A 91491-nucleotide genomic window follows, 5' to 3' on the forward strand; every position below is an offset into this window, starting at 1 on the left:
TGGTTGAGCGTGCCGATCACCGACTTGAAGAAGGCGCCCCGGTCGGCCGTCAGCTCGCCCGCCGGCAGCTTGGCGGCGGTGTCGTAGACCTTGGCGTTCATCCACGTGTTGTAGCGCGCCATCAGCCGGCAGTGGTCGAGGAAGGTCGTCATCGGGAACTCCGTGGGAGGGGCGAGGCAAGGCGTCGCCCTGCCTACAACCCGGATGGCGGCCCGTCTAATCAGACTTTTCGATCCGATCGATCAGGCTCTCTACCGCAGGCAGGATGCGCGCGACGATGATGTCGACGCCCTCGGCGGTCGGATGGATGCCGTCCTGCTGGTTGAGCGCCCGATCTGCAACGACGCCGTCGAGGAAGAAGGGGTAGAGGATCGCCCCATGCGTCGCGGCGAGCTCCGGGTAGATCCGATTGAACGCTTCGCCGTAGGCCGCGCCCATGTTGGGCGGCGCGAGCATGCCGGCGAGCAGCACCGGCAGCTGCTTGTCCTTCAGCTGCTTGAGGATCGCGTCGAGCGCCTTGCGCGTCTCCGCCGGGTCGAGCCCGCGCAGGGCGTCGTTGGCGCCGAGCTCCACGATCACCCCGTCGATCTCAGGCGTCAGCGACCAGTTCAGCCGCGCCAGCCCGCCGCCCGCCGTATCGCCGGAAACGCCGGCGTTGACGAGCTTCACGTCGTGGCCCTTGGCCTTCAGCGCCGCCTCCAGCTTGGCCGGAAACGCGCTGGAGCCCGGCAGCCCGAGGCCGGCGGTCAGGCTGTCGCCGAAGGCGAGGATCGTCACCGGCTCCGCCGCCGCCGGCGACGGCCCTAAGCCGGAAACGAGGAGCGCCACCAATCCGCCCAGAAAACCCTTGCGTAATCTCGTTACAAATCTCACGGGCATGTGACCTCGTCTGGAACGGTTTTGACGATAACCCATATCAGCGCGACGTCAGACGTCCTGCCGACCGGCGGATCATCTTCAGATATAGGGTAGCTCCAGGTGGCCAAACCAGCGATAGAGCTCGATAACGTCGATTTGAGCCTCGGCAGCGGCGCTGCCCGCGTGCATATCCTGAAGCGCATCTCTCTGTCGGTGGCCGGCGGCGAAAGCGTCGGCATCGTCGGGCCCTCCGGATCCGGCAAGTCCACGCTGCTGATGGTGACGGCCGGCCTGGAGAAGGCCGACAGCGGCACCATCCGCGTCGCCGGGGAAGCCCTGGAGGCGCTGGACGAGGACGGTCTCGCCCGCTTCCGCGGCCGTTCGGTGGGGATCGTCTTCCAGTCCTTCCACCTGATGCCGACGATGACGGCGCTGGAGAACGTGGCCGTGCCGCTGGAACTGGCCGGCCGCCGCGACGCCTTCGTACGCGCCGAGGCCGAACTGAAGGCAGTCGGCCTCGGCCACCGCCTCAACCACCACCCCGCCGAGCTTTCGGGCGGCGAGCAGCAGCGCGTCGCCATCGCGCGGGCGCTCGCCCCGGAGCCGACCATCCTGATCGCCGACGAACCCACCGGAAACCTCGACGCGGAAACCGGCGAGGAGATCATCCGCCTGATGTTCGAGGCCCGTGCTCGCCGGGGCGCTACCCTGGTGCTCGTCACACACGACAAGGCGCTGGCCGAACGCTGCGACCGGCGCATCACCATGCGCTCCGGCGAAGTCGTGGAGGACGTCCGCACCGGCGTCTCCCGCGCGCCCCTTCCCGTCTGACCGGAGGCCAGGACCGATGTCAGCCTTCGTCGCGGGACCGCGGTCCCCTTCTCTCCGATCGGCCTTCGTCTTCGCCGCCCGCGAACTGCGCGGCGGCCTTTCGGGCTTCCGGATCTTCGTCGCCTGTATCGCGCTCGGCGTGGCCGCGATCGCCAGCGTCGGCTCCACCACGCGCGGCATTACTGAGGGTATCTCGGCGGAAGGCGGCACGATCCTCGGCGGCGACCTCTCCTTCTCGTTGATCCACCGCGAGCCGTCCGCCGAGGAGGCCGCCTTCCTGACCGGCCTCGGCAAGACGTCCGAGATCGCCACGCTCCGGGCCATGGCCCGCACCGCCGACGGCGAGAACCAGGCGCTGGTCGAGCTGAAGGCCGTGGACGACGCCTATCCCTTGCGCGGGGCGGTGCAGCTCGACGAAGGCGGCGCCCTTGCCGACGTGCTGCGGCAGCAGCCGGACGGCAGCTTCGGCATCGCGGTGGACCCGCTGCTCGCCTCCCGCCTGGAAGTCTCCATCGGCGACACGCTCCTGATCGGCGAGGCGCGTGCCACCATCGCCGCCACGATCGCCAGCGAACCCGACAAGATCGGCTCCGGCATCGACTTCGGCCCCCGCGTGATGCTGAGCCGGCAGGCGCTGGACGCCACAGCGCTGATCCAGCCGGGCAGCCTCGTTCGCTACTCCACACGGGTGCTGCTGCCGGGAACCGCTACCGACGAGCGCGTCCGCGCCGTCAAGGCTGAAGCCGAGGCGAAGTTTCCCGAGGCCGGCTGGCGTATCGGCAGCCGCGACGACGCTTCGCCGGGTCTGCGCCGCAACGTGGAGCGCTTCGCCCAGTTCCTGACGCTCGTCGGGCTGACCGCCCTGGTGGTCGGCGGCGTCGGCGTCACCAACGCGGTGAAGTCCTACGTGGACCGCAAGCGGGACACCATCGCGACCTTCAAGTCGCTTGGCGCCCCCGGCGGCTTCGTGGTGCTGGTCTACCTCCTGCAGATCGCCGCGATCACCCTGGTCGGCATCGCCATCGGTCTCGTCGTTGGGCTTCTCGTTCCCTATCTCGGCGGCGGCCTGCTCGCCGACGCGCTGAACCTGCCGATCCGGATCGGCGTCTATCCCGGCGAACTCGCCCTTGCCGCGCTCTACGGCTTCACCACCGCCTTCGCCTTCGCCATCTTCGCCCTCGGGCGGGCGCACGACGTGCCGGTCTCCGCCCTCTTCCGCGACCGGGTCGCGCCGGAGCGGCGGCGACCGCGGCTCACCTACCTCGGGCTGACCGTCGCCTCCGTGCTGCTTCTCGCCGGCCTTTCCGTGGCGCTCGCCTACGACCGCTTCGTCGCGGTGGTGTTCGTCGGCGCGGTAGCGGGCGCCTTCCTGCTCCTCTACGCGGTCGCACTCGGCGTGATGGCGCTGGCGCGACGGGCGCCTCCGGTGCGGTCCGCCGAGATGCGGCTGGCCGTCCGCAACATCCACCGGCCGGGCGGGTTGACGGTCTCCGTCGTGCTGTCGCTCGGCCTCGGCCTCGCCCTCCTGGTGACGCTCGCGCTGATCGACGGCAACCTCCGCCGCCAGCTGGTGGGCGCGCTGCCGGAGCGAGCGCCGAGCTTCTTCTTCCTCGACATCCAGTCGGCCGAGGTCGACGCCTTCCAGGCGCTGGTGGAGAAGACCGCGCCGGGCGTCGCCGTCGACCGCGTGCCCATGCTGCGCGGCCGGATGGTGTCGCTGAACGGCACGCCGGTCGACAAGATCGACGCCCCGAGCGACGCCCGCTGGGCCTTGGAGGGCGAGCGCGGGGTGACCTACGCCGCCGCGCTGCCGCGCAACTCGACACTGGTTTCCGGCGAATGGTGGCCGGCCGACTACGCCGGCGAGCCGCTGGTCTCCTACGAGGCGGAACTGGCGGACCTGCTCGGCCTCAAGATCGGCGACAGCGTTACCGTCAACGTGCTCGGCCGCGAGGTGACGGCAAAGATCGCCAACACCCGCAGGGTCGACTGGGAGTCGCTGTCGATCAACTTCGTGATGGTCTTCTCGCCCAACACCTTCGCCGGCGCGCCGCACACCTTCCTGGCGACCGCCGCCCTGAAGGACGGCGGCACCCGCGCGGAGGAACTGGCGCTGATGAAGGCGGTGGTGCAGGGCTTCCCGACCGCCACCGCCGTGCGCGTCAAGGACGTGCTGTCGGCCGTCAACGACATCGTCGCCGACCTCGCCGTGGCGATCCGGGTCGCGGCCAGCGTGGCACTGGTGGCGAGCGTGCTCGTGCTCGCCGGCGCTCTCGCCTCCGGGCACCGCCAGCGGATCTACGACGCGGTGCTCCTGAAGACCTTCGGCGCGACCCGCCGCCGGGTGCTCGGCGCCTTCGTCGCGGAGTACCTGATGCTCGGCCTCGCCGCCGCGATCTTTGGCGTGGTTGCCGGGTCCGCCGCCGCCTTTGGCGTGCTTGAGGGGATCATGGACATCCCAGCCGTGCTCGACTGGACCGTCGCGGTGATCGCGGCCGTGGTCGCGCTGCTGCTGACGGTGGGCTTCGGCCTGCTCGGCACCTGGCGGATCCTCGGCACCAAGGCCGCGCCGGTACTGCGTAACATGTAACCGCCGGTCAGCTGACCGCGTGGGCGAGGAGCCCGAGCGCCGCGGCGGTGGTGAGCGTCACCCAGAGCGGGGCCTTGAGGCCGAACACCAGCACGGCGGACACGGCGGAGAGCGCCACCGCCGTGCCGTCGACGCTGGCGAGCACCGGCAGGTCCAGGTTAAACGGGCCCACGGGCGTACGCGGCACCTCCCGGAACAGCACGTGGAGGGCAAACCAGACCGACAGGTTGAGGATCACGCCGACCACCGCCGCGGTCACCGCCGACAGCGCCGCCTTCAGCCGCGGCGAGCGGATGATCGCGTCCACATAGGGCGCGCCGACGAAGATCCAGAGGAACGACGGCGCGAAGGTGACCCAGCCCGTGACCAGCGCGCCGAGGAGGCCGCCGACGACCGGATCGAGCCCGCCGGCGTTTCGGAAGCCGGCGAGATAGCCGACGAACACGAGCACGAGGATCAGCGGCCCCGGCGTCGTTTCCGCCATGGCGAGCGCGTCGAGCATCTCGCGGGCGCTGAGCCAGCCCTCCGTCTCCACCGCCGCCTGCGCCACATAGGCGAGCACCGCGTACGCCCCGCCGAAGGTGACGACGGCCATGGTGGAGAAGAAGGCGCCGAGCCGCGCGAAGATCCCGTCGAACCCGGTGAGAAGCGCCAGCGCCAGGGGCAGGGCGCCCCACACCGCGACCCAGGTGGCGGCGGTGCGCAGGGTGTGACCGAACCCGGGCCGGCGCGCCGGCGGCGGGAGGGACACCCCGTTCGCCGCGCCGCCGCGGATGGCGCCGATCACCGCAGCGCCGAGCACGATCAGCGGGAACGGCACGTGCAGCGCGTAGATCGCCACGAAAGCCGCGGCCGCCAGCCCGTAGGCGAAGCCGGAGCCGAGCGCCCGCCGGGCGATCCGCACCAGCGCCTCCACCACGATGGCGAGCACGGCCGCCTTCAGACCGTAGAACAGCGCGGCCACCATCGGCACATCGCCGTAGGCGGCATAGACGGCCGCGATGACGGTGATGATGACGAAGCCGGGCAGCACGAAGAGCAGACCCGCCGCCACCCCGCCGCGCACCCCGTGCAGGTGCCAGCCGACATAGGTGGCGAGCTGCTGCGCCTCAGGTCCGGGCAGCAGCATGGAAAAGTTGAGCGCGGCGAGGTAGCGCTCCTCGTCGAGCCAGCGCCGCTCCTCCACGATCATCCGATGCATCAGCGCGATCTGGCCGGCCGGTCCGCCGAAGCCGAGCAGGCCGACCTTGAGGAACACGGAGACGAGGTCGGCGAAGGAGGGGCGGACAGCGATGCTCATCGGGGGGCGGCCGGCTCCTGTACGAAACGGGCGACCCTTATAGCAGCAACATGACGGGGCGATGCGACGGGATCAGCTCGCCGGGGCGGGCGCCTTGCCGAGCGCGGCCTCGATCGCCGGCATCAGCCGCTTGGTGAGGCTTTCGGGCGACAGCGGCCCCACGTGCTTGAAGGCGATGGTGCCGTCGGCGGCAACGACGAACGTCTCCGGCACCCCGTAGACGCCCCAGTCGATGCCCGTCCTGCCGCTGCGGTCCGAGCCGATCGCCGAGAACGGGATGCCGAGCGCGTTGAGGAAGCGCGTGGCGTTGTCCGGGTCGTCCTTGTAGTCGATCCCGACCAGGGCGAAGCGGCTGTCCTTGGCGAGCTCGATGAGCAGCGGATGCTCGTCCCGGCACGGTCCGCACCAGGAGGCCCACACGTTGACCACGGACACCTTGCCGAGGAGATCCGCCCGCTTCAGGCCGGGCACCGGCTTGCCGCCGACGGTCAGGCCCTCCACCGGCGGCAGGTCGAACTCCGGCGCCGGCCGGCCGATCAGCGCGGACGGGATTGCCGAGGGATCGCCGGCGTAGAGTTGCTTGTAGAAGACGCCGGCCAGCACCGCGAAAAGGATCAGCGGCATGAAGGCCCAGATCCGGAACCGGCGTGGGGCGGGCGTCGCGTCGTCGGGCGTCGTCATGCGCCGCTCTCCTGGCCGGCGACCGCCGCCGCCTTGGCCGCCGAGCGACGGCGCACGCCGCGTGCCTCCAGCTCGGCCAGGCGCCGGGTCTGCGTGCGGTGGTCGACGAGGATCCAGACGACCAGAGCCGCCACCGTGAGCGCCGCGGCGGCATAGGAGACCACGATGAAGCCGGCGTGCGGGCCGAGGCCGAACAGGTTCTCCATCAGCGCGCCCCTCCGGCCGCCATCAGCCCGAGCGCCCGCACGCGGCGGCGCAGGATCTCGTTGCGCATCGCCATCCAGTGCAGCGTGACGAGGAGAGCCGTGAAGGCGAGCGCCATGACGAGCAGAGGCCACAGCATCGACGGGTCGATGGTCGGCCCGTCCATCCGGAACACCGACGCCGGCTGGTGCAGCGTGTTCCACCAGTCGACCGAGAACTTGATGATGGGCAGGTTCACCGTGCCGACGAGGATCAGCACCGCCGCCGCCCGCGCCGCCCGGGTGGGATCCTCGATCGTGCGCCAGAGGGCGATCAGCCCGAGGTACATGATGAAGAGCACCAGCATCGACGTCAGCCGCGCGTCCCACTCCCACCACGTGCCCCACATCGGCTTGCCCCAGAGCGAGCCGGTGAACAGGCAGAGGAAGGCGAACGCCGCCCCGATCGGCGCGGCCGCCTTGGCCGACACGTCGGCGAGCGGATGCCGCCAGACGAGCGTGCCGATCGCCGAGGCCGCCATCATGCCGTAGGTGAACATGGAGAGCCACGCGGCGGGCACGTGGATGTACATGATCATCACGGTCATGCCCTGCTGGTAGTCCTCCGGCGCGCCGGCGACCAGGATGAGCCCCACCGCGAACAGGAGCACCGTCGCCCCCGCCAGGTAAGGCAGCGCGCGGGTGACGAGACCCATGAAGCGGGTCGGGTTGGCGAGTTCGGTGAGCGTCAGGGCCATGCGCTTCTCTAATCCGGGCCGGGTTTCCGCGCAATGTAGGGACGCGCGGCCCGCCTTTCCACGTCAGATGAGCGCGGCGGACCGTCGCCGTCCTTGATCGAGCGCATGGCCGCGCTCAATCGAGCCCGCCGCGCAGCGCCGCCGCCGCCGCGATCGGCCCCACCACGCCCGCCATCAGCGACACGGCGGCGAGCAGCAGGAACGGCGTGAAGAAGCCGGCGGGATCGAGGAGCACGCTCGTCGAGGCGGCGACGCCGAAGATCAGCACCGGGATCGCGAAGGGCAGGATCAGGATGGGCACCAGGAGCCCGCCGCGCCTGAGCGACACCGTCAGCGCCGCACCGATCGCGCCGAGGAAGGTCAGCGCCGGCGTGCCGACGAGCAGCGTCAACACCGTCGTGCCGATGGTGGCCGGCGGCATGGCGAGGAACAGCGAGAACAGCGGCGCAGCGATCACCAGCGGCAGGCCGGTTGCGGTCCAGTGGGCGAGCACCTTGACGATGACGACCAGCTCCAGCATCCGCCCCGACCCGACGATGAGGTCGAGCGCCCCGTCCTCCCGGTCCGCCTCGAACAGCCGGTCGAGCCCAAGCAGCGTGGAAAGCAGCGCCCCGATCCACAGGACAGCCGGCCCGAGACGCGACAGGAGGTTGAGGTCCGGCCCGACCGCGAAGGGGATCGTCGTCACCACGATGAGGAAGAACAGGACGCCCATCAGCGCCCCGCCGCCGACGCGCACCGCGATCCGGAGTTCGCGCAGGAACAGGCTGCGATAGGCGTTCATGGGAGCTCAACACCCGGTTTTTGACCATTGAGAACTGCAGCGACAAAAGGGGCCGGGTCCGCTGATGGTGACAACCAGTTTGCTCTGCCGGGATGGGTGAGACCGAAAACGAATCTGCCGGAGCACGTCTGCCACGCATAACTGGCCCATCGTCGGCGGTTCCGTTCCTTGTAAATGCCGATCGGAGCACCGCAGCCAAGCTTGCTTGCCACGACCTGCCCAGTCTCCACGCCGAAGCAGACTACCGCTCTCGGGCTCAATTGCTCGATCATCGCGACATGAAAAGGCCAGCACAGGTCGATCAGCTGACGATCATAGGCCTCACCGAGGTCAGCAACTTGGCGCGAACGGACAAACACCAAGTTCGAAGCGGGAGCATCTCTTAGGTCGAGCCCGATCCGGTCGAAGAGGTGTTGTATACGGCGTTGAAGTCGTGCCTGTCCTGTCGCCTGCAATCCCCAGGATTCATCCAGAAAGGCAGACCACCGCTCAGGCCGCCTTTCGGCGAGATACCTGATGTCTTCGCCGATTGTCTCACCGGACTGAAGAACCGGATCACCGCCCGGGTTGCGACCAAGGAGGTAGACCGTTCCGGGCTGCGAGTACGCAGAAGGGCCGCTGTAAAACACCTTCCCGCTCAAGGGACGGAGTTCAGCTGGAATAGCATCGCTGATCGCCCGATGGAGAGCTTTCATGGCATCAGCTCCGCTTGGTCGTACCGCCTTTCCAGTCTTAGGGTACGCGTCCCAGCGAGGGCGATGGAGAGGTGGGTTGCGGCAAGGATGGAGCCGCCGGCGGCAAGGTGCGCGGCCATCACGGCGACCAGCCGCGCTTCGGAGGCGGCGTCGAGGGCGGCGGTCGGCTCGTCGAGAAGCCAGATCGGCTTGTCGACCGCGACCAGCCGCGCGATCGCCAATCGCCGGCGCTGGCCGGCGGAGAGATAGCCCGCGGGCAGGTCTGAAAGGTCGAGGAGATCCACGGCGTCCAGGGCCTCGTCCACCGTCGCTCCGGGCGAGCCGGAGAAGTCGCGCCAGAAGGCGAGGTTCTCCGCCACCGACAGCGCGGTCTTCAACGCGTCGCGATGGCCGAGGTAGTGGCAATGCGGCGCGACGTCGGTGGCCTCCTCCACGCTGTCGCCGGCAACGCGGATCCGTCCCGCCTCCGCCCGCACCAGTCCGAACAGCGCGCGGATCAGCGTCGACTTGCCGACGCCGTTCGGCCCGGTGAGAAGCAGCGCCTCGCCGGGGGCGAGCGTCAACGAGACGCCGTCGAGCACCCGCCGCCCGCCGCGTTCGACGATGAGGTCCTCCACGGCGAGATGCACCGCGGCGCGAGGTCGGAAGTCGGGAAGGCCGCCGGACGGCGACGGAGAGGTGGTCATGAAAGCGTAACCGGCGGGCTGGAGGAGGCGGGCTGAAGGATCTTGGGACAATGGCGTACGAAAACCGCCTTAACGACTATCGTCATCCTAGTCACGTGCTACGAACTTCTCTATAAGGCCCGCGGGTTCACCGGGGTCGATCTCCGCGACCCTTTACGTAAACGTAAAGCAACTTTCGCCAAGGCGGTCGTCGCGTTCCGGGTTCCCATTTCCGGGGTGTGGCACCACATGAGGGCAAAGGACGGGCCGGCGCACTCCCAAGGCGTCATAAGGACCCGGCCACCCGGCCGCCGCCAACCACGAGGGACCAACCACCGATGTCGCTCGACAGCTTCAAGTCCCGCAAGGAACTCACCGTAGGCGCCAAGACCTACGTCATCTACAGCCTGACCGAGGCCGAAAAGAACGGCCTGCCGGGCGTCGGCCGCCTGCCCTTCTCGCTGAAGGTCCTCCTGGAGAACCTTCTCCGCTTCGAGGACGGCCGCACGGTTTCCGCCGACGACATCCGCGCCATCGCCGAGTGGCTGGTGAGGAAGGGCAGCGACCGCGAGATCGCCTTCCGCCCGGCCCGCGTGCTGATGCAGGATTTCACCGGCGTTCCGGCGGTGGTCGACCTCGCCGCCATGCGCGACGCCATGACCGCCCTCGGCGGCGACCCGCAGAAGATCAACCCGCTGGTGCCCGTCGACCTCGTGATCGACCATTCCGTGATCGTCGACGAGTTCGGCAACGCCCGCGCCTTCGACCGCAACGTGGAACTCGAGTACGAGCGCAACGGCGAGCGCTACCGCTTCCTGCGCTGGGGCCAGCAGGCCTTCGACAACTTCCGCGTCGTGCCGCCCGGCACCGGCATCTGCCACCAGGTGAACCTGGAATATCTCGCCCAGACCGTCTGGACCAAGGCCGAGGACGGCTCCGAGGTCGCCTATCCCGACACCCTCGTCGGCACCGACAGCCACACCACCATGGTCAACGGCTTGGCCGTGCTCGGCTGGGGCGTCGGCGGCATCGAGGCGGAGGCGGCCATGCTTGGCCAGCCCCTCTCCATGCTGATACCCGAGGTGGTCGGCTTCAAGCTCTCCGGAAAGCTCAAGGAGGGCGTCACCGCCACCGACCTCGTGCTCACCGTCACCGAGATGCTGCGCAAGCACGGCGTGGTCGGCAAGTTCGTCGAGTTCTTCGGCCCCGGCCTCGACAACATGAGCCTGGAAGACCGCGCCACCATCGCCAACATGGCGCCCGAATACGGCGCGACCTGCGGCTACTTCCCAGTCGACGCGGAAACGGTGCGCTTCCTCGCCGACACCGCCCGCGACCCGGCCCGCGTGGCGCTCGTCGAGGCCTACGCCAAGGCGCAGGGCCTGTGGCGGACCGCCGAGACCGCCGATCCGGAGTTCTCCTCGCTGCTGGCGCTCGACCTCGACACCGTCGAGCCGTCGCTTGCCGGCCCCAAGCGCCCGCAGGACCGCGTGCTCCTGAAGGACGCCAAGGCCGGCTTCCTGAAGAGCATGGAGACCGAGTTCAAGAAGACGGACGCGTCCGAGCGCACGCTCGTCGGCGACACCGGCTTCGACCTCGGCCACGGCGACGTGGTGATCGCGGCGATCACCTCTTGTACCAACACGTCGAACCCGTCCGTGATGATCGGCGCCGGCCTGCTGGCGCGCAACGCGGTCAAGAAGGGCCTGAAGACCAAGCCCTGGGTGAAGACCTCGCTCGCCCCCGGCTCGCAGGTCGTCGCCGAGTACCTGGACAAGGCCGGCCTGCAGCCGGACCTCGACGCGCTCGGCTTCAACCTGGTCGGCTTCGGCTGCACCACCTGCATCGGCAACTCCGGCCCGCTGCCCGAAGCGATCTCCAAGACCATCAACGCGGCCGACCTCGTCGCCGCGGCGGTGCTCTCCGGCAATCGCAACTTCGAGGGCCGCGTTAACCCGGACGTGCGGGCGAACTACCTCGCCTCGCCGCCGCTGGTGGTCGCCTACGCCCTCGCCGGCTCGCTCCAGGTGGACCTCGTCACCGAGCCGCTCGGCACCGGGTCGGACGGCCAGCCGGTCTACCTGAAGGACATCTGGCCCTCCTCCAAGGAGATCGCCGAGTTCATCCGCGCCAACGTCACCCGTGAGATCTTCGAGAAGAAGTACGCGGACGTGTTCAAGGGCGACGAGAACTGGCAGTCCATCTCGGTGGCGGCCGGCCTCACCTACGCCTGGGATGACGGCTCCACCTACGTCCAGAACCCGCCCTACTTCGTCGGCATGGGCCGCAAGCCGGGCGACGTCTCGGACATCCACGGCGCCCGGATCCTGGGCCTGTTCCTGGACTCCATCACCACCGACCACATCTCCCCGGCCGGTTCGATCAAGGCGGCGAGCCCGGCCGGCAAGTACCTCGTCGACAACGGCGTCAAGCCCATCGACTTCAACCAGTACGGCACCCGGCGCGGCAACCACGAAGTGATGATGCGTGGCACCTTCGCCAACATCCGCATCAAGAACCAGATGGTGCCGGGCGTCGAAGGCGGCGTCACCGTCCACTATCCGGACGGCGCGCAGGCCCCGATCTACGACGCGGCCATGCAGTACAAGGCCGAGGGCGTTCCGCTGGTGGTCTTTGCCGGCAAGGAATACGGCACCGGCTCCTCCCGCGACTGGGCGGCCAAGGGCACCAACCTCCTCGGCGTCAAGGCGGTGATCGCGCAGAGCTTCGAGCGCATCCACCGCTCCAACCTCGTCGGGATGGGCATCGTGCCGCTGACCTTCAAGGACGGCGAGAGCTGGCAGACGCTCGGCCTCAAGGGCGACGAGACGGTCACCATCAAGGGCCTCACCACCGTGAAGCCGCGCGAGATGCTGACCGCCGAGATCACCTACGCCGACGGGTCGAAGAAGAACGTCGAGCTTCTCTGCCGGATCGATACGCTGGACGAGCTCGACTACTTCAAGAACGGCGGCATCCTGCACTACGTGCTGCGTCAGCTGGCTGCCTGAGGCAGCCTGAGACAGGAAGACCGATCGCGCGACGACCCCCGGCCATGAGCCGGGGGTTTTCTTTTGGGCGGATGCGTCGTGCTCCGGCGGCCGGTACTCCGCTCGCGCTCTCGACTACAGCTTGAGCTTCACCTTGGGAGCAGCGCTCGCCGAACCGGGGGTGGCGGCGCTATCCAGGAGGCGGCGGCTTTCCAGCAGGAGGTCGGCGTAGCGGGCCGGGTCGACCAGCATGGTTCCCAGATAGGCGAGCGCGCCCGGCTTGTAGGCCGCATAAACGCTCGGACCGCAGGCATCCAGGCTCGCACGCGTCTCCTGCGCGATGTCGGGGATCATCGGCAGCGGCGGCGGCACCTGCTGATAGGGAGGCCGCTGATTGAAGACGACACCGGTGCCGTCCGCGTTGGACAGCCATGGATTGGGATCGGCGACGCCATTCTCGAACCAAAGGCCCTGCACGTTGAACACGTCGTGCCGCTGCCCTTGCTGCAGACAGGCGACGATCGCGGCATCGGGCGGATCGCTCGGCCGGCGCAGCCAGTAGCCCTCAAGGCCCGTGACGCCGGGGGTGGTGAGGACCTTCGCCTCCTTGCCGTATTTCTCCCGAAGGTTGGCCATCACGGCGCTGTCGTCGACCGACGTCGGGTCCAGGAACAGAGCGCGCGACACGGCGACAACCTTGTCCGGCGCCGCGCCGGGCTCGTTGAACACGACGATCGCTTCCTGCCCATCGTCCCTGATGAAGGCCTTGGCCGAGCCGTAGGCCACCATGTCGGCAGGATCGGCCGCGAACGGGCGGCGCTTCTCGAACACGCGGGACACCGTCATGTGCGCGCGGATCGTCTTCTCCGCTTCGGCCATGTCCATGCCGAGGGTGAGGCCGATGATGTCGAACGGCGTCGCCGTCCGCTCCGCTTCCGCGCGCGCCGCAGCTTCGGCCGCGGCGGCGGTGTTGAGGGCCGTATGGTCCACGGTGGCGAAGGATTTGTCTCCAAGCGAAGCCTCGCCACGACCGACGTCGGGGTCGTAGGGGTAGTAGTCCGTTCGCTCCGAAGAGAGTTCCAGGATCACGTCGACCCCTTTGGCGCCGGCGACGGTGCGCAGGCTTTTCACCCGCCCTTCGATCCGCCGGGCCGTGCGATACCATTCGTTTGAATTGCCGAGCGGGATCAGGCCGACCGCGTCGGCGATGACGACCACCGCGCCCTTGGGCTGGGCCGAGCCGGTCGTCTCGGTGTAGATCCGGTCGAGCTCGTTGGAGAACTCCCTGAGGCAGCTGCCGTTCGAAGCGAAGTTGGAGTCCAGGCGGTAGCCGAGGCGCGACGACAGGGTCGGCTCGGAGATCTTGTTGAATGACTGGAGCGACAAGGCGCCGTCATCGAGCGCGGGCTGGCTTAGGGATGTCTGGATCTCCGGGGTGATCTCGTGCGGGCGGAGAAACAGGTACACCGACTTCGGCAGGTTGGAGCAGTAGAAAGAGTTGTAGTGAGCGATCGTCATCAGGTCGACCGCGTCGCCGGCCTTCTCGGCTCGCTTGCGCATCCAGGACTGGAAGCCGGAGAGCAGCTTGTCCCTCTCGAACCGGGTCGGCGCGACGGTAAGGCTTTCCGCAAAGAACCGCGCGCCCATCGCGCTTCCCGTCCGTTCCGCGACCCAACGGTCGAGCAGCATGCGCTGCCAGTCTGCGTCGGTGATGTTCTGGGGGTCGAGCTTGACCCGCAGGAGGTCGACGCCCTCCTGCGTGAGCGGCAACCGGTCTGCCGTCTCGATCGGAACGGTGTCCGGATCGGCAGCGAGGGGCTGGTTGTCGTGCCTGACGCGGGCCAGGATCACCGGCGGCTTGTCCTGGTCGGCCCGGTACCAGACGATGGTCTCCAGCGCTTCCACGAGCACGACCGACCGGTCGCCGTCGGCGGTGACGCCCACCGGCCGGATCCGGTGCAGAATCTGGAACCGCCGGTTACCCATGGCAGTCCGCCCGGCTTTGGCGGTCTCGCGGTCGACGTCGATTCGCCGAATGGCGTTCGGATTCGAGATCTGGAAGTTGACCATCCGGGCGACATGGGACGACCCGTTGTCGTTCTGAAAAGTCTGCGTGCTTTCCGGGATCGGGAATCCCGTTCCGTCGTATTCGGCGAGCACTGCCTCGCCGGCCGTCCAGAGTTCCTCGGCAGCTTTGTAGCGCAGGATCGCGGCCTTCTCCTTCTCCAGCGCTGCCGATCGGTCGAACTCGTTCGCCTCCTTGACCACCTGGGACTGCGCCGCGGCACGTTCGGCCAGCGGCTCCCCACCGCCGTTGCGGATGGCCCAGTCGAGCAGGTCGCGCGCGGTCACCAGCCGCAACGAACCGATCAGGGCCTCCGCGTCGGTGATCTCCGGGGCATCCGGCGTCGGGTTCAGCTCGGCCGTGCCGAACCGATGAATCGCGTTGCTGAGGGCGGCATCGGCGTAGAGGATGGAGTCCTCAAGGCGGAAGACCAGCACCATGCCGTTCGGATTGCGCGAATTCGCCTGTGCGAAGGCGGTCTCCGTGATCTCGAAGCGAGTGAGGACGTAGAGGGTCGGCGTGTTGCCCCGCAGTCCGCGCCGGAACCTCTTGCCTTCCTCCACGCCCATCGGCAGGAACTTTGGCAACTGCAGGGATCCTTGGAACAACGTCTCCACCAGGGAACTGCCGACGCCCGGGTATGCGTCCGACCGGTTAGCGCCCAGCGAGAAACCCTGCCGCTCGAAATCGTACTCCCCGAGTGAAACGGCGGAGATCATCGCCGCCGGCATCGGATAGGGTACCTTCCTGGCGAGAAGGCTTGGAATGAGGTCCGCACGCGAACGGTCCAGGAAGGCCTTGCGCTCGAATTCGTCAGCGAACCTGAGCGGATCCGGCCCGTTGAAATTGAGCTGCCCGGATGTCCGTCGCCGGCCGTGGACGGCCGCGAGAGTGAGGACGTTTTCATCCGACTCGGCCAGAGCCGGGTTCTCGTTAAGGACCATGTAGTCGATCAGCCGTTGCCAGGCACGTACGACACCGCCGCTGTCGACCCGGAGCCGATTGAAGACAGCGTCGTCTCCGCCGCCGCTGGACGGCATCAGGAGGTGATCCTGGACCACCGGGATCCTGAGCTCCCTGGCAAGGCCAAGCACGTCCGAACCGAGCGGAGCGTCCGGCCGATCGCTTGCGAGCCGCCATCGGTAGAGGGTATCGCCAAGTACCAGCCTCGGGCCGGTGCCCACACGCGGTCCGCGCGTATGGAGACTCGCCGCCGTCGTCGTCGCGGAAAGGCGGATCCGCTCCGACGCTGCATCTTCCTGGATGTCCTCCGCGCTGATATCCGCCCAGACCACGCCGATGAGGTCGTCGCGCCGCTTCAGCTTGGCAAGGAAGCTCTCGCCCTCTTTTTCGCCAAGCGGCAGGAGGTCGAGCGCGGGCAGGCCTGCGGCCGCTGCGGTGACTCGGCCGCCGAGGTGATCGAGAGCGACGACGAGCAACGGGTTGGGCGGGTTCACCGTCGCAGAACTGATCTCGAGCGGAAAGCCACGGCCGGTCTCGAAGTCGAGCAAGGACGCGCGAAAGGTCACCGCGACTTTCAGGGGTCGGCGAGGGGTCTCCTCGGCTTCCAAGAGGATGCGAGCCCGCGCGGCGCTGACGATCCGCGGCCGGTCGAATTCGTTCGCCTGCCGGTACTCCGCGACCTGCTTCGAGCCGAGCAGCGTGTCGTCCGCGCCCAGAAAGGTGAGCACCTCGTCGTCCTCGTCGACGAGCGCCGGATCGGCGGCGATCGCCTGCAACGCCAGAGCCCTCAGGGTTCTTCCCCCCACCTCGTCGATCGGACGGGCGTCGGAATCCACCAGCGCATAGTCGGAGGCGGGCGGCAGCTCGCGCGGCGCCGATCTGGCCGGACCATCTCCGGTCGCGGCTCGGACGGTGACCAGCGCGGCGACCGTCGGATCAGCCGGTCCGGGCTGGCCCGTCTCCTCGCGGAACCGGGCGAGCGCCTGACGGGACCGGCTGCCCCATCGGCCGTCGACACTGCCGGCATCGTAGCCGAGCTCGTTGAGCCGGCGCTGCAGTTCGGCCGTTTCGGACCGCCCGAGCGGCAGGTCCGCGCCATCGAGCGGCGTATCGAGCGGGGAATCCGCGAAACCGTCGATTCCTCCCATATTTCCGTCGAAGGACCCTGCGAGGTCGCGGAGCCGTGCGATCTCGGACCGGGTGAGCAAACCGGTCGGCCGGATGCCGTTCGCCTCCTGCCAACGGACGATCGCGGCCCGCGTGCCTTGTCCGATCGCACCGTCGATCGGCCCGGAGTAGAAACCGGCCGCCGAAAGCCCCGCCTGCACCTGCATCCGGGTTTCGCGCGACATGCCCGGTTCGTTGACGATCGGCCGCCCGCCGCCCCGTCCGCCGGGATTGAAGAGATCCTCGAACAGCTGATTGAAGGTCTGCGCCGTGGCCGGTTCGGCCGTCGCGCCCACGAGCGTGGCCAGAAGGATCGCGCTGAACAGGCCACGTCGCATCGATACTGCCTTCCTGAAGCCGCCGCGGGTAATCTGGCATGGCGGATCGACGGTCCGTGCCCGAGTGCCGTCGGCGGCACGCGCTGAGGTGCCGGTCATGCTTGATTCTGCGCGCGGAATTGTCAACGCGCCGGCAGGAGTAAGCAGGTCTTCGGCACTGTGCAGGATCAGGCGGCGTTGACGGCCGGCCGCCTGAGCTCGCCCGCCAGATACCAGCCGACCGCGGCCAGCACGAGGCTGCCGCCGAGGATGGCGGGAAGGCCCGGCTCTTCGGCGAAGGCGAGCCAGACCCAGAACGGGCCGAGGACCACGTCGAGCAGGCCTATGAGCCCTGCTTCGCTGGCCGGGATGTGCTTGCCGCCGGTGAGGAACAGGAGGTAGGCGAGCCCCGATGTGGTGAAGCCGAAGGCGGCGAGCACGGCGAACTCGAACGGCGTCGGCAGCGGCCCCCCGACCAGCGGCCAACAGGCGGCCGCGCAGACGAAGGCCGCGAGCCCGTTGACGGGCGCCATCTGGATGCCGGGATGGAGCCGCGCCATCACCAGGATCACGGCAAAGGATGCGGTCATGGCGAAGGCGAGGGCGTTGCCGAGGACGTCCTCCGGGTGGGTTGCCGAGCCGGCCACGATCAGGATACCCGCGAAAGCGACTAGGCTCGCGATCGCCACGCGTCGGCCGATTTGCTCGCGCGTCCACACCCAGGCGACCGCGGCCGCCACGAAGGGCAACGTCGCGTAGATGGTCATCACGTTGGCGACGGTGGTGAAGTTGAGCGAGGCGACGTAGGACACCATCGAGATCGCCGACAGCGGGATCGCGAGGAGGCCCGGTCGGCCGAGACTGGCGAAGCTCTCGCGGACGCGGCCCCCGTTCATTACGGCGAGCATCGCCATCAGCGACAGCCCGGCGAAGATCGAGCGCCAGAACAGGATGGTCCAGAGGTCGATCGGCAGCAGGCGGACGAACAGGCCGCCCGTGCTCCAGGTGATGGTGCCGAGCGTGACGAGGACGATGCCGTAGGTCCGCCTGGAGGCGAAGGTCATGGGTGGCTCCGGCGGATGCGGGACGGCCCGAGAACGAAGGGTCCGGCGGGCGGTTCTCTCCCACCCGCGCCCGTCCTGCAAGAGGGACGTCAGCGAACGGAGAACAACCCGTAGGTCGCCATCGCCGCCACGGCGAGCAGCGCCGAGGCGATCAGCGTCACGCGGGCGAACCGGCCGAGCCCGATCCGCGCGACATGGCGGGTAAGGAGCTCGCTTGCCGTCCGCGTGTTGAGACACTCCAGCGCGACCAAGCCGAGGATTCCGGTCACCAGCGGACCGTAGAGGTGAACCGCCACGGCGAGCCACACGCCGAGCATGACGATCTCCAGCATGCGGATCGCGCCGAGCGGATCTTCATGGTCCATCATGTGAACCGGCCCGCTGTTGGGCTTGGAGAGGCGGAGCACGCCAACGGCGATCGCCGACGCCACCGTGCCCGCGAACACGATCGCGGCAAGGATGAGCGCGGGGAGAAGGCCGATCGTCTGGTCCATGGGGCCTGGCGTGAACATGGGTCGTCCCAATCTCGCCACTCTGCCGCCACAATGCTGAATCCGCGGTAGAGGGCTTCCCGTCAATCGACGAGTCGCGCTTAAGTTCCGGCCGGGTTCTGCGGACGTGGTTTCCGCCTGGTTTCGGGAGGTTGGCGAAACGTCAGGCTGGCGTGTCGCGGTGCCCGAAGATGGCGCTGCCGACACGGACGTGGGTCGCCCCATGCCGGATCGCGGTCTCGAAATCCGCCGACATGCCCATCGAGCGAAGCGGCACGCCCGCCCGGTCGGCCAGCTCGTCGAGGAGGGCGAAGTGCGGCGAGGGGTTCTCCTCCACCGGCGGGATGCACATCAGCCCGGCGACAGCCAGGCCATGCACCGTTCGGCAACGCTCCACGAAGGCGACCGCCTCGGCCGGCGCGATACCCGCCTTCTGCGGTTCCTCGCCGGTGTTGACCTGGACGAGCAGCTTCGGCGCACGACCCTGGCGGGCGATCTCGGCGGCGAGCGCGGCGGCGATCTTGTCGCGGTCGACGGTGTGGATGACGTCGAAGAAGGCGACCGCTTCGCGCGCCTTGTTGGACTGCAGCGGCCCGATCAGGTGGAGCTCCAGGCCGTCCGTCTCCGCCCGGAGAGCCGGCCACTTGCCCATCGCCTCTTGGACGCGGTTTTCGCCGAAGACCCGCTGCCCCGCCGCGATCACCGGGCGGATGTCGTCGGCCTCGAAGGTCTTGGACACGGCGATCAGCGTCGCCGAACCCGCCGGCCGACCGGCATCGCGCGTCGCCGCTTCGAGGCGATCCCGAATGGCGCGGAGACGGTCTGCGGCGGTCGCGGTCATCGGGGCGCTTCTCCGTTCGGTTCTGCTGGGCCGGCCCTGGCTAGCGCGGTCGAGCCGGTGGCGCAAGGCCCCGTCGGCCGTGTCTTCGCCGCACGCTTTCGGCTGGGAGATGCGCCCGCGTCGCCGATCCCATTGACCGTCGGGACCATTTCTGGTGATGGTCCAACCGACGCGTTTTCCCTTGAATCCGCCCCATCGGCCCACTGCGATTCGGGTGGCGGACCCCAGTGACCAGGACTTGTACATCACCCATGGCGACCGAGCGATACAACGCCCGCGAGGCTGAGGCCCGTTGGCAGAAGGCGTGGACCGACAACGAGGTCTTCAAGACCCGCAACGAGGACCCGCGCGCCAAGTACTACGTGCTGGAGATGTTTCCCTATCCCTCGGGCCGCATCCACATCGGTCACGTCCGCAACTACTCGATGGGCGACGTCGTCGCGCGCTTCAAGCGCGCCAAGGGTTTCAACGTGCTGCATCCCATGGGCTGGGACGCCTTCGGCATGCCGGCAGAGAATGCCGCGATGAAGAACAAGGTCCACCCCAAGGCGTGGACCTACGAGAACATCGCCACCATGCGCGGCCAGCTCCAGTCGATGGGCCTCTCGCTGGACTGGGCGCGCGAATTCGCCACCTGCGACGTCGCCTACTACAAGCGCCAGCAGCGCCTGTTCCTGGACTTCCTCGCCGCCGGGCTGGTCGACCGCAAGAAGTCGAAGGTCAACTGGGACCCCGTCGACATGACCGTGCTCGCCAACGAGCAGGTGATCGACGGCCGTGGCTGGCGCTCCGGCGCGCTGGTGGAGCAGCGCGAGCTGACCCAGTGGTTCCTGAAGATCACCGACTACGCCGAGGACCTGCTCACCGCCCTCGACGGCCTAGACAAGTGGCCGGAGAAGGTGCGCCTGATGCAGAAGAACTGGATCGGCAAGTCGGAAGGCCTGCGCGTCCGCTTCGAGGTGGCCGGCAACGCCGCGCCCGCCGGCGAGCGCTCGATCGAGGTCTTCACCACACGGCCCGACACGCTGTTCGGCATGAGCTTCCTGGCGCTCTCGCCCGACCATCCGGTCTCCAAGGCGCTGGCCGCCGAGAACGCGGACCTCGCTGCCTTCGTCGAGGAATGCCACCGCATGGGCACCTCGGTCGCCGTGCTGGAGACCGCCGAAAAGAAGGGCTACGACACCGGCCTGCGGGTGAAGCACCCCTTCACCGAGGAGACGTACCCCGTCTACGTCGCCAACTTCGTCCTGATGGACTACGGCACCGGCGCCATCTTCGGCTGCCCCGCGCACGACCAGCGCGACCTGGACTTCGCCCGCAGATACGACCTCTCCGTCACCCCGGTGGTGCTCCCGGACGGCGCCGATCCGGCCGCTTTCACTGTCGGGGACGTCGCCTACACGGACGACGGGACGATCTTCAACTCCGACTTCCTGGACGGGCGATCGGTACCGGACGCCAAGCAGGCGGTGGCCGCCGCCCTGGAAAGCCGCACGATCGACGGCAAGCCTGTCGCGACGCGCCAGGTGAACTACCGCCTGCGCGACTGGGGCATCTCGCGCCAGCGCTACTGGGGCTGCCCGATCCCGATCATCCACTGCGACGACTGCGGCGTGGTGCCGGTGCCGGTGAAGGACCTGCCCGTCGCGCTTCCCGACGATGTGGAGTTCGACCGCCCGGGCAACCCGCTCGACCGCCACCCGACCTGGCGCCATGTGGCCTGTCCGTCCTGCGGCAAGCCCGCCCGCCGGGAAACGGATACCATGGACACCTTCGTCGACAGCTCCTGGTATTTCGCCCGCTTCACCGCGCCGGACGCCGAGGATCCGACGATCCCGGCCATGGCCGACGCCTGGCTGCCGGTGGACCAGTACATCGGCGGCATCGAGCACGCGATCCTGCACCTGCTCTATTCGCGCTTCTTCACCCGCGCCATGAAGGCGACCGGGCACCTCTCGCTCGACGAGCCCTTTCGCGGCCTGTTCACCCAGGGAATGGTCACCCACGAAACCTATCAGGACGCTTCCGGCGCGTGGGTCTCGCCTGCCGACGTCAAGGTGGAGATGGTCGACGGAATCCGCCGGGCGACGCTGGTCACCACCGGTGAGCCGGTGACGATCGGCCCCGTGGAGAAGATGTCGAAGTCCAAGCTCAACGTGGTCGATCCCAACGACATCATCGAAACCTACGGCGCCGACGCCGCCCGCTGGTTCGTGCTCTCGGACTCGCCGCCCGAGCGCGACGTGGAGTGGACCGACGCGGGAGCGCAGGGCACCGCCCGCTTCCTGCAGCGCGTCTGGCGCCTCGTCAGCGAATCCGCCGAGATCGTCGGCACCGCCACCACGTCGCCCGACCCCTCGCCGGCCGCCCTCGCCATCCGCAAGGCCGCCCACAAGGCGCTCGCCGCGGTGGACGAGAACCTGGAGGGGCTGCGCTTCAACGTCGCCCTCGCCAAGATCTACGAACTGGTCAACGTGCTCGGCTCGGCCTTCGCCAACGATCGCGCCCGCTTCGACGCCGACGCCTCCTTCCAGGCAGCCTTCCGTGAGGGCCTGGAGATCCTGGTCCAGATCGTCGCGCCGATGACGCCGCACCTGGCCGAGGAATGCTGGTCCGCGCTCGGCAACACCGGCCTCGTGGCGATGACCCCTTGGCCGACGCTGGAACCGGCCCTCCTGGTGGAGGACGAGATCACCCTCCCCGTCCAGGTCAACGGCAAGAAGCGCGCGGATGTCACCGTCCCGCGCGACGCCGACGCGGCCTCGGTGGAAGCGGCGGTGATGCAGATCGATGCGGTTTTGAAGGCGCTCGAGGGCAAGGCGCCGAAGAAGATCATCGTCGTGCCCCAGAGGATCGTGAATGTCGTCGCGTGACCGTCTGCCGGCCGCCTTCGTCGCCGCCGCCCTCGTCGCCGCCACCGTCCTCGGCGGCTGCCAGATGCGCCCGCTCTACGGTGCCGGCGGCGCCGAGACGAGCGGAACCATCGCCGCTCTCCAGACGATCGCGGTGGAGCCGCTGCGCGACGACGTCGGCCAGGAGGTCGTCAACCAGCTTATCTTCGACATGCGCGGCGGCGCAGCGCTGACCGAGAAGCGCTACGTTCTGAAGCTGATCGCCTCGGACCGCACGTCGGAACTCGGCATCGAGAAGTTCGAGGGCTTGCCGACGGCAACGCTGATCACGCTCACCGTCACCTACACGCTGACGGAGATCGAGACCGGACGCGTGGTGACCACCGGCACCGCTTCCTCGACGGCATCCTACGACGTGTCCTCGCAGCGTTTCGCCAACCTGCGCGCCAAGCGTGACGCCGAACAGCGTGCCGCCCGCAAGGTCGCGGAAGACATCCGCACCCGGCTCGCGACGGTGCTGGCCGCCGGCAGCTGACGCCATGGTCGCCGCCAAGGCCCAGGACGCCGATCGGATCGCCGCCAGGCCGCCGCGGGAGATCGGCTTCTACCTGGTCTACGGCCCGGACTCCGGATCGGCGGCCGAACGGGCCGGCCGCATCGCGGCGGCCTCCGCGGACCCGTCCGATCCGTTCTCCCTGATCCGGCTGGACGGCGCCCAGCTCACCTCCGATCCGAGCCGGCTGGCCGACGAGGCCTACGCGGTCTCCATGTTCGGCGGACGGCGCGCGATCCTGATCCGCGACGCTGGCGGGCGCAGCAACCTCGCCGCCGTGATCGCCCCGCTGATCGCCAGTCCGCCGCCGGAAACGGTGATCGTCGTGGAGGCCGGCGACCTGAAGAAGGCGAGCCCGCTCCGCGCCCTGTTCGAGAAGGACCGCGGCGCCTACGCCATTCCCTGCTACGTGGATGACGAGGCCGCCGTCGCGCGGCTGGTAGACGAGGAGGTGCGCGCGCACGGCCTGTCCATCAGCGCCGAAGCCAGGGCGCTGCTGGTATCCCAACTGGGTGGCGACCGGCTGATGTCGCGCGGTGAGATCCAGAAGGTCTGCCTCTTCGCGCTCGGCAAGCCCGCCATCGAACTGGCCGACGTGGAGGAACTGATCGGCGACAGCTCCTCGATCGCCACCGAGGAGATCGTCGATGCCGCCGCCACCGGCGACCTGGCGGGTCTGACGGTTCTGCTCGCCAAGGCCGCCAGCGAGGGACTTTCCACCGACCAGATCGCCCTGTCCGCCCTCCGACATTTCCAGGCCCTCGACGCGGCCCGCCCCGACGTCGATGCCGGCCGCACGCCCGACCAGGCCGTCGAAGGCATGCGGCCACCGATCTTCTTCAAGCGCAAAGCCAAGGTGGCCAAAGCGCTGGGCCTCTGGAGCGCCGCGCGTCTACAGCGGGCCATGAGCCTCCTGAGCGACACGGTCCGCGACCAGCGTCTCAACAACGCCCTCTCCCGCGAGATCGTCGGCGACACGTTGATCACGCTGGCGCGCTATGCGGCCGGTCAGAACCGCGGCCGGCGCTGACTCCCTCCGAAACGATCGCCGGAATACAAGAAACCCGCTGCAGACATGGACGGGCCTCTGCAGCGGGTTCGTTTCGACATCGGACCATCAGAATCGTCTCGGATCTGAATCGACCTGTTTAGCCGTTTAATCGCCGACAGACTTCTTCGAGCTGCTCCAGCGACTTGTAACGGATCCGAATCTCTCCGCTGCCGTCGGCCTTGTGCTTAATCTCGACCGCGAAACCGAGCGCATCGGAGAGCTGCTTTTCCAGCGCGCGCGTGTCCGCATCCTTCTCGGCCTTGCCCGACGTCTTGGCACGCCCGTGCGGCTGCTCCACCACGGATTGGGCAAGCGCCTCCGCGGAACGGACCGTCATCCCCTCCTCGACGATCCGGCGCGCCAGCGCAGCCGGATCCGGCGCTGTGACCAGCGCGCGCGCATGGCCGGCCGTCAGGGATCCATCGTTCAGATACTGCTTTACCGATTCCGGAAGCTTCAGCAGCCGCAGCGTGTTCGCCACATGGCTGCGGCTCTTGCCGATGATCGACGCGAGATCATTCTGGCTGTAGTGGAACTCGTTGATCAGCTGGTCGTAGCCGAACGCCTCTTCCAGCGGGTTGAGATCCTGCCGCTGGACGTTCTCGATGATCGCGATCTCCAGAGCTTCCTTGTCGTTCAGCTCGTGGATGATCACCGGGATCTCGTGCACGCCGGCCTTCTGCGCCGCCCGCCAACGCCGCTCGCCGGCGATCAGCTCGTAGCCGCTGCCACCGCCTGGAACCGGACGCACCACCACCGGCTGGATCATGCCGTGCTGCTTGATCGAGGACGCGAGCTCGTCCAGCTCCTCCTCCTTGAACAGCCGCCGCGGGTTCTTCGGGTTGGCCCGGATCAGGTCGATCGCGACCTTGCGCGTGCCGCGCACCCGCTCCACCACCTCGAATTCGTTGCTGGCGTCGCCGATCAGCGCCGCGAGCCCGCGCCCGAGCCGCCGCCGGCCGCTATCGTCCGTCATGGTCATGGGTCTGGATCCTTGCCGCTCAGGCCGCGGCGGCCGCCTTCAGCCGCCGTTCCCGCTGGATGATTTCGGAGGCGAGCTTCAGGTAGGCCTGGCTGCCGGAGCACTTGAGGTCGTAGAGCAGCGCCGGCTTGCCGTAGGATGGCGCTTCCGACACCCGCACGTTCCGCGGGATGATCGTGTCGTAGACGGTGTCCCCCATCGTCGAGCGCACGTCCTGCACCACCTGGTTCGACAGGTTGTTGCGCGCGTCGAACATGGTGAGCACGATGCCGTGGATGGTCAGCCGCGGGTTCAGCGTGCGCTTGACCTGCTCCACCGTCTGCAACAGCTGCGACAGGCCTTCCAGCGCGAAGAACTCGCACTGAAGCGGCACCAGGATCGAGTGCGCCGCGCTCATCGCATTGATCGTGAGGAGGTTCAGCGAGGGCGGGCAGTCGACCAGCACATAGGTGAACCGCTTGGTCTTGCCGGTGGGATCCTTGGCCGCCAGCTCCGCCTGCCGGGCGATGGCGTTGCGCAGCCGATAGGCGCGATCCGTTTCGTGAGCGATTTCCAGTTCGACGCCGAGATTGTCGAGCGTGGACGGGGCCACGGTGAGCCGCGGCACGACCGTCTCCACCAACGCCTCGCCGAGCGCCGCGTCTCCGACCAGGACATCGTAGGTAGAGACCGACCGCGACCGACGGTCGATGCCCAGCCCCGTCGAGGCGTTGCCCTGCGGGTCGAGGTCGACGATCAGCACCTCTTCGCCGATGGCGGCGAGGGCGGTGCCCAGGTTGATCGCCGTGGTCGTCTTGCCCACGCCACCCTTCTGGTTGGCGAGCGCGAGAACGCGCGGTTGATCGGGAAGTGTGGTCATCGGTGGCCTCTCGCCCCTGAGCCGGATTCGATATGGTGAATCAGAGGTTAACCTGCTGCCCGCCGCCGTGCGAGCCCCCGGATCACCGCGATGCGGCTGTCCGGTTCGATCCTGCTGGGATGTTCTACCAGATCGAATTCCCAAGATAGAGTGGCCGTATCGCGTTCGGACGCAAAATCTTGTCCTTTGTGGAAAACACCCACCGCGCCCTGGGTGAGCCACGGCTCCGCCTGCTCTAACAGCTTGGAGAGTGGGGAGAGTGCACGCGCCGAGACCGCCTCCACCGGCCCGATCTCGGCGCCGGACCGGGCTGAGACCTGCTCGATGCGCTCGTTGAGGACCCGAACGGGCAGCTTCAGCTCGCGCGCCACGGTTAGAAGGAAGGCCGCCTTGCGGCCATTCGATTCCACCAGCGTGACCCGCGCACTGGGCTCGTCGGCAAGCAGGATGGCGGTTACCAGCCCCGGAATTCCCGCGCCGGATCCGAGATCGAGCCACCGGCGCGCTGCGGGAAACGCAGCGAGTGCCTGCGCGCCGTCGGCCATGTGCCGCCGCCAGATGTCGCCAAGCGTCGACGGCGCGACAAGGTTCTTCACCGGCTGCCAGCGGCGGATCAGGTCGACATAGGCGGAGAGCCGCGCCTTGGCGGCCTCCGTCAGCGGCAGGATCGCCCGCACGGCCTCCGGCCCGTCCGGCAACGGCGCGGCCATCACGCAGCTCCCGCCGCACGCTGGCCGCGCTTGACGTGGCCGAGCAGCAGCGTGATCGCCGCCGGCGTGACGCCGTCGATCCGCGCCGCCTGCCCGAGCGTCACCGGCCGGACGGCGTTCAGTTTCGCACGAACCTCGTTGGAGAGGCCCGGCAGCTCGAAACTGAAATCCGACGGGATCGCGAGGCTCTCGTCCCGCCGGAAGGCGGCGATGTCGGCGTCCTGCCGGTCCATGTAGACGGCATAGAGCGCCTCGATCTCCAGCGCCTCGGCCGCCGCGGACGGCAGTCGTCCGAGCTCCGGCCAGATCGCCACCAGCCGGGCGAGGTCGATATCCGGATAGGACAAAAGGTCGTAGGCCGACCGCCGCGCCCCGTCCTGGTTCAGCGCGAGGCCGTGCCGGGAGGCCTCGCTCGGCGTCATCCGCAGCCCGTGGGCAAGCGCGCGCGCCGCGTCCAGGTCCGCCATCTTGGCGGAAAAAGCCGCCGACCGCTCGCGCCCGACCAGACCCAGCGCCTCCCCGATCGGCGTGAGGCGCTGGTCCGCGTTGTCGGCGCGCAGCGTCAGCCGGTATTCGGCGCGCGAGGTGAACATGCGGTAGGGCTCCGCGACCCCCTTGGTGACGAGGTCGTCGATCATCACGCCGAGGTAGCCCTGCGACCGGTCGAACACCACGCCGTCCAGCCCGCCGGCGCGGCGCGCGGCATTCAGGCCGGCCACCAGTCCCTGCGCCGCGGCTTCCTCGTATCCGGTCGTCCCGTTGATCTGGCCGGCGAGGAACAGCCCCACGATGCGCTTCGTCTCCAGCGTCGGCTTAAGGTCGCGGGGGTCCACATGGTCATATTCGATGGCATAGCCAGGCTGCAGGATCCGCGCCCGCTCCAGCCCAGGGATGGTGGCGATGAGGGCGGCCTGGACCTCTTCGGGCAGCGAGGTGGAGATGCCGTTCGGATAGACCACGTCCGTATCCAGGCCCTCCGGCTCCAGGAAGATCTGGTGCCCGTCGCGGTCGCCGAAGCGGACGATCTTGTCCTCGATCGAGGGGCAATAGCGCGGTCCACGGCTTTCGATCTGGCCCGAGTACATCGGAGACCGCAGGATGTTCTCGCGGATCACCCGGTGAGTCGCCTCGGTGGTCCGCGTCACGCCGCAGGCGATCTGCGGGGTGGTGATCGCCGTGGTCAGCGTGGAGAAGGGCGTCGGCACGTCGTCGCCCGGCTGCACCTCCAAGGAGGCCCAGTCGATCGTCCGGCCGTCGAGCCGCGCTGGCGTGCCGGTCTTCAGACGGCCAAGCGCGAACCCTGCCCTCGCTAGGGTCCGGGACAGGCCGAGCGCAGGCGCTTCGCCGACCCGGCCGGCCGGGACCGTGCGCTCGCCGATATGGATCAGGCCGCCGAGGAAGGTACCCGTGGTGAGCACGACCGCCCCGGCTGCAAGCGCGCGACCATCCGACAGGACGACGCCTGTGACCCGGCCCTCGCTGAGATGGAGATCGTCCACCTCGCCTTCCACGACCGTCAGGTTGGGCTCGCGCCGGACCCCCGCCTGGATCGCCTCGCGGTAGAGACGGCGATCGGCCTGGGCCCGAGGACCACGCACCGCAGGGCCCTTCCGGCGGTTGAGCAGGCGGAACTGGATGCCGGCCGCATCGGCAGCCCGGCCCATTACCCCGTCAAGCGCGTCGATCTCCCGGACGAGGTGACCCTTGCCGAGACCCCCGATGGCCGGATTGCACGACATCACGCCGACGGTGTCGAAGCGATGGGTGACGAGCGCGGTCTTCGCACCGATCCGGGCCGCCGCGTGGGCCGCCTCGGTTCCGGCATGTCCACCGCCGATGATGATGACGTCAAAGCTGCCCGACACGATGTGTGGACCTGTTCTGTGGGGATCGGCCCGCCTTTTATCCCCAAACGTCGCCCGGGTCAAAACGACGTCGGTCGAGCTGTTTCACGTGAAACGGACCGGATCCGAATCGAGATATCCACAGCCTGTGGAGTGTTTCACGTGAAACAGCCGGGATAGGCTGTGGATCACTTGCCGATACAGAAGCGCGAGAAGATCGCACCGAGCACGTCCTCGACATCCGTACGCCCGACCAGCCGGCCGATCGCCTCGGATGCCCGGCGCAGGTGGTCGGCGCGGATTTCCAGAGGTAGTCCGGATCGTTGCGCCGCCGAGACGGCCTCCAGCGCTGCCGCGACGCACGTCTTCTGCCGGGCGCGGGTGACGAGAGCGGGCTCGCCGCGCGCCCCGACCGAGGCCTGCGCCACCAGCTCGGCGATCAACAGGTCCAACCCACCGGGGGTCACCGCCGAGACCGCCAACCCGTCTCCCGCCCGGCCTGGGTGGAGATCACTCTTGGTCCGGAGCAGCCGGACCGGCGGACCGAGCCTTGCCACGTGGTCCGGTGGCGTCCGTCCCTCCGGATCGAGCCAGAGCACGAGATCGGCGCGCCGCGCGCGATCGACCGCGCGTCTGATGCCTTCCTGTTCAACGCTGTCGGCCGTGTCCCGCAGGCCTGCCGTGTCGAACAGCACAACGGCCTCGCCCCGCAGGTCCAGGTGCACCTCCAAGAGATCCCGCGTCGTGCCCGGGACGTCGGAGACGATGGCCACGTCCCTTTCAGATAAAGCGTTGATAAGACTAGATTTTCCGGAGTTCGGGGCACCCATCAGCGCAACCTGGAAGCCGTCCCGCACCCGCTCGCCCCGTCGGCTGCCGCTGATCGCCTCCGCCATCTCGCGTGCGATCGAGCCCAGCGCCGCATCCACCGGAGAAAGGTCCGCCCCCGCCGCATCCTCCTCGTCGGAGAAGTCGATGTGCGCCTCCAGGAGAGCCCGCGCCTCCAGGATCCGCGTCCGCCAGTCGAGCGCCGAACGGGCGAGACCGCCATCCGCCTGCGCAAGGGCCTGGATCCGCTGCGCGTCCGTTTCGGCCGCGATCAGATCGGCAAGGCCCTCCACCGCAGTCAGATCGAGGCGGCCGTTCTCGAAGGCGCGGCGAGTGAACTCCCCCGCCTCCGCCAGCCGGCAGCCCGGAAGCGATGCGAGAACCGCGAGGATCTTCTGCACGACTGCTCGGCTGCCATGCACCTGGATCTCTGCCGTGTCCTCCCCGGTAAACGTGCCTGGCCCGGGCATGAGGAAGACGATTCCCCGATCGATCACCTCGCCTGTGTCGGGATCCCGGATGGCGCGGAAGCTCACGCGTCGAGCGGTCGGCACCGTCCGAACGACCCGGGCGATCGCCGACCCCGTCGACGGCCCGGATACCCGGATCACCGCGACCCCCGCAGGCGGATGGCCGCTCGCAAGCGCGACGATCGTGTCCCGCCCTCCGCCTGACGCGCCTACTTGTCCCGGTGTACCCTCGCTCATGGCTGAACCCTGGATGCGCGCTCTGCGTTGCGCGTCTGACAACGATGCGGACGAGACCGATGACCACCGAGAGCGGCACCACCAATCGACTGGCCGACGAGACCAGCCCGTACCTGCTCCAGCACGCCGGCAACCCCGTGGACTGGTATCCATGGGGAACCGAAGCCTTCGAGGAGGCGCGCCGGTCGAACCGCCCGGTGCTACTGTCGGTCGGCTATGCCGCCTGTCACTGGTGTCACGTGATGGCGCACGAAAGTTTCGAGGACGAATCGGTCGCCGCCGTGATGAACCGCCTGTTCGTCAATATCAAGGTCGATCGCGAGGAGCGCCCGGACGTCGACCAGATCTACATGAACGCGCTCCACGCGCTCGGCGAGCAGGGCGGCTGGCCGCTCACCATGTTCCTGACACCCGCCGGAGAACCCTTCTGGGGCGGCACCTACTTTCCGAAGACCACCCGCTATGGTCGGCCCGGCTTCACGCAGGTGCTGGAATCCATATCCCGGATCTTCCATGAGGAGCCGGAGAAGGTGACCGCCAACGGAACCGCCCTCTCCAATCACTTGCAGCAACTCTCAGCCCCTTCATCACCAGGCCCTGAGCCGACGCCCGACCTGCTCGAAGCCGCCTGTTCGCGCCTCGTATCGCTCCTCGACCCTGTCCATGGCGGGTTGCGCGGTGCGCCGAAATTCCCGCAGCCGACCCTGCTCAACCTCCTCCTCACCCAGGGTCTCCGGACCCGCAGCGAGCCCATGCTGGCTTCCGTGGTCTTCGCGCTCGAACGGATGTCCCAGGGCGGCATCTACGACCACGTCGGCGGCGGCTTCGCGCGCTATTCCGTCGACGACCGCTGGCTCGTCCCGCACTTCGAGAAGATGCTCTACGACAACGGCCAGTTGCTTGCGCTGCTTGCTCATGCCGAAGCCCTCAGCGGCGCATGGCCGTTCCGCAGCCGAATCGAAGAAACGATCGCCTGGCTCGGCCGGGAGATGAAAGTGGATGGGGGTGGGTTCGCGGCGAGCCTCGACGCCGATACGGAAGGCCACGAGGGGCTGACCTACGTCTGGACGCCCGATGAGATCGCCGAAGTTCTCGGCGAGGAGGATGCGAACCTGGTTTTCGACGCCTACGACGTCAGCCGAACGGGCAACTTCGAAGGTCGCAACATCCTCAATCGGACACTCGCGCCGCAACGGGACGGGCTTACCGAGAGTCGCTTGTCGGATGCGTTAGGGCGCCTCCTCGCCGCGCGGAATCGTCGACCCCAGCCCGGTCGCGACGACAAGGTGTTGGCAGACTGGAACGCCCTGGTCATCCGCGGCCTCTGCGCTGCCGGCGTGGCTCTCGCGCGCCCCGACTGGATCGCGCGGGCCGAAACCGCCTATCGCTTCGTGATGGACGTCATGGCCGACGTCGACGGCCGCCTCGCCCACGCGACCCGCGCCGGTCGCTTCACGCGCCCCGGCCTCGCCACCGACCATGCCGGCATGGCCGCCGCCGCGATCGCGCTTCACCAGGCCACATTCCGCCCGGAGTTCATCGACGAGGCGGAAGCGCTGCTCGCCATCCTCGACCGCCACTACGCCGCAACCGACGGGCTCTTCCATCTCTCCGCCGACGACGTCGCCGACCTGATCGTCCGCCCGAAGTCCATCCACGACGAAGCCACACCCAATGCCAACGGTCTCGCCGCCCGCGCCTCGCTCGACCTCTATCTGCTGACCGGCCGCCAGCGCCATCTCGACCGCGCCGATGCGATCTTCCGCGCAGCAGGCGCCGAGATCGCGCGCAACATCGTCGGTGCGGCCTCGACGCTCGAGGCCTTCGCGCGCCGGCTGGACATGGCGTCGGTCGTCGTGGTCGGACCACCCGGCGAGGAGCGGGATCTGCTTGTCGCCGCCGCCCGCCGTCTCCAACCCACCGCGGTTCTTTTCGTGTCCGAATCGACTGACGGCCTCGGTCCGGTGCATCCCGCTTCCGGCAAGGCGGCGGTGGATGGCGTCCCGGCCGCCTACGTCTGCAAAGGCGCCACCTGCTCGCTTCCGGTCACCGATCCCAGAGCTCTCCGTGGTCTCTGATTCACGTGAAACAAAAAAGCCGCCCGAAGCAATCGCTCCGGGCGGCTGTTTCACGTGAATCCGACGGCGGTGCCGTCAGGTGTTCATGTTGTCGAAGAAATCCGAGTTCGTCCGGGTCTGCCGCAGCTTGTCGAGCAGGAACTCGATCGCATCGGTGGTGCCCATCGGATTGAGGATGCGGCGCAGGACGAAGGTCTTCTTGAGCTTGTCCGGCGGAACCAGCAGGTCTTCCTTGCGGGTGCCGGAGCGCTGGATGTCGATCGCCGGGAACACGCGCTTGTCGGAGATCTTGCGGTCCAGGATGACTTCCGAGTTGCCCGTACCCTTGAACTCTTCGAAGATCACCTCGTCCATGCGGCTGCCCGTGTCGATCAGCGCGGTGGCGATGATGGTCAGCGAACCGCCCTGCTCGATGTTGCGCGCCGCGCCGAAGAAGCGCTTCGGGCGCTGCAGGGCGTTGGCGTCCACGCCACCTGTCAGCACCTTGCCGGAAGACGGCACCACGGTGTTGTAGGCGCGGCCGAGGCGGGTGATCGAGTCCAGCAGGATGACCACGTCGCGACCGTGTTCGACCAGGCGCTTGGCCTTTTCGATGACCATCTCGGCGACCTGCACGTGGCGCACCGCCGGCTCGTCGAAGGTGGAGGACACGACCTCGCCGCGGACGGACCGCTGCATGTCGGTCACTTCCTCCGGACGCTCGTCGATCAGGAGGACGATGAGATAGCACTCCGGATGGTTCGATGTGATGGAGTGCGCGATGTTCTGCAGCAGCACGGTCTTGCCGGTGCGGGGCGGCGCCACGATCAGGGCGCGCTGGCCTTTGCCGAGCGGCGAGACGATGTCGATGATGCGGGCCGAGTAGTCCTTGCTCGGCTGGCCTTCGACCTCCATCCGGAAGCGTTCGTCCGGATAGAGCGGCGTCAGGTTGTCGAAGTGGACCTTGTGACGAGCCTTGTCCGGATCTTCGAAGTTGACGGTATTGACCTTGAGGAGTGCGAAATAGCGCTCACCCTCCTTCGGCGACCGGATCTCGCCTTCGACCGTGTCGCCGGTCCGCAGCGAGAAGCGGCGGATCTGCGAGGGCGAGACGTAGATGTCATCCGGCCCGGGCAGGTAGTTTGCGTCCGGCGAACGCAGGAAGCCGAAGCCATCCTGCAGCACCTCCACCACACCCTCGCCGATGATGTCGACATCCTGCGCGGCAAGCTGCTTGAGGATCGCGAACAGCAGCTCCTGCTTGCGCATCGTCGAGGCGTTCTCGACCTCCAGTTCCTCGGCCACGGCCAGGAGTTCGGTGGGGGTCTTCTTCTTCAGGTCCTGGAGTTTCATCTCCGCCATGGGGCGTCGGTCTCTGTCAGATGGGAAAGGTCAAGCGGGACATGGGAGACCCGCGTCGAGGCAAGGAAGGGAAATTACGCGCAAGATCTGGAGAGCGAGGCAGCGAACCGGAGGGGATCCGGTCCGTGCAGAAATCGGCGGCTTCGGGCCGATAGCCCCCGGCATCTCGTTTTGCCCGGGCGGGCAAGGGATGCCACGTCTGCAGCGGTCTTATGCCGAGCATATAGCTGCTTCGCCGACCGGCCACAAGCCCGCCGACGACCGCTTTTTAACCGAAACTCCCCTCAAAAAGGCTTAACGACGACCAGAATGAGGATCAGGATCATGAGGATGGTCGGCACCTCGTTGGCGATCCGGTAGAACCGCCCGGGCCGCGTGTTCCGGTCGGCGGCGAAATCCTTCAGCCACTTGGCGCAGGCGCCGTGGAAGCCGGAGAGGGCAAGCACCAGCGCCAGCTTTCCATGCAGCCAACCGTCCGAGAACCAGCCGCCCTGCCAGGCGAGCGCCAGGCCGAAGATCCAGGTCGCGATCATCGCCGGCGTCATGATCGCCTTGAGCAACCGCCGCTCCATCACCTTGAACGTCTCGGACTGGGCCGAACCGACCGGTGCGTCCACATGGTAGACGAACAGGCGGGGCAAGTAGAACAGCGCGGCCATCCAGGCGATCAGCGCGGCGAGATGGCCGACCTTCAGCCAGGCGTAGAGATCACCCATCGTGGACCCTTCCTCAGAGCCGCGCCGCGCGGACGCGGGCCACCAGCCGCGAAACCGCCTCGGGCGAGGCGTCCGGGGTGATGCCGTGTCCGAGGTTGAAGATCAAGGGTCCGTGTCCGAGCATCTCCAGCACATGGTCCACGCCGCGGTCGAGCGCCTCGCCGCCGACCACCATCCGCAGCGGGTCCAGGTTGCCCTGCACCGGCACCAGCGTCTGGACATTGTCGCGGGCGAAAACGGCAGGGACCTGCCAGTCGAGCCCGACGGCGGTGATGCCGGTCCGCCGCACGTATTCAGGCAGACGCGCTCCAGCGCCCTTCGGAAAGCCGATGATCCGCGCACCCGGAACGACTGCCCGGACTCCGGCGACAATCCGCGCAACCGGCTGGATCGCCCAGCGCTCGAAGCCCTCGTCGTCGAGGCTTCCCGCCCAGGTGTCGAAGATCTGCACCGCGTCGGCGCCGGCCTTCAGCTGCGCCACCAGATAGGCGACCGACGCATCGACCAGCAGGTCCATGAGCCGGGCGAACCCCTCCGGATCGGTCAGCGCCGCCCGCCGCGCCGGGCCCTGGTCGGGCGTCCCCCGGCCTGCGATCATGTAGGTCGCAATCGTCCAGGGCGCCCCGCAGAAGCCCAGCAGCGCCGTCTCGGCGGGCAGGGCCGCCCGGATGCGCTCCACGGTCTCCAGCACCGGCTCCAGCCGCCCCAGCATGCCATCGAGGTCGAGACCGCCGAGCCCATCGAGCGTGACCGGCTCCAGCCGTGGACCCTCCCCTTCGGCGAACCACACCGTCTGGCCGAGCGCGTGCGGCACCACCAGGATGTCGGAGAACAAGATCGCCGCATCGAACCCGAAGCGGCGGATCGGCTGCAGCGTCACCTCGGTCGCCAGCTTCGGCGAGTAGCAGAGATCCAGGAACCCGCCGGCCTCCGCCCGGGTTGCCTTGTACTCCGGCAGGTAGCGGCCGGCCTGGCGCATCAGCCAGATCGGCGGCGGAAACAGGCGCTCGCCGTCGAGCACCCGGAGGATCGCCTTCTCCTGGCCCCTTCCGTCGGAGGCGGGCGACTGACTGCCGGAAGCGCGCTTGTCGTGGTCCACGGGCTCCATCCCTTTCAGAGATTAAGAGTCTGATAAGACTTTTTCGTTTCTATTAGGGGGGTGGATTACAGGGATCCCCCGCCGTCCACAATCCGTCAGCCTCCGTGCCGTCGCATCGTCCGGTGGGGACGTTTTTCCCGCCCGCTTCGTCCCACTCTGTTGAGAACGCTGGAATCCGGCTGTTTCGGAGCCGATTCAAAGGCCGGGCTGCCGACTCCGCCTTGTGGATGAGGAGTCGATGACAGTCCCTTCTGGCGGACAACGTCTGCAGATCACCCTTGCCCACAGCCTGCCCGACGGTGACACGCTCCGGTAAGGATTTGTTGATGATTTGGGCCGACCCGGGACAGGCTCCCGCCGCCGCCCCGATCCGGCCCCCGCCCTCCACACTTCTCCACAGGGCTGGGGACAACCCTGCACGGAAGCCTCCATCAGAACAGAAAACCGCCGATCCGGGCCGGATCGGCGCCTGTGACGGCCCGCCCCTCGCGAAACCTGCCGGTCCGTGCCAATCTCCGTCAAACGAACGGGCGAGGAGCGCGATGAAGCGCGGGCACATCTATTTCCATCTGCATCTGGTGTCCGACTCCACCGGCGAGACACTCCTCACCGTCGGCCGGGCGGCCGCCGCGCGCTACGAGAGCATCGCGCCCATCGAGCATGTCTATCCGCTCGTCCGCTCCATGCGCCATCTGGACCGGGTGATCAGCGACATCGAGGCCTCGCCTGGCATTGTCCTCTACACGCTCGTGGAACGCGATCTCGGCGCCCGCATCGAGGAAGCCTGCAAGGCCGCGACCCTGCCCTGCGTCAATGTGCTCGACCCGATCGTCGATGTCTTCCGCTCCTACCTGAACCTGCCGGCGACGGGAAAGGCCGGCGCCCAGCACGCCCTCGACGCCGAGTATTTCAAGCGGATCGACGCGCTGAACTTCACCATGATGCACGACGACGGCCAGCTGCCGGAGAACATCGAGGACGCCGACATCATCCTGATCGGCGTCAGCCGCACGTCGAAGACTCCGACGAGCATCTACCTCGCCAATCGCGGCGTGCGCGCCACCAACATGCCGCTGGTGCCGGGGGTGGCGATGCCGCAGAAGATCCTGGATGCGAAACGACCGCTCGTCGTCGGCCTGATCGCCAGCCCCGAGCGGATCATGCATATTCGCCAGAACCGCCTGCTGTCGCTCAACGCGGCCGACCAGGACACGCCCTACGTGGACAAGACGGCGATCGCCCAGGAGGTCGCCTATTCGCGCCGGCTCTGCTCGGAGAACAACTGGCCGATGATCGACGTCACCCGCCGCTCGATCGAGGAGACCGCCGCCGCGATCCTTGCGCTCTACGATCAACATCGCTACGGCAAGACCAAGGAACCGTTCGCCTGACCGGCGGATTGCGCCGGATGGGGGCTCGCCCGGGCCTTCAAGGAGTTCGACGCGCATGACCCTCATTCTCGCCTCCGGCAGCGCCACCCGCGCTTCCATGCTGACCAGCGCGGGGTTGATCTTCGAGCGTCGCAGTCCCGACGTGGACGAGCGCGCGGTCGAATCGGCGCTCGCCGAGACGGGCGTCGGCCCCGACGACGTGGCGACCGTGCTCGCCGAAGTGAAGGCGACCGAAGTCTCCCTCCGCTTCCCCGACGCGCTGGTGATCGGCGCCGACCAGACGCTGTCCCTGGGCGACGAGCGCTTCCACAAGCCGCCAGACATGGAGGCGGCCCGGCGCCAGCTGCTGGCGCTGCGCGGACGCACCCACCAGCTCCACTCCGCCGCCGTCGTCGCCGTCAACGGCGAGCCGCTATTCCGGCATGTCGCGACCGCCAGCCTCACCATGCGCCCTTTCACGCCCGCCTTCGTCGGCCGCTACCTGGCGGTGGTCGGCGAGCGGGCGCTCTCCTCCGTCGGCGCCTACCAGGTGGAGGGATTCGGCATCCAGCTCTTCGAGGAGATCGACGGCGATCACTTCACCATTCTGGGGCTGCCGCTGCTGCCGCTTCTCGCCTTCCTTAGAACCCGCGGAGTCCTCGACACATGACGTTGAAGGCCGGTGTGATCGGCTGGCCGATCGCCCATTCGCGCTCGCCGCTGATCCACAACCACTGGGCCCGCGTGCATGGCATCGACGCCCACTACGAGCGGATCCCGGTCGCGCCCGAGGACGCCGACCGTTTCTTCGCGACCTTCGCCGAGCAGGACTACGTCGGGGCGAACGTGACCATCCCCTACAAGGAGCACGCCTTTCGCGCCGCAGCCCGTCACGACCCGGTGGCCGAGCGTCTGCAGGCTGTGAACTGCCTGTGGATCGAGGGTGGACAGGTCTGCGGCGCCAACACGGATGCGGAAGGATTTCTCGGCAATCTGGACGCTTCTGCGCCCGGCTGGGATCGTAATCCCGGCGCAGCGTTGGTTCTCGGCGCCGGCGGCGCCGCTCGTGCGGTCGTCGACGGCCTTGTGGCGCGAGGATTTACGGTGCGGATCGCCAACCGCACCCTCGCCCGCGCAGAGGAGCTCGCCGGCCGTTACCCCGGCCATGCCACTGCCCACGCCTTCGCCGACGCTGACCGGTTGCTCGCCGACGCCGTCGTCGTCGTCAACACCACCTCGCTCGGCATGAAGGGCGAGGGCGACATCGACCTGGATCTCGCGCGCCTCGGCCCCGAAACGGTGGTCACCGACATCGTCTACGTGCCGCTGAAGACCCCCTTCCTCCAGCGTGCCGAGGCGGCAGGCCTGCGCACCGTGGATGGCCTCGGCATGCTTCTGCACCAGGCCGTCCCGGCCTTCGAGCGCTGGTTCGGGGTCCGGCCCACGGTGACGCCTGAACTTCGAGCGCTGGTGGAGGCGGATCTCAAGCCATGATCGTTCTCGGCCTCACCGGCTCGATCGGCATGGGCAAGTCCACCACGGCCGGCCTTTTCGAGGCACGAGGCGTGCCGGTGTTCGATGCCGACGCGGCCGTCCACGCGCTCTACGCCGGCCCCCTGGCCGCCGAGATCGAAGCGGCCTTCCCAGGCACGACGGTGGGCGGCACCGTCGACCGCGCTCACCTCGGTGCGGCTGTGCTTGGCCGACCGGACGCGCTAAAGCGCCTGGAAGCGATCGTCCACCCCGCGGTGCGCGCCGAGCAGGCGCGCTTCCTGGACGCAGCTCGGGCAAGCGGCGCACCGGTCGCGCTGCTCGACATTCCCCTCCTCTTCGAGACCGGCCGCGACGCCGAGATGGATGCGGTCGTCGTGGTCTCCGCACCGGCCGACGTCCAGCGCACCCGCGTCCTCACCCGGCCCGGCATGACCTTCGAGAAGCTGGACGCGATCCTCGCCCGCCAACTGCCCGATGCGCAGAAGCGTGCCCGTGCCGATTTCGTAGTGGAAACCGGCGACGGGCTGGAAGCGGCTGCCGCTGCGGTCGACCGGATCCTCGAGACGCTGACCCGGCTGGACCGCACCGGGGAAAAGCCGACCCGCGCCTTGCGCAACCTGGATGAGGGTGGCACGGTCGCCCCGACAGCCCCTTCGAACGACGCGGACCCGAAAGCCTGATGCGCGAGATCGTTCTCGACACCGAAACCACCGGTCTCGACCCGAAGACCGGCGACCGGCTCGTCGAGATCGGCTGCGTGGAGCTGGTCAACCAGTTCCCGACGGGCCGCACCTATCACGTCTACATCAACCCCGAGCGGGCGATGCCGCGCGAGGCCTTCGAGGTGCACGGCCTCTCCGACGCCTTCCTCGCCGACAAGCCGCGCTTCGACGACGTTGCCGACGCCTTCCTGGAGTTCGTCGCGGGGGCCCGGCTGGTGATCCACAACGCCCAGTTCGACATGGGCTTCATCAACCACGAACTGAAGCGATCCGGCCGGGTCACGATCGAGATCGACCGGGTGATCGACACGCTGCAGATCGCCCGGCGCAAGCACCCTGGCTCGCCCGCCAACCTCGACGCGCTCTGCGCCCGCTACGGCATCGACACGTCCAAGCGCGTCAAGCACGGCGCGCTTCTCGACGCCGAGCTGTTGGCCGAGGTCTATATCGAGCTGAACGGCGGCCGGCAGGCCGACCTCGGCTTCACCGCCGGCGGCGGCAACAGCCGCGTGCTCGCCACCCTGCGCAAGGTCCGGCCCCGTCCGGAACCGCTCCCCTCCCGCGTCACGGCGGAGGAGGCCGAGGCGCACCGCGCCTTCATCGCTGCGATCGGAGAGAAGGCGCTCTGGATCCGCTACCAGGAAACGGAAGAGCCGCCGGCGGCGGCCAGCGGCTCTCACTGAGATCGTCGATCTTGCGCGGCGTGTCAGCCGGTCACTGGACCTGCTGCTGCATTCGCGAGATGTACTGCTGGTAGAGCCCCACGAAATCGATGGGGTCGATGAGCAGCGGCGGGAAGCCGCCGCGCACGCTCGCATCGGCGATGATCTGGCGCGCGAACGGGAACAGCAGCCGCGGGCATTCGATCATCACGAAGGGATGCAGGTGCTGCTGCGGTACGTTCTGCACCCGGAACAGGCCGCCATAGAGCAGCTCGATCTGGAACACGACCTCGTCGTCGAGCTCGGCCTTCACCTCGATCTTGAGATCGACCTCGTACTCGATCCCCGAGCGCTGCTTGGAGCCGACATTGACGCCGACGCTGATCGCCGGGCTCTTGTCGCGCGGGCGCAGGCTGTCGGGCGCCTTCGGGTTCTCGAAGGACAGGTCCTTGGTGTACTGGGCGATGACGTTGAGCGAGGGCTGCTGCGGAATGCCGCCCTGGGTGTCCGGTCCGACCGTGGTCATGGGTCTGAAATCCTCTGCCGCGTGCCTCATGCGATGCGGCACGTCTCCGGGCGGTGGGCTAGCACGGGCCGGGCGCAGGATGCAAGAACGGCTGCGAATTGCCTCAGGGCAGCCGCGGCGGCTCGCGGCCCTCCGACCACGGTGAGGGCGGCGCGTCCGGGTCGCGGTCCTTGACCTCGAACTCGTCCGGATCGAGGTCCACCACGCCGCTCGGTCCCCGGCTGCCGGCGGTCGCCCGGAACCCCGCCGCCGTCTCCACCACGGTCATGTTGCGCCGGAGCCAGGCCGCGGCGAGCTTGCGCAGCGGCGGCATCAGCAGGATGAAGGCGAGCACGTCCGTCAGGAGACCCGGCAGCAGCAGGAAGAACCCGGCGAGCGCCAGGAGCGCGCCCTGCACCAGGCTTTCCGCCGGTACCCGCCCGGCGTTGACGTCTGCCTGCAGCCGCCGGATCAACTGGACGCCCTGCAGCCGGATCACCGCCGTACCGGCTATGCCGGCGACGAGGAGCAGCGCCAGGGTCCACAGGATGCCGATCTCGCGACCGACGGCGATGAACGTCGCGATCTCCAGGATCGGCAGGGCGAGCACCAGAAGGATGATCAGCGGCTTGAGCTTCATGAACGGTCCCGGAAACGGAGGGCGTGGCATGCGGATCGATGGAAACGAAAGGAAAAGGAACGGCGGTTTAGATTGATCCATGCCGATGAAACTGGCAAAGGCATGAAACGGGCACTATCGCCGTGTCGCGTGCCCCTTTATGCTGGACGGATCGGACATACATAAGAGCGGAGTGCAAGTTCCGCCAACCGCGGTCGGGTCATGATCGTCCGCTCGCCATTGCTGATGGGCTGAAAGCCGAGATGAACGGATTTCTGGACGTCTATAGCCTCGTCTTCCTCCTGGTGGCGGTCGCCATCTTCTGGAAGCTGCGAAGCGTGCTCGGCCGGCGGACCGGCAACGAGCGTCCCCCGGTCGATCCCTTCGCCCGCCGCGAGGAGAAATCGGCGTCCGCCGGCGCGGACACCAACGACAACGTGGTCGCCCTCCCCCGCTCCTCCCGCAGCCCGTCCTCCATGTCCGACCAGACCGCGGCGGGCATCGACACCGTCGCACCGGCTGGCTCGGCGCTCAACACCGCACTCCGCACCATCGTCTCCGCCGACCGCAACTTCGACGCCCGCTCCTTCATCGACGGCGCCCGCGCCGCCTACGAGATGATCGTCAGCGCCTTCGCCGCGGGCGACCGCGAAACCCTGCGGAACCTCCTCTCCAAGGAGGTCTATGAGGGCTTCGACGCTGCCATCTCCGAGCGCGAGCAGCGCGGCGAGAAGGTCGAGACCACCTTCGTCGGCATCGACAAGGCCGACATCACCGAGGCGGCCCTGAAGGGCGGCATCGCCCAGATCACGGTCCGCTTCGTCAGCCAGCTGATCTCCGTCACGCGCGACCGCAACGGCAGCGTGGTCGAGGGTGACCCGGCCAAGGTGGGCGACGTCACCGACGTCTGGACCTTCGCCCGCGACACCCGGTCGCGCGACCCGAACTGGAAGCTGATCGCAACCGAGAACGACGGCTGAACCCTGTCGTGTCCGCGCCGACCGATCTGCCCGCCCGGCTCGGGCGAACCGACTTCGGCAGCCTGAAGGGCTGGACCGCCGACGACCACGCGGCAGCCTTCGCAGCCTTCCGCCGCTCCGCGGAACGGATCCTCAGCCACCCCCCGACCACCAAGCCCTTCGGCATCAGCGCCGCCGCGCTGCGCCCGGCTGCCGAGGCGGCGCTCGCCCGCCCGGTGATGCTCGACCGAGCCGAGGCGAAAACCTTCTTCGAGACCTGGTTCCGCCCCCGCCGCATCCGGCCCCTGAAAGGCGGCGGCTTCGTAACCGGCTACTACGAGCCCGAGGTGCCCGGCTCCAGGAGCCGCTCTGACCGCTTTCCCGTGCCGATCCATGCCCGCCCGGAGGATCTCGTCGAGATCCCAGACGAGGCAGACCGGAGCGATCTCGATCCCGCGCTCACCTGGGCCCGTCGCCGTCCGGATGGCGGTCTGGAGCCTTTCCCCGACCGCGGGGCGGTGATGGCCGGCGCTCTCGACGGACGCGGCCTGGAGATCGCCTTCGTGGAAAGCTGGGTGGAGGCCTTCTTCATCCATGTCCAGGGCTCCGCGAGGATCCGCCTCGCCGAGGGCGGCACGCTGCGCGTCAGCTTCGCCGGCAAGTCCGGCCACCCCTATTTTCCGATCGCCCGGGTCCTTGTCGAGAAGGGCCTGATGAAGCCCGCCGAGGCCACCGCCGACGTGCTCCGGCGCTGGCTGGAGGAGAACCCGGACGAGGCGTCCGCGGTGATGGCCCGCAACCGCTCCTACATCATGTTCCGCGAGGCGCCGGTGCCCGACGAGGCGCTCGGCCCGGTCGCCGCCGCCGGCGTGCCGCTGACGCCCGGCCGGTCGTTGGCCGTCGACCGCAACCTCCACACCTTCCACGTCCCGGTCTTCGTCGAGACCGTGCTCGACGGGGCGACCGGCGCCGAGGCGCTTCCCTTCCAGCGGCTGATGATCGCCCAGGACACCGGTTCCGCCATCCTCGGCCCGGCCCGCGGCGACATCTTCTTCGGCACCGGCGACGCCGCCTGGCGGCAGGCCGCCCGCGTCCGACATCCCGCCCGCTTCACCCTCCTCGTCCCCCGGCGAGGCGTCCGTGGCCCGTGATCGACGCCGCCTCGGTCCGGAGGAGGAAGCGCTCTGGACGGCGGTGAAGAAGTCCGTCACGCCGCTCCGCCCGGAGCCGCGCACCCCCGAGCCGCCGCCGGCGCCGCCCGTGCCGGAAAGCGCCGCCACGCCGCCGCCCGATATCGCCGCATCGTCCCAGCACCCCGTTCGGCCCAAGCCCATGAAGCCGGCCATCCCTTCGCTTCAGACGCTCGACCGGCGCGAGAAAAAGAAGCTCGTCCGCGGCACCCTGGAGATCGACGGCCGGCTGGACCTGCACGGGCTTCGGCAGGACGAGGCGCGCGCCCGGCTTCTCGGCTTCCTCTCCACGGTCCAGGCCCGCGGCGGCAAGCTGGTGCTGGTGATCACCGGCAAGGGCCGCCAGGGCGGCGGCTTCGAGGCGCTGCACGAACCGGAGCGCGGCGTGCTGCGCCGGGTGGTGCCCTTGTGGCTCAGCCTGCCGGAATTCCGCCACCTCGTGCTCGGCTTCGAGGATGCGCATCTTGCGCATGGCGGGGAGGGTGCGCTCTATATCCGCATCCGCCGCAGAAAGCCCTGACGCGGCAGGCGTTTGTCTGGAAGACACCGGCATGACACCGTTCGGAGCCAAGGTCCGCGAGCTCAGGACCGCGCGCGGCGTGACCCTCAAGGACATGGCCGAGGCGATCGGCGTCTCACCCGCATATCTCTCCGCCCTGGAACATGGCAAGCGCGGCCGGCCAACCTGGTTCCTGCTGCAGCGGATCATCGGCTACTTCAACGTGATCTGGGACGACGCGGAGGAACTGCAGCGCCTCTCGGAGATCTCCCACCCGCGCGTGGTGATCGACACTGCCGGCCTCGATCCGCGTGCCACCGCCTTCGCCAACCGCCTTGCCGAGACGATCGGCACCCTCGACGCGGGCGCTCTGGACCGGCTGACCCGAGAACTCGAGGCGTCGGCGGTGCGCGGCGGCCGCGGCCGCTGAGGGCCGGATCAGCCGACCTGGAATTCCGGGTCCACCGGGATCTGCATCGCCGTCACCAGCCCGTTCGTCTGCATGGCCATGCCGACAACGGCCAGGAAGTCGCCATGCTGGGCATCCGTCATCCCCTTCGCCCGCGCCGCGGCGGTATGCGAATGGACGCAGTAGGAGCACCCGTTGACGGTGGACACGGCGATGTAGATCAGCTCCCGGGTCAGCGGATCGAGCGCCCCCGGGGCGACCATCACCGCCTTCAGCCGCTCCCAGGTCGCCGCGAGGAGGTCCGGCTGGTTGGCGAGGCCGCGCCAGAAGTTGTTGACGAAGTCCGACTTGCGCGTCGCCCGGATGTCGTCGAACACGGCCTTGACCCGCGGATCGGCCTCGGCCTCGGCGTCGCTCCACAGTTTCACGGTGCTCATTCCCAGTGGCCTCGTCTCGAGTCGAACCAAGGTGCTGGAAGTTAGCGGCCTGCCGCGCCGAGTACCAGGTGTACCGGGCAAGCGTGGTGGGCCTCGCCGTCAGGCCGCGGCAGCCGCCGTCGCGGTAAGCCGGCGGGCGACGTCCTCCGCGCCGGTGATTGCCAGCACCAGATGCGACAAGCGGCCCGGATCGGGCTCCGCGTCGGCCATCGCGGCAGTTGCGGCGTTCTCGATCGCCGTGAAGCCGACGTTGGCGGCCGAGCCCTTGATCGTGTGCAGCGTCCGCCGCATGGTCGGCACGTCTCCCGCCTCGAGCGCCTGCGTCAGATCACCCAGAAGCTGCGAGAGATCACCGAGGAAGCTTGCCACCAGTTCCTCGAAGACATCGGCGCCGAGTTCCTGGACGAGCACCCGCACCCGGGACTCGGAAGCCTCGTCGCGAGGCAGGGCGGCTGGCGCTGCTGGGGCGGTGGCGGTATCCGCCGGTCGGATGGAGGCGATGGCCCGCGTCAGCGAGGTCCGGTCCACCGGCTTGGTGACGAAGCCGTCCATGCCGGCGGCAAGGCAAGCCTCCCGGTCGTCGGTGGAGGCGTTGGCGGTGAGGGCGATCACCGGCACCCGTCGGCCGCGGCCTTCGCTCTTGCGGATCGCGACCGTCGCCTGCAGGCCGTCCATCACCGGCATCTGCATGTCCATCAGCACCACGTCGAAGGGCCGCGCGTTGACCAGCGCCAGCGCCTCCGCGCCGTTGTCCGCCTTGGTGACGACGTGCCCGAGCTTGACCAGCAGCCGCTCCGCCACCTCCTGGTTCACCTTGTTGTCCTCCACCAGCAGGATCCGAAGGGCAGGGCCCTGGCTCGCAGACGGTGCCGCGAGCTTGCGCGGTTCCGAGGCGGCGAAGGTTGCCGGTGTCAGGATGGAGGTCAGCTCCACCGGCCGGTGCGGACCGCCGCTGATCCGGATCCGCGCTGTGCCCTCCGGCTTGGCCGGTTCCGCAACCACGTCGAGGTCCGGGTGGTCGCTTGCCGCCACCGCCATCGCGCCGGCGTGAACGACGGCCCGCCTGAGCGCGTCGGTCTCCAGCACGCCGCGTCCGCGCACCACCACCGTGTGCCCGGCGAGCGGCGCCGGACAGTCGGCCGTTGGCGCAGAGGCAAGCGGAACCTCCGCATGGAACGTGCTGCCGCAACCAACCTCGCTGGAGAAGCCGATCGTCCCGCCCATCCGCTCGATCACCCGCCGGCAGATGGCCAGACCGAGGCCCGTGCCGCCGAACCGGCGGGTGATCGAGGCGTCCACCTGGACGAACTCGCGGAACAGGCGTTCGCGGGCACTTTCGGGAATGCCGATGCCGGTGTCCTGCACCTCCAGCCGCAGCCGCGGGCGCGCTCCGCCGACGGTCTCCAGCAGCCGCACGACCACGGTGCCTGTCTCGGTGAACTTCACCGCGTTGGAGACGAAGTTGAGCAGTACCTGCCGCAGCCGGGCCGGGTCTCCGCCGTACCGGACGCCGCGGGGCGTCAGCGGCGCCAGGATGAGCGTGATGCCTTTTTCGGCAGCGCGGGTCTCCAGCACCCGGATCGCCGTCTCCGCTTCCGCCACCGGATCGAAGGTCGTCTCCTCCAGCTCCAGGCTGTCGGCTTCCAGCTTGGAGAAGTCGAGGACATCGTTGATCAGTTCGGTGAGCGCGAGTCCGCAGGCTTTCGCAGTATCGGCGAACCGCCGCTGCTCAGGCGACAGGTCGCTGTCGAGCAGCAGATCGACCATGCCGATCACGCCGTTCATCGGGGTGCGGATCTCATGGCTCATGGTGGCCAGAAACGCCGATTTCGCGCGGTTTCCGGCTTCCGCCGCCTGCGAGGCGTCGGTGAGCTCGCCGGTCAGCTGCTCCAGCCGCCGGCGCGACGATCGGATCTCGCGCAGCTGCTTGACCAGGAAGGCGATGATCGACGCCATGGAGAGCGCGAGTGCCGCCACCAGGCCGGCCAGCATGGTGTAGAGCTGCTGGACGTAGAACCGGTTTTCCGTCCGAACCGCCGACATCACCGAATTGGCGGTGAGCACCATGGCGCCGGACGCCTTGGCCATCGCGTCGAACGTAACATCCAGCCGGCGCAGGTCGGCGAGCATGGGCATCGCGCCGGCGTTGAAGCGGTCGAACTGCGGAGTCAGTTCCCGCACGGCCCGCAGCACGGTCACCATGTCGGCGTGGAATTTCGGATCGTCGTCGAAGGCGTTGGTGAACGATCCGCGCTGCAGGAGGTCGATGCGGCTGTAGAGGATGTCGAATCGGCGCGACAGCGCCGCGACGCCCTTGGCGTCGATACCCTCGCGCTCGGCCTCGTAGACCGCCTCCGCCACCGCCCGCACCTCGCGGTCGAGCTGGTAGGTCGCCCACAACGCGTCCTCCTGGACGCTGTCGCGCACCTCGCGCTGGTGCGTGATCAGGATCCCGAGCACCGCGAAGGATGCCAGGAGAAAGATCACCGCCGCCACCGCGAGCAGGATGCCGCTCCTGTTGCGCGACGAGAGGGAGGTGGTGAGCCGTCGGGTCATGTCGGTCCGAACCCCGTCCGGGCGCTCCTGGAAAGTGCCCGCCAGCCGGCGGTCACTTCACGTCGATGGTGGCGATCTGCCAGACCGATCGGCTGAAGTAGAGCTCGTTGTAGAGCTGCGGTTCGCTGTCGAAGGGGTAGATGATGAAGAGCGGACCCTTGTCACGCACCGACATCGGCTCGCCGTTCAGCGTGGTGGCGAGGATGACCTCGTGTTCGCGGAAGTCGGCGACGGGAACCTCGACGCTGTAGTCGTTGAGGGCGGTGACCGTCATCGATGTGCCGGTCGCGCCCACGGCGTCGAGGATGGCGCTGCCGAGCGGACCCTTGAAGTCGACCTTGCCCTCGACCCACGGCGTCGCCGTGCTCGTCGTGCGGCTCGCGAGCGCATCCAGCATCGCCATATCGAAGCTGGCGCCGTCCGGGCCGTTGGTGTTGGTGATGGCGCCCTTCACGACGAGGATCACCTCGCCCTTCGGCGCATCGAGCGCGGCAGCGGGGAAGGCGGAAAGGGCGAGGAGGGCGGCCGAGGCGAGAATGGGCTTCAGCATCATCGATAGGATCCTTGGGGTGGTAGCGTGGTTTCTTGGAAAGTCGGAAGACGCCCTCGCCGGAGGACGTCCCCGCCAGACCCGCCCTGTACCGGGCGGTGCCGGGCGAGTGGTGGTCAGGCGCTTTCGGCGTAGTCCGGCGCCTCGGAAAGGTTGCGCACGATCCGCGGCAGCCGCTCCTCGAAGGCGCGCACCACCTGCGGGTCGAACAGCACGCCGGCGTTGGTGCGGATGAACGCGGCGGCGTCCTCCACCGACCAGGCGTTCTTGTAGGGCCGCGGCGAGACGAGCGCGTCGAACACGTCGGCAACGGCGGCGATCCGCGAGGCGATCGGGATCTCGGTCGCCTTCAGGCCGTTCGGATAACCCGTGCCGTCCCAGCGCTCGTGATGCGAGCCGGCGATTTCGGCGGCAAGGCGGATCAGCCGCGATTCCGAGCCGGATAGGATCGCCTGGCCGACGCCGGCGTGGGTCTCCATGGTCCGCCGTTCTTCCGGCGACAGCGGCTCCGGCTTGCGCAGGATCGCGTCCGGCACGCCGATCTTGCCGACGTCGTGCAGAGGCGAGGCGAGGTAGATGTCGCGGCAGAACTGGGCGGTCATGCCGAGCGCCTCGGCGATCTCGCGGCAGTTGCGGGCCATCCGGATCACGTGAGCGCCGGTGTCGCTGTCTCGGTACTCCGAGGCGCGGGCGAGGCGCAGGATGATCTCCTCCTCCATCAGCGCCATCTCGTGGGTGGCCTTGCGCACCTCCTCGGCGAGCCATGCCGCCCGGTCACGCATCTTGTTCTGAAGGTCGCGGAGATGGGCGAGGTTGCGGATCCGCGCCTTCACCTCCGCCATGTCGACGGGCTTGGTCAGGAAGTCCGTCGCGCCGGCATCGAGTGCCGCGTAGCAGACGTCCTTCTGGTCCACGGTGGTGACCATCACCACCGGCACGTCCTCGTAGTTCGGCAGCTGGCGGATCGCCTTGATGAACTCCAGGCCGTCCATTCCCGGCATCATGTAGTCGACCAGCACGAGGTCGAACTGGATATCCCGGGCGGCATCCAACGCCTGGCGCGGGTCCTTGTGCGACGAGAGATCGCTGATACCGGCGTTCTGTATCAGCTTGCCGAGCATGAACAGGTTCGTCGGGTTGTCGTCGATCAGGAGAGCCCGCATTGTCATTCTGCCCCAGGTTTCCACCACTGCGGGACATATGAACAGTAAGATGTGAATATGCGGGAAAAAATGTAAATGAATTAATGTATTCTTCTGATCCCTAGAATGATCAGTATCCGTCAACCGGCCGTTAACCCTGGCCGAAGCCGCGAACAACATGTTCTGGAACGACCCGAATTCCGGAAGAACCAGCGTGAAGAAGGTCTGAACAGACCTGTTGTTTGTGTCGAGCGGGCGGAACAGGTGTTGATGGTGCCGGAAATCCGTCTTCAGGACATGACGTCTGGTTCTTTGCTTCTATGCCATCAGGTTATACAACAGATCCCGGGCGGCAACACCGCACCGAAGACTCCGCAGGACCTCTCTGACAGCAGGGTCGAACAAGAAGTCCGTCGCGCCAGACAACAAGACCCGGGCAGGAAGGAGAACGGCCTCCCTGCACCGGGCTTTTCTTTGTCCGGGGGCCCTGGAACAGCGATCAGGCGATCTTCAGCTCGGCCATGGTGTCGGCTTCCGCCGCCCGCTTCTTGGCGGCGGCGGCTTCCGCGGCCGCCTGGCGCCGCGAGATCTCGTAGGCGATCGCGCCCGCGATGGTGATGGCGATCAGGATCAGCGCCAGCGCGTTCACGGCCGGCGTCAGGCCGGTGCGCACCTTGGACGCGATGTAGACGGTCAGCGTCACGTCGGTGCCGCGGGTGAACAGCGTGGTGTTGTAGTTCTCGAACGACTGGAAGAACGCCAGCACCGCCCCGGCGAACACCGCCGGCTTCAGGTAGGGGAACAGGATTCGCCGGAACACCTGCATGTGGGTGCCGCCGAGATCCAGCGCCGCCTCCTCCAGGGTCCGGTCGAAGCGCTGCAGCCGTGCCGACACCATCAGCATCACGTAGGCGATGATGAAGCTCGACTGGCCGATGACCGACAGATGCAGCCCGCCCTTGACCCCGAGCCGGTCCCAGAACACCAGCGTCGAGATGCCGATGATGACGCCCGGCGTCAGCAGCGGCGATACCATCACCGCGTAGAGCATGCTCTTGGCACGCCGGTGCACCCCGTCGAGCAGCATCGCCGCGGCCACCCCGATCGGCACCGAGATCAGGATCACCGCGATGCCGACGATCACCGAGTTGGTCAGCCCGACCCACATCTGGTTGTCGGCCATCAGCGCGCCGAACCACTGGGTCGTGGTGCCGAGCCAGGGGGTAACCGTGGGGAACTTGCTGGTGTTGAAGGTCGCGATCCCCATCACCGCCAGCGGCAGCAGCAGGTAGATGAAGAAGATCGCGAGGTAGAGCCGCAGGATGAGGTCGGAGGCGGAGGTTCTCGTCGTCATGGTGCTGGGCTCACTTGGCGATGTCGGCGAGGCCGACGCGGAAGATCCGCATCATCAGCATGATGAACCCGACGCAAAGGCCGAGCAGGATGAAGGCGTAGGCCGACCCGCGCGGCCAGTTCTGGCCCTCGAAGAACCAGACGTAGATGGTCTCGGTGAACCACCGCGTGCCGGGCGACCCGAGCAGCGACGGCACGATGTAGCTCGACGCCGCCAGCACGAAAACCATGATGCAGCCGACCGCGATGCCCGGCTTGGCATGCGGTATCACGATCCGCCGGTGGATCTGCCACCACGGCGCGCCGAGGTCCTCCGCCGCCTCCACCTGGTTCATGTCGAGGGTTTCGATGGCGTTGATCAGCGGGAACATCATGAACAGGAGGAAGGCGTAGACCATGCCGATCAGCACGCCGCCGCTGCCGGACAGCCAGCGCACCGGCTTTTCCAGGATGCCGATCCCGAGCAGCGCCGCGTTGAGCGGGCCCTGGTAGGCCAGGATGATGTACCAGGCGAAGGTCCTGAGGATCTCGTTCACCCAGAACGGGATCACGAGCAGCAGCAGGAGCATCGCCGCCCGCTGCGGCTTGGCGAGCTTGGCCACGTACCATGCGACGGGGTAGCAGACCACCAGCGACAGGAGGGTAACGAGGGCGGCGCCCCAGATGGTGCGCAGGAAGACGCGGAAGTCGTTCGGGAAGGTCCACGTCGACCAGTCCGTTCCCCGCACCAGCGAGAGGTAGTTGTCGAGCGTGTAGTAGTCTTCCGGCCCGCCGCGCTTGGTCACCGGCACGTTGGTATGAAAGGAGTATTCCACCATCACCAGCGCCGGCAGCACCACCATCACGATGAGCCAGAACGCCGTCACCAGCACCATCGCCGTGGTGATTCCGAGGCCGTATCGCTTGACGAGCTCCGACATGGGATGCCTCTCCTGGCCTCAGTCCTTGGCGAGCTCGCCGGCCGGCAGCACCAGGCCGTCCGCAGGAGCGAAGCCGACGGTGCGCTCGGCGCCCGGCTGCAGGCTGCCCAGCCGCCCGTCATTGGCGAGTTGCACCAGGATCGGCCGCGGGCTTCCCTCCGGTGCCGACAGCACCAGGTTGGCGAAGCTGCCTTCGAAGTCGAGATGCGCCACCGGCCGCGTTACGCGGTTGTCGCCGGCATCCGCCGGATCGAGCCGCATCCGTTCGGGGCGCACGAAGATCAGCGCGTCGCTGCCCACCGACATCCCGCGCGCGTTGCGCCCGAGGAGCACGCCGGCCGGCGTCTCGACACGGGCGAGCCCGTCCGCCGCCGCCGTGACCTTGCCGCGGAACACGTTGTTCTCGCCGACGAAGGTGGCGACGAACGGCGTTTCAGGCGCGTCGTAGATGCTGGCGGAGGGGCCGACCTGCTCGATCCGCCCGCGCGACATCACGGCCACGCGGTCGCTCATGGTCAGCGCCTCGCCCTGGTCGTGGGTGATGTAGATGAAGGTGAGGCCGGTGCGGCGCTGGATGGCGCGCAACTCGGCCCGCATGTGCTGCCGAAGCTTCAGGTCGAGCGCCGAGAGCGGCTCGTCGAGCAGCATCACCTGCGGCTCGACTGCCAGCGCCCGGGCGATGGCCACGCGCTGCTTCTGCCCGCCGGAGAGCTCGTCGATCCGCTTGTCGCCGGAGCCGGGCAGGGCGATCAGGTCGAGCAGCTCTTCCGCCCGCTTGCGCCGCGCGGCCTTGTCGACGCCGCGCATCTCAAGCCCGAAGGCGATGTTGTCGGCCACCGACATCATCGGGAACAGCGCCAGATTCTGGAAGATCAGCGCCGTCGGCCGCTTGTTGGGTCCGATACCGCGCATATCCTGTCCGCCGATACGGATGGCGCCGCCGGTCGGGTCCATGAAGCCGGAGATCATCCGGAGGATGGTGGTCTTGCCGCACCCGGACGGACCGAGGAAGGAGAAGAACTCGCCGGCCTTGATATGAAGGGAGACGTCGTTGACCGCCGTGAAGTCGCCGAAGCGCATCGTCACGTGGTCGAGTTCCACATCCCGGCTCATTGAACCCCCTGGTGACCCCTGCACGGCACGGTGCCCGGCCGCGGCCCCTGCGGGGCATGGCTCCGGGGCCCCGGCCGGCCGATTTTTTTCGTGTGGCGGTACGCCGGTTTAGGAAAGCGCGAAAATCAGGCGGAAACGAACTTCGTTGCGTATTCCGTGCGCTTGTCGATGAACCACGACGGCTGCTCCGGCCACCACCACAGCTTGGTGAGGGCATCGCCGGGGTAGGCGGCTTCGAAGAAGGCCTTCGCCTCCGGCGCCATCAGCGCGACCGCGCCCTTGGCGACCGGGTTGGCGCTGTAGGCCGCGGCCCACGCTGCTCCGCCTTCCGGCGAGTTGATCCACTTCACCCAGGCGTTCGCCTGCTCGACGTTCTTGGCGCCCTTCATCAGCACGAAGTTCTGCGCCCAGGCGATCGCGCCTTCCTTCGGGGCGAGGTAGCCGATCGGCAGGCCTTCCTTGGCCAGCGCCGCCGCCGAGGTGTCCCAGTTGAAGCCGATCACGCAGCCGTTGGTGCGGAACGCGCCCTGCGCTTCGTTCTCGTTGGACCAGAACTGGGCGATGTTGCCGCGCTTGGCGACGGCGAACTCCAGAACCTTGTCCCAGATGGCGACCATCTTGTCCGGGTCGGAGTAGCCTTCCACGAAGGGATGCGGCAGCTGGCCCTGGCTGTCCAGCCAGCGGCCGGCGGCAGCCAGGCCCGAGTGGCCGCGCAGCGTCAGCTTGCCGGCGTACTTGTCGTCGAACAGGTCGCCGAGCGAAGCGGTGCCGTAGGCGAGCGGAGCCTCGTCCTTGTTGTAGGTCAGCGCCTCGGTGCCCCAGATCGACGGGGAGGCCATCAGCTTGCCGTCCTTCATGGCCGTCAGGAACGACGGCTCGACGTTATCGGCGCCGATCGCGGCCGGATCCCACGGCTGGATGAAGTCGTTGTCGAGCCAGCTGGAGAGGCGGTCGGAGGTCGGCTCGGAGATGTCGAAGGCGCCGTTGGTCGCGCCGCCGGTCTTGGCCTGGGCGACGAACTCGTCCTGGCTGCCGAGGCCGGTGAAGTTGATCTTGATGCCGGTCGCCTTCTCGAAGCTCTCGAACACGCCCGGGAAGGTGGACTCGTAGCCCGCCCATCCGAGGAAGTTGAGTTCGCCCGAAGACGCGAACGCCGAGCGGACGATAGCCGGTGCGGCGAGCGCGACGGCGCCTGTCGCCGCTGCGCCCTTGAGCATGGCGCGACGCGTGATACCTGAAGTCTTGTGTGTGGACATGAGACAGCTTCCCTGCAATTTCGCACGCGGTTGTTATCTGTCCGCCACTCGTCCTTATTAGGGGCGTTCCGGGGCGGCGCGCGGAACCCTAGCTTGGCTGGAAGAAGGTTTCGTGTCGACCGGTTTAGCGCTCTCCTTCACCGAGATGGATACGGCATTGGCCTTGTAGGATTCCGACATCTTTTCGGTTCAACGGCAGAACCGAATGTTTTCGCGCCTGAAAGATAGAAAACTTCCTTCGTATGCGCCCTCCGCTACCGCATGCTCTTCTTCAGGTCGCGCAGGATCTCGCGCGCCGCGTTGTGTCCGGGAATGCCCGACACGCCGCCGCCCGGGTGCATCGACGAGCCGCAGATGTAGAGCCCCTGGATGGGGGTGCGGTAGTCTGCATAGCCGGAGACCGGCCGCTGGAAGAACAGCTGGTCGGTCGACAGTTCGCCGTGGAAGATATGACCCTGCGGCAGATTGACGATCCGCTCGATATCCGGCGCCACCAGCAGCTGCGCCTCGATCACGTCGTTGCGGAAGCCCGGGGCGAAGCGCTCGATCGTGTCGAACACGGTCTTCTTGAAGTTTTCCTTCTCGCTCGCCCAGTCGCCGCCCTTCAGCGTGTAGGGCGCGTGGCCGCCGAAGAAGTTCACTACGTGCTTTCCGGGCGGGGCGAGCGTGTCGTCGACGATGGTCGGCACCACCGGCGTCAGGAACGGTTCCGACGAGTACCAGCCGTGCTTGGCCGCGTCGTAGGCGCGCTCCAGATAGTCGATGTCCGGCGCGATGTGCATATAGGTGGGGTAGGGGAAGCTGCCGAGCACGCCGTCGGCCTTGACCCGGTCGAGGATCTTGTACTGCGGCGGCCGCTCGCAGGCGACGTTCATCTTGAACGCCGTGCCCATCGTCCGGTAGCCCTTGATCTCGCGCACCACCTCGGCCGGCAGATGCTGCTCGCCGACAAGGTCCAGGTAGAGGTGCCGCGCCGACGCGTTGGAGGCGATCGCCTTCGCCCGGTAGACGTCGCCGGTCGCCGTCACCACCTCGGTGGCCCGGCCGCCCGCGACGCGGATCTCCTTGATGTCGGCGTTTGTCACGATGTCGACGCCGACCGAGCGCCCGTAGCTCGCCAGCGACTGGGTGATCGCCCCCATGCCGCCCTTGATGAAGCCCCAGCCGCCGGCGCCCTCGTGCTCGCCCATCACGTGGTGCATGATCACGTAGGCGGAGCCCGGCGTCTTCGGACCAGCGAAGGTGCCGATCGAGGCGTAGTAGGCGAGCACCGCCATCACGCGCTCGTCCTCGAACCATTCGCGGAGGAAGTCGTAGGCCGACATCGTCATCATGTCGACGATCCGGTACATCTTCCGCCCGATCTTGCGGTACTTCCAGAGAAACTCGGCACCCTGTTTGAACGTCCGCCAGTCGCGCCGGGCCGGATCGATCGGCGTCTCCCAGAGGATCTGGCGGACGATCTTGGTCGCCTCCTGCAGATAGGCGTCGAACTCCGGATAGATCGCCGCGTCGTGCTTGGAGAATTTGGCGAACGAGGCCTGCGTCTTCGCCATGTCGTCGGAGAACACGATGTAGGAATCATCGTCGATCGGCGACACCATGTCGGAGCAGGGCAGCACGGTAAGCCCGTGCTTCTTCAGCTCGAAGTCGCGGATGATCCGCGGGTGCAGCAGGCTCATCAGGTAGGAGAAGATCGACGCCTTGAAGCCCGGCGCGATCTCCTCCGTCACCGCGGCGCCGCCGACGATGCTGCGGCGCTCCAAAACAGCCACTTTCAGTCCGGCCCTCGCCAGGTAGTTGGCGCAGACGAGGCCGTTGTGGCCGCCGCCGATGATCAGGGCGTCGTAGCTGCGCGTGGTCGGGCTCGGAACCGAGGACATGGGCGGTCTACCTGCATAGGACGGAAGGGAAGGAAGCGTGTCGCGGTCGTCAGTAGGACGGCGGGGTGACGGCCCAGACGACCACGGTCTCCTGGGACGACGGGTTGCGGTAGCTGTGCGGGCTGGCTGACGAGAAGCCAAAGCTGTCGCCCGCTTGAAGCAGGTGGCAGACGCCGTCGACCGTCAGCTCCAGCGAGCCGGCGAGCACGTAACCGGCCTCCTCGCCGACGTGGGTATAGGGCTCCGGCCCGCTGCCCGAACCCGGACCGAGCCGGCAGAGCAGCAGTTCCAGCTGACCGTCAAGCGACGGCGACAGCAGCTCGTCGACGAGCCCGCCGCCGTAGTCCAGCCGCTTGCGCTGGCCGCGCCGGACGGTCACGCCGTCCCGCTCGGCGGCATCCTCCTCCGTTTCCCGGAAGAACGAACCGATGGTGACGCCGAGCGCGGTGGCGATCAGGTGCAGCGCCTTCACCGACGGCTCGGAGAGCCCCCGCTCGATCTGGCTGATCAGCCCGACCGAGAGGCCGGTCTCCTCGGCGAGCGCGGCGAGCGTCAGCTGGCGGTCCTGGCGCAGGGCGCGGATCTCCGCCCCGAGCCGGACGCCGATCTCCTCGGCGCTTTCCGGGACGTCGCCGGTCTGGACGTCGCTCGCCAGCTTGAGCGCGGCGGCGGAACCGGGTTGGGTCATCGGGTTGCCCGCCTCACTCGGCCGCGATCCGGTGCGCCGGCTGCGGATCGTGGAGCGCCTCCTCGCACATCCGGTCGAAGGCGATCACCGAGTATTCCTGCTCCTTGGAGAGTGCCCCTTGCGTGTAGATCCCCGCGTTGAGGTTCTTCTGGACGGTGGTGATCACCTCCAGGTCCTCGGTGATGATCTGCGCCGACCAGTCCGCCGATTTCTGGTTCGCCTCGGCCTTCTCCGGCGAGATGTCCTCGAAGAAGTACCAGTTGATGTGCTTCAGCCGTCCGGGGCCGAGCGGTTCCACGGTGGCGATCGAGGAGCCCCAGTCGTAGAGGTTCAGCATCAGGAAGGGGAAGCGGTAGAGATAGAAGCCCTGCGTGTCGTCCGCCGACCGGCCCGGCGCGTGCAGGTGGAAGAACTTGTGCTCGTGGTGCACGTCGATGGCGTAGCGGTCGATGTCCAGCGTCGAGCAGAGGCCCGGATGCATCGCCCGACAGTGGTAGCACTCCAGGTAGTTCTCGCCGTAGGTCTTCCAGTCGACGTCGACGACCCGCTCCTTCTTGGTGAAGTAGTGCTGCTTTTCGAGCGGGAAGGGCGCGGCGAGGTCGACCACCGGGCCGAGCCACTCCACCAGCGACGGGCCGCCGCGGCGGACCCGCACGAACACCAGACCGCGCCACTCCTCGCAATCGAGCGCGTAGAGACCCCACGCATCCGGATCGAACTGGGTGTCGTTGCCGAAGTTGACCGCCTTGTTGAGCCGCCCGTCCCGCTTGTAGCTCCAGCTGTGGTAGGGGCAGACGATCACCTTGCCGCAAGAGCCCGTCTCGCCCTTGACGAGTTCGGCCGCCCGGTGCCGGCAGACGTTGTGGAAGGCGCGGACTTGCCCGTCGTCGCCGCGGATGGCGAAGATGTTGTGCCCGGCCAGCGTCCCGGCGACGAAGTCGCCCGGCTTGGCCATCCGCTCCGACCAGGAGAACAGCAGCCAGTTCGTCTCGAAGATCTGCTTGCGCTCGGCCTCGAAGCGCACGGGATCGCGATACGCGCTCGCCGGCAACGACCATTCGGCATCAGAACCCAGGCGCTCCATCTGTCTTCCTCCCAGGAATACGGGCTGGATTTCATGATGGTGAAAGATGCGACGCTGAGCAAGGGGATTTTGCCGCTCTTTGCTCTGAGTCTGCCCGCGGGAACTTCACCACGGTGAAAGTCGTGGCGGCAGATGCTGGGTCGTCGGGCTCAGCTGTTGCACGATCGTGCAGTTCCCTCCGTCCGCGGTCAAGTCCTCGCGCCGCCGGCCGCCGTCTCCGGATGGTGCCGGGGAACATAACAGCCCGGTGGCTGTTGGCTTCCCAAGTGACGGCCCGGCCGCGGTTTTTGCGAGCCGGCCGCCTCAGGCATCGAGGAGTGACAGCCATGGGCCAGTACGACACGCCCGCCCAGACGCCGAAGGCCGGTGGGCCTTCACCCAACCCGGGCCATCAGGGTAACGGTACAGGACAGCGCGACCTTGGCAACGACGCGCGGCGTTTTGCCGACGAAGCCCGCCAGGGCGCGAGGCAAGCCGTGGATTCGCACCGCGAAACCGGCGCGGCCGCCGTCGACAGCGTCGCCAAGGCGGTCCGCACCGCCGCCGACCAGCTCGACAAGGACTCCCCGGAGATCGCGCGCTACACCCGCGAAGCCGCCACGATGGCGGAGAACGTTTCCGAGGCGATCCGCACCCGCAGCATCGGCGACGTGATCCGCGGCGCCGACGATTTCGCCCGCCGCGAACCGGTCGCCTTCTTCGGCGCCGCCCTTGTCGCCGGTTTCGCGGTCGCCCGTTTCCTTTCCTCCTCGTCCCGCCACAGCCACGACCGGCATGGCGATGAAGTGGCAAGCGGCATGGCATCCGGCGCCGGCGATCGCACCTACCGCAGCGGCTACGGCAGCGGCTACGCGGGGCGCGAGGACATGGACGACCGCTACCGCCGCTCCGGCATGGGCAACGCGGGCTCCGGCTCATCCGCCGCGTCCGACTTCGGATCGAATGCGACGCCGCGCAGCGCCGCCTCCACCTCCGGGTCGTCGCCCGGCCCCGGCTCCACCGCATCCTCCTTCGGCGAGACCGCCAAGACAGGCGCCATCGGTTCGTCGTCCGGCATCGGCGCGGGTTCCCGTGACCATGGCATGCCGGCCGCATCCGGCATCGGTCAGCCCGGCGGTTCGGCGTCCACCATGCGCCGGCACGAGACGCAGCCGGCCGGAACGTCCAGCGGGACCTTGCGCCCGACGGCCGACGAGCCGGACTACGCGGCGGGCGCCGGTTCGCGCGCCGGCGGGCCACTTTCCGACGCTCCCGAGCCGCCCGAGCGCCCCGACGTGCGCAAGGGACCGGACCCCGATCCCGCGTCCGGCCGCTCCACCATCAGCGGCAGCGGCGCCACGCCCACCTCCCTGAGCAAGGGCGCCTCCACCGGCGACGGCGCGCCGTCGCTGGAGAACGGCCGCTCTTCCGATCCCGACCGCTGAGGACGACCCCATGGACCACAATCCCAACCGTACCGTCATCGACCTCTTCGGCGACGTGGTGGTGGAGACATCCACCCTCTTCCGCAAGGAGGTCCAGCTCGCCAAGGCGGAGATCTCCGAAAAGATCGGCCGCGTCGGCGGCGCGCTCTCCCGCGTCGGCATCGGCGCGGTCTTCATGATCGCGGCGCTCGTCATGCTCCTGCAGGCGATCGTGGAATGGCTCGCTTTCGTCGACATACCCTATCGCTGGGGTGCCCTGGCGGTCGGGCTCGTCGTCGCCATCATCGGCTACATCCTGCTCCGCAACGGCATGAACGACGTCAGCGCCTCCAACCTGACGCCCCACCGCACCGCCGAGCAGATGCAGCGCAACGTCACGGCCGTCAGGGAGAAGGTGCGATGACCAGCACGCATGACCAGAACCCCGATCGGATCGAGACCGAGGTGGAGGAGGCGCGTGCGCGCCTGACCCGCACCCTCGACGAGATCCGCGATCGGATGTCGCCCGGCCAGATCCTGGATCAGGCCCTCGACTACGCCCGCCAGTCCGGCGGCGGTGAGTTCACCCGCAACCTCGGGCGCTCCGTCCGCGACAATCCGCTGCCCCTCCTGATGATGGGCGCCGGCATGGCCTGGCTGATGGCGAGCGACCGCCGGTCCGGTGCCGCCGCCGGCCGCTATCCTGCGGCAGGCTACGCCGAGGACCAGTACGGTAACCCCGTCGACACCTCGCCCGGCTTCGGCGAACGCGTCGGCGATGTCGCCGGTCGCGCCTCGCACGCGGCCTCCTCCGCTTACCACGGCGCGGCGGACACCGCGGGCGGCATCGCGTCCTCGGTGAAGAACGCGGCCTCCAGCGTCGCTTCGGCCGTCGGCAGTGCCGTCCACAGCGTGGGCGACGCGGCATCGGGCGCGGCCTCCGCGGTCGGTGGCGCGGCTTCGTCGATCGGTAGCACCGCCTCTTCGGTCGGCCACCGCGCCGGCTCGATGGCAGGATCGGCCTCCTCCTACGGCCGCTCCACCGGCGAAAACCTGGCCGGCTACGGCTCGCAGGTCCGGCACGGCTGGTCGAGACTCCTCCAGGACCAGCCGCTCGTTGCCGGCGCCATCGGCCTGGCGATCGGGGCCGCGATCGGCGCGGCGCTTCCCTCCACCCGGGCGGAGGATCGCCTGATGGGCGATACGGCCGACCGGTTGAAGGACCAGGCGCGAGACACCGCCCGCAGCACCTACGGCGAAGTGCGCAGCACCGCGTCCGAAGTGGCGAGCGACGCCATGCGGACCGTCGACGAGAAGGGCCTGTCCGGCGCCAGCATCGGCGAGGCCATCGACCGGGCGGCTGAGAAGATCGGCGAGAAGACCGGCCTATCCGGGTCCGGGGACGACAAGTCGTCATCCGACGGCCGCGACAAGCCCGAGGGCGAAGCCGGTCAGCGGACCGCCTCCGCCGGCACCTCGGCCACCCCTGGCTCGTCATCCGTGAACCGGCCGACCGGCCGCCCCGCCGACGCCGTCGGCGCGACCTCCACCACGCGGACGCCGTCCTGAACGACCGCGTCGCGCACCCCCTTGGACGAGCCGCCGGAGAGCCTCCGGCGGCCGCCTAACCATGTCGACACCGATGATGTTGTGCGCCGACACAAAGTAAAAAGTGATCCATTTTAGGACTTGGGGTCTGCCGCAAATCGATCTATCGTGGATAAGCGCGGCCCTGAAAGGGCGTCAAAGCCCTTCGATTTCAAGAGATGGTCGCAACGGCAGCCGAATTGGCTGGCCGAACTCGCCACCGCCATGACAAGCGAGTTGGGAGACTGCGATGCGTCACGAAATCTTTCCAGACGTCGTACCGACCAAAGCCCATGCTGTCGCCGAGCCGTTGACGGCCCTGACCCGCCGCGATCGTCTGCGCCGTTGGGCGACGGTGCTCGAGGCCCACACCGGCCCGGTCCGGGCCTTGCAGCGGATCGAATACCTCACCCCGGACGAGCGGCGGGCGCTGCGCGACGAAGCCTCGCCGTTGGCGGTCGCCTTCGCCGACCCTGTGCTGCGCGCGGCGGGACTGAGGAGCGACAGCCTGGGCGATGCGGTCGGCTTCTTCGAGCTGACCGACGAGCAGGCCCATCACCTGCTCTGCGACTGCCACTACCACGGCGCGATGACGCCCAACGGCGTTTCCGCCCGCATTCGCGCGATCGCCGACCGCCGCTCGCTCGGCGACCTCTGGACCGCGGTCCGCGGCTGGTTCGGCGGGCGGCCCGCCCGCACGGCGTGAACAAGGCGGCAAGCGGCATGCCGGATCCGGGGCGTCGGGCGGTTGCGCCCTCCCGCCGGATCCGGAGCCGCCCGCAGCCTCACCAGTCGCTGAGCTTCATGTCCGGGGCGTAGTCGGCTCCCTCGACCTCCTTGGAGATCGGCTGGCCGCAGATCACCCGGCCCTGGACCGGATCGAAGGTCAGCGAGCCCGGGCCGGCCAGCGACCAGCCCTTGTTGAGCGCCGCGGTGACGCGGTGGCAGAAGGCGCTGTCGTCGGGCCCGGTGATGAATCGGTAGAGCTTCATGGCGCTGGCGTCGGTGTCCGGCTGGAGCGTCGCGGCATCGCGACGGAACCGCTTCTATAGCCGGCTCCGGGCCATCGCGGAAAGCCCACTCAGGAGGCCGTCGCCGTCACCTCGCGCATGGCGATCGCGTCCATCAGCGTCAGCGTCCGCGCCGCCATGTCCGCGTGCAGCCGCTCCACCATCCGCCCGTCGATGCGGACGGCGCCCTTGTCGGCATTCTCCGGCACCCGGAAGGTCTCCACCACCTTCTGCGCCCAGGCGACCTCGGTCGCCGACGGGGTGAAGGTGCGGTTCGCCGTCTCGATCTGCATCGGGTGGATCAGCGTCTTGCCGTCGAAGCCCATGTCGCGCGCCGCCGCGCACTCCTCCAGGAAGCCGCGCGGATCGTCGAGATCGTTGTAGACGCCGTCGACGATGGCGATGCCGTAGGCCCGCGCGGCGGCGAGCGCCGTCATCAGCCACGGGATCATCGGCCCGCGTCCGGACACGATGCGCGCCCCCGTCTCCTTGGCGAGATCGTTGGTTCCCATCACGAAGCCGGCCAGCCGCGAGCCCTCCTCGCGGGCGTGGGCGGCGATCGCTCCCACGTTGAGGATGGCGAGCGGCGTCTCGATCATCGCCCACAGCGCCACCTTGCGCTCCGGATCGGCCCCGTCCATCACCTTGGAGATGGCCTTCAGGTCGTCCGGGCTCGACACCTTCGGCACCAGGATGCCGTCGGGCATCGCCGCCGCCGCGGCGTCGAGGTCCGACGCGCCCCAGGGCGTGTCGGCGCCGTTGATGCGGATGAAGATCTCCCGCTCGCCGTAGCCGCCGGCTGTCACCGCCTCGCTCACCTGCTGGCGCGCCTGGTCCTTGGCGTCCGGCGCCACCGCGTCCTCCAGGTCGAGGATCAGGCTGTCGGCCGGCAGGCTGCGCGCCTTGTCGAGCGCGCGGGCGTTGGAACCCGGCATGTAGAGCACGCTGCGGCGGGGTCGCACGACGGTCATGGGAGGCATTTCCGGATCGTTGTCTTTACTGCATTGCAACATAACGCCGCGCCGGCGGGTCGCCCATTGGCATTTCGGGGAATTCATCGTCGGACAAATGCGTCGGTTACTATTTCTTACCGCAAGGCCGGCTACGCTGCGTTTCAAGGCGATGGCCCGCTTGACTGCGGGCGTGAGGGACGGCCCCGCGGGGGTCAGACCAAGGGGGCGGAGTGCGGGCGCTGCGGGACATCTGGGCGCGTCGGGCGGAGACCGCGCGATCGCGGCGGTACGACCGGCTGGGCCGCAGGGCGCGCCTGCGCCGACGGATCGGCGGCGCTTTCCTCGGGCTCCTCGTCGGCGTGCCGGCCGGTGTGGCCGGCCTGAGCGCGATGACCGTGATGAACGCCAAGGCTCGGCTTTCGGATCTCACCGCCGAACTCGCCCTTGCCGTCGCCGCCGTACCGGAATCCGCCGAACTGACCGCCGACCGTCTCTGGTCCGAGCGCGCCAACGGGCGCCTGGTCTGGATCCGCACGCATCCGGGAACCGAGCACCGACCGGACGCTGTCGGCGTCTCCGTCGGCACCGAGATCGAGTTGCCGCTCCTCGCCACAGTTCCACCGCTTGCCCACTGGACGGTCGAGACCACGGCCGCGGCGCGCCGCACCTCTCAGTCCTCCGCCTCCGCCGAAGCCGCACCCTCCCTGATGCGGCCGGCCGAGGTGATCAGTGCCGCCTACGCGGCGGTCTTCCAGACGCCCGTCGCGCTCTCTGCCGCTGATGTCGACCGCCTCGCCGATGCCGGCCTGCCGGTCGACCGCTGGCTGGCCGCGCTTGCCGACGCCCTTTCCGACGAGACCGCCACCTACGGCCAGGTCGCCGCCCGCCGCGTCCCGGCCGCCCTGCTGGTTCGCGCCGCCGCCGACGTCGCGGCCGACGGGGCGCTGCGCAACACCCTCGTCTCGCTTGCCGAAAGCCTGCACGGCTCGCCGGCCACCCTGTCCGCCGTCGACCTCGTCGAGCTCGGCTCCCACGCCGGCACGCGCGTCGGCGCTGAAATGGCGCCGCCCGCCACGTTCCGTCCGCTCGGCCTGCTCGCAGCGATGGCCCGGCGGATCGCCGCCGACGGGGCCGTGGAGGTGACTCTGGACACCGCAGACACGGCGTTGACCCGGGCGGTCGCCGAAGTTTCGATCGGCAGCCCGGAGAAACCCGTGCCCCCGTTTGCCGGAACCCGGCGCCTGCCGGCGGTGATCGAGCTCCCGTCCGGCTGGATCGCGCTCGACGTGCAGGTCCTTGGTACGGCCCAGCCGCTGGTCGGCACCGTCACCATCCCCGTCCTGCTGGAGGTCCGCCCGGGCCGCGTCGACGCGCAGGAGCCGGACTGCCGGTTCGCACGGTCGCGCCCACTGGAACAGACGATGCGCGCGGACCCCGGCGCCGTGGTCGTCAGCTTCGGCAGTGGCGCTGGCCAGACGTCCCCGGCGAGGATCTTCGAGGACGTCCGCGTCAAGGCCTGGGTTCTCGGTCGCAGCGAGCTGGAGTTCATGCAGCCGACCGACCTGCGCCTGGGCGGCGGCCGCACCAATCCGACCACCCGCGTCGTTCGCGAGCCGCGCGACCTGTCGGATGCCCTCGACGACCTCCTGTCCCGCGCCGATGTCCGCATCGCCGTCGGCGAGATCGCCGACGATCCTGCGAACACGCTGGAAGCCTCGCGCCTGCGCTCCGCCACCGGAGATCTGATCCGCGACGCGGGACCGCCGATCGAACGCTACCTGCAGGGCCTCGCCGCCGCCTTCGGTCTGCCGGCGGAGGGCGTTCTCGTCGCCGCCGGCCACGTCAGCTGCCACGCCGCCGAACCGGTGGAGCCCTGAGCCGCCTTCCTGTATGACGGCGGGACCATGACGCCCGACGCGCTGCTTGCCCGCCTTCTCTACCGCGACGCCTTGATGCTGGTCATCGACAAGCCCGCCGGCATAGCCGTGCACGCCGGGCCGAAGGGGGGCGAGACGCTGGAGGATTTTCTCGACGCCCTCCGCTTCGGCCTGCCGCGGCGTCCGGCGCTCGCCCACCGTCTCGACAAGGACACCTCCGGCTGCCTCGTGCTCGGCCGGCACCGCCGCTCCACCGCCGAGCTCGGCGAACTCTTCGCCACGCAGAAGGTGAAGAAGACCTACCTCGCCGTGGTCTGCGGTGTGGTCGAGGGCGACGCCGGGACGATCGAGGCCCCGCTCGCCCGTCAGAGCCACGACCGGCGATCCTGGTGGATGAAGGTCGACGACACCGGGCAGGAGGCCGTGACCGACTGGACCGTGCTCGCCCGCGGCGAGACGCTGACCATCGTCGACCTTTCCCCCCGCACCGGCCGCACCCACCAGCTGCGCGTCCACATGGCCCACCTCGGCCACCCTATCGTCGGCGACGGCGTCTACGGCGGCGACCGCGCCCGCGGGGTGGACAAGCGCCTGCACCTTCACGCCCGCCGGGTCGAGGTGCCTCTCTACCGCAAGAAGCCGACCGTCGTGGTGGAGGCGCCCGTGCCCGACCACATGCGCCGCCTGCTCACCCGCTGCGGTTACCTTCCGACGGAGCAGCCGATGCCGGCCCCCGAGCCCGAAGCGGATGGACAATCCGGCGCCGAGGCCTGAGGATCCGGCCGGCTCCCACCACGGACGAGACATGTCCCGCCACCTTCCGCCGCTCGTCGCCCTTCGTGCCTTCGAGGCCGTCTGCCGCCTCGGCAGCATCCGCAAGGCGGCCGACGAACTCGGCGTCGACCACGCCGTGGTGGCGCGGCACGTTCGCAACCTGGAGGCCTATCTTGGCGTCCGACTCGTCGACGGCGGTCCGCGCGGTTCCGTTCCAACCAGCGAAGGTCGCCGCTATGCCGGCCAGGTCGCACTGGCCTTCGACCTGATCGGCCAGGCGACCGACGAAGTGCGTCCGCGCGCCCGGCGCGGCGAATTCCGCATCTGGTGCGTCCCCGGCCTTGCCGTCCGCTGGCTGATGCCACGCCTCCATGCGCTTCAGGCGGTGGTTCCCGACCGCGAGATCGTGCTTCGTCCCACCGACCAGGCGCCTGATCTGACGCGCGGCGAGGCCGACCTGGAGATCCGCTTCGGCGAGCGCCCCGTGCCCGGTGTCCGCGCCGAGGCTCTGGTCGCGCCGCGCTTCTTTCCCGTCGCAAGCCCGGGCTTCCTGAAGGGCAGGGCGCCGATCGACACCGCCGCCGACCTCGCCCGCCAGCCCCTGATCCACGAGGAGAGCCGCGAGCAGTGGCGCCACTGGCTCGCCGCCGCCGGCCTCGACCCGGTGCCGCCGCTCGACGGGCCGCGGCTCTGGTACGCCAACGTCGCCATCGAGGCGGCGCTGCTCGGCCAGGGGCTCGCCCTCGTCAATCGGCTCCAGGTCGCGCCCGAACTCGCCGATGGCCGGCTGAAGGAGCTCCTCCACACCGACATCCGCATCGGCGCCTACACCCTCCAGGCGGACGCCGGCCGCTGGACGGAGCCGCTCCTGGTCCGCATCCGGCGCTGGCTGCATCAGGAGCTGAATGCGGGTGAATCTTTAGTGGTGACCTAGAGTCAACACAGCGGGGCCGATTTCCCGCCTTTGCAGACACGCGAACCTGCGCTTCCCTACATCACCACCGACGTGCCTGCGCGCCGTCCGAAAAGGGAGAGATCGCCATGGCCACCAGTGCCGAACTCGCAGCCCGCCGCCAGCTCGCCGTGCCCCGCGGCGTCGCCACTGCCTACCCGGTCTATGCGGCGCGCGCCGAGAACGCCGAGCTCTGGGATCTGGAGGGCAATCGCTACGTCGATTTCGCCGGCGGCATCGCCGTGCTGAACACCGGCCACCGCAATCCCAAGGTGATGGCCGCGGTGCGCGAGCAGATGGAGCTCTTCACCCACACCTGTTTCCAGGTGGTACCCTACGAGCCCTACGTGGCGCTCGCCGAGCGCCTGAACGCCAAGGCGCCGTTCAAGGGTCCGGCCAAGACGATCTTCTTCACCACCGGCGCCGAGGCGGCCGAGAACGCGGTCAAGATCGCCCGTGCCGCCACCGGCCGCTCCGCCGTGATCGCCTTCGCCGGCGGCTTCCACGGCCGCACCATGATGACCATGGCGATGACCGGAAAGGTGCTGCCCTACAAGAAGAAGTTCGGCCCGATGCCGAGCGAGGTCTACCATCTGCCGTTCCCGGTCGCCGATCACGGCATCACCACCGCCGACAGCCTCAAGGCGCTGGAATTCCTGTTCAAGGCCGATGTCGAGCCGTCCCGGGTCGCGGCGATCGCCATCGAGCCGATCCAGGGCGAGGGCGGCTTCTACGAGGCGCCCAAGGACCTCCTGGTCGCGCTCCGCACCATCTGCGACGAGCACGGCATCCTTCTGATCGCCGACGAGGTGCAGAGCGGCTTCGCCCGCACCGGCCGCCTGTTCGGCATCGAGCACTCCGGCGTCGAGCCCGACCTCGTCACCATGGCCAAGTCGCTGGCCGGCGGCTTCCCGCTCTCCGGCGTGCTCGGCAAGGCCGCGATCATGGACGCCGCCGAACCGGGCGGTCTCGGCGGCACCTACGCCGGTTCGCCGATCGCCTGCGCCGCAGCGCTCGCCGTGCTCGACGTCATCGAGGAGGACGGCCTGCTCGCCCGCGCCGACGCCATGGGCGCCCGCATCAAGGGCCGCCTTGAAAAGATCGCGCTGCGCAACGACGTTGTCGCCATCACCGGCATTCGTGGCCCCGGCGCCATGATCGGCTTCGACATCGTCAAGTCGCGCGGCGCCTACGAGCCCGATCCGGAGGCGACCAAGCGCGTGACGGCCGCCGCCCTGGAGGAGGGTTTGATCCTGCTCTCCTGCGGAGTCTACAACAACGCCATCCGCATCCTCGTCCCACTGACCGCCTCCGACGCGATCGTGGACGAGGGCCTCGACAAGCTCGAGGCGTCCTTGATCAAGGCGAAGGGCTGAATCCGATGACGCTTCCCCTGAAGGACCCGACCCTCCTGCAGACACGCGCCTACGTGAACGGCGCCTTCGTCGGCGAGAGCACGGTCGACGTCACCAACCCGGCCACCGGCGCGGTGATCGCCCGCGTGCCCAACCTCGGCGGCCCGGAAACGGCAGCCGCGATCGAGCACGCGGCCGCCGCCATGGAGGGCTGGGCGGCCAAGGTGGCCAAGGAGCGTTCGCAGATCCTGCGTCGCTGGTTCGACCTGATCGTGGCCAACCGCGACGACCTCGCCCTGATCCTCACCGCCGAGCAGGGCAAGCCGCTCGCCGAGGCCAGGGGCGAAATCGACTACGCCGCCGCCTACATCGAGTTCTACGCGGAGGAGGCCAAACGCGTATACGGCGAGACGCTGCCGTCGCACCGCGCCGACGCCCGCATCCTGGTGATCCGCCAGCCGGTCGGCGTGGTCGCCGCGATCACGCCATGGAACTTCCCGGCCGCCATGATCACCCGCAAGGTGGCCCCGGCGCTCGCCGTCGGCTGCACCGCGGTGGTCAAGCCGGCGATGGAGACGCCGCTGACAGCGCTCGCCCTCGCCGTCCTCGCCGACCGCGCCGGCTTTCCCGCCGGCGTCCTCAACGTGGTGACCGGCTCCGCGGCCCCGATCGGCGAGGTGATGACCTCCCACCCGGCCGTGCGCGTGCTCTCCTTCACCGGCTCCACGGCGATCGGCAAGCTGCTGGCCCGCCAGTGCACCGGCACGCTGAAGAAGGTCGCTCTGGAACTCGGCGGCAACGCGCCTTTCATCGTCTTCGACGACGCCGACCTCGACGCCGCCGTCGAGGGGGCGATGGTCTCCAAGTTCCGCAACATGGGCCAGACCTGCGTCTGCTCCAACCGCATCTACGTCCAGCGCGCCGTCTACGACGCCTTCGTGGAAAAGTTGACCGCGGCGGTCGCCCGCCTGAAGGTCGGCGACGGCACCGCCGAAGGCACCACCCAGGGCCCGCTGATCAACGACAAGGCCATCGCAAAGGTCGAGGAGCACCTGGAGGATGCGCTCGCCAAGGGCGCCCGCGTGGTCGCCGGCGGCCGCCGCCACGCGCTCGGCGGCACCTTCTTCGAGCCGACGGTGCTGGCCGGCGTCACCCAGGACATGAAGGTGTCCAAGGAGGAGACCTTCGGCCCCGTGGCGCCCGTGTTCGCCTTTGACACGGAGGCCGAGGTGATCGGCTACGCCAACGACACCGAGTTCGGCCTCGCCTCCTATTTCTTCTCCCGCGACATCGGCCGCATCTTCCGTGTCGCCGAGAAGCTCCAGTACGGAATGGTCGGCATCAACTCCGGCCTGATCTCCACCGAGCTCGCCCCCTTCGGCGGCATCAAGGAGAGCGGCAACGGCCGCGAAGGCTCCCACCACGGCCTGGAGGAGTACACCGAGAAGAAATACATGCTGGTCGCCGGCCTGGACCGCTGAACCCGCCGACCCGCCTCCACCTGCCGCCGCCCGGTCGATCCGGGCGGCAGTGCGCGACTGTCTACTGTTTCAGTACCAGCGTGTTATCCAGGTGAGTACTCCTCCATTGTTCAGCGCGCGCGTATATTGCGACCATGACCTCGGCCGCCACCGGCCCAACATGGAACATGCCGCAATGTCCGCACCTGCTCTCGACCCCGCCACGTCGGTCGGCCCCGTCGCGCTGATCGCCCGCGACCGCGCCGCGCTCGCCGACTGGTACCGCCGCGCGCTCGGCCTTGCCGAACTCGCCGCCGACGACCGCGCGACGGTGCTCGGCACCGCTGCCGGCACGCCGCTGGTGACGCTGATCGCCGATCCCGCCGCAAAGATCGCGCCCCGCCGCCAGCCGGGGCTCTACCACCTCGCCATCCTTCTGCCGACCCGCGCCGACCTCGGCCGCTGGATGCGCCACACTGCGGCCCTCGGCATCCGCCTGCAGGGCGCCGCCGACCACCTGGTCTCCGAGGCCGTCTACCTCGCCGATCCCGAGGGCAACGGGATCGAGGTCTACCGCGACCGCGGCCGCGCCGAATGGCCGATCCGCGACGGCAGGATCCACATGGACAACGCGCCGCTCGACGTGCCGGGCATCCTGGCCGACGGCGACGCGGCAGACGCACCCTGGACCGGCATTCCGGACGGGACCGTGATGGGGCACGTCCACCTGAAGATCGCCAATGTTGCCGAAACCCGACGCTTCTACGTCGACACCCTCGGCTTCGAGGCGACCGAGGAGGGCTATCCCTCCGCGCTCTTCATCGCCGCCGGCGGCTACCACCACCACTTCGGCCTCAACGCCTGGGAAAGCGCGGGCGCCGCCCGCGTGCCCGGCACCACGGGTCTCGCCGCCGCCGTCGTGATCCTGCCGCCGGCCGCCCGGGCCGCACTGGCCGCTCGCCTCCGCGGCGCGGGCGTCCCGGTGGAGAGCGGCGCGGTCGGCGATGCGGTCGTCGATCCCTCGGGCAACCGGGTCGTCTTCGCTGACGCGCCGGTGACCGCGAAAGCCGCGCTCGCCCTCGCCGCGTGACCCGGCGGCCGGCGTTCGCGTTTCGATCGCACCGGCCTTGAACGGGCCGGCGAGCCTCGCCATATTCGCGTCAACGGGCGATACGCCCGCCGGATGCCGATGATCGGGTCCGGGCAATCAAGGTCGCTTCACCGCGAGGACTTTGATCGATGACGCGCATGTCCACGTTCCAGAGCCCCTTTCTCCTGGGGTTCGACGAGATCGAACGGGCCCTCGACCGGGTGTCCAAGGCCGCCAACGACGGCTACCCGCCCTACAACATCGAGCGCATTCCGGCCGCCGGCCCCCACGGGGACGTCATCCGGATCACGCTGGCCGTTGCAGGCTTCACCCGGGACCAGCTCGATGTCTCCGTCGAGGAGAACCAGCTGGTGATTCGCGGGCGGCAGTCCGAAGACAAGGCGCGCCAGTATCTGCATCGCGGCATCGCCGCCCGGCAGTTCCAGCGGACCTTCGTCCTTGCGGAGGGCATCGAGATCCTCGGTGCCGATCTCCAGGACGGTCTTCTGTCGATCGACCTAGTGCGCCCGCAGCCCGAACGGGTCGTCCGCCGGATCGAGATCAACGCCAAAGGCTGAACCGGCAAACCGGGAAGGTCCAAGACGAACGGGCCCGCGTAGACCAGGCGGGACCTGTGGCCGTTCGACCTTGGCGGAACCGTTCTTCCTTCCGATCCGTTGCCTCTGCAAGGGATCGGGTTGGCAAGTCCACCCCGGTCGTTAACACGGCCGGAACGGTTTCGGTCCGACACTTGCAACGCCGCGGCTTCGCGTCGTTCCCGGGTGAGCGTATCTGCCGGATACGAGGAGGTGCGTGATGAACGAGTACGATATCCAGAAGTCCCCCGTCGAAGGCATCATGCCCGACGCGGCCTTCCTCCAGCTGGGCGACGGCAAGGTCGCCTACATCAGGCGGATCACGTCCGACGACGTGCGGTCGCTGTTTCCGCAGGCGCCGCAGCTTGCCCCGGGCCTGAAGCTCTGGGCGCTGCTTTCCGCCGACGGAACGCCCATCCTGCTCACCGACAGCCGCGAGGCAGCCATGGCCAACGCCATGGAAGCCGAACTCACCACCGTGAGCGTGCACTGACGAGGGGTATCAGGATCCCGGCCGCAAGGCCGGGATCCCGGCTTTCCGAACGTGCCTAGGCCGCGTTGGACGCGAGCGGCTGGGTCAGCAGCGAGTAGATGGCGGCCGCATCGTTGGCCGCCCGGAGCTTGACGGCGATTGCCGGCTCGCGCAAAACGCGGGCGATCCGCGCTAGCGCCTTCAGGTGGTCGGCGCCGGCGTTCTCCGGCGCCAGCAGCAGAAACATCAGGTCCACCGGTTCATCGTCGAGGGCGTCGAAGTCGACCGCCTTGTCGAGACGTGCGAACACGCCCACCAGCTTGTCCAGGTTGACCAGCTTGCCGTGCGGAATGGCGACGCCATGCCCGACGCCCGTGGAGCCGAGCTTCTCGCGTTGCTGCAGCGTGTCGAAGATTTCGCGTTCGGGCCGCCCGGTGATGGCTGCCGCCTTGGCCGCCATGTCCTGGAGGGCCTGCTTCTTGGAGTTGGCCTTCAGGTGCGGCAGGACCGCCTCGACCTGCAGAAGGTCGCTCAGATCCATGGTTGGAACCTCAATGCATCGGGGCGCCACTGGCGCCCCGGCAGGTGATGGGGGAAGACAAGCGTCACGTCTGAAGGTCCGCGAGCGCGGGATCGATCCAGCCGATGTTGCCGTCGGGACGACGGTAGACCACGTTGATGGCGCCGCTGCCGGCGTTGCGGAACACCACGACGGGCGCCCCGGAGAGATCTAGATCCATCACCGCCCGGCCGACGGTGGCCGTGCGGATCGGCTGCGTTGTTTCCGCCACGACCAGCGGCGCGAAATCCTCCGGCACCTCCTCCTCCTCGTCGGGGGCGGCGAGCACGTAGGACGGCGCCTCTTCCACCGGACCGGCATCCGCGCCGTTGGCGCCGTTGTACTTGCGCAGCTTGCGCTTGTAGCGCCGGAGCCGGGTGCCGATGCGGTCGGTGGCCTGGTCCGCCGCGGCGTAGACCTCATGCGCCGAACCTGTGGTCGTCAGATGGGTTCCCGTATCCAGGTGGATCGAGCACTCCGCCCGGTAGCCGGAGCCTTCGCGCTCGATGACCACATGGCCGCCGTAGCCGCCGTCGAAATACTTGCCCAGGGCATCGCTGAGACGCGTCTCGACGTGCTCGCGCAGGGCTTGTCCGATATCGACGTTCTTGCCGGAAATGCGTAGCGGCATGGGGCCTCCCTCGGTGTTTTTCGCGCGCCTATCGTTCGTCCGCCCGGCCCCATCGCCCACGGGCGATCGACCGGCTGGTCGGAAACCGTCGCGCGCGTCGGCGCCACGATCGGACGATGGTGGAAGCGCTCCCGTTCTTTTCGAGTTCGGCTCTCCCGGAGGCGCGGATCGCGTCCGGGGGACGGGGCGCTCTTTAAGTAGGTGGCATCTCGAAGTCAACGCTGGAAGTGGGAAAGCCCTCCTTTTCGCCTCAGGTGGCGGCCATCAGCTGCTTTTGCCGACGCCGTTGGACCGACGATGGGATTCGCATCGCCTCGCGATACTTTGCGACGGTTCGTCGGGCAATGTCGATGCCGGCGTCGCGAAGGTTCTTCACGATCGTATCGTCGGACAGAATGTCGTCCGGGTGCTCGCCGTCGATCATCTGCCGGATCTTGTGCCGGACCGCCTCCGCCGAGTGGGCGTCGCCACCTTCCGCCGAGGCGATCGAGGAGGTGAAGAAATACTTCAGCTCGAAGATCCCGCGCGACGTCGCCATGTACTTGTTGGATGTCACCCGCGAGACCGTGGATTCGTGCATGCCGATCGCCTCCGCGACCGTCCGCAGGTTGAGCGGACGCAGGAAGGCGACCCCCTTGGCCAGAAACGCGTCCTGCTGGCGCACGATCTCGGCCGACACCTTCAGGATCGTCTTCGCCCGCTGGTCCAGGCTCTTCACCAGCCAGTTGGCGGTCTGCAGGCAATCGGTGAGGTAGACCTTCTCCTGGTCGCCGCGCGCCGTTTTGGCGACCCGGGCGTAGTAGGACTGGTTCACCAGCACCTTCGGCAGGGTCTCCGTGTTGAGCTCCACCGACCAGCCTCCGTCGGACGCCGGCATCACGATCACGTCCGGCACCACCGGCTGCACCACCACCGAGCCGAAGGCGTTTCCCGGCTTGGGATTGAGCGCCATGATCTCCCGGACCATGTCCGAGAGGTCCTCCTCGTCCACCCCGCAGAGCCGGCGCAGCTGCGCCATGTCCCGCCGGGCGAGGAGGTCCAGGTGGTCGAGCAGGGTGCGCATCGCAGGGTCGAGCCGATCCCGCTCGGCCAGCTGCAGGGCGAGACATTCGGACAGGCTGCGCGCACAGACGCCGGTCGGCTCGAAGGTCTGCAGCACCGCCACCACCGCCTCGACCGCCGCCTCGTCGATCCCCATCCGCTCCGCCACCGCGGGAATGTCGGCCCTAAGATAGCCGGCCTCGTCCACCGAATCGATCAGGTCGTGCCCGATCAGCCGCTGCACCGGGTCGTGCAGGGCGACGGCGAGCTGCTCGGCCAGATGGTCGTGCAGCGACACCTCGCCGGAAACGAAGCTTTCCAGGTTGTAGTCGTCGCCCAGGCTGCCGCCCGAGCCGACCGACGACCACTGGTCGCCCGCCAGTGCGCCCGCGTCGAGGGGGCCGCGCTCGACCTGGACCGGTTCGTCCGGATAGACGTTGGAAATGTCGGTATCGAGGACGCTTTCCACCCGCTCCTGGCTGGGCGCGCCGTCGGCCTCGAACCAGTCCGCCCCGTCTCGGTCGGGCGCCGAGCCGTCCGGACCGTCGGTTCCGGCCTCGGGCGTGCCTTCCTCCGGCCGTTCCAGCAGCGGGTTGCGCTCCAGCTCGGCTTCCACATAGGCGACAAGATCCAGATTGGAGAGCTGAAGCAGCTTGATCGCCTGCATCAGCTGGGGCGTCATCACCAGCGACTGGCTTTGCCGAAATTCCAGGCGAGCCGAAAGCGCCATCGTGATCAGAACATCCCGTTGAGTGGTCCGGTTCTTGCTTCAAACCAGACTATGCACTCCCGGGCGCTGAGGTCAAAGCGTAAATTGTTCGCCGAGGTAAACGCGCCGTGCATCCGGATCCGCGATGATCTCGCTGGGGTCACCCTCCACGAGAACCGTTCCGGAGTGCAGGATGTAGGCCCGGTCGATCAGACCCAGCGTTTCGCGCACGTTGTGATCGGTGATCAGCACCCCGATGCCCCGCGCGGTGAGGTGCCGCACCAGCTGCTGGATGTCGCCCACGGCGATCGGGTCGACCCCGGCGAAAGGCTCGTCGAGCAGCATGAACGAAGGCCGGGTGGCGAGTGCCCGGGCGATCTCCACCCGCCGCCGCTCGCCGCCTGAAAGAGCGATCGACGGCTGGTCGCGCAGGTGGGTAAGGCCGAATTCGGCCAGCAGCTCGTCGATCTCCTGCTCGCGCCGCCGCCGGTTCGGCTCCACGATCTCCAGCACGGCGCGGATGTTCTCCGCCACCGTCAGGCCGCGGAAGATCGACGCCTCCTGGGGCAGGTAGCCGATGCCGAGCCGCGCGCGACGGTACATCGGGTATCCCGTGATGTCGTGGCCATCGAGCGCGATGGTGCCGCCGTCGGCCGGGATCAGCCCGGTGATCATGTAGAACACGGTGGTCTTGCCGGCCCCGTTCGGCCCGAGCAGGCCGACCGCCTCGCCCCGCCGGAGCGTCAGGCTGACGTCGCGCACCACCTGCCGCTTGCGATAGCTCTTGGCGAGGTTGGAGACCACCAGGTCGCCGTCGGGAGACGGCGCCGGGGGTGGCGTGCGCTGGACCTGGGCTTGGCGGAGGGCGGCGGCCATGGAGTCCCGGATCAGTTGCCGGCTTGCGACTGCTGCAGACTCTTCGGCTCGATCAGCATCTGCACCCGGCCGCCTTCCATCTTGGCCTGCCCGGTCGCCACGTTGATCACCAGCCGCGGGCCGCGGATCACGTTGTCGCCCTGGGTGAGCACCACGTTGCCGCTGACCAGGATGGTCTGCGCCTTGGTGTCGAACACGGCATTGTTGCCGCTGGCCGTCTGCGGACCCGAGCTCACCAGCACGTCGCCCTCCGCTTCCAGGCGGCGGACCTGCTGCTGCTGGTTCTCGGCCGGCTTGGCCGCGCCGGCGGCCGTCTCGTCGCGCTCGTAGAACACGGTGAGCTTGGCAGTCTTCAGCACGGTCTGGTTCTGGCGAACGACGACGTTGCCGGAGAAGATCGCCATGGCGTCCTGGTCGCGGACTTCGAGCGATTCCGCTTCGAAGTTGATCGGCTGGTCGCCGGACACGCCGAGGCCCTGGAAGGCGTTTGGCATCGTTCCCGTCTGCTTCTGCGTCTGGGCGATGGCCGTGCCGCCGGTAAACGCGACGGCGGCGGCAAGGGCGGCGGCGGCGAACCGGCGCCGGAGGAGAAGATCGCTTCGGATCATGAGTCTTGGTCCCCGGAGGGTTGTTGACCGTGCGTCAGGTCGCCCTTCTCGGGCACACCGCTCTGGACGGCATTGGGGTCGACCGTCATCTTCACGCCGTTGCGGAACGTGACGGAGCCGCCCTTCTGCTCCACCGACATGCCCTTCGCCTGGATGGATCCGAGCGAGGAGGAGAAGGCGATGGGGGCGTTGCTCTGAACGTCGCCCGTGGCAAGGTCGATGGTGGCCCGCTCCAGCCCGGCGGCCGAACCGTCGTCGGAGCGGATGGTGATGTCCTCGTCGAGGACCAGCGTCTGCTTGCCTGCGTCGTAGATCCCCGAGCCGGCGCCGAAGTCCGCGGTGCGCCCGTCCGCCTGGCGGATGTGGGCGTTGATGCCGTAGAGTCGGATCAGCTTGGGATTGCCGAGGTCCTGGACCGCCCGATCCGCCTGCACCGAGTAGGTCCGGCCCTTGCCGTCGCTACCCGACAGCTTGGGCGCGGCCATGGCCAGTCCCTCGCTGGAGATGGAAAGATCGCCGAAGGTGAGGGCAAGCTCGATCCGCGAGAGGATCGTGATGCCGACCACCGCGCCGAACAGGGCGACGCCCAGCAACGGCAGGGCGACCCTGAGCCGGCGGATTCGCTTGCTCTGGCGGGCGGCGTGTTCGAACGCGCGCCGACGCATCGGATCGATCGCCGAAGCGATCGAAGCCGGCGTGCCTGCGCTGCCGAGTGTTGCTGCATGCCTCACGAGGATCGGCCTTCGGATGTGTCCAGACTGACGTCGCCCCGGAACCGATGGTCGATGCGGGCCGCGTGAACGCTCGCATCCGAATGAACGGATACGTGGACAAGATATGGAGTAGTCCTTCTCAAATTCCTAGCAATTGGCCGGATAACCGGCAAATCGCATCAGGAATGCGAGAAAATGTCCTCTTCCGCCCACCCGGAAAGGTCCAGACGGGCCCGCGTCGGCAGAAACTGGAAACAGGCCTCGGCAAGCTCGAGCCGTTCCTCCCGGGCAAGGAGGACAAGCAGTTTCTCCCTGAGCGCATGCAAGTTCAAGACGTCGGAAGCCGCATAGTCGATCTGGGCTGGGGTCAGGTCCGCCGCGCCCCAGTCGGACGACTGCTGCTGCTTGGAGATGTCGATGCCGAGCAGCTCGCGCGTGACGTCCTTCAGGCCGTGCCGGTCGGTGTAGGTCCGCGTCAGCCGTGATGCGATCTTGGTGCAGAACAGCGGCGTCACCGTGATGCCGAAGGCCTTGTGCAGGATGGCCACGTCGAAGCGCGCGTAGTGGAAGATTTTGATCCGGGCCGGGTCGGTCAGCAGCCGCGTGAGGTTCGGCGCTTCCGTCTGTCCACGCTCGATCTGCACCACGTCAGCGCTGCCGTCGCCCGACGAGAGCTGCACCACGCAGAGCCGGTCCCGGTGAGGATTGAGGCCGAGCGTTTCCGTATCGACCGCCACGACGTCCCCATAGTGGGAGAGATCGGGCAGGTCGCGGACATGGGTGCGGATGGTCATCGAGGCCTCGGGTGTCGCCGGACGAAACGGGACCGCCCGCGCCCGGTCGTCGCCGGACGCCTCCGGGACGAAACTGTCGACCTGTTCAGAGGGGTTCGGGACGGAGTGTCCCGGTGGCGACGACCGATCTCGCGGCGGCTGCCGCCGCTGGTGCCCAGGAAAGGACTCGAACCTTCACGCCTCGCGGCACAGGTACCTGAAACCTGCGCGTCTACCAATTCCGCCACCTGGGCACGGGGGCAGTGAGCGGGGTGAATAAGGGGTGGCATCCGCCTTGTCAACGGGATTTGACGGCCCCAGGTACCGTCGTGTGCGCCGGCCCCCTTCGCGTCCGCGAAATCACGCCTGTACAGCGGCCGGCGGCTTGGCTAGATCAGGACTTCGGCAGCATGTCGGCGCTTTGCCGCGCCGGAACGGATCGCAACGGGAGCTGGATCGATGGCCGTCAGGAACGAGAAGGGACGCCTTGTCACCGTGTTCGGCGGGTCTGGTTTCCTCGGCCGACATGTGGTGCGTGCCCTGGCCCGGGCCGGACACCGGGTCCGCGTCGCGGTCCGCCGGCCTGACCTTGCCGGCCATCTCCAGCCGCTCGGCACCGTCGGCCAGATCCACGCGGTCCAGGCGAACCTACGCTACCGCGCCTCGGTCGACCGGGCGGTGGCCGGCGCCGACGCCGTGATCAACCTCGTCGGCGTGCTCGCCCCCGCCGGCCGGCAGACCTTCGACGCGGTGCACGCCTTCGGCGCCCGTGCCGTCGCCGAGGCCGTGCGCGCTGCCGGCGTGCCGACGCTCGTCCATGTCTCCGCCATCGGCGCCGATCCGGCCTCGGCGTCCAGCTACGGCCGCAGCAAGGCCGAGGGCGAGGCCGCCGTGTTCGAGACCTTGCCGGGCGCGGTGGTCTTCCGGCCATCGATCGTGTTCGGACCCGAGGACGACTTCTTCAACCGCTTCGCCGAGATGGCCCGCTTCTCGCCCATCCTGCCGCTGATCGGCGGCGGTCACACGCGCTTCCAGCCGGTCTACGTCGGCGACGTCGCCGCCGCGGTCGCCGCCGCCGCCTCCGGCGTGGTGCCCGGCGGCAAGGTCTACGAACTCGGCGGGCCGGAGGTGAAGACCTTCCGCGAATGCATGGAGATCGTCTGCCGCGAGACGCGTCGCAATCGCATGCTCGTCGACATCCCGTTCTCCATTGCCGAGACCATGGCCAAGCTGACGCAATGGGCGCCCGGTGCGCCGCTCACGGTCGATCAGGTCGAGCTGCTGAAGTCGGACAACGTCGTCTCGGACGCCGCCGTCGCCGAGGGTCGCACCCTGGCCGGCCTCGGCATCGAAGCCCACTCGCTGGCCTCGATCGTGCCGACCTACCTCTACCGCTACCTGGCGCACGGCCAGTACGACCGCAACCGGATGCCCACCTGACGGCTAGCGTTCGAACCGGAAGCCGTTCGGGCTCGCCGCCGCCGCGATCAACAGCACGCCGATGGCGAGCGCCGCCGGAATGAAGGCGTAGGTCGTGTCCGCCGCCGCGAGGGCCGCCGCCCCCGCCCATGACAGCGACGAGAACGCCTCCGCGAAGGTCGCCGCCCGCGAGGCGGTCTGCCGCCGCCGGAACTGGCTGCGCCGCGCGCTCGAGCGGAACAGGAACTGGATCGCCGATGACGCCAGCGAGGCGAGGAGCACGCCAATCGCTGCGATCACCGCGATTTTCGCCGATGTGACCGCGAGCCCGGCGATCAGCGGCGCGATCGGCACCGTCACCGACAGAAGGACCGCCTCCACCTTCGCCCGCACCGCCGCCCCGCGTGTGACGGGCGCCGAGGCGATCAGGTCGGGCGCATCCTCGCCCGACAGCGTCAGCCAGGCGAGGCCGCCGGCGAGCTGGCCCGCCCCCATCACCACGATCGGCACCATCAGCGCCGCGGTGCCGAGGTCCGAGCCGAAGCCCTTCCACAGCATCAGCGCCGGCGGCACGAGATACAGGATCTGCATCAGGCTCTGCGACAGCAGCCAGGGGTCGCGCACCAGCAGCGTGATCTCCTTGGCCCGCAGCGTCGCTTCCGCGCTCCGTGGCCGGAACAGGCGGCCCCCCGATGCATCGCTGCTGCGAACCCTGGGCTGCGCCGCGCCGGCCGTGGCGATCGCCGCCGCCGGGAGCCGGGCCGCCGCCGCGACCACCGCCACGGCAAGCAGCAGCACGGAGGCCCCGAGCACGCCGCCGAGCGCGATGAGATCGCCGGCCGCCGCTCGCGCAGGCCACCAGAACAGGCTTTCCGGGCCCGGCATGTTGGACAGCGCGAAGTCGCTCCTGAACACGGCGAAGCGCGAGAACTCGCCGCGCCCGATGATGGCGATCGCCTGCGCGCCGACCACGAATCCGGCCCCGATCACGGCCGCCACGATCTGCGCCACAAGGCGGGTCCGCCGCGCGCCGATCAGCCGGAACAGCACCAGCGTGACGAGGATCGCCGCCGCCGTCGCGGTCGCGCCCATCGCCGCCAGCACTCCGTAGGAGGCGAGCCATCCGGCCCCGAAACGCCACGCCAGCACGTGGATGAACGGTCCCACCAGCAACGCCGCCATGAAGGTCGTGCCGAAGGCCAGGATGCCGGTGCGGAAGGCGAACAGGTTGGCGGTCGTCGCCGGGGAGGACAGCACCAGGTCGAGGTCGCCGCGCGAATAGACCGCCCGCGTTACCGATTCCATCGCCTGCGCCAGCATCAGCGCCCAGGCGAAGAAGGCCGCGCCCGTTACCGTGAGCAGCGTGTCCCGCTCGGAGGTGAGATCGATCGGCAGAGCCTTCGGCATGGCCGCCAAGGCGACCACGTGCATTACCGCGATGAAGCCGAAGAACCAGAATGCCGGTCCCGTCAGCCGCCGCTTGCCGCCGCCGCTCACCATGCCCGCGGCATCGCGCCAGGCGAGCCGCGCCTCGTGGGCGGCAAAGAAGGCGAGCGATCCCGGAGCGCTCACGCGGCGGACCTCTCCGCATCGACGAGGTCGAGAAAGATCTCCTCCAGCGTCGAGCGACCGCCGCGGGCCTGGCCGCGCAGCTCCTCCAGGGTGCCTTCCGCGATCAGCCGGCCGCGCGCGATCACGCCGATCCGCTCGGCCATCCGCTCGGCCACCTCCAGGATATGAGTGGTGAGGATCACCGTTGCCCCGTTGCGCGCCCGCTCCAGCAGAACGTCCTTCACCTGCCGTGCCGAACCGGCGTCGAGGCCGGTCAGCGGCTCGTCCAGGATGATCAGCGAGGGGTCGTGCACCAGCGCCCCGGCAAGCGCCACCTTCTGCCGCATGCCCTTGGAGAAGCCCTCGCAGCGCTCGTCGGCATACGGGCCGAGGCCCAGCCAGTCGACGAGGTGGCGGGCGCGGCTCTCGGCGTCGGCCGGCGACACGCCCCAGAGGCCGGCCACGAAGGCGAGATACTCCAGCGGGGTGAGCTTGTCGTAGATCATCGGCTCGTCCGGCACCCAGGCCGTCAGCCGCTTCGCCGCGATCGGGTCGCGCCGCGCGTCCACCCCGAAGATCGAGATCGAGCCTGCATCCGGCGTCATCAGCCCGGCGACCATCCGCAGCGTGGTCGTCTTGCCCGCCCCGTTCGGGCCGAGCAGGGCGTAGAATTCGCCGCGCCGGATGGTGAGATCCAGCCCGTCGACGGCCGGACGGTCGAAACGCTTGGCAAGGCCCCGGACGAGGAGCGCGGCATCGAGCATCGAGTGTCACCCTCGCCGGCAGGCACACCGGGTTGGCCGGTCGCGCCGGCAGGAAAGCGAGGTTGATCCTAACTGACGGTCGTTATCGAATGGCAAAGTCGGTCGTGCGGCTTTGCGGCATTCAGCCGAGAACCGCCAGGCCGGCGAATCCGGCCAGCCCGACGGCGATCCGCCACCAGGCGAACAGCGCGTAGCCGTGCCGCGAGACGAAATCGAGCAGCCCGCGCACCACCACCACCGCCGTGATGAACGCCGCCACGAAGCCGACGGCGGTCACCGCGAGGTCGTCCATCGTCAGGATGCTGCGGTTTTTGTAGAGGTCGTAGGCAAAGGCGCCGGCCATCGTCGGAATGGCGAGGAAGAACGAGAACTCCGCCGCCGAGCGCTTGTCCGCGCCGAGCATCAACGCGCCGACGATCGTCGAGCCGGACCGGGATGTGCCCGGGATCATCGCCAGGCACTGGAACAGGCCGATCGCCAGGTAGACGCGGAGCGGATAGTTCGTGGCGTCGGTGTAGCGGACCTGGAACTTGATCCGGTCGACCAGCAACAGGACCACGCCGCCGATGACGAGCGACGTACAGACCACCGCGGGCGTCTCGAACAGCACGCCCTTGATGAAGTCGTGGGCGGCCACGCCGATCACCACCGCCGGCAGGAAGGCGATCAGCACGCCGAGAATGAACCGGCGCGCAGCCGGATCGTGCGGCGCGTCCGCGGCGATCTTCAGCAGCCGCTCGCCGTAGACCGTGAGGATGGCGAGGATCGCGCCGAGCTGGATCAGGACCTCGAAGGTGCGGCCGGTGGAGTGGAAACCGAGGAAATGACCGACCAGCAGCAGGTGTCCGGTCGAGGACACCGGCAGGAACTCGGTCAGCCCTTCGATGAAGCCGAGCAGCAGGGCCTTCAGCAGCAACACGATGTCCATGAAAGATGGCCTTTGGATATACCCGATGTCGGCGCACGCACGCTGCCCTTGGAAACTGTTTGTTCACCACTCCGCAGCGCTCTATACCCGAGCCGCGCCGGCCGGTCCCCGCCGATTTGTCAACAGTGCGAATCAGTCTGACCGCGGCGCGACGGACCGTGTGGCGTCAATAGTTCAACAACGTGGCGGCCGCCAGGGTAGCCTGGAATTTCGAATAGATGCTGAAGCTCTATCATCACCCGTTTTCCGCCTCCTCGCGCTTCGCCCGTCTGGTTCTGGCCGAACACGAGGCGAAGGTGGAGCTCGTCGTTGAACGATTCTGGGAGCGCCGCCCGGATTTCATGGCGCTCAACCCCGCCGGCGAGGTTCCGGTGCTGGTCGAGAACGACGGCCCGCCGATCGTGGGCGCGGGACCCATCATGGAATACGTCGACGAGACCCGCGGCTACGCCCTGGGCGACCGCCGGTTGATGCCGAACCATCCCCATCAGCGCGCCGAGATGCGCCGCCTGGTCGACTGGTTCACCCGCAAGGTCCAGGAGGAGGTCACGGCCTACTTCGCCCACGAGCGGATCTACAAGCTCGAGATCCCGCCCTCCCGCGGCGGCGGAGCGCCCGACAGCCAGGTGTTGCGGGTTGCGCGTCAGAACGTCAGGCTCCATCTGCCCTATCTCGGTTATCTCGCCGGCACCCGGAACTGGCTTGCCGGCGACCGTCTCTCCTTCGCCGACCTCGCGGCCGCCGCCGAACTGTCCGTCATCGACTACCTGGGCGAACTGCCATGGGACGAGGACCCCCACGTGACGAGCTGGTACGCCCGGGTGAAGTCTCGCCCATCGTTCCGCGGCCTGCTCGCCGACAAGGTGCCGGGCGTGCCCCCGTCGAAGACCTACGCCGACCTGGACTTCTGATCCCCGCCGCCGTCGCCGAGAGGGCACGATCGCTCGGCTTCGATGTCATCCGTGTGACGAGCCCCGACGCTGTGGTCGAGGCCGGCCTGCGCCTGCGCGCCTTCGTGGCCGACGGCCTCCACGGCGAGATGAGCTGGATGGCCGACACGCTGGACCGCCGGGCCGACCCGCGCGTGCTCTGGCCGGCCGTCCGCTCGGTGGTCATGCTCGGCCTGAACTACGGTCCTTCCGCCGATCCCCTGGCGAACCTCGGGCGGCCGGCAGTGGGCAACCTGTCCGTCTACGCCCGCAACCGCGACTATCACGATGTCCTCAAGGGCCGGCTGAAGGAGATCGCCGGCCTGCTCGCCCGGGAGACCGGCGCCGCGGTCAAGGTCTTCGTGGACACCGCCCCGCTGATGGAGAAACCGCTGGCTGCCGCCGCCGGGCTCGGCTGGCAGGGCAAGCACACCAATCTCGTCTCGCGCGATTTCGGCTCCTGGCTCTTCCTCGGGGCCATCCTCACCGACGCGGAGCTCGCTCCCGACGCGCCCGAAACCGACCACTGCGGGTCCTGCCGGGCTTGCCTCGACGCCTGCCCGACGGACGCCTTCCCCGCGCCCTACCGCCTCGACGCGCGGCGCTGCATTTCCTACCTCACCATCGAGCACGCTGGCCCGATCCCCGCCGAGTTCCGCGCCGCCATGGGCAACCGGATCTACGGCTGCGACGACTGCCTCGCCGTGTGCCCGTGGAACAAGTTCGCCGCCGTCTCGCGCGAGGCCAAGCTTGCCGCCAGGCCGGACCTGGAGGCGCCGCGGCTCGCCGACCTCGCCGGCCTCGACGACGTGGCCTTTCGCGCGCTCTTCTCCGGCTCGCCGGTGAAGCGGATCGGCCGAAGCCGCTTCCTGCGCAACGTTCTGGTCGCGATCGGCAACAGCGCCGACCCGTCGCTCGCCCCGGCCGCGGAGGAGCGGCTCGCCGATCCCGACCCGCTGGTCCGCGGCGCCGCCGTCTGGGCTCTGTCCCGCCTGGATCCCGGCCGGCTGACCGCCGCGCGCCGCGCCGCCGAGACGGACCCCGACGTCCGCGCCGAATGGGACGCGGCGGCTGCGGCGGGCGCGCTGTTTCTTTCCTAACCTTCACCTGTTAGAACACGCCCGTTTCCCCCCTGGACCGGACGATCTGACCCATGCGGACCGCCAGCCTGTCGCGCGCGACGAGCGAGACCGAGATCACCGTGACCGTCGACCTCGACGGCAGCGGTGTCGCCGACATCTCCACCGGCGTCGGCTTCTTCGACCACATGCTGACGCAGGTGGCCCGGCACGGCCTGATCGACCTCCACGTCAAGGCGAAGGGCGACCTCCACATCGACGACCACCACACGGTGGAGGACGTCGGAATCGCGCTCGGCCAGGCCGTCCGCCAGGCCCTCGGCGACAAGCGCGGCATCACCCGCTATGCCGACGTGCACCTTCCGATGGACGAGGCGCTCACCCGCTGCGCGATCGACGTGTCCGGCCGCCCTTTCCTGGTCTTCCGCGCCGCCTTCGCCACGCCGAAGATCGGCACCTTCGACACCCAGCTCGTGGAGGAGTGGTTCCGCGCTTTCGCCATGAACGCCGGCATCACCTTGCACGTTGAGACGCTGTACGGCTCCAATGACCACCACGTGGCCGAGAGCTGTTTCAAGGCGCTCGCCCGGGCGCTCCGGGCGGCCGTCGCGATCGACGAGCGCCAGGCCGGGCGGGTTCCGTCCACCAAGGGCGTGCTGGAAGGCTGACACCGATGACCATCTACACCGTGCACGCCCCCGCTGGCCGCGACCGGTCGGCCGAGGCGGCCGAATCCGTCCGCTTCGTCAAGGAAGGCTTCGCCTGGCCGGCGCTGTTCATCCCCTTCGTCTGGCTGCTCTGGCACCGCATGTGGCTGCCGCTCCTCGGCTACGTTCTCGCGCTCGGCGTCATCCAGGGGATCGACTTCGTCGCCGGTGAGACGATCGCCACCGTGGTCGCGATCGCCTTTTCCCTCTGGTTCGCGCTGGAGGCCAACGCCATGCGCCGCTGGGTGTTGGAACGCCGCGGCCTGCCGCTGGTCGCCGTCGTGGAGGGCAGCGGCCGCGAAAGCGCCGAGCGCCGCTTCTTCGACGGCTGGTTCCACGATCAGGCAGCCTCCGACGCACCCCCGCCGCCCGCAGGCCGCGCCGTCCCGTCCGTCCGCGCGACCCCGTCCGGCGTGATCGGCCTCTTCCCCGACCGGGAGGGCCGCTGATGTCCGTTGCCATCATCGACTACGGCTCCGGCAACTTGCGCTCGGCCGCCAAGGCCTTCGAGCGCGCCGCCGCCGAGAGCGGCTATGCCGGCACGGTCGACGTGACGTCCGACCCCGACGTCGTGCGCGCTGCCGACCACGTGGTTCTCCCCGGCGTTGGCGCCTTCGCCGACTGCCGCGCCGGCCTCGACGCGGTGGACGGCATGGTCGCCGCCCTGGAGGAGACCGTGATCCGCCGCGGCCGGCCCTTTCTCGGCATCTGCGTCGGCACCCAGCTGATGGCGAGCCGCGGCCGCGAGAAGACCGTCACCGAAGGGCTCGGCTGGATCCCGGGCGAGGTGCGCCTGATCACCCCGTCCGACCCCGCCCTGAAGATCCCGCACATGGGCTGGAACACGCTATCGGTCCGCCGCGACCATCCCGTTCTGTCCGGCATCGCCACGGGGGAGGGCGGCCTGCACGCCTATTTCGTGCACTCCTACCACCTCGTCGCCGACAACCCGGACCACGTGCTCGCCACCACCGACTACGGCGGGCCGGTCACCGCCATCGTCGCCCGCGACAACCTGGTGGGCACCCAGTTCCACCCGGAGAAGAGCCAGACTCTCGGGCTCGCCCTGATCGCCAACTTCCTCGCCTGGAGACCGTGACGGCCATGATCCTCTATCCGGCCATCGACCTGAAGGACGGCGAGGCCGTGCGCCTGAAGCTCGGCGACATGGACGAGGCCACCGTCTACAACAAGGATCCGGCCGCCCAGGCCGCCGCCTTCCGTGATCTCGGTTTCCCCTGGCTTCACGTGGTGGACCTCAACGGCGCCTTCGCCGGCGCCAGCATCAACGGCGCGGCGGTGGAGGCCATCCTCGCCCGCGTCACCCCGGCGATGAAGGTCCAGCTCGGCGGGGGCATCCGCGACCGGGCGGCCATCGAGGGCTGGCTGGCGAAGGGCATCGCCCGCGTCATCCTCGGCACCGTGGCCCTCCGCGATCCCGCGCTGGTCCGCGAGGCCGCCGCCGCCCATCCTGGCCGCATCGTCGTCGGCATCGACGCCCGCGGCGGCAAGGTCGCCGTAGAAGGCTGGGCCGAAACCGCCGAGCTTTCCGCCGTCGATCTCGCCCGCAAGTTCGAGGACGCTGGCGTCGCCGCCATCGTCTACACCGACATCGACCGCGACGGCATCCTGAAGGGCCTCAACATGGAGGCGACCCTCGACCTCGCCCGTGCCGTGTCGATCCCTGTCATCGCCTCGGGCGGGCTCGCCTCGATGGACGATATCGACCGCATGCTGGAGCCAGACGCCCGCATCCTCGACGGCGCCATCACCGGCCGCGCCCTCTATGACGGACGCCTGGACCCGAGCGAAGCGCTCGCCCGAATCGCCGCCGCGGCGTGAGGCTGGCGTCCGCGGCCCTTCCCTTGTAGAACGCCGATCCGAAACCCACCGACCCGGCACTAACAACGATGCTCAAGGCCCGCGTGATCCCCTGTCTGGACGTCAAGGACGGCCGCGTCGTCAAGGGCGTCAACTTCGTCGACCTGATCGACGCCGGCGACCCCGTGGAGTCCGCCGCGGCCTATGACGCCGCGGGCGCCGACGAGCTCTGCTTCCTCGACATCACCGCCAGCCACGAGAACCGCGGCACCATCCTCGACGTGGTCCGCCGCACCGCCGAGCGCTGCTTCATGCCGGTCACCGTCGGCGGCGGCGTGCGCACCGTCGAGGATATCCGCGCCCTGCTTCTGGCCGGCGCCGACAAGGTCTCCATCAACACCGCCGCCGTCACCGACCGCGCCTTTGTCGGCCGCGCCGCCGACAAGTTCGGCGACCAGTGCATCGTCGTCGCCATCGACGCCAAGAAGGTCTCCGCCGACGGCGAGCCGCTCCGCTGGGAGATCTTCACCCACGGCGGCCGCAAGCCCACCGGCATCGACGTGATCGACTACGCCCGCGAGGTCGTCGCCCTCGGCGCCGGCGAGCTGCTGCTCACCTCCATGGACCGCGACGGCACCAAGGCCGGCTTCGACATCCCGCTGACCCGCGCCGTCGCAGACGCCGTCACCGTGCCCGTGATCGCCTCCGGCGGCGTCGGCACCCTCGACCATCTCGTCGACGGCGTGCGCGAGGGGCACGCGACGGCGGTCCTCGCCGCCTCGATCTTCCACTTCGGTACCTATGCGATCGGCGAGGCCAAGGCCCACATGGCGGCCGCCGGCATCCCCATGCGCCTGGACGGCTGACCATGACCGCCTTTTCCCTGGCCGACCTGGAGGCGGTGATCGCCGAGCGCCTCGCCTCCGGCGACGACACCTCCTACACCCGCAAGCTCGCCGCCAGGGGTATGCCCAAGGCCGCCCAGAAGCTCGGCGAGGAGGCCGTGGAGACCGTCATCGCCAGCCTTTCCGGCGACCGGGCGGCCGTTACGTCGGAGACGGCGGACCTCCTCTACCATCTCCTCGTCGTGCTCGCCCTTTCCGGTGTGACGCTCGACGACGTTCTTGAGGAACTTGCCCGCCGCACCGGCCGTTCGGGCCTGGACGAAAAGGCCGCACGGCCGAAAGACTAGGACGGTCCGGTAACTGTTTCGTGCTAGACGTCGCCGGAAGTCGACGATCGGCTCGCCCGACCGCCTAGGTCCCGAGTGCCGACCGCCATCCGCGCCGAAAAGGCGGATGAGGTGAGACACATGGACCAGATCGCCAGGAACGCCTTCTCCCCCTACCAGGTCTTCTCGCGGGCCGAATGGGCTCATCTGCGCCAGGGAACGCCGATGACGCTGACGATCGAGGACGTCATCCGTCTTCGATCTCTCAACGATCCGGTCTCGCTGGAGGAGGTGGAGGACATCTACCTCCCGCTCTCCCGCCTTCTCTCCCTCTACGTCGAGGCCACCCAGGGCCTGCACCAGGCGACACGCCGCTTCCTCGGCCACTCCGACGCCAAGATGCCCTACGTCATCGGCATCGCCGGCTCGGTCGCCGTCGGCAAGTCCACCACCGCCCGCATCCTGCAGACCATGCTTCGCCGCTGGCCGGCGAGCCCGAACGTCACCCTGGTGACCACCGACGGCTTCCTGCTGCCCAACGCCGTGCTGAAGGCCGAGGGGCTGATGGAGCGCAAGGGCTTCCCGGAAAGCTACGACCTGCCGTCGCTGCTCGCCTTCCTCTCCGACATCAAGGCGGGCAAGGACAAGGTCAGCGCGCCGGTCTACAGCCACCTCGTCTACGACGTGGTGCCGGGCGAGAGCATCACCATCGACCGGCCCGACATCCTCATCCTGGAGGGCCTCAACGTCCTTCAGACCAGCCGCCTTCCGCGCGACGGCAAGGCGGTACCGTTCGTTTCCGACTTCTTCGACTTCTCCATCTACATCGACGCGGAGGAGGACGATCTCCGCCGCTGGTACGTGGAGCGCTTCATGCGCCTGCGCGACACCGCTTTCCGCGACCCGCGCTCCTACTTCCAGCGCTATTCGGAGATCACCGAGGCGGAAGCCGTCGCCACCGCCAACGGCCTTTGGGACAGGATCAATCTCCCCAATCTAAAGGAGAACATCCTGCCCACCCGCCCGCGCGCCGACCTGATCCTCAGGAAGAGCGCGGTCCACTCCATCGAGACCGTGATGCTGCGGAAACTTTGATCCGCCAATCGCTTTGCGCAGCGATCCGCTTCGCGCTACGGTCCGCCCCGAACGGCCCGGACCTGGCGCATGCTTGAAAAGAAACGCATCCTCCTGATCATCGGCGGCGGCATCGCCGCCTACAAGGTGCTCGACCTGATCCGCCGGCTGAAGGAGCGCGGCGCGACCGTTCGCGCCATCCTCACCAAGGCCGGCGCCGAGTTCGTCACCCCGCTGTCCGTCGGCACGCTCACCGAGGAACGCGTCCACACCGACCTCTTCGACCTCACCGACGAGCACGAGATCGGCCACATCCGCCTCTCCCGCGAGGCCGACCTGGTTCTCGTCGCGCCCGCCACCGCCGATCTCCTCGCCAAGATGGCGAACGGCCTCGCGAACGATCTCGCCTCCACCTGCCTGCTCGCCACCACCGCCCCGGTCATGGTCTGCCCGGCGATGAACCCGCGCATGTGGTCCCACCCGGCCACCGTCCGCAATGTTGCCCGCCTGAAGGCCGACGGCGCCACCGTGGTCGAGCCGGCGGCGGGGCGTATGGCCGAACGCGGCGAGGAGGGCGTCGGCCGCCTGCCCGAGCCGCTTGAGATCGTCGCCGAGGTGGAGCGTTTCTTCCAGGCTGCCGCCGCTCCGAAGCCGCTCGCCGGCCGACGCATGGTCGTCACCTCCGGCCCGACCCACGAGCCGATCGATCCCGTCCGCTACATCGCCAACCGCTCCTCCGGTCGCCAGGGCCACGCCATCGCCGCCGCCGCCGCCCGCGCTGGCGCGGACGTGGTGCTCGTCTCCGGCCCGGTATCGCTGCCCCACCCGCCCGGCGTCCGCGTCGTGCGTGTCGAGACCGCGCGGCAGATGCTCGCCGCCGTCGAAGCCGCCCTCCCGGCGGACATCGCCGTTCTTGCCGCCGCCGTCGCCGACTGGCGCACCGCCGACGCCGCCGACCGCAAGATCAAGAAGGACGGCAGCGGCACGCCGCCGGCGCTCGCCCTCACGGAGAATCCGGACATCCTGAAGACCGTCGGCCATCTCGGCGCGGCCCGCCCGACCCTGGTCGTCGGTTTCGCCGCCGAAACGGACGACGTGGAGGCGAATGCCCGGGGCAAGCTCACCCGCAAGAACGCCGACCTCATTGTCGCCAACGATGTCTCGCCCGGGACCGGCGTGATGGGCGGCACGGAGAACACCGTGATCGTCATCGACCGCGCCGGCGTCACGCGCTGGCCGAAGCTCGCCAAGGAGGCGGTGGCCGAGCGCCTCGTAGCTCTCTTCGCAGAACGGCTCGCCGGAGGACGTCCATGACCGCCGCCATCGTTCGCGTCCTCCAGCTGCCGAACGCCGCCGGCTTGCCGCTGCCCTCCTACCAGAGCCTTGGCGCGGCCGGACTCGACCTGATGGCCGCTGTTGAAGCGCCTCTCGCCTTGCCCCCGCTCGGGCGGGCCCTGGTGCCGACCGGCATCGCCGTCGCCCTGCCGCCGGGACATGAGGCGCAGGTCCGGCCCCGGTCCGGCCTCGCCGCGCGGGCCGGCGTCACCGTCCTCAATGCCCCCGGCACGATCGACGAGGACTACCGGGGCGAGATCAAGGTGATCCTGGTCAACTTCGGGACCGAGCCCGTGGTCATTGCGCGGGGCGATCGGATCGCCCAAATGGTGATCGCGCCCGTCGTCCGCGCGACCCTCGTCGAGGTCGACGATCTCGACGAGACCGATCGCGGCGCCGGAGGGTTCGGCTCCACCGGGCTGACCGGTTGAGGAATGGCGTTCCTGAGACAGGGTTCGCCAGAGAATGAAAGTGCGGAAGGCCGCAAGCACGCGGAGGCCCGTCCCTCGCGCGGCAACACCGCCTCCGCTAGATTTGGGCAGGAAATTCAACAGGCTCCGAAGCCGTCGGAGCCGGACAACGCCGAGGATGACGAGATGGCTGACACGACCCGCCGCGGCCGCGGCAAGATCTACAACTCCATCACCGAGACCATCGGCGACACCCCGCTCGTCCGCCTCGACAAGGTGGCCCGCGACAAGGGCGTGGAGGCCAAGCTGGTCGCCAAGCTGGAGTTCTTCAACCCCATCGCCTCCGTCAAGGACCGCATCGGCGTTGCCATGATCGAGGCGCTTGAAGCGGAGGGCCGCATCCGGCCCGGCGAGACCACGCTCGTCGAGCCGACGTCCGGCAACACCGGCATCGCGCTCGCCTTCGTCGCCGCCGCCAAGGGCTACCGCCTGATCCTGGTGATGCCGGAGTCCATGTCGATCGAGCGGCGCAAGATGCTGAAGCTCCTCGGCGCCGAACTGGAGCTCACCGAGGCGCCGAAGGGCATGAAGGGCGCCATCGCCAAGGCGGAGGAACTGGTCCAGACCATTCCGAACGCCATCATTCCGCAGCAGTTCCAGAACCCGGCCAACCCGGAGATCCACCGCCGCACCACCGCCGAGGAGATCTGGAACGACACCGACGGCGGCGTCGACGTGGTGATCTCCGGCATCGGCACTGGCGGCACCATCACCGGCGTCGGCGAGGTCCTGAAGGCCCGCAAGCCGGGTGTTCGCATCGTCGCCGTCGAGCCGGTGGAAAGCCCGGTTCTGTCCGGCGGCAACCCCGGACCGCACAAGATCCAGGGCATCGGCGCCGGCTTCGTCCCGGGTGTGCTGAACACCAAGATCTACGACGAGGTCGTTCAGGTCTCCTCCGACGAGGCGCTTGAAACCGCCCGCCTGGTGGCGCGCCTGGAAGGCATCCCGGTCGGCATCTCTTCGGGCGGAGCGGTGGCGGCCGCGGTCAAGGTCGGCAAGCGTCCCGAAATGGCCGGCAAGACCATCGTCATCATCATCCCCTCCTTCGCCGAGCGCTACCTCTCCACCGCGCTCTTCGAAGGGCTGGCCTGATCGGTCGCAGGGCTTTCGGGCGGCTCGAACCGGGCCGCGAAGGCCCGGATGATCTCCGCCAGGCCCTGGTCGGACACGGCCAGGGCCGCGGCCTGCGCGCTGACCCAGTGGGTTTCGCGCTGCCCTTTCTCCGGCCAGTCTGTCCGCTCCTTGGTCACCTCCAGCGGGTAGACCGACACGGTCACCTCTGCCGTCCGTTTCGGAAAGCGCTTCTCGTAGGTGTAGCTGCCGACCGGCTTCTTGCCGATCCGCCCGCTCACGCCCGCCTCCTCGAACGCCTCGGTCTCCGCTGCTCCGGCCGCGCTGAGACCTTTGATGGGCCAGCCCCGAGGCACGATCCATCGGCCGGTCTCCCGCGTCGTCACCAGCAGGACGTGGATTCCTCGCTCGACGCGCCGCCAGGGCAGCGCCGCAACCTGCTCGAACCCTGACTGTTTGTGCGCTTTGGCCACTCGGCTCGATCTCCGGGCGATCGCTCCGGCAAGCCCCGAATCGGTCATCCCTAGCGATCCTCCGGCCTCGTTCGGGCGATGGCAAGCGACGGAATGCCGGAAATCAACCGGCCAGGTCGCATGTCGTTGCAGCATCGATACGATGGGCGCCAAACTATGCCGGCTCCCGCGTTAACCTTGCTGATTTTATAACGGAATCGCAACGTTTGCTGCGGCTTCGTCAGGTATGAATCGGGCAGGAAAGACCTTCCTCATCGTCATGCCAGCCGAAAAAACGGCTGGATACCGCTGCGTGATCGGTTACGAAACGATCCTGGTCCATTAACTCAGCCTTAAAGCCGGCTCGCCTAGTCTGTCACGACGTATAGGTGGGGCAATGCCGAAGGATCGGCTTCTGACGACCAGGAAGGTCGTCGGGCTTGCGCGCCCCTCCGTGGAGGAAGAGCCCGTGGCCACATTCTCTTTCGGCAACAGCCCGGTGACGGCGACGATTGACAACGTCACGTCCCTCACCAGCGGCACCGGCGATGACGCGATCACGCTGGGCACGGGCATCACGGGCGCGACCATCAATCTGGGAGGCGGATCCGACATCCTCTCCACCACCGCAGGCGCGACCATGACCGCGACCGGTGTGGAGACGATCGTCGGCAGCAGCCTCACCGAACTGGTCACCCTCGGGTCTGCGATGACCTCTGGGAGCATCGATCTTGCTGGCGGCACGGACCGCCTGGTCCTCGCCTCGGTGGCGGCCAACACCCTCTCGGTGGTCAACATCGAGAGCGTGACGGGCGGCACCGGCTCCGACCAGGTGTGGCTGGCCAACACCCTCTCCAACGCGGTGATCGATCTCGGCGCGGGCTCCGACCAGCTGACGCTGGTGACGGGCGGCACGGCGACGGTCCTGAACGTTGAGACGGTGACCGGCGGCACGGGCGCCGACCGGGTGGTGCTCGGCTCGGCGGTGACCGCCGGGACGGTGGATCT

General features: G+C 68.6%; 88 protein-coding genes, 1 tRNA gene and 1 pseudogene (1 of these 90 only partly in view). 42 read left to right on the forward strand and 48 right to left on the reverse strand.

Going from position 1 to position 91491, the window contains the following annotated elements; all coding sequences use genetic code 11:
• Positions 1-152, reverse strand: partial view of a DinB family protein gene (locus tag HZ321_RS16200; protein ID WP_181703424.1) — the 5' end (the start) only. Its footprint begins 388 nt before the window's first position; the window shows 152 of its 540 coding nt (coding positions 1-152); its start codon is at positions 150-152; its stop codon lies beyond the left edge, outside the window.
• A 64-nt stretch (positions 153-216) separates the two neighbouring features.
• Positions 217-879, reverse strand: coding sequence for an arylesterase (locus tag HZ321_RS16205; protein WP_181703425.1), 663 nt, complete (start codon positions 877-879; stop codon positions 217-219).
• Positions 880-978: 99 nt separating this feature from the next.
• Here HZ321_RS16205 and HZ321_RS16210 point away from each other — a divergent pair, with 99 nt between their 5' ends.
• Both HZ321_RS16210 and HZ321_RS16215 read left to right on the forward strand, forming a co-directional pair.
• On the forward strand, positions 979-1689 hold the full coding sequence (locus tag HZ321_RS16210; protein ID WP_181703426.1) for an ATP-binding cassette domain-containing protein: 711 nt from the start codon (positions 979-981) through the stop codon (positions 1687-1689).
• A 16-nt stretch (positions 1690-1705) separates the two neighbouring features.
• A complete protein-coding gene (locus tag HZ321_RS16215) occupies positions 1706-4279 on the forward strand; it encodes an ABC transporter permease (protein ID WP_181703427.1) in 2574 nt (857 codons plus the stop codon).
• A 7-nt stretch (positions 4280-4286) separates the two neighbouring features.
• Here HZ321_RS16215 and chrA read toward each other — a convergent pair whose 3' ends face one another.
• From chrA to ccmA, 7 genes are all read right to left on the reverse strand, one after another.
• Positions 4287-5579, reverse strand: coding sequence for a chromate efflux transporter (gene chrA, locus HZ321_RS16220; RefSeq protein ID WP_181703428.1), 1293 nt, complete (start codon positions 5577-5579; stop codon positions 4287-4289).
• 72 nt (positions 5580-5651) lie between these two features.
• Complete coding sequence (locus tag HZ321_RS16225; protein ID WP_181703429.1) at positions 5652-6260, reverse strand: DsbE family thiol:disulfide interchange protein; 609 nt, start codon at positions 6258-6260, stop codon at positions 5652-5654.
• Positions 6257-6466 carry a heme exporter protein CcmD gene (gene ccmD, locus HZ321_RS16230; RefSeq protein ID WP_181703430.1) on the reverse strand — a complete coding sequence of 70 codons (210 nt, stop codon included), beginning with the start codon at positions 6464-6466 and terminating at the stop codon, positions 6257-6259. Before ccmD ends, HZ321_RS16225 begins: the two co-directional genes overlap by 4 nt.
• Positions 6466-7194 carry a heme ABC transporter permease gene (locus tag HZ321_RS16235; protein WP_280514508.1) on the reverse strand — a complete coding sequence of 243 codons (729 nt, stop codon included), beginning with the start codon at positions 7192-7194 and terminating at the stop codon, positions 6466-6468. Before HZ321_RS16235 ends, ccmD begins: the two co-directional genes overlap by 1 nt.
• Positions 7195-7315: 121 nt before the next feature.
• The gene (ccmB, locus tag HZ321_RS16240) at positions 7316-7984 is read right to left on the reverse strand and encodes a heme exporter protein CcmB (protein ID WP_181703432.1); all 669 of its coding nucleotides are present in this window, start codon (positions 7982-7984) and stop codon (positions 7316-7318) included.
• Positions 7981-8679 (reverse strand): uracil-DNA glycosylase family protein, encoded by a 699-nt coding sequence (locus tag HZ321_RS16245; RefSeq protein ID WP_181703433.1) that lies wholly within the window; start codon positions 8677-8679, stop codon positions 7981-7983. Before HZ321_RS16245 ends, ccmB begins: the two co-directional genes overlap by 4 nt.
• Entirely contained in the window at positions 8676-9365 is a 690-nt protein-coding gene (ccmA, locus tag HZ321_RS16250; RefSeq protein WP_194304046.1) for a heme ABC exporter ATP-binding protein CcmA, read from the reverse strand. The genes HZ321_RS16245 and ccmA overlap by 4 nt, the downstream gene beginning before the upstream one ends.
• 317 nt (positions 9366-9682) lie before the next feature.
• On the opposite strand from ccmA, the gene acnA reads away from it, so the two are divergent.
• The gene (acnA, locus tag HZ321_RS16255) at positions 9683-12355 is read left to right on the forward strand and encodes an aconitate hydratase AcnA (RefSeq protein ID WP_181703434.1); all 2673 of its coding nucleotides are present in this window, start codon (positions 9683-9685) and stop codon (positions 12353-12355) included.
• A gap of 114 nt (positions 12356-12469) precedes the next feature.
• Here acnA and HZ321_RS16260 read toward each other — a convergent pair whose 3' ends face one another.
• The 4 genes from HZ321_RS16260 to HZ321_RS16275 all read right to left on the reverse strand — a co-directional run bounded on the left by HZ321_RS16260 (position 12470) and on the right by HZ321_RS16275 (position 19242).
• Entirely contained in the window at positions 12470-16867 is a 4398-nt protein-coding gene (locus HZ321_RS16260; RefSeq protein ID WP_181703435.1) for a peptidoglycan-binding domain-containing protein, read from the reverse strand.
• A 167-nt stretch (positions 16868-17034) separates the two neighbouring features.
• A complete protein-coding gene (locus tag HZ321_RS16265; RefSeq protein WP_181703436.1) occupies positions 17035-17910 on the reverse strand; it encodes a DMT family transporter in 876 nt (291 codons plus the stop codon).
• Between the two features lie 89 nt (positions 17911-17999).
• Entirely contained in the window at positions 18000-18422 is a 423-nt protein-coding gene (locus HZ321_RS16270) for a hypothetical protein (RefSeq protein WP_181703437.1), read from the reverse strand.
• Between the two features lie 142 nt (positions 18423-18564).
• Positions 18565-19242, reverse strand: coding sequence for a YggS family pyridoxal phosphate-dependent enzyme (locus HZ321_RS16275; protein ID WP_181703438.1), 678 nt, complete (start codon positions 19240-19242; stop codon positions 18565-18567).
• Between the two features lie 251 nt (positions 19243-19493).
• Between HZ321_RS16275 and leuS the strand changes: the two genes are divergently transcribed.
• Genes leuS through holA form a run of 3 tightly spaced genes read left to right on the forward strand, consistent with a single transcriptional unit; the run spans position 19494 to position 23677 of the window.
• Positions 19494-22115: a leucine--tRNA ligase gene (gene leuS, locus HZ321_RS16280; protein ID WP_181703439.1), complete on the forward strand. Its 2622-nt coding sequence runs from the start codon at positions 19494-19496 to the stop codon at positions 22113-22115.
• Positions 22102-22629: an LPS assembly lipoprotein LptE gene (gene lptE / locus HZ321_RS16285; protein WP_181703440.1), complete on the forward strand. Its 528-nt coding sequence runs from the start codon at positions 22102-22104 to the stop codon at positions 22627-22629. Before leuS ends, lptE begins: the two co-directional genes overlap by 14 nt.
• A 4-nt stretch (positions 22630-22633) precedes the next feature.
• Positions 22634-23677 (forward strand): DNA polymerase III subunit delta, encoded by a 1044-nt coding sequence (gene holA, locus HZ321_RS16290; RefSeq protein ID WP_181703441.1) that lies wholly within the window; start codon positions 22634-22636, stop codon positions 23675-23677.
• 118 nt (positions 23678-23795) lie between these two features.
• Here holA and HZ321_RS16295 read toward each other — a convergent pair whose 3' ends face one another.
• The 5 genes from HZ321_RS16295 to mnmE form a co-directional block, all read right to left on the reverse strand.
• Positions 23796-24680 (reverse strand): ParB/RepB/Spo0J family partition protein, encoded by an 885-nt coding sequence (locus HZ321_RS16295; protein ID WP_181703442.1) that lies wholly within the window; start codon positions 24678-24680, stop codon positions 23796-23798.
• 19 nt (positions 24681-24699) lie between these two features.
• Positions 24700-25539 carry a ParA family protein gene (locus HZ321_RS16300; protein WP_181703443.1) on the reverse strand — a complete coding sequence of 280 codons (840 nt, stop codon included), beginning with the start codon at positions 25537-25539 and terminating at the stop codon, positions 24700-24702.
• Between the two features lie 47 nt (positions 25540-25586).
• Positions 25587-26249, reverse strand: coding sequence for a 16S rRNA (guanine(527)-N(7))-methyltransferase RsmG (rsmG, locus tag HZ321_RS16305; protein ID WP_181703444.1), 663 nt, complete (start codon positions 26247-26249; stop codon positions 25587-25589).
• Positions 26249-28114 carry a tRNA uridine-5-carboxymethylaminomethyl(34) synthesis enzyme MnmG gene (gene mnmG, locus HZ321_RS16310; RefSeq protein ID WP_181703445.1) on the reverse strand — a complete coding sequence of 622 codons (1866 nt, stop codon included), beginning with the start codon at positions 28112-28114 and terminating at the stop codon, positions 26249-26251. The genes rsmG and mnmG overlap by 1 nt, the downstream gene beginning before the upstream one ends.
• 167 nt (positions 28115-28281) lie before the next feature.
• The gene (gene mnmE, locus HZ321_RS16315; RefSeq protein WP_181703446.1) at positions 28282-29628 is read right to left on the reverse strand and encodes a tRNA uridine-5-carboxymethylaminomethyl(34) synthesis GTPase MnmE; all 1347 of its coding nucleotides are present in this window, start codon (positions 29626-29628) and stop codon (positions 28282-28284) included.
• Between the two features lie 59 nt (positions 29629-29687).
• Here mnmE and HZ321_RS16320 point away from each other — a divergent pair, with 59 nt between their 5' ends.
• Positions 29688-31706 carry a thioredoxin domain-containing protein gene (locus HZ321_RS16320; RefSeq protein ID WP_181703447.1) on the forward strand — a complete coding sequence of 673 codons (2019 nt, stop codon included), beginning with the start codon at positions 29688-29690 and terminating at the stop codon, positions 31704-31706.
• 75 nt (positions 31707-31781) lie between these two features.
• Here HZ321_RS16320 and rho read toward each other — a convergent pair whose 3' ends face one another.
• The 3 genes from rho to hemE all read right to left on the reverse strand — a co-directional run bounded on the left by rho (position 31782) and on the right by hemE (position 34793).
• Positions 31782-33047, reverse strand: coding sequence for a transcription termination factor Rho (rho, locus tag HZ321_RS16325; RefSeq protein ID WP_181703448.1), 1266 nt, complete (start codon positions 33045-33047; stop codon positions 31782-31784).
• A 284-nt stretch (positions 33048-33331) separates the two neighbouring features.
• Positions 33332-33763, reverse strand: coding sequence for a protoporphyrinogen oxidase HemJ (gene hemJ, locus HZ321_RS16330; RefSeq protein ID WP_181703449.1), 432 nt, complete (start codon positions 33761-33763; stop codon positions 33332-33334).
• Between the two features lie 13 nt (positions 33764-33776).
• A complete protein-coding gene (hemE, locus tag HZ321_RS16335; RefSeq protein WP_342343866.1) occupies positions 33777-34793 on the reverse strand; it encodes a uroporphyrinogen decarboxylase in 1017 nt (338 codons plus the stop codon).
• A gap of 611 nt (positions 34794-35404) precedes the next feature.
• Here hemE and HZ321_RS16340 point away from each other — a divergent pair.
• Genes HZ321_RS16340 through dnaQ form a run of 5 tightly spaced genes read left to right on the forward strand, consistent with a single transcriptional unit; the run spans position 35405 to position 39131 of the window.
• On the forward strand, positions 35405-36253 hold the full coding sequence (locus tag HZ321_RS16340) for a pyruvate, water dikinase regulatory protein (RefSeq protein WP_181703451.1): 849 nt from the start codon (positions 35405-35407) through the stop codon (positions 36251-36253).
• 55 nt (positions 36254-36308) lie between these two features.
• Complete coding sequence (locus HZ321_RS16345; RefSeq protein WP_181703452.1) at positions 36309-36902, forward strand: Maf-like protein; 594 nt, start codon at positions 36309-36311, stop codon at positions 36900-36902.
• Positions 36899-37726, forward strand: coding sequence for a shikimate dehydrogenase (locus HZ321_RS16350; protein ID WP_181703453.1), 828 nt, complete (start codon positions 36899-36901; stop codon positions 37724-37726). Before HZ321_RS16345 ends, HZ321_RS16350 begins: the two co-directional genes overlap by 4 nt.
• Positions 37723-38406: a dephospho-CoA kinase gene (coaE, locus tag HZ321_RS16355; protein WP_181703454.1), complete on the forward strand. Its 684-nt coding sequence runs from the start codon at positions 37723-37725 to the stop codon at positions 38404-38406. Before HZ321_RS16350 ends, coaE begins: the two co-directional genes overlap by 4 nt.
• Positions 38406-39131: a DNA polymerase III subunit epsilon gene (gene dnaQ / locus HZ321_RS16360; protein ID WP_181703455.1), complete on the forward strand. Its 726-nt coding sequence runs from the start codon at positions 38406-38408 to the stop codon at positions 39129-39131. Before coaE ends, dnaQ begins: the two co-directional genes overlap by 1 nt.
• A gap of 31 nt (positions 39132-39162) precedes the next feature.
• Here the strand turns inward: dnaQ and secB are convergent, their stop codons facing one another.
• Together secB and HZ321_RS16370 are read right to left on the reverse strand one after the other, a co-directional pair.
• The gene (gene secB / locus HZ321_RS16365; RefSeq protein ID WP_181703456.1) at positions 39163-39636 is read right to left on the reverse strand and encodes a protein-export chaperone SecB; all 474 of its coding nucleotides are present in this window, start codon (positions 39634-39636) and stop codon (positions 39163-39165) included.
• Positions 39637-39739: 103 nt separating this feature from the next.
• Positions 39740-40255, reverse strand: a complete 516-nt coding sequence (locus HZ321_RS16370; RefSeq protein WP_181703457.1) for an FxsA family protein — start codon at positions 40253-40255, stop codon at positions 39740-39742.
• A gap of 242 nt (positions 40256-40497) precedes the next feature.
• Here HZ321_RS16370 and HZ321_RS16375 point away from each other — a divergent pair, with 242 nt between their 5' ends.
• From HZ321_RS16375 to HZ321_RS16390, 4 genes are read left to right on the forward strand one after another with little or no spacing between them, the layout of a single operon-like run.
• Positions 40498-41214, forward strand: coding sequence for a Tim44/TimA family putative adaptor protein (locus HZ321_RS16375; RefSeq protein ID WP_181703458.1), 717 nt, complete (start codon positions 40498-40500; stop codon positions 41212-41214).
• An 8-nt stretch (positions 41215-41222) separates the two neighbouring features.
• The gene (gene mltA, locus HZ321_RS16380) at positions 41223-42344 is read left to right on the forward strand and encodes a murein transglycosylase A (RefSeq protein ID WP_342343864.1); all 1122 of its coding nucleotides are present in this window, start codon (positions 41223-41225) and stop codon (positions 42342-42344) included.
• Positions 42334-42903 carry a Smr/MutS family protein gene (locus HZ321_RS16385; protein ID WP_181703459.1) on the forward strand — a complete coding sequence of 190 codons (570 nt, stop codon included), beginning with the start codon at positions 42334-42336 and terminating at the stop codon, positions 42901-42903. The genes mltA and HZ321_RS16385 overlap by 11 nt, the downstream gene beginning before the upstream one ends.
• Before the next feature lie 31 nt (positions 42904-42934).
• Entirely contained in the window at positions 42935-43312 is a 378-nt protein-coding gene (locus HZ321_RS16390) for a helix-turn-helix domain-containing protein (protein ID WP_181703460.1), read from the forward strand.
• Between the two features lie 8 nt (positions 43313-43320).
• Here HZ321_RS16390 and HZ321_RS16395 read toward each other — a convergent pair whose 3' ends face one another.
• The 11 genes from HZ321_RS16395 to HZ321_RS16445 form a co-directional block, all read right to left on the reverse strand.
• Entirely contained in the window at positions 43321-43728 is a 408-nt protein-coding gene (locus tag HZ321_RS16395; RefSeq protein WP_181703461.1) for a carboxymuconolactone decarboxylase family protein, read from the reverse strand.
• A gap of 99 nt (positions 43729-43827) precedes the next feature.
• Entirely contained in the window at positions 43828-46284 is a 2457-nt protein-coding gene (locus HZ321_RS16400; protein ID WP_181703462.1) for an ATP-binding protein, read from the reverse strand.
• A 52-nt stretch (positions 46285-46336) separates the two neighbouring features.
• Complete coding sequence (locus HZ321_RS16405) at positions 46337-46837, reverse strand: putative pterin-binding protein (protein WP_244635927.1); 501 nt, start codon at positions 46835-46837, stop codon at positions 46337-46339.
• Positions 46838-46950: 113 nt separating this feature from the next.
• The gene (locus HZ321_RS16410) at positions 46951-48003 is read right to left on the reverse strand and encodes an HD domain-containing phosphohydrolase (RefSeq protein WP_181703463.1); all 1053 of its coding nucleotides are present in this window, start codon (positions 48001-48003) and stop codon (positions 46951-46953) included.
• Positions 48004-48475: 472 nt separating this feature from the next.
• Positions 48476-49330, reverse strand: a complete 855-nt coding sequence (locus HZ321_RS16415) for an ABC transporter permease (protein WP_181703464.1) — start codon at positions 49328-49330, stop codon at positions 48476-48478.
• A gap of 10 nt (positions 49331-49340) precedes the next feature.
• Positions 49341-50249, reverse strand: coding sequence for an ABC transporter permease (locus tag HZ321_RS16420; protein ID WP_181703466.1), 909 nt, complete (start codon positions 50247-50249; stop codon positions 49341-49343).
• Positions 50250-50267: 18 nt separating this feature from the next.
• Positions 50268-51362 (reverse strand): ABC transporter ATP-binding protein, encoded by a 1095-nt coding sequence (locus HZ321_RS16425; protein ID WP_181703468.1) that lies wholly within the window; start codon positions 51360-51362, stop codon positions 50268-50270.
• Positions 51363-51487: 125 nt separating this feature from the next.
• Positions 51488-52618 (reverse strand): extracellular solute-binding protein, encoded by a 1131-nt coding sequence (locus HZ321_RS16430; RefSeq protein WP_181703469.1) that lies wholly within the window; start codon positions 52616-52618, stop codon positions 51488-51490.
• Between the two features lie 254 nt (positions 52619-52872).
• Positions 52873-54501, reverse strand: a complete 1629-nt coding sequence (locus HZ321_RS16435) for a phytoene desaturase family protein (RefSeq protein ID WP_181703470.1) — start codon at positions 54499-54501, stop codon at positions 52873-52875.
• Between the two features lie 49 nt (positions 54502-54550).
• Positions 54551-55189 carry a cupin domain-containing protein gene (locus HZ321_RS16440; protein ID WP_181703471.1) on the reverse strand — a complete coding sequence of 213 codons (639 nt, stop codon included), beginning with the start codon at positions 55187-55189 and terminating at the stop codon, positions 54551-54553.
• A 13-nt stretch (positions 55190-55202) separates the two neighbouring features.
• Entirely contained in the window at positions 55203-56273 is a 1071-nt protein-coding gene (locus tag HZ321_RS16445) for an aromatic ring-hydroxylating oxygenase subunit alpha (protein ID WP_181703472.1), read from the reverse strand.
• Between the two features lie 476 nt (positions 56274-56749).
• Between HZ321_RS16445 and HZ321_RS16450 the strand changes: the two genes are divergently transcribed.
• The 4 genes from HZ321_RS16450 (at position 56750) to HZ321_RS16465 (ending at position 59969) form a co-directional block, all read left to right on the forward strand.
• Positions 56750-57697, forward strand: coding sequence for a hypothetical protein (locus HZ321_RS16450; protein WP_181703473.1), 948 nt, complete (start codon positions 56750-56752; stop codon positions 57695-57697).
• A 10-nt stretch (positions 57698-57707) separates the two neighbouring features.
• Positions 57708-58100 (forward strand): phage holin family protein, encoded by a 393-nt coding sequence (locus HZ321_RS16455; protein ID WP_181703474.1) that lies wholly within the window; start codon positions 57708-57710, stop codon positions 58098-58100.
• Positions 58097-59245, forward strand: coding sequence for a DUF3618 domain-containing protein (locus HZ321_RS16460; protein WP_181703475.1), 1149 nt, complete (start codon positions 58097-58099; stop codon positions 59243-59245). Before HZ321_RS16455 ends, HZ321_RS16460 begins: the two co-directional genes overlap by 4 nt.
• A gap of 268 nt (positions 59246-59513) precedes the next feature.
• The gene (locus HZ321_RS16465; protein ID WP_181703476.1) at positions 59514-59969 is read left to right on the forward strand and encodes a hypothetical protein; all 456 of its coding nucleotides are present in this window, start codon (positions 59514-59516) and stop codon (positions 59967-59969) included.
• A gap of 79 nt (positions 59970-60048) precedes the next feature.
• Here the strand turns inward: HZ321_RS16465 and HZ321_RS16470 are convergent, their stop codons facing one another.
• Together HZ321_RS16470 and HZ321_RS16475 are read right to left on the reverse strand one after the other, a co-directional pair.
• The gene (locus HZ321_RS16470; RefSeq protein WP_181703477.1) at positions 60049-60255 is read right to left on the reverse strand and encodes a DUF1737 domain-containing protein; all 207 of its coding nucleotides are present in this window, start codon (positions 60253-60255) and stop codon (positions 60049-60051) included.
• 89 nt (positions 60256-60344) lie between these two features.
• A complete protein-coding gene (locus tag HZ321_RS16475; RefSeq protein WP_181703478.1) occupies positions 60345-61244 on the reverse strand; it encodes an HpcH/HpaI aldolase/citrate lyase family protein in 900 nt (299 codons plus the stop codon).
• 212 nt (positions 61245-61456) lie between these two features.
• Between HZ321_RS16475 and HZ321_RS16480 the strand changes: the two genes are divergently transcribed.
• The 8 genes from HZ321_RS16480 to HZ321_RS16515 all read left to right on the forward strand — a co-directional run bounded on the left by HZ321_RS16480 (position 61457) and on the right by HZ321_RS16515 (position 69823).
• A complete protein-coding gene (locus tag HZ321_RS16480; protein WP_181703479.1) occupies positions 61457-63103 on the forward strand; it encodes a hypothetical protein in 1647 nt (548 codons plus the stop codon).
• 27 nt (positions 63104-63130) lie between these two features.
• Entirely contained in the window at positions 63131-63877 is a 747-nt protein-coding gene (locus HZ321_RS16485; protein WP_181703480.1) for an RluA family pseudouridine synthase, read from the forward strand.
• Positions 63878-63908: 31 nt separating this feature from the next.
• On the forward strand, positions 63909-64811 hold the full coding sequence (locus HZ321_RS16490; protein ID WP_181703481.1) for a LysR substrate-binding domain-containing protein: 903 nt from the start codon (positions 63909-63911) through the stop codon (positions 64809-64811).
• Positions 64812-64918: 107 nt separating this feature from the next.
• On the forward strand, positions 64919-66205 hold the full coding sequence (gene gabT, locus HZ321_RS16495; RefSeq protein WP_181703482.1) for a 4-aminobutyrate--2-oxoglutarate transaminase: 1287 nt from the start codon (positions 64919-64921) through the stop codon (positions 66203-66205).
• Between the two features lie 5 nt (positions 66206-66210).
• Positions 66211-67665 carry an NAD-dependent succinate-semialdehyde dehydrogenase gene (locus tag HZ321_RS16500; RefSeq protein ID WP_181703483.1) on the forward strand — a complete coding sequence of 485 codons (1455 nt, stop codon included), beginning with the start codon at positions 66211-66213 and terminating at the stop codon, positions 67663-67665.
• A 175-nt stretch (positions 67666-67840) separates the two neighbouring features.
• Positions 67841-68734, forward strand: a complete 894-nt coding sequence (locus tag HZ321_RS16505) for a VOC family protein (protein ID WP_181703484.1) — start codon at positions 67841-67843, stop codon at positions 68732-68734.
• A gap of 149 nt (positions 68735-68883) precedes the next feature.
• Positions 68884-69312 (forward strand): Hsp20 family protein, encoded by a 429-nt coding sequence (locus HZ321_RS16510; protein WP_181703485.1) that lies wholly within the window; start codon positions 68884-68886, stop codon positions 69310-69312.
• A 238-nt stretch (positions 69313-69550) separates the two neighbouring features.
• Positions 69551-69823, forward strand: a complete 273-nt coding sequence (locus tag HZ321_RS16515) for a BQ00720 family protein (protein ID WP_181703486.1) — start codon at positions 69551-69553, stop codon at positions 69821-69823.
• Between the two features lie 55 nt (positions 69824-69878).
• Here HZ321_RS16515 and ptsN read toward each other — a convergent pair whose 3' ends face one another.
• From ptsN to HZ321_RS16555, 8 genes are all read right to left on the reverse strand, one after another.
• A complete protein-coding gene (ptsN, locus tag HZ321_RS16520; RefSeq protein WP_181703487.1) occupies positions 69879-70343 on the reverse strand; it encodes a PTS IIA-like nitrogen regulatory protein PtsN in 465 nt (154 codons plus the stop codon).
• A 64-nt stretch (positions 70344-70407) separates the two neighbouring features.
• Positions 70408-70992, reverse strand: a complete 585-nt coding sequence (gene hpf / locus HZ321_RS16525) for a ribosome hibernation-promoting factor, HPF/YfiA family (RefSeq protein ID WP_181703488.1) — start codon at positions 70990-70992, stop codon at positions 70408-70410.
• A 250-nt stretch (positions 70993-71242) separates the two neighbouring features.
• The gene (rpoN, locus tag HZ321_RS16530) at positions 71243-72763 is read right to left on the reverse strand and encodes an RNA polymerase factor sigma-54 (RefSeq protein ID WP_181703489.1); all 1521 of its coding nucleotides are present in this window, start codon (positions 72761-72763) and stop codon (positions 71243-71245) included.
• Between the two features lie 72 nt (positions 72764-72835).
• Positions 72836-73618 carry an LPS export ABC transporter ATP-binding protein gene (gene lptB / locus HZ321_RS16535; protein ID WP_181703490.1) on the reverse strand — a complete coding sequence of 261 codons (783 nt, stop codon included), beginning with the start codon at positions 73616-73618 and terminating at the stop codon, positions 72836-72838.
• Positions 73619-73629: 11 nt separating this feature from the next.
• Positions 73630-74226, reverse strand: a complete 597-nt coding sequence (locus HZ321_RS16540) for an LptA/OstA family protein (protein ID WP_181703491.1) — start codon at positions 74224-74226, stop codon at positions 73630-73632.
• A complete protein-coding gene (gene lptC, locus HZ321_RS16545; protein ID WP_181703492.1) occupies positions 74223-74891 on the reverse strand; it encodes an LPS export ABC transporter periplasmic protein LptC in 669 nt (222 codons plus the stop codon). The genes HZ321_RS16540 and lptC overlap by 4 nt, the downstream gene beginning before the upstream one ends.
• Before the next feature lie 227 nt (positions 74892-75118).
• Positions 75119-75733 (reverse strand): ribonuclease D, encoded by a 615-nt coding sequence (locus HZ321_RS16550; protein WP_181703493.1) that lies wholly within the window; start codon positions 75731-75733, stop codon positions 75119-75121.
• A 148-nt stretch (positions 75734-75881) separates the two neighbouring features.
• Positions 75882-75966: transfer RNA gene (locus tag HZ321_RS16555), tRNA-Leu, on the reverse strand.
• Between the two features lie 205 nt (positions 75967-76171).
• On the opposite strand from HZ321_RS16555, the gene HZ321_RS16560 reads away from it, so the two are divergent.
• Positions 76172-77152 (forward strand): complex I NDUFA9 subunit family protein, encoded by a 981-nt coding sequence (locus HZ321_RS16560; RefSeq protein ID WP_181703494.1) that lies wholly within the window; start codon positions 76172-76174, stop codon positions 77150-77152.
• 3 nt (positions 77153-77155) lie between these two features.
• Here HZ321_RS16560 and HZ321_RS16565 read toward each other — a convergent pair whose 3' ends face one another.
• The 3 genes from HZ321_RS16565 to HZ321_RS16575 all read right to left on the reverse strand — a co-directional run bounded on the left by HZ321_RS16565 (position 77156) and on the right by HZ321_RS16575 (position 80374).
• Complete coding sequence (locus HZ321_RS16565) at positions 77156-78703, reverse strand: permease (RefSeq protein WP_181703495.1); 1548 nt, start codon at positions 78701-78703, stop codon at positions 77156-77158.
• Positions 78700-79446 carry an ABC transporter ATP-binding protein gene (locus HZ321_RS16570; RefSeq protein ID WP_181703496.1) on the reverse strand — a complete coding sequence of 249 codons (747 nt, stop codon included), beginning with the start codon at positions 79444-79446 and terminating at the stop codon, positions 78700-78702. The genes HZ321_RS16565 and HZ321_RS16570 overlap by 4 nt, the downstream gene beginning before the upstream one ends.
• A gap of 121 nt (positions 79447-79567) precedes the next feature.
• On the reverse strand, positions 79568-80374 hold the full coding sequence (locus HZ321_RS16575; RefSeq protein ID WP_181703497.1) for an undecaprenyl-diphosphate phosphatase: 807 nt from the start codon (positions 80372-80374) through the stop codon (positions 79568-79570).
• 218 nt (positions 80375-80592) lie between these two features.
• Between HZ321_RS16575 and HZ321_RS16580 the strand changes: the two genes are divergently transcribed.
• The 12 genes from HZ321_RS16580 (at position 80593) to cysK (ending at position 90052) form a co-directional block, all read left to right on the forward strand.
• Positions 80593-81285: a glutathione S-transferase family protein gene (locus tag HZ321_RS16580; RefSeq protein WP_244635929.1), complete on the forward strand. Its 693-nt coding sequence runs from the start codon at positions 80593-80595 to the stop codon at positions 81283-81285.
• Positions 81285-82403, forward strand: coding sequence for a tRNA epoxyqueuosine(34) reductase QueG (gene queG, locus HZ321_RS16585; protein WP_342343867.1), 1119 nt, complete (start codon positions 81285-81287; stop codon positions 82401-82403). Before HZ321_RS16580 ends, queG begins: the two co-directional genes overlap by 1 nt.
• A gap of 53 nt (positions 82404-82456) precedes the next feature.
• Positions 82457-83050: an imidazoleglycerol-phosphate dehydratase HisB gene (hisB, locus tag HZ321_RS16590; protein ID WP_181703499.1), complete on the forward strand. Its 594-nt coding sequence runs from the start codon at positions 82457-82459 to the stop codon at positions 83048-83050.
• A gap of 5 nt (positions 83051-83055) precedes the next feature.
• A complete protein-coding gene (locus HZ321_RS16595; RefSeq protein WP_181703500.1) occupies positions 83056-83538 on the forward strand; it encodes a DUF2628 domain-containing protein in 483 nt (160 codons plus the stop codon).
• Complete coding sequence (gene hisH / locus HZ321_RS16600) at positions 83538-84188, forward strand: imidazole glycerol phosphate synthase subunit HisH (protein ID WP_181703501.1); 651 nt, start codon at positions 83538-83540, stop codon at positions 84186-84188. The genes HZ321_RS16595 and hisH overlap by 1 nt, the downstream gene beginning before the upstream one ends.
• A 5-nt stretch (positions 84189-84193) precedes the next feature.
• Positions 84194-84931 (forward strand): 1-(5-phosphoribosyl)-5-[(5-phosphoribosylamino)methylideneamino]imidazole-4-carboxamide isomerase, encoded by a 738-nt coding sequence (gene hisA / locus HZ321_RS16605; RefSeq protein WP_181703502.1) that lies wholly within the window; start codon positions 84194-84196, stop codon positions 84929-84931.
• Positions 84932-84999: 68 nt separating this feature from the next.
• Positions 85000-85776 carry an imidazole glycerol phosphate synthase subunit HisF gene (hisF, locus tag HZ321_RS16610; protein WP_181703503.1) on the forward strand — a complete coding sequence of 259 codons (777 nt, stop codon included), beginning with the start codon at positions 85000-85002 and terminating at the stop codon, positions 85774-85776.
• A gap of 2 nt (positions 85777-85778) precedes the next feature.
• Positions 85779-86102, forward strand: coding sequence for a phosphoribosyl-ATP diphosphatase (locus HZ321_RS16615; protein ID WP_181703504.1), 324 nt, complete (start codon positions 85779-85781; stop codon positions 86100-86102).
• Positions 86103-86222: 120 nt separating this feature from the next.
• On the forward strand, positions 86223-87176 hold the full coding sequence (coaA, locus tag HZ321_RS16620; protein ID WP_194304048.1) for a type I pantothenate kinase: 954 nt from the start codon (positions 86223-86225) through the stop codon (positions 87174-87176).
• Positions 87177-87245: 69 nt separating this feature from the next.
• A complete protein-coding gene (coaBC, locus tag HZ321_RS16625) occupies positions 87246-88469 on the forward strand; it encodes a bifunctional phosphopantothenoylcysteine decarboxylase/phosphopantothenate--cysteine ligase CoaBC (protein WP_181703506.1) in 1224 nt (407 codons plus the stop codon).
• Positions 88466-88921, forward strand: a complete 456-nt coding sequence (dut, locus tag HZ321_RS16630) for a dUTP diphosphatase (protein WP_181703507.1) — start codon at positions 88466-88468, stop codon at positions 88919-88921. The genes coaBC and dut overlap by 4 nt, the downstream gene beginning before the upstream one ends.
• 165 nt (positions 88922-89086) lie before the next feature.
• Positions 89087-90052 carry a cysteine synthase A gene (cysK, locus tag HZ321_RS16635; protein WP_181703508.1) on the forward strand — a complete coding sequence of 322 codons (966 nt, stop codon included), beginning with the start codon at positions 89087-89089 and terminating at the stop codon, positions 90050-90052.
• Here cysK and HZ321_RS16640 read toward each other — a convergent pair.
• On the reverse strand, positions 90016-90504 hold the full coding sequence (locus HZ321_RS16640) for an NUDIX hydrolase (RefSeq protein ID WP_342343865.1): 489 nt from the start codon (positions 90502-90504) through the stop codon (positions 90016-90018). The genes cysK and HZ321_RS16640 overlap by 37 nt on opposite strands.
• A gap of 448 nt (positions 90505-90952) precedes the next feature.
• Here HZ321_RS16640 and HZ321_RS16645 point away from each other — a divergent pair.
• Positions 90953-91491, forward strand: a pseudogene (locus tag HZ321_RS16645) (hypothetical protein); the annotation flags it as partial.

The sequence above is a fragment of the Chthonobacter albigriseus genome, from assembly GCF_013839445.1.
In the GTDB taxonomy this organism is placed as follows: domain Bacteria; phylum Pseudomonadota; class Alphaproteobacteria; order Rhizobiales; family Pleomorphomonadaceae; genus Chthonobacter; species Chthonobacter albigriseus.

Coding starts and splice junctions, on each gene's coding strand:
- HZ321_RS16425 (WP_181703468.1), bottom strand. CDS start 51,362: ATGAGCCGGGATGTGGAACTCGACCACGTGACGATGCGCTTCGGCGAC.
- hisB (WP_181703499.1), top strand. CDS start 82,457: ATGCGGACCGCCAGCCTGTCGCGCGCGACGAGCGAGACCGAGATCACC.
- HZ321_RS16510 (WP_181703485.1), top strand. CDS start 68,884: ATGACGCGCATGTCCACGTTCCAGAGCCCCTTTCTCCTGGGGTTCGAC.
- hisF (WP_181703503.1), top strand. CDS start 85,000: ATGCTCAAGGCCCGCGTGATCCCCTGTCTGGACGTCAAGGACGGCCGC.
- HZ321_RS16540 (WP_181703491.1), bottom strand. CDS start 74,226: ATGATCCGAAGCGATCTTCTCCTCCGGCGCCGGTTCGCCGCCGCCGCC.
- HZ321_RS16265 (WP_181703436.1), bottom strand. CDS start 17,910: ATGACCTTCGCCTCCAGGCGGACCTACGGCATCGTCCTCGTCACGCTC.
- HZ321_RS16515 (WP_181703486.1), top strand. CDS start 69,551: ATGAACGAGTACGATATCCAGAAGTCCCCCGTCGAAGGCATCATGCCC.
- HZ321_RS16370 (WP_181703457.1), bottom strand. CDS start 40,255: ATGAAGCTCAAGCCGCTGATCATCCTTCTGGTGCTCGCCCTGCCGATC.
- HZ321_RS16455 (WP_181703474.1), top strand. CDS start 57,708: ATGGACCACAATCCCAACCGTACCGTCATCGACCTCTTCGGCGACGTG.
- rho (WP_181703448.1), bottom strand. CDS start 33,047: ATGGCGGAGATGAAACTCCAGGACCTGAAGAAGAAGACCCCCACCGAA.
- lptE (WP_181703440.1), top strand. CDS start 22,102: ATGTCGTCGCGTGACCGTCTGCCGGCCGCCTTCGTCGCCGCCGCCCTC.
- ccmB (WP_181703432.1), bottom strand. CDS start 7,984: ATGAACGCCTATCGCAGCCTGTTCCTGCGCGAACTCCGGATCGCGGTG.
- HZ321_RS16225 (WP_181703429.1), bottom strand. CDS start 6,260: ATGACGACGCCCGACGACGCGACGCCCGCCCCACGCCGGTTCCGGATC.
- HZ321_RS16615 (WP_181703504.1), top strand. CDS start 85,779: ATGACCGCCTTTTCCCTGGCCGACCTGGAGGCGGTGATCGCCGAGCGC.
- HZ321_RS16400 (WP_181703462.1), bottom strand. CDS start 46,284: ATGACCCGACGGCTCACCACCTCCCTCTCGTCGCGCAACAGGAGCGGC.
- HZ321_RS16560 (WP_181703494.1), top strand. CDS start 76,172: ATGGCCGTCAGGAACGAGAAGGGACGCCTTGTCACCGTGTTCGGCGGG.
- hisH (WP_181703501.1), top strand. CDS start 83,538: ATGTCCGTTGCCATCATCGACTACGGCTCCGGCAACTTGCGCTCGGCC.
- hemJ (WP_181703449.1), bottom strand. CDS start 33,763: ATGGGTGATCTCTACGCCTGGCTGAAGGTCGGCCATCTCGCCGCGCTG.
- HZ321_RS16395 (WP_181703461.1), bottom strand. CDS start 43,728: ATGAGCACCGTGAAACTGTGGAGCGACGCCGAGGCCGAGGCCGATCCG.
- HZ321_RS16500 (WP_181703483.1), top strand. CDS start 66,211: ATGACGCTTCCCCTGAAGGACCCGACCCTCCTGCAGACACGCGCCTAC.
- HZ321_RS16465 (WP_181703476.1), top strand. CDS start 59,514: ATGCGTCACGAAATCTTTCCAGACGTCGTACCGACCAAAGCCCATGCT.
- HZ321_RS16245 (WP_181703433.1), bottom strand. CDS start 8,679: ATGAAAGCTCTCCATCGGGCGATCAGCGATGCTATTCCAGCTGAACTC.
- HZ321_RS16260 (WP_181703435.1), bottom strand. CDS start 16,867: ATGCGACGTGGCCTGTTCAGCGCGATCCTTCTGGCCACGCTCGTGGGC.
- ptsN (WP_181703487.1), bottom strand. CDS start 70,343: ATGGATCTGAGCGACCTTCTGCAGGTCGAGGCGGTCCTGCCGCACCTG.
- gabT (WP_181703482.1), top strand. CDS start 64,919: ATGGCCACCAGTGCCGAACTCGCAGCCCGCCGCCAGCTCGCCGTGCCC.
- HZ321_RS16580 (WP_244635929.1), top strand. CDS start 80,593: ATGCTGAAGCTCTATCATCACCCGTTTTCCGCCTCCTCGCGCTTCGCC.
- HZ321_RS16340 (WP_181703451.1), top strand. CDS start 35,405: ATGAAGCGCGGGCACATCTATTTCCATCTGCATCTGGTGTCCGACTCC.
- hisA (WP_181703502.1), top strand. CDS start 84,194: ATGATCCTCTATCCGGCCATCGACCTGAAGGACGGCGAGGCCGTGCGC.
- HZ321_RS16410 (WP_181703463.1), bottom strand. CDS start 48,003: ATGACAATGCGGGCTCTCCTGATCGACGACAACCCGACGAACCTGTTC.
- HZ321_RS16300 (WP_181703443.1), bottom strand. CDS start 25,539: ATGACCACACTTCCCGATCAACCGCGCGTTCTCGCGCTCGCCAACCAG.
- HZ321_RS16270 (WP_181703437.1), bottom strand. CDS start 18,422: ATGTTCACGCCAGGCCCCATGGACCAGACGATCGGCCTTCTCCCCGCG.
- HZ321_RS16435 (WP_181703470.1), bottom strand. CDS start 54,501: ATGTCCTCGGTTCCGAGCCCGACCACGCGCAGCTACGACGCCCTGATC.
- HZ321_RS16490 (WP_181703481.1), top strand. CDS start 63,909: ATGTCCCGCCACCTTCCGCCGCTCGTCGCCCTTCGTGCCTTCGAGGCC.
- acnA (WP_181703434.1), top strand. CDS start 9,683: ATGTCGCTCGACAGCTTCAAGTCCCGCAAGGAACTCACCGTAGGCGCC.
- ccmD (WP_181703430.1), bottom strand. CDS start 6,466: ATGGAGAACCTGTTCGGCCTCGGCCCGCACGCCGGCTTCATCGTGGTC.
- mnmE (WP_181703446.1), bottom strand. CDS start 29,628: ATGAGCGAGGGTACACCGGGACAAGTAGGCGCGTCAGGCGGAGGGCGG.
- HZ321_RS16275 (WP_181703438.1), bottom strand. CDS start 19,242: ATGACCGCGACCGCCGCAGACCGTCTCCGCGCCATTCGGGATCGCCTC.
- HZ321_RS16595 (WP_181703500.1), top strand. CDS start 83,056: ATGACCATCTACACCGTGCACGCCCCCGCTGGCCGCGACCGGTCGGCC.
- HZ321_RS16475 (WP_181703478.1), bottom strand. CDS start 61,244: ATGACCGTCGTGCGACCCCGCCGCAGCGTGCTCTACATGCCGGGTTCC.
- rpoN (WP_181703489.1), bottom strand. CDS start 72,763: ATGGCGCTTTCGGCTCGCCTGGAATTTCGGCAAAGCCAGTCGCTGGTG.
- HZ321_RS16570 (WP_181703496.1), bottom strand. CDS start 79,446: ATGCTCGATGCCGCGCTCCTCGTCCGGGGCCTTGCCAAGCGTTTCGAC.
- HZ321_RS16345 (WP_181703452.1), top strand. CDS start 36,309: ATGACCCTCATTCTCGCCTCCGGCAGCGCCACCCGCGCTTCCATGCTG.
- chrA (WP_181703428.1), bottom strand. CDS start 5,579: ATGAGCATCGCTGTCCGCCCCTCCTTCGCCGACCTCGTCTCCGTGTTC.
- ccmA (WP_194304046.1), bottom strand. CDS start 9,365: ATGACCACCTCTCCGTCGCCGTCCGGCGGCCTTCCCGACTTCCGACCT.
- HZ321_RS16405 (WP_244635927.1), bottom strand. CDS start 46,837: ATGATGCTGAAGCCCATTCTCGCCTCGGCCGCCCTCCTCGCCCTTTCC.
- HZ321_RS16505 (WP_181703484.1), top strand. CDS start 67,841: ATGTCCGCACCTGCTCTCGACCCCGCCACGTCGGTCGGCCCCGTCGCG.
- coaE (WP_181703454.1), top strand. CDS start 37,723: ATGATCGTTCTCGGCCTCACCGGCTCGATCGGCATGGGCAAGTCCACC.
- lptB (WP_181703490.1), bottom strand. CDS start 73,618: ATGGCCGCCGCCCTCCGCCAAGCCCAGGTCCAGCGCACGCCACCCCCG.
- dut (WP_181703507.1), top strand. CDS start 88,466: ATGACCGCCGCCATCGTTCGCGTCCTCCAGCTGCCGAACGCCGCCGGC.
- HZ321_RS16390 (WP_181703460.1), top strand. CDS start 42,935: ATGACACCGTTCGGAGCCAAGGTCCGCGAGCTCAGGACCGCGCGCGGC.
- leuS (WP_181703439.1), top strand. CDS start 19,494: ATGGCGACCGAGCGATACAACGCCCGCGAGGCTGAGGCCCGTTGGCAG.
- HZ321_RS16460 (WP_181703475.1), top strand. CDS start 58,097: ATGACCAGCACGCATGACCAGAACCCCGATCGGATCGAGACCGAGGTG.
- coaBC (WP_181703506.1), top strand. CDS start 87,246: ATGCTTGAAAAGAAACGCATCCTCCTGATCATCGGCGGCGGCATCGCC.
- hpf (WP_181703488.1), bottom strand. CDS start 70,992: ATGCCGCTACGCATTTCCGGCAAGAACGTCGATATCGGACAAGCCCTG.
- HZ321_RS16550 (WP_181703493.1), bottom strand. CDS start 75,733: ATGACCATCCGCACCCATGTCCGCGACCTGCCCGATCTCTCCCACTAT.
- HZ321_RS16375 (WP_181703458.1), top strand. CDS start 40,498: ATGAACGGATTTCTGGACGTCTATAGCCTCGTCTTCCTCCTGGTGGCG.
- HZ321_RS16205 (WP_181703425.1), bottom strand. CDS start 879: ATGCCCGTGAGATTTGTAACGAGATTACGCAAGGGTTTTCTGGGCGGA.
- HZ321_RS16415 (WP_181703464.1), bottom strand. CDS start 49,330: ATGACGACGAGAACCTCCGCCTCCGACCTCATCCTGCGGCTCTACCTC.
- dnaQ (WP_181703455.1), top strand. CDS start 38,406: ATGCGCGAGATCGTTCTCGACACCGAAACCACCGGTCTCGACCCGAAG.
- cysK (WP_181703508.1), top strand. CDS start 89,087: ATGGCTGACACGACCCGCCGCGGCCGCGGCAAGATCTACAACTCCATC.
- lptC (WP_181703492.1), bottom strand. CDS start 74,891: ATGCGTCGGCGCGCGTTCGAACACGCCGCCCGCCAGAGCAAGCGAATC.
- HZ321_RS16485 (WP_181703480.1), top strand. CDS start 63,131: ATGACGCCCGACGCGCTGCTTGCCCGCCTTCTCTACCGCGACGCCTTG.
- holA (WP_181703441.1), top strand. CDS start 22,634: ATGGTCGCCGCCAAGGCCCAGGACGCCGATCGGATCGCCGCCAGGCCG.
- HZ321_RS16420 (WP_181703466.1), bottom strand. CDS start 50,249: ATGTCGGAGCTCGTCAAGCGATACGGCCTCGGAATCACCACGGCGATG.
- HZ321_RS16575 (WP_181703497.1), bottom strand. CDS start 80,374: ATGGACATCGTGTTGCTGCTGAAGGCCCTGCTGCTCGGCTTCATCGAA.
- rsmG (WP_181703444.1), bottom strand. CDS start 26,249: ATGGCCGCGCCGTTGCCGGACGGGCCGGAGGCCGTGCGGGCGATCCTG.
- HZ321_RS16440 (WP_181703471.1), bottom strand. CDS start 55,189: ATGACCCAACCCGGTTCCGCCGCCGCGCTCAAGCTGGCGAGCGACGTC.
- coaA (WP_194304048.1), top strand. CDS start 86,223: ATGGACCAGATCGCCAGGAACGCCTTCTCCCCCTACCAGGTCTTCTCG.
- HZ321_RS16430 (WP_181703469.1), bottom strand. CDS start 52,618: ATGTCCACACACAAGACTTCAGGTATCACGCGTCGCGCCATGCTCAAG.
- HZ321_RS16295 (WP_181703442.1), bottom strand. CDS start 24,680: ATGACCATGACGGACGATAGCGGCCGGCGGCGGCTCGGGCGCGGGCTC.
- HZ321_RS16215 (WP_181703427.1), top strand. CDS start 1,706: ATGTCAGCCTTCGTCGCGGGACCGCGGTCCCCTTCTCTCCGATCGGCC.
- HZ321_RS16350 (WP_181703453.1), top strand. CDS start 36,899: ATGACGTTGAAGGCCGGTGTGATCGGCTGGCCGATCGCCCATTCGCGC.
- HZ321_RS16320 (WP_181703447.1), top strand. CDS start 29,688: ATGACCACCGAGAGCGGCACCACCAATCGACTGGCCGACGAGACCAGC.
- HZ321_RS16445 (WP_181703472.1), bottom strand. CDS start 56,273: ATGGAGCGCCTGGGTTCTGATGCCGAATGGTCGTTGCCGGCGAGCGCG.
- secB (WP_181703456.1), bottom strand. CDS start 39,636: ATGACCACGGTCGGACCGGACACCCAGGGCGGCATTCCGCAGCAGCCC.
- HZ321_RS16470 (WP_181703477.1), bottom strand. CDS start 60,255: ATGAAGCTCTACCGATTCATCACCGGGCCCGACGACAGCGCCTTCTGC.